The sequence below is a fragment of the candidate division KSB1 bacterium genome (assembly GCA_034506255.1).
GTDB classification, from domain to species: Bacteria; Zhuqueibacterota; Zhuqueibacteria; order Zhuqueibacterales; family Zhuqueibacteraceae; genus Coneutiohabitans; species Coneutiohabitans thermophilus.
The window spans coordinates 57,333-172,675 of record JAPDPX010000005.1; the positions used below are offsets into that span (position 1 = coordinate 57,333).

The following is a 115,343-nucleotide window of genomic DNA, read 5'->3' on the forward strand; positions in this document are numbered from 1 at the left end:
GACGTTGCCGGCTTCGTTCATGAGGCCGGCAATGCCCGCGGCGGAGCCGTTGGGATTGGCTTCCGGCGTGACCTCGCCGGCCGCGCTGCAATAGCGAAACAGAATCTGACGGCGCTGTTCCAGGCGCGCCAGGGTTTGCGGATCCGCGAAATAATTGCCCTCGCCATGCGCCACCGGCATTTTCAACACCGCCGGGACGGGCGGGCCGGTGAAACGCGTGGCTGCATTTTCCGTGCGCACATGAACGTTTCTGGAAACGAAGCGCACATGCGCGTTGCGCAGCAGAACGCCCGGCAACAGCCCGGCTTCGCAGAGGATTTGAAACCCGTTGCAAATGCCGATCACGATCCCGCCGTCGCGGGCAAAGGCGATCACCTCCTCCATCACCGGCGAGAAACGCGCGATGGCACCGGTGCGCAGGTAGTCGCCATAAGAGAAGCCGCCCGGCAGAATCACCGCCTCCACACCGGCGAGATCCCGCTCCTTGTGCCAGAGGAAGCGGGTTTCCTGGTGCAGCACATGTTTCAAGACATGGTAGCAGTCATGATCGCAATTCGAGCCCGGGAAAACAACGACACCAAAACGCATGAACCATCACTCGACAATCGTATAGCTGTAATCTTCCATGACGGGATTGGCCAGCAGTTTCCGGCAGGCCTCCTCCACCAGCTCGGCGGCGCGGCCGCGTTCAAGGCCGGCCAGCGAGATTTCGATCAATTTGCCGGTGCGCACCGCCGTCATCGCGGTGAATCCCAGCGTCTGCAGGGCATGATGAATGGTTTGGCCCTGGGGGTCGAGAATGCCCTCTTTGAGGGTGATGTGAATCAGAGCTTTCACGGTGACGCTTTCTGCAAGCTGGTTCAGCGTTTGCTGATGGAGACATCCGGCAAGGCTTCCTCCTCCTCGTCGCGGAAGCTGTTGCGCAGGGCGCGTCCGACCTGCATCAGAATGTATGCGAGGGCCAGGGGAAACAGGGTTTGCGCGGGGAAGAACAGAAATGCCGACACCGCCAGGAGCAGCAGCAGGAGTTTGCAGGTGTTTTGCCGGCCGCGGCGCAGGGAAAATTTGGGCAGCGTGTCGAATTCGATGGTGGAGACCATCAAGGTGGAGCCGATCAACAGCAGGGTGATGGTGAGGCCGGGAAATTGCACCGCGCCCCAAAACTGGTGGCAGAAGATGAGGTACGAGCTGATCAAGCTGGCGCCCACGGGAATCGGCATGCCCACGAAATGATGCTTGTCCAGCAGAGTTGCCGTGGTGTTGAAGCGCGCCAGGCGGATGGCCCCGGCAGCCAGCGGCAGAAAGGAGACCATGACCCCCGGCAAGCCAAGCTCGCCGAGCTGTGCGCGGTAAATCAGGAATGCAGGTGCCACCCCGAAGGAAACGACGTCGGCCAGGGAGTCGAATTCGATGCCAAAATCCGAGGAGGTGTGCAGGGCGCGGGCAATCTTGCCGTCCAGCACATCGCAGACCGCGGCGATGACGGTGAGCCACCCGCTGGTGACGTATTTGCCGTTGGCGGCAAACACGATGGCGAGAAAACCGAGCAGCAGGTTGGTCAGGGTCATGAGGTTCGGCGCCAAGGCTTGTTTACGCAGCATTTTTGAATTCTCCGATAATGCTCTCCCCGGCCCGCACTTTTTCACGGAGGCGGACCTTGATCTCTGTGTTGAGAGGGAGATAAACTTCCATCCGTGAACCGAATTTGATGATGCCGAAACGCTCGCCGCGCCGCACCGGCAAACCCTCGCGCAAGTCGAACACGATGCGCCGCGCGATCAGCCCGGCAATCTGCTTGAACAACACCCTGCCCCAGGGGGACTCGATGCCGATCACCGACTGCTCATTCTCGCTGGAGGCTTGCGGCAGGGAGGCGACATGAAAACGGCCGCGGTGATACTGCACCAGCTTCACCGTGCCCTCCACCGGCACCCGGTTGACATGGACATTGAACACCGACAGGAAGATGCTGATGCGCCGTGCCCGCCCCTGCAGAAAAAGCGGCTCATCCACTTCGTCGATGCCGATGACCGTGCCATCGGCGGGGGAAACCACCTTGCCCATGCCGTTCGGAATCACCCGTTCAGGGTCGCGGAAAAAAAAGACCGTCATCGCCGTCGCCGCCCAGCACAGCACACTCAGGCTGCGCACGAGGAGACCGCCGCCGAGTGTACGATAAATGATAGTCAGAAGCAAGGCTGTTATTGCCAAAGCCAGGACGATGGTCAAACCTTCTCGATGCACGTGACACCGCCGTTTATTCGCGTTTGTTCAAAATGCGTTGACTGAGCTGGGCGTAGATTTTGCGCAGCGTCGCCGGCTCCTGCCGCCCTTCCAACAAATCATAACTCTCGCCGGTGGCGCGGTCGCGCAGATGGCAGGAGGCCAGCGACAATTCATCGCCCAACACCAGGCGGTTCTTGTGACGGCCAAACTCCAACCGGCAGGCGACCAGCACCAGGCCGCGACGCTCGAAGAAACTGCCGAGCAGCACCACGGCTTTGGCGGTCAGACGCACGAGCTGCTGCAACTCTTCCTGCGTGAGCAGACCGAGTGACAGCAAATCCTTGCGCTCCAGCGGGGTCTTTTTGGTGCTTTCGTCTTTCAAGTAATATTCCACCAGCGGCGGTTGCAGCACCGTGTTGTCCTTCACGCCCAGACGGCGGGCCGTGGCCCCGGTCGCCACGCAATGAATCACGATCGACAGCGCGATCATGTTGAGCTGGCGCACCAACATCGCATCCCTGCCGGCCTCCGCCAGAAAGTGGGTGGCAATGTGGTGGCTTTCCAGGTAGCGAAACAGCAGCGTGGAAATTTGGTTGTTGATTTCACCCTTGTGCTCCACCACGCCTGTGCCCTCCCCCACCTCGTCTTTGAAAGCCAGGATCAGTTGCTCGGGGTTGTCGGTTTCAAACAACGCCTTGGTTTTGCCCTCGAACAGCTTCTTTTTCTTTTTCGCGTTACTCATCCACACTCCTCAGCTAATGACGGTACGCTCACGACAGCCCGAGGCGGGCAAAGATCGCCTCGAGATGCCGGAAATTGTGATCCAACTCGAAACACTGTGCGACTTCCTGCTCCGAAAGGTGGCGACGCACCTGTTCATCAGCCAGCAGGCGCGCCTGGAAGTCCGCTGCGGGCGCGGTGGCGGTCAAGGCGGCATTCCAAATGGCCATGGCATGCTGCTGCACCAGCCGGTAGGCCTCTTCGCGGGCCATGCCCTTGCGCGTGAGCGCGAGCAAAACCTGCTGGGAATGAATCAGGCCCCGGGTGCGCGCGAGGTTGCGCCGCATGTTTTCCGGGTAAACGTGCAGGCCGGCGACGACTTTGGTGAATTGCGCCAGCATGTAATCCAGCACGATCGTGCTGTCCGGCAGCACCACGCGCTCCACCGAGCTGTGCGAAATGTCGCGTTCATGCCACAGGGCAACGTTCTCCATGCCGGCGAGCGCGTGGCTGCGCAGCAGCCGCGCCAGGCCTGTGATGCGTTCGCAGGTAATCGGATTGCGCTTGTGCGGCATGGCCGATGAGCCCTTTTGACCGCTGGCAAACGGCTCTTCGGCCTCCAGGATTTCGGTGCGCTGCAGGTTGCGAATTTCCGTGGCGAATTTTTCCAGGGAAGCGCCGATCAACGCCAGGGTATTGAGAAATTCCGCATGGAGGTCGCGCGACACGATTTGTGTCGAGATCGCCGCCGGCCGCAACCCGAGCCGGTCGCACACATGGGCCTCGACGCGTGGATCGAGATGCGCATAGGTGCCGACCGCGCCGGAGATCTTGCCCACCGCCACGGCTTGCACCGCCTGCTGCAGGCGCTGCTGCTGCCGGCCAACTTCGTCATACCACCCCGCCAGCTTCAAGCCGAAGGTGGTCGGCTCGGCGTGCACGCCGTGCGAACGGCCAATGCAGACGGTGTATTTGTGCGCCACCGCCTGCGCGCCAATGGCTGCCCGCAGGTCCTGCAGGCGGCGCAGCAGCAGCTCCCCGGCCTGCTTGAGTTGCACGGCCAGCGCGGTGTCGAGCAGATCGGAGGAGGTCATGCCCAGGTGCAGGTAGCGGCCCTCCGGCCCCACGTTCTCCGCGACGTTGGTGAGAAAGGCGATCACATCGTGCTTGACGGTGTTTTCGATCTCCAACACGCGGCTGGGCGAATAGGCGGCTTTGGCTTTGATGGTGGCCAGCGCGGCGCGCGGCACCACACCCAGTTCGGCTTGCGCCTCGCAAGCGAGAATTTCGACCTGCAGCCAAATGGCGAGCTTGTTGTCCTCGCTCCAAATCCGGCCCATTTCGGGCAAGGTATAGCGTGCGATCATCAGCGTGCCTGGCTGGCGCGGCGGGTGGCTGTGCAAACCCTCTGCCGCGGCGAATCAAACTCGATCAAATCTGCGCCTGCTTGACCTTTTCCCAATCCTGCAGGAACCGCTTCAGACCAATATCGGTGAGCGGATGTTCGAAAAGCTGGTCAAAGACCTTCGCCGGCAGCGTGGCGATATCCGCGCCCGCCAGCGCCGCCTCCACCACATGCACCGGATGACGCAGACTCGCCGCCAGCACCTCGGTCTCGAATTCATAATTGTCGTAGATTTCGACGATGGTGCGCACCAGATCCATGCCGACGTGCGAGATGTCATCGAGCCGGCCCAGGAACGGGCTGACATAGGAGGCGCCGGCCTTGGCGGCGAGCAGGGCCTGATTCGGGCTGAAAATCAGCGTGACGTTGGTGGGAATCTTCTCACTCGACAACCGCCGCACCGCCACCAAACCCTCGCGCGTCATCGGGATTTTGACCACGATGTTCTTGTGGATTTTGGCCAGTTCGCGGCCTTCCCTAACCATGCCGTCAGCCTCCAGGGACACGACCTCTGCATTCACCGGCCCCGGCACCACCTCACAAATGTTGAGCAGGATCTGCTTGAATTCCCCCTTTTCTTTTGAGATCAGCGTGGGATTGGTGGTGACGCCATCGAGCAGGCCCATGGCTGCGATTTTTTTGATTTCGGCCAGATTAGCGGTGTCGAGAAAAAGCTTCATGTCAAACTCCAAAGTAGTGGTTGAAAAATGGTTGCTGCGGCACCGTGCGGCACGGACTTCGAGACCGGGCGCGCTTGCGCGCAGGCCAACGATCAATTGACCTTGTGAAGTTGGCGGCAGGAGCAGTCGTTCAGTTCAAGTCTTCGGCCAACATCGCTGGTCGGGAATCCATGCGCAGGCGTTCCAGCGCTGTCGCCTCTTCCGCGGGCAGAACCGTGGCGGCGGCGGGATAGAAAACCCGTTCCAGGAACAAGCCATGCGGTGGCGCAGTGGCGCCGGCATGGACGCGCTTTTGATTGGCCAGGATGGCAGCCACCTCGTCGACGGGCAGGGCGCCACGGCCGACTTCGATCAGCGTGCCGATGATGATGCGCACCATGCTGCGCAGGAAACGGTTGGCGCGCAGCCGCACGAGAATTTTCCCGTCGCTGTCCTCCCATTGCACCATCTCGACACGGCTGAGGTAATGCGGATCGTCGGTGTCGCTGGCACAAAAGGCGCGAAAATTGTGCTCGCCCAGCAGGTGTTGCGCCGCGGCCTGCATCGCCTCCAGCGCGAGGGGAAACTTGCAAAAATAGGCATAGCCGCGGCCGACCGCCACCGGATGACGGCTGAGCACGTAGAGATACTGGCGGCTCACCGCATCATAGCGGGCGTGGAACGCCTCCGGCACAAACTCCGCCTGCTTGACCACGACATCGTGCGGCAGAATGCCGTTGAGCTTGCGGGGCAGACGCTCCGGCTCCACCATCGCGGAAGTGTGAAAGTTGACGACCTGGTTAAGCGCATGCACCCCGGCATCGGTGCGGCCGGCGACATGCAGCCCGACCTCTTCTTTCAACAAAATTTTGAGGGCGCGCTGCAATTCGCTTTGCACCGTGCGCCGATGGGGCTGGGTTTGCCAGCCGCAAAAATTACTGCCGTCGTATTCCACAATCAGTTTGATATTCGGCATGCCAGCATCAGGAAAGATGGAAAGCCAGCAGACTGAGACCCGCCGTCACCGCGAGGGCGGCCCAGTCGCGTTTCCGCCACGCCAACTCACGATAACTCACCCGGCCCTCGCCGCCTTGATAGCAACGCGCCTCCATTGCCACTGCCAGCTCATCGGCACGGCTGAAGGTGGCGACAAACAGCGGCACCAGCATGGGCACGAGCGCCTGCACACGCTGCCGCAGGCTGCCCGCAAAACGGGCGCCGCGCGCAAGCTGCGCCCGCTGAATGCGCTGTGCCTCTTCCACAATCGTCGGCACAAAGCGCAACGCCATGGTGGTCATCAGCGCCAGTTCGTGCACGGGAAACCGCAGCCGCTGCATGGGCCGCAGCAGTCGCTCCAAGCCATCGGTCAAATCCGTGGGAATCGTGGTGTTCGACAAGAGCGCTGCCACAATCACCAGCAGCCCAAGTCGCAGGGCGTATTGCATCCCCCGCGCCACACCGTGCCACGAAAAAACGACGCCCCCCTCCGCCTCTGGGGCAGTGGCACTGGTCAACGCGTGCAGGAGAATGGTAATCCCAAACAGCCAGAGGAAAGCCCGCAGGTTGCTCAAAAAAATGCGCAACGGGATGCGTGTGCCGCTTATGGCCGCCAGGAGCAGAGCCGTCCACAGCAGCAGTGCCGGCCAGGATTCCGCCCGCATGATCGTGAACATGATAACAACGCTTGCGAGCAGCTTGGCGCGTGGATCAAGCCGGTGAACGATCGAGTCTGCCGGGATGTATCTACCGAGGGTAATATTCTGCCATAAACTCATAAACCGCTTGGTGTTGGCGCGAATATAGCAACATTTTGCTGAAATGCCAACAGAAAACTCTGAACTGTGGTATCCTCAGTAACGTGTGGAATCGCGCAGGCATCCCGCTCAATGCTGCCAACTTAGCGGAAAGGCAAGCCAATTCCGGGCAATTCAAAGGCAATGATGGAAATAATGAGCGGCCAAAATAAGCGGACGGGTTTTCATCAAAAACATTCTTGGCCCCTGAATTTTTCACTCAGATGGATCCCATCAGCGGGGAATGCCGATTTGATCGCGGCGCGCGACCATCCAGGGGTGGGGCATAGAAATTTTGCAGGCCAATGTGCCGTCAACTCCGGCAGGAGTATGACCTGTTTGGTTCCTCTCAAAAAATCGCACCAAATCATGAGCAATAAAATTACAGGCCCCCGGCGGAGCTTTGTGACCACGCCATTTCTGCCGGGCAGCAGCAAGCCAGCATGCAAGATTCAGGCAGTGACACTGGGTATCCCTGTCTGCAGACGAAATATCTGCGCCACGTCCCACCCATAACTGGTGAGGCACTACACACAGATTTGTACAGATCACCGCAGATAAAAATCAGCGTGACTCTCCGGCCGTCAGCTTGTTGAAAATTTGGTTGCGGCTGACGTCGTCTTGCGCTGCACCCACAACGAGCATGATCGCACCCGGATTTTTCGCTTGACTTTGTAGACCCTCGAGAATATTTTGATGGCCGTTTGATGCGGCAAATGCCGCCCCGGAGTCTGGAGGAGACCCCCGATGCGGCGAAGCCAGCGGGCCGGCGGAAGTCATCACCCGGCTTGCGGCTTCTCACGGCGCCCACCCACTTGACAAAATCAGTCAGCAATCCACTCCGCTGCGTGCGGTCCTTTGAATTCAACCCGACGCCTCTCACATCTCATGAATCCCAAGCTGAATACTCCTCTGACACACGCACTCGAACGCCTCGAACAATTTCACGAGGAAGCGATCGCCTTGCAGCGGCAACTTACCCGTATTCCAGCGCTCGCGCCGGAAAATGGCGGGGAAGGTGAAAAGGCCAAGGCCGATTTTCTTTATGACTGGCTGAGGCAGACCATGCCGCCGGATGAGATGCAATGGTTCAACGCCCCGGATGCGCGGGTGCCGTGCGGCTATCGCCCCAACCTGCTCGCCCGTTTCAAGGGCGCCTCCGCCAGCCGCACGATCTGGATCATGACGCATCTTGATGTCGTGCCGCCCGGTGATCTGTCGAAATGGACGGGCGACCCCTGGACGCTGCGCGTGGAGGCTGACGGCAGGGGCCGGCGCAAATTGATCGGCCGCGGCACGGAAGACAACCAACAGGGTCTGGTTTCCGCGGTGCTCGCCATGAAAGCGCTGCACGATTTGTCCCTGCTGCCGGTTCATGACGTGGCCCTGCTGTTCGTTGCTGACGAGGAAACCGGCAGCGTCCATGGCGCGCAATATCTGCTGCAGCATCACCGCCGTCTGTTTCAAACGCACGATCTCATGATCATTCCCGATGCCGGTGACGCGCGCGGCGCCATGATTGAAGTGGCGGAGAAAAGCATTCTCTGGCTGCGTTTTCAAACGCTCGGCAGGCAATGCCACGGTTCGGAGCCGGAAAAGGGCCGCAATGCCCACAAGGCTGCCAGCTATCTGGCATGCCGGCTGGACTCGCTCTATCGCCGGTTCCGCAAACGCAACGCCATGTTCGCGCCACCCTATTCCACCTTCGAACCGACCAAGCGCGAAGCCAATGTGCCCAACATCAACACCATCCCCGGCGAGGATGTGATGTATTTCGATTGCCGCCTGCTGCCGGAATACAAAGTGTCCGAGGTGATGGCGGTGGTGCGCGCCCTCCTCCGGGAAACGGAAAGGAAGTTTCACGTCAGGATCAACCTCAGCTCACAGCAGGGCGAGCAGGCCGCGCCCCCCACCCCCGTTGATGCGCCGGTGGTGAAGGCCATCACGGCGGCGGTGCGCGAGCTGCGCCACCTGCGGCCCAAGCCCATGGGCATCGGCGGCGGCACGGTGGCGGGCTTCTTCCGGCGCGCCGGCATTCCGGCCGCGGTGTGGGCGACGATGGATGACACCGCCCACAGCCCGGATGAATACTGCCTGCTGGAAAACCTGCTTGACGATGCGAAAGTGTTTGCGCATATTTTCCTGCAACGATGAGCCCTCCTCACACCGTTACCGCGCCCGTCGGCGTTCCCTGCAAGCCAACTTCCCGCCCCGCCGACCCGGCGACAGACAAATGATGATTTGAGTAGCGAAAGGTAAGGATATCATGCCGACACGCAAGACTGCAAAAAAAACGGCCCCCGCCGCCCGCAAGCGGGCCGCCAAAAAAACCGTGAAGAAAGCCGCGAGCAAGGCTGCTCCCGGAAAAGCGGCAGCCCGGTCGGTCGCGCTCCCAGCCCCGGCAGCGCCCGATGAACAACTGCTGGCAGCCGCGCGCACCGCCATCAAAGTGTGCATGAATGTGCAGCCCGGTGAGACGGTCAGCGTCATCACCGATGAAAACAAACGCAACATCGGTCAGGCCCTGTGGCTGGCAGCCAGGGAAGCGGGTGCGGAGGCCATGCTGATCGAGATGCTGCCACGCTCGCGCAACGGCGAGGAGCCGCCAGCACCCATTGCCGCGCTGATGGCGGCCAGCAGCGTGGTGCTGTGCCCGACCACCAAATCCGTCACCCATACCGAAGCACGACGCCAGGCCTGTGAACGCGGCGCGCGCATTGCCACCCTGCCCGGCATCACCGAAGACATGATGATCCGCTGCCTGAGCGCAGACTATCAAACGATTGCGGCGCGCAGCCAGAAACTCTCCGAGGCGTTGCAACGCGGTGACCTGATCCGCGTCACCAGCCCGGCGGGCACGGACATTACCCTGCGGCGCGGCGACCGCTATCCCAAACCGGACACCGGCCTGTATCATCAACCCGGCGCCTCCGGCAACCTGCCAGCCGGTGAGACCTTCTTTGCGCCCCTGGAGGGCACCGCCGAGGGCAAGATCGTTTTCGAAGCGGCGGTCGCCGGCATCGGCAAGCTGCAACAGCCCATTCATATTCTGGTGCGCAACGGCAACGCGGTGGAAATCACCGGCGGGCCGGAGGCCGACAAGCTCAATCAACTGGTCGATGCGGTCGGGCCGGCCGGCCGCAATCTCGCCGAACTCGGCATCGGCACCAACGACCGGGCACAAATCACCGGCCTGATCCTGGAAGATGAGAAGGTGATGGGCACCGTCCATTTCGCGCTCGGTGACAACAAATCGATGGGCGGCACGGTGGGCGTGTCGAGCCATCTCGACGGCCTGGTGCTGCAGCCGACGGTGTATGTCGACGGCCGCATGATCATGGACGCCGGCAAACTACTGGTGTAGATGAATCGCCTGGAGAAAACCGCGCAGCTCGCGTTGTTCGATTATTTCGAGCTGGCGCCCAAGCATTCGCTGTTGTTGGTCGCCCGCCGCGAGCAGGCGACCGTCGCCGGTATTTTTCGCAAGGTCGCAGAAAGAGCCCGGGTCGAGGTTTTCCTGCTGGAGATGCCCGGCAACTCCGGGCGGCGCACGCTGCACTCGCCGCTCGTGCGCAATCTCATCAACACGGCCGACCAGGTGGTGGTGCTCATCCCCGATTTGGACACCCCCAGCCTCAACTGGCTGCGGCAGCAAACGCGCAGCCGGGTGTTGATCTGCCCGCCCATGGAAGAAGAGGCGGTGCAGCGCTGCGCCCGCACCGATTTGCGCCGCCTGCGCGAGCGCTGCCGCAAAATCGCGGACATTCTCACCATCGGCAAGACCATCACCCTCACCAGCAAGACCGGCACCGCGCTCGACATGTCGATTCATCAGCATCGCGGCGCGCTGGAGGCGGCCCCGCTCAACGGGGATTTGCCCTGCACCAGCATGCCCACCGGTCGCGCCTACATCATGCCGGTGCCGAACAGCGTCAACGGCGAAATCGTGCTCAACGGCGTGGCCGGCGAGCGCCCCACCAGCACCGCCGGCATCACGATGAAAGTCGTGGACGGCAAAATCACGCTGATTCGCGGCGGCCGGGAGGCGGCGGCCTTGCGCCGCCGCTTGCGGCTCAGTGGCGCTGAATTGCTGGAGGCTGGTGGTGCCAAGATCAAAACCGGCACGGCCCGCACCGTGCTCGAAATCGGCTTTGGCATGAATGAACACGCGCGGCCCGGGCAATCCGAGCTGGAAGACGAAAAAATCCTCGGCACCATTCATCTCGGGTTCGGCCGGCGCCTCGGTCCTGCAAAGATTACGGAGATCGTGGCGCGCGGCCTCATTTTCGAGCCCACCGTCTCGATCGACAACCGCACCATCATGCAGGACGGCAAGTTGTTGTTCGAGTGAAGCCGTGGTGCGCGTGACGCCCGTCCCGGGTGCCAGCCTCTGCCCCTCCCCGCGCGCCGGCCGGCGTTGCCGCGAGCGGGTTCGCTTCCCCGGCAAGAAACCTGCTTGACATTCTCCCTCCGCCATGATTATTATGCACGACATTCATGTCAATCCTTTGCGAATTGCCCAGACAGGAATAATCATCCGGCCATGATGACGTGGACACCCAGGAGCTGGCGCAACAAACCCATCACCCAGCAACCCGCCTATCCCGATCCCGCGCATCTGGAGCGCGTGCTCACCCGGCTACGCTCGTATCCCTCGCTGGTTTTTCCCGGTGAAGTCGAGCACCTCAAGCGCCTGCTGCGCGAGGCGGCACAAGGCAAACGCTTTTTGCTGCAGGGCGGTGACTGTGCCGAGCGCTTTCAGGATTTCAGCAGCCAGGCCATCGCCAACCAACTGAAAATCCTGTTGCAGATGAGTCTGGTGCTGATTTACGGCCTGCGCAAGCCGGTGGTGCGGATCGGCCGCATTGCCGGGCAATATGCCAAGCCGCGCTCGGCAGAATATGAAATCGTCGCCGGCCAAAAGCTGCCGGTCTTTCGCGGCGACAGCATCAACTCCTTCGAACCGGATGCCCGCACGCGCATCCCCGACCCCGAGCGCCTGCTGCAATGCTATTATCATTCCGCCATCACCGTCAACTACATCCGCGCCCTGATCGAAGGCGGCTTTGCGGATTTGCATCACCCCGATCACTGGGATCTCGAATTCATTGCCAAGAGCGAACGCCGTCGCGACTACCGCCGTCTGGTCAGGCGCATCCTCGACGGCGTGCAATTCATGGAGGCGCTTGGCGGCGTCAGGGCGGAAGTGTTGGGCCGCGTCGACTTTTTCACCTCCCACGAGGGCCTGTTGCTGCCCTATGAGGAAGCCCTGACGCATTACGTGAAAGAACGCAAATGCTTCTACAACCTCGGGGCGCACACCTTGTGGATCGGCGACCGCACCCGCCAGGTGCACGGCGCACACGTCGAATATTTCCGCGGCCTGGCCAATCCCATCGGGGTGAAGATCGGGCCGAGCTGCACGCCCGATGAGCTGATCGAACTGATCCGCATGCTCAATCCCAAAAACGAATGGGGCCGCCTGACCCTGATCACCCGGTTGGGGAAGGATCGCATCTGCGAACTGCTGCCGCCGCTGATCCGCGCGGTGCAACGCCATCATTGCCGCGTCCTGTGGTGCTGCGATCCCATGCACGGCAACACCCGGGTGACCGCGGGCGGCTTGAAGACCCGCGATTTTCGCGACATTTTGCAGGAGCTGGCACAGTGTTTTGCAATTCATCAACGCTGTGGCAGCCTGCTCGGCGGGGTCCATTTCGAGCTGACCGGCGAGGCCGTCACCGAATGCCTGGGCGGCGCCGAACAAATCGCGGAGGAGGATCTGGTCACGAATTACCGGACCTATTGCGACCCGCGCCTGAATTATTCACAGAGCATGGAAATGGCGTTTCAAATCGCCAGCGCACATGATGAGCGCGTGCCCAATCTGGCGTGGCCGAGTTTTTAAAACGGGCCGCCGGTGCCCCGCAGAAGCCGGGAACCACAGCCCCACATACATTGCCGCGCATCGCCGGTGTCATGATTTTCAGCTCTCAGCAAGAAAAACTCAAAACCCTGCTGCGGCGGTGGCATTGTGATCGCCCTGCCCGCAAACTGGTGCGCCGCCTGCAAGGCTGGCGCAGCCTGCTGCCGAAATTTCCCACCTATGGGCAGGCGGCGGCACAATACATCGCCGGTGCGGATGATCCCATCCGCTACGCCGCGGTGGCTTATGCCATCCAAACCCTCGAACGGCAGCATATTCCCGGCAGTATGGCGGAAATCGGCGTCTATCGCGGCGAGTTGAGCGCCCTGCTGCACATGCTGGCCCCGGAACGGGATCTGTATTTGTTCGACACCTTCGCCGGCTTTCCGGAACAGGATTTGTCCGGCGCCGATCAGCGCTTTCGCGACACCAGCGTGGAAATCGTGAAAGCTGCGCTCGGTGACACCACCCATGTCATCTTCCGGCAGGGCTATTTTCCCGAGACCGCCCGCGGCCTGGAGCATGAACACTTCGCCTTCGTCATGCTCGATCTCGATCTCTACCCGCCCACCCGCGCCGGGCTGGAGTTCTTTTATCCCCGCCTGGTTCCCGGCGGCTATCTCTTTGCACACGATTACAACTCGCCGGAATCGAATCATGCGGTGGCGCGCGCGGTCAACGAATTCCTGCAGGACAAACCGGAAAAGATCATCGAGCTGCCGGATATCTGGGGTTCGATCATCATCCGTAAAATCTGAGGCCCATGCAATTCTCCGACATCAAATTCGACTGCCGCCATTTTCGCGGCGACATTCCCTGCCAGCCCAACAAACAGCATGGTGCGTTGTGCCCGACGTGTGAGCAATACGATCCCATTCGCACCCGCATCCTGCTCATCAAGCTGGGTGCAATCGGCGATGTCATCCGCACCACGCCGCTGCTGCAGCGTTTTCACGAAGAATATCCCGGGGCGCACATCTCCTGGCTGACGCACACCCCCGAAATCCTGCCGGCCGCGGCCATCGACAAAATCTACCGCTTCGATTTCAAATCACTCCATACGCTCGCGCATCTCCCATTCGACATCGCGGTGAATCTCGACAAGGATCTCGAAGCCTGCGCGCTGCTCACCGCGGTGCCTGCCGGCCGCAAGTTCGGTTTCGCCCTGGCCGACGGCCGGATCACCGGCCTGAATCAGGCGGCCCAGGCCAAGCTGCTCACCGGCGCGTTTGACAGCGTTTCCCGGCAAAACCGCAAAAGCTATCTGCAGGAGATCTTCGAAATTTGCGGCTTCGACTTCCGCGGCGAGCCCTATGTTTTGGAGGTCGACCGGCGCTATGACGGCCAATGGCAGAGCCTGCATGAGCAGGCGCAGGGCCGCAAGATTATCGGCCTCAACACCGGCTGCGGCAAGCGCTGGCTCACCCGGTTGTGGCCGGAAGACCACTGGGTGGCATTGGTTGCCGAGCTGAAAACGGCCGGCTATTTTCCCGTGCTGCTCGGTGGCCCGGAAGAGGAGGAGCAAAACCGCCGGCTGCAAACGCGCAGCGGGGCACCCTACCCCGGCACCTTTCCCCTGCCGCAATTCATTTCCCTTGCCGCCCAGTGTCACGTCATCGTCACCGCCGTGACCATGATGATGCACATCGCGCTCGGCCTGCGCAAGCCGCTGGTGCTGTTCAACAACATCTTCAATCCCCACGAATTCGAGCTCTACGGCCTGGGCGTGCTGCTCCAGCCGGAATCGGGTTGCGATTGCTACTTCGGCAACACCTGCCGCCGGGCGCGACCTTGCATGCAGGATTTGCCGGTCGCCACCGTTTTCCAGGCGATCGTCGAGCGCAGCCGGCACACACCATGAGAATCGCCTTTCTCTCCACTTTCTATCCGCTGCGCGGCGGCATCGCGCAATTCAATGCCGCGCTCTATCGCGCGCTGGAGAAAACGCACGAGGTGCAGGCCTTCACTTTCACCCGGCAATACCCCGGTCTGTTCTTTCCGGGCACCACCCAGTATGTCACCGCGGATGATCAGGCGGATCCCGTGCCGGCACAACCCGTGCTGGACAGCATCAACCCGCTCTCTTATTTCAAAACCGCCGCCCTCATCCGCGTTTGCCGGCCCGATCTCCTGCTCACCAAATTTTGGATGCCGTTTTTTGCCCCCAGCCTGGGCACCGTGGCGCAATACGTGCGCCGGCAGGGCGCAAAAGCCATTGCCATCCTCGACAATCTCCTGCCGCACGAACGCCGCCCCGGTGATCTGCAGCTTATTCGCTACTTCCTCAATCGCTGTGACGGCTTCGTGGTGATGAGCAAAGTGGTGGAGCAGGAACTCCTGCACCTCAAACCCGGCGCCCGGTATTTGCTCAAGGCGCATCCCCACTATGATCATTTCGGGCCGCCGCTCGCCAGCGATCAGGCGCGTGCACGACTCGGTCTGCCGGCCACGCAACCCGTCATTCTCTTCTTCGGCTTCATTCGCGACTACAAAGGCCTGGATCAGCTCATCCGCGCCACCGCCCTGCTCCCCGACGACTATTGTGTGGTGATCGCCGGCGAGATGTACGGCGCTTTCGACCGCTATCAACGCCTGATCGATGCCAGCGGGGCCGCCGGCAAGATCAGACTGTTCGTGCGCTACATCGCCGATGCCGAAGTGCCGCTGTTTTTCTCCGCTGCCAACGTTTGCGTCCTGCCCTACAAATCCGCCACGCAGAGCGGCATCGTGCAAATCGCCTTCCATTTCAACCTCCCGGTGATCGTCACCGACGTCGGCGGGCTGGCCGAAATGGTGCAGGACAATGAGACTGGTTTGATCCTGCGCGCCCACGACCCGCAGGCCCTCGCGCAAAAGATTCGGGCTTATTTTGAAGGGAACATGCAGCTGCGCATGGCGCAGGCGATTGCGCAGCGCCGGCATCAAAACAGTTGGGAGGGGTTCGCGCAGGCACTGGTGGAATTCTATGAGAAGCTGCCAGAAAGGGCGAATTGACCATCGTCGCTCCCGCCTGCAGACGGGAGGTCTAATGCTGCCATTTTTTGCAAAGACAAATCCCTGTTTTCACCGCGCTGCCGACCAGTCCGCGAGGAACAGCTTGTCATAAAACCTGAACTTTGCATGCCGGCTTGCTGCTGCCCAGAACATAAATGGCGTGTTCACAAAACTCCGACAGTTATTCCGTTTGAAGTCAAACAAAACCTTTTTTCGAATGTGCAGCGGCGCGGACTGCACAATGCGCCCGTTTGCCGAAGGCGTCACGGTTTCTCTCCCACGAAATGGCTTTTTTCGTGGGATTTCTGCTTTCGTGGGCGGATTGTTGGTTTTGATCTTGACATCGATGAGTGAATCTCTGCCCTGCCATGAACAGGGCATCCCGGGCGGAACTGCCGGTTATCCTCCCTCCCATCGCGAGGCCGTGCCAGAAAACAGTTCCGGCAGAGCGAACTGTTTATAGCTGTGGCCAGCTCCCAAAATGTAAACTCCAAAGGAGTGGCCTGTCGAATTTACCACTTTATGTTGTAGACCCTTCAGGGTCGGTGCCTGAAGGAACTACTACGAGAGTTCATTTTCATCTAATGAATGCCCACACGGGCATGGCAATTTCCCATGATCTGGCGCGGTTTTTTTTGATGAGAACCGAAAGAACCGAACAGGTCACTCCTGGCGGGGTTTCGGGAAACGCGATATGCAGCTTTACTAAAAACAGTTCACTCCTACCGGCGTTGACAGCTCGATTGCCTGCAAAATTTTTTATACACCACCCCTTGGGGGGCCGTCGCGATCAAATCGGCGTTTCTCGCGGGGGAGATCAATCCGGATGCGAAATGCAGGTCAAAAAATTGTGATCCCAGAGGGCGGGTCATCAGGGAGGCAGGGCGTTGACAACGGCGGGACGTCAGGCCGGCTCCTGCGGCTTGGCGGTGCGATCGGGCAGCTCTTCACGGCCGAGAAAGCGGTGTGAGCGCTCGCCGAGCAGACTGGCGCGCGCCGCGGCCTGCTCACCGAATTTGCGCCGCAATTCATCGAGTACACCCGCCACTTTGGCGTGCAGCGGTGAGGTGGTGTCATCGAACAACTGCAATTGCTCGCCGCCCATGTTGTTGAGCTCTGCCATGCCCAGGCCGATCAGCCGGATCTTCCTGCCCTGGCGGTCGAAGCGGTGCAACAACCCGAGCGCGAGATCACGCATCTCGGCGGCATCGTTGGTGTAGTGTCCCAGTGTCTGGCGCCGGGTAAAAGTGAGAAAGCCCTCCAGCCGGATTTTGAGCGTGAGCACCCGGCCTTTCAGTTGCTCGCGCCGCATGTCGGCACTCAAATCATCCGCAATCTTCCACAACCTTTTCTCCACCACCTGCATGTCGGCCTCATCTTCGTCGAAAGTGAATTCCTGGCTGATCGACTTGCGCGGGCCCCAGTCCTCCACCGGCCGGGGATCGATGCCGTTCGCCAGTTTCCACAATTGCGCGCCCCACTGTCCGAAAATTTTCGCGAGCTTTTCCTGCGGCGCCTGCGCCACTTCGCCAATGGTTGTGAAGCCGTAATCACGCAGCCGCTTCTCGGTTTTCGGCCCCACGCCCCAAAGCTTGGCCACCGGCAGGGGCGCGAGGAATTCCCTCTCCCGGCCCGGCGGGCAAATCGTCAAGCCGTCGGGCTTCTGCAAATCCGAGGCGACTTTGGCAACGAACATGTTGCCCGCCAGGCCCACGGAAGCGGTCAACCCGGTTTCCTGCTTGATGCGCTGCTTGAGATGCCCGGCGAGCGCTTGCGCGCTGCCGTAGGCATGATGAGTATGCGTGACGTCGAGAAAGGCTTCATCGATGCTGATCTGCAACACCTGTGGCGAATAGTCGGCAAGGATGGCCATCACGAGGCGGGAGACTTCGGCGTAGCGCTGCGGCCGGCCGGGAAGGTAGATGGCATGAGGACACAGACGCCAGGCGGTGGAAATCGGCATGGCGGAGCGGATGCCGTAGGTGCGCGCGACATAATTGGCGGTGGACACCACGCCGCGCCCTCTGCCACCCCTGGGATCGGCGCCCACCACCAGCGGCTGGCCGCGATACTGCGGATGATCCAGCTCCTCGATCGCGGCATAGAAGGCATCCATGTCCACGTGCAGAATGTAGCGGGCGGGCGAAGATTGCGGGCGGGCGCAAGACACAGGCGAAACTCCTGCTCGGCGATTTCGGTTGACACAAATGCGCCGCAAGAGTAAAACATTCGGCGCTGAATCGCAAGCAGTTTGGCATCAAAAATCCGGGTTGGCCCACCATTGGCCCTTGTGATAGACACCGAATACTTTCCCCGCCAACTGCCAGCCGTCGAAGGGGGTGTTGCGCGATTTGGAGTAGAATTTCGACTTGTCCACCAGCCATTTTTTTTCCAAAGAAAACAGTGTGAGATTGGCGGGCTGGCCCACCTTGATTTCCGCCTGTGGCAGGTTGAGAATACGGCGGGGTGCCACCGTGACTTTTTCGACTGCCTGGGAGAGCGAGAGTTTTTTGGTCAACACCAGGCGGCTGATGATCAAGCCCATGGCGGTTTCCAGGCCGATGATGCCGAAGGGCGCCGCGGCATATTCGACATTTTTTTCCTCGGCGGAATGCGGGGCGTGGTCGGTGGCGATGACGTCGATGGTATTGTCCTGCAGGCCGGCGATCACCGCTTCCACATCCTCGGGGCTGCGCAGTGGCGGGTTCATTTTGGTGTTGGTGGCGAAGCCGATGACCGCCTCATGATTGAGCGTGAAGTGATGCGGGGTGACTTCCGCGGTGACGGCAATGCCGCGGCTCTTGCCCCAGCGCACCAGTTCCACCGCGCGCCGCGAAGAAAGATGTGCAATGTGCAGCCGGCCGCCGGTGTATTCCGCCACCAGCAGATCGCGCGCGACGATGATGTCCTCCGCGATGGCGGGCATGCCGGGCAGGCCGAGGCGCGTGGCAATCACGCCCTCGTTCATCGCACCCTTGAGGCTGAGGCTTTCATCCTCGGCGTGTTCGATGAGCGGCTTCTGATACATGCCGGCATATTCCATCACGCGACGCACCAGTTCCGCGGTGCGCACCGAGCAGCCATCGTCCGAGAACGCCACGGCACCGGCATCAACCAGCTCGGCGATTTCAGTGGGCTCCTTGCCCTCCCGGCCTTTGGTCGCGGCCGCGATCGGATGCACGTCCACCATGGTTTGCCGGCCTTGTGCGATGATCGCCTTGACGATCTCGGCCTTGTCGGTTGCGGGGGAGGTGTTGGGCATCGGGCAGACACCGGTGAAGCCGCCGGCCAGCGCGGCGGCACAGCCGGTCAGCACGGTTTCTTCATCCTCGCGACCCGGTTCGCGGAAATGGACGTGCATGTCGAACCAGCCGGGCGTGAGCACCAATTCGGCGGCCGGGATCATTTCGAAATGGTAGGGTGCCTGAATGTGCGGCGCGACCTGTTTGATCACACCGTTTTCAATCAGCACATCGAGCGTCTGGTCGATTCCCAGGCCGGGGTCAACGACACGCGCGCCGCGCACCAGCAGGTGGGGGCAGGGCTGTGTAATGAGCGATCGGGACATAAGACAGGACTCATGCAAAATGATGATTTGATCATGACCATGGCGGCACGGCTGTTGCCCTTGCAGCGTTTCACCCCGCACCGTTGGCGACTTCGAGATCGCCGCCGCTTTTGAGATACAACACCGCCATGCGCACCGCCACGCCGTTGGTGACCTGGTCGAGAATGACCGAGAATTCGCTGTCGGCGAGCTCGCTTTCCAATTCCACACCCCGATTGATTGGACCGGGGTGCATGATGACCAGGTCGCGTTTGGCCGCTTCCAGACGCCGGCGGGTGATGCCAAAGTAATTGGCGTACTCACGAATCGAAGGCAGCAAGCCGCCGGCCTGGCGTTCCAGTTGCAGGCGCAGCACGTTGAGTGCATCGGCCCAGCGGATGGCGTCATCGACGTTGGTGAAGATTTCAATGTCATTGCCGAAGGCTTCGCGCGGCTCGCGCGGCAGCAGCGTGGCGGGACCGCACAGCGCCACCTTGGCACCCATGGTGCGCAGACCGTGAATGTTGCTGCGCGCCACCCGGCTGTGGGCGATGTCGCCGACAATCGCGACTTTCAGCCCCTCCAATGTGCCGAATTTGTCGAGCAGGGTCATCATATCGAGCAGCGCCTGCGTGGGATGCTCGTGGCGGCCGTCACCGGCATTGATGACGCCAGCATCGATGAGGGTGGCGAGAAAATGGGGCGCGCCCGAGGCCGAGTGGCGAATCACGACCATGTCGATCTTCATCGCTTCCAGATTGCGCACGGTGTCGAGCAGCGTTTCGCCCTTGGCCACCGAGGAACCGGTGGTGCTGAAACTGACCGAGTCGGCGGAGAGACGCTTTTCCGCAAGCTCGAAGGAAATGCGGGTGCGAGTGGAATTTTCGAAGAAGAGATTGACGATGGTTTTGCCGCGAAGGGTGGGAACTTTGGGAATGGGACGATTGAGGACTTCTTTGAAGAATTGCGCGGTTTGTAGAATAATGGATATTTCTTCGCGCCGAACCCCGGCCAGCCCCAGTAAATGCTTGGAAACAATCATGGCAGCACCCTCCCTGCAAAATGGCTTCCTGATCGCCGCCGAGGTGAGCTGCGCGCCATGCTGTTGAGATCAGGTTTGTGCCTGTGTAACCTCGACCAAAAGTACACCATCGACTCCATCCACGTTTGCCAGTTGCACTCTGACTTCCTCTCCCGGGGTGGTGACGACCTCCTTGCCGACAAAATCCGGCCGGATGGGCAGCTCGCGATGGCCGCGGTCGATCATCACCGCCAGGCGGATTTTCGCCGGCCGGCCGAAATCCATCAGCGCATCCATCGCCGCGCGAATGGTGCGGCCGGTGTAAATCACGTCATCCACCAGAATCACGACTTTGCCCTCAAGATCGAAGGGAATGTCGGTGGCCTGAATGCGCGGCTGCTTGCTCCGGCTGAGCAATGCCCGCTGCCGGTAAGCCAGATCATCGCGATACAGCGTGATGTCGAGCGAGCCGAGCGGCAACTTGCGGCCTTCGAAACTTTCGATCTTTTCGATCAGGCGCTCGGCCAGTTGCACCCCGCGCGTACGAATGCCGACCACCACCAGGTTGTCAACACCGCGGTTGGACTCGAGTATCTCATGGGCCAGACGGGAAAGCGTACGATTCAACCCGGCGGCGTCCATGATTTCGCCTTTGATTTTGATGTGCGGTGCAGTCGCGGGCATAGGCAAGCGTCGTTTTGGTCGGCAAAGCTCAGACGTTTGCTGTAGGCATAAAAAAAGCCTCTCCGATCACCTCAGGCGTTGGCAAGGATAACGATTGAGAGATTGGACGAGGCTTTTTCTGCGATTTCATTGTGAGCGATGATACAATTTTTTTGCCCGCCAGTCAAGAGGATTTTCGTGGGGGATTTGGCCACCATTGCTGCGCTGGCAGGAGCCGGGTGAGTGGCGGGGCTCTGTACGGGCGCGTCGAGTCACGGCGATCGACGCGCCGCTAAAAAAGCAACAAGGAGTGGGCAGCAGGGCAAAGCCAGCAAACCGCTCCCCAATGGTCCACCACCGGCCCAGGCGGGGTGCCAGGGCTCGGGGTCCGCTTCAATCTCGCGGACTTGCGAGGCAACAGCGCGGCGGTTGCAGAAACATTTCCGCGGCACCGCCGCCCTCGCAGTCGGAGGCGGGCTACCTGCCTGCCAGCGGGCCGGCGGCGGCAATCAGCGGCGAGACCTCGGCGGCGAACTGTTCAAAGTTTTTGTGAAAAAGTCCGGCAAGCTGACGCGCTTTTTCATCATAGGCATTGCCGTCTGCCCAGGTATCGCGCGGCTGCAACACCTCGCTGGGCACTTCGGGACAGAAGGTGGGAATGTGCAAACCAAAAATCGGATCGGGCTGTGTGGGCACTTGCGCGAGGCGGCCATCGAGCGCGGCGGAGACCATGGCACGGGTGTAGGCAATCTTCATGCGCGTGCCGATGCCAAACGGCCCGCCGGTCCAGCCGGTGTTCACCAGCCAGCAGTTGACCCGATGTTGTGCGATTTTCTCACCCAGCATTTTGGCATAGACCGTCGGGTGCAGCGCCATGAAAGGTGCGCCGAAGCAGGTGCTGAACGTCGCCTGCGGTTCCTTGCCAAGGCCTTTTTCGGTGCCCGCCACTTTGGCGGTGTAGCCGGAAAGGAAGTGATACATGGCCTGTTCCGGCGTCAACTTCGCAATGGGCGGCATGACGCCGAAGGCATCGGCGGTCAGCATGATGAGGTTGCGCGGATGGCCGCCCATGCCGCTGGGTTCATGATTGGGAATGTAGCCCAGGGGATAGGCACCGCGCGTGTTCTCGGTCAACGCGGCGTCGTTCAAATCCAGACGGCGGGTGTGGGGATCGAAGGTGACATTCTCGAGGATCGTGCCGAAGCGCCGCGTGGTGGCGTAGATTTCCGGCTCGGCTTCCTCCGACAGACGGATGACTTTGGCATAGCAGCCGCCCTCAAAATTGAAAATGCCCGTGTGGCTCCAGCCGTGTTCATCATCACCGATCAGCCGGCGGTTGGGATCGGCTGACAGCGTGGTCTTGCCGGTGCCGGAGAGTCCGAAGAACAGCGCGGTGTCACCGTCGCGACCGAGGTTGGCGGAACAGTGCATGGAGAGCACTTCCTTCAGCGGCAAAATATAGTTGAGAATCGTGAAGATCGATTTCTTGATTTCACCCGCATAGCTGGTGCCGCCGATGATCACCATCCGCCGGGCAAAATTCACGATGATGAACACCTCGGAGTTGGTGCCATCCACCTCCGGAATGGCATGAAAGCGCGGGGTATCGATAACGGTGAACTCCGGCTTGTGGGTTGCCAGCTCCTCCTGCCGCGCGCGCACGAACAAGTTGCGCGCAAACAGGCTGTGCCACGCCGTTTCGGTGATGATGCGAATGGGCAGGCGATAGTGGGGATCCGCACCGCCAAAACAATCCTGAATAAAAAGATCCTTGCCCTGCAAATAGGTGCACAGGCGCCGGTAGAGGCCGTCGAACCGCTCCGGGTCAAAAGGACGGTTGACCTTGCCCCACCAGATGTCTTTCTCACTCGAGGGCTCCTTCACGATGTACTTGTCATTCGGGGAGCGGCCGGTGTGATGGCCGGTGCGCACGACGAAGGGCCCGAGATGAGCGACCACGCCCTCGCGCCGTAAAATGGCCTCCTCGTACAACGCGGCGGTTGTCAAATTCCAATACTCGTGATTCGCATGATGAATGCCGTGCATTTCCAGACCATGCACGCTGCGATAGGGGTCGGGAGCAGTCATGGGATTCTCCTCAGTGAGTTGTTAAGCTGATGCGGATGGCTCAAGAGGGCAACATGATATTCATCTTAACACAAAAAGGAAAGCACATTTTCCCGGCAACTGCGGGGAGGGCACCTGCTCATCGGCAGGATTCCACTTGTAAAAGAGCGCGCGTGACCGGATATTCCCGCCCGGGAGGTGAATTCATGCTCATGCTTCGTCTATGGCTCTGCCTGGTGCTGTTGTGGGCCATCGCGGTTTCGGCCCAGGCCCAGGCGGGCAAACCACGGCGTCCCTCGGCGGTGGCACAGGCGCCCGCCTGAAGCGGCTGACCCGGGGAGGGCGCACCGCTCCGTGGGAGCGGCCTGCAAAGCAAGTGGACGTTTTCGGTGCGCTACATTGACACCGAACTGGCGCGGCCACGCTGGCGGTTCACCGGCAACTGCCGCGTGGGGCGCAATCTGCAAATCGGCATCGAAGTGAATCCGGCAGCGCAGGAGCTGGCACCGTTGCTGACCTGGTACTGGCTCACTGAAACGCACCGCCGGCCGGCGCTCTTCGTCGGCACAAGTTCGGATCGTATCGGCTCGCCGGCGGGCCGGCAGAGCTACTATCTCACCGCCGCCAAACATCTTCCGCGCACACCACTTGCCCTTTATGCGAGTGTGACGTATTCGGAGTGGGACAGGGCGCTCACTTTTCCAGCGGGCGGCAGTGTCATGCTGCCGTTCCATTTCACGCTGCGGCCGATGTATGACGGCCGGCGTCCCCATCTCCTGCTTGCCCATGAGCATCACCGCTTCCATGTCGCGGTGTTGTATGTGTGGTTCGAGAGGATCGGCGTGGCGCTGGCAGCCGGGTTTTGACCGCTTGTTGCTTGATCGCCGGGCTGTATGTGAATGGCAAAACCCAACCGCAGAACAGCTAGCCGGTTGGGTTTTGCCAGCCTCGATTGTGCAGACGTGACGCTGGTGTTGCGGCAACGGCCCGGCCGCTGCCGCAACATTCTGGAATGTCCGCGCTGCTTGCAGCCTGACAACCCCGCCGCAGCCGAGGTTGCCACATTTTCGGACCGCCATTCCCTGCGGGAGACCTGCTGCGGAGGGCCGGGCCCTGGCTTCGGATACGGCAAGAAGGTACCTGAAACGAAGCCGCTGCCTGCCCGCCAGCCTCATGCCTTCAGCACCCGCAACAGCTCGGTTACCACTTGCTTGGCATCACCGAACAGCATCATGGTCTTCTGGTCGTAAAACAACTCGTTGTCTTCCCCGGCGAAGCCGGATCCCAAACTGCGCTTGACGATCATCACGGTGCGGGCCTGATCGACGTTGAGGATCGGCATGCCGTAGAGCGGGCTGTCTTTTTTGGTGCGCGCTGCCGGATTGATGACGTCATTGGCCCCGATTACCAGGGCGACGTCGGTGTTTTGAAAGTCATCGTTGATCTGCTCCATTTCGAACAGCAGATCATATGGCACGTTGGCCTCCGCCAGCAGCACGTTCATATGGCCCGGCATGCGGCCGGCCACCGGGTGGATGGCGTAGCGCACGGTGAGACCGCGCTCCATCAGGACTTTGGCCACCTCATGCAGAACATGCTGCGCCTGCGCCACGGCCAGGCCGTAGCCCGGCACTATGATGACCGATTGCGCGCTGTCGAAAATCATGGCCGCATCCTCCGCAGTATAACGCACCACGGTGCGTTTCTCCGTCCGGGCGGTGGCAGCCTGATAATCCGCCCCGACGCCGGCAAACAGGACGTTGCCCAGCGAACGGTTCATGGCTTTGCACATGATGTCGGTCAGAATGATGCCGGAGGTGCCCACCAGCGTGCCGCTGATGATCAACACCTCATTGGAGAGAATGAAGCCGGTCATGGCACCAGCCAGGCCGGAGTAGGAATTCATCAGCGAGATCACCACCGGCATGTCGGCGCCGCCGATGGGAATGACACTGGTCACCCCCAGCACGGCGGAGATGACGATGATGGCCAGCAGGGCCTGGTGGCGCGAGGGGTCGATCCCGAAAAATGCACCGAGCGCCCCGATGGTCAACAGCATGGCGGCATTGATCTGTTTTTGCATCGGATACAGAATCGGCGCACTGCGCATGAGGCCCTGCAGTTTGGCGGCCGCCACCATGCTGCCCACGAAGGTCAGGGTGCCGATCAGCAGGCCGAGCACGGTGGTGATCCGCACGTCGTAGCTGGCGGCCGTCACTGCTTCACCCAGGCGCAAGTATTCGGCATAAGCCACCAGCGTCGAAGCGCCGCCGCCAAAGCCGTTCAACACCCCCACCATTTGCGGCATGGCGGTCATTTGCACGCGCAGCGCGAGCCACAGGCCGAGGGCGGTGCCGGCCAACAAGCCGGCGAGAATATAGGTGAAGTCGATGATCTTCTGAGCCGTCAACGTCACCACAATCGCGAGCAACATGCCGAGCGCGCCATACAGGTTGCCGCGGCGCGCGGTCTTGGGCGAGCTGAGCAGTTTCAAGCCCCAAATGAACAGAATCGAGGCCGCCAAATAGCTGAGCTTGACGATCACATTCATGTTGTCCTCGCCCTCACCTTAGTCTGCGCGCTGCTTTTTGTCTTTTTTGAACATCTTCAGCATGCGGTCGGTCACGAGAAAACCGCCGACGACATTGATGGTCGCCATGATCACGGCCAACATCCCCAGAAAGACGCTCATTCCGCCGTGGCCTTCGCCGGCCGCGATCAACGAGCCCACCAGCGTGATGCCGGAAATGGCATTGGAGCCCGACATCAGCGGCGTGTGCAGCAGCGGCGGCACTTTGCTGATCACTTCCACTCCCACAAACGTGGCGAGCACGAAAACATAGATTGAGACAATCAGAGTTTCACTCATCGCGCGTTTCCTCCGCTGGTCACCACCTGTTTCACCTGTTCGTTGACGATGGCACCCTGGTGGGTGAGACAGGCGCCCCGGGTAATCTCATCCTGGAAATTGAACGTGCCATCGGCTGTTGGATAAAGATGCAGGAAGAGGTTGGTGATGTTCTTGGCATACATCTGACTGGCATGCACCGGCAGCGTGGCGGCGAGATTGACGGTGCCGAAAATGGTCACCCCCTCATGCACCACCGTTTCCCGCGGCCGGGTGAGCGTGCAATTGCCGCCCTGGGCGGCGGCGAGATCAACGATCACACTGCCCGGGCGCATGAGCCGGACCATTTCGTCCGTGATCAGCAACGGCGCCCGCTTGCCGAACACCTGCGCCGTGGTAATAACCGCATCGACTTTGGGCAGCCGGGCCGCAATCGCTTCGCGTTCCCGGCGCAAAAACTCCTCCGATTGCTCCCTGGCATAGCCGCCCGCGGTTTCGACATCCTCGGATATTTCCATTTCAACAAAATGGGCGCCCAAGCTCATGACCTGTTCCTTCACTGCCGGCCGCGGATCGAAGGCTTCGACTTTGGCACCCAGGCGCCGCGCCGTGGCAATTGCCTGCAGACCCGCCACCCCCGCCCCCAGGATCAAAACCGTTGCCGGCGGGATGGTGCCCGCTGCCGTCATCAACAACGGAAAGAATTTGCCGAGCTGGTTGGCCGCAATCAGCACGGCCTTGTAGCCCGCCACCGTGGCCATCGAGCTCAGCGCATCCATGCTCTGGGCCCGGGTGATGCGCGGGATATATTCCATCGCAAAACTCGTGACTCCGCGCGCGGCGAGCAACGCAATGGTCTGCGGATGGTTGAGAGGGTCCAAAAATGCGATCACCACCGCCCCCGGGGTCATCAGTTCAACCTCATGCCGGCCGGCCAGTGGATTCGGTTGCGGCGGCTGCACCTTGAGAATCACCTGGCTGTTGCGGTACAATTCCTCCGCGCCCGCCATCAGCGTCGCGCCGGCAGCCTGGTACTGCTCATCCGAAAACGAGGCGGCAACACCGGCACCGCTTTCGACAAGCACCTCATGTTGCCTCTTCTTCAAGGTTCCGATCAGGGCGGGGATCAGCGCCACGCGGGTCTCGCCATCATGAATTTCTTTGGGAATTCCGATCTTCAAATCACGATCCTCCTTGCTGGCATCTGACAAAGCCGGGCTGGCTGCAGCGGCAGAGAGCAGCGTGCGGCGGCGGCACAACGGCTTTGCGGTTCACATGGACTCGGGATTTATCACAACATGTGTTATCTGCGAGCGTCGGGAGGTGCCGACCGGAGCACGGGTGCCCCGGTGTTTGACCCGTGGCTGGCATTGATGGGGAGCTGGCGATTGTGTGTCTCAAGCTGTTTCATCCTCTCCGCTCATGCGGCCTGCAGTTCCAGACCTGCACCCTGACAAACAGCCCCCGCCGCGCGCGGTTGCAGGCAATCAACCGCTGCGGGGCAAATAATCAATTGGGGAAATGCCGTTGAAAAGACCCCTCGCACGGGCGTGAACTTACGGGAGGCGGGAGGAGTTGCGCGCAATTTCCATGAGGTCTTTCCGACAAAAGCAACAAACCCGCCCGGGGCAGGCGGGTGTTTCTGCGGGCCGGCACACGGGATAGCGCAGGCCGGCAGGCCAAGGTTGTCAAGCAGGGGCGCTTACTTTTTCAAATGATCGGCCAGGAAGGCGAGGGTTTTTTCCCATGCATCCGCCGCGTCTTTTTCGCGGTAATTGCTCTTGTTGTTCTCATTCATGAATGCGTGGCCTGCTTGGGGATAGACATGTATGCTCACGTCCCTGCCGAGCCGGTGGCATTCTTTCTCGAAAGCACGCACAGTTTTGACGGGAATACCCTTGTCTATGCCGCCGAAAATACCGAGCACGGGCGCATTGATCCGCGCGATCAGTTCTTCATCGGTAATCAACCGGCCATAGAAGACCACGCAGGCGGCAAGGTCGGGAATGCGGGCTGCGGCTTGGAGGGAATAGCTGCCACCCATGCACCAGCCCAGGGTGGCAATGCGGGTTCGTTCAACATCCGGGCGGGTGGATAGATAGTCGAAGGCGGCCTGCAGGTCACGCAGGGCGCGATCTTCAGGCAGGCCACGGCTCAGTTCGTGCGCCGTCTCCGCATTTTCTGCGACCGCGCCGCGGTAGAGGTCTATCGCCAGCGTCAGATAACCCTGCTGCGATAGTTTTCTGGCATTGGCCTCCACCCACTCATTCAGCCCCCACCATTCGTGAATGACAATCACTGCGGGAAAGGGTCCCTGGCCTTCCGGCAGGGACAGCACCGCCTGCACGGTGTCCGCCCCGCTCTTGTACGAGACGCGTTGCCTCTCGACCGCCGTGTTGGCGCGGTGGTAAACCAGCGCCGCCGAGGTCAGCGTGACGAGCGTCGCCAGCGCAACACCAGAAGCTCTCATCTCTCCCTCATGCACCGTAAGGAATTCATGAACAGGTCCCGGGGGATGACGTGGAGCTATTCCACCACTTTCTTGAAAGCCAGGATGCGCGCCTGCTTCTGTTCGCTGGGGCGTCCACGGTCAGGCTGCGCTGCCCTCGCCTCCGGTTGGATTTCCTCGGCTGTGACGGCAGTCGGCGGCGGTGTGACTTTTTCAAGGCGCACGGGCGTGCCACCCATGGTGAATTCAGCTCCCCGTATCTGATCGTCGTCAATCGTCCAGGTGACGACTTTCATGGGCAATGCCAGGATGAACAGCTTCACCTGCCACCAGTTGCGTTTGCTGTCAGGATTGATGTCTTCCACCCGTGCAAAGAATGCCGGCTTGTGATCGATGTGCACCAGCACCAAATCCTGGGGAACGATGGCGACAGGCTTGCGGGACATCCAGCTCTCCATAAATTCCTTTTAACAGCGGCAAAGATAACTACAAACCGCGCGAATGTCAAAGAAAATTTCCACAGTGGGGTTGTGACGGGTCGCGGGGGAAACAAATGTTCCATCAAACCCTGAACTCAGTCCGAATATTTTCGAAAGCTCGCGGTCAACATCTGGGGAAGTTGGGAGCGTCCCAGCGCAGAGCCACAAAGGCTGCCGCTTGGGGAGAGTTAAGGATGGGAGCAGTTGTGCCGGGGTTGGGGAGAGAGGGCAAAGGTTGGGCGCTGGAATGAAAATGATCCACCCTCGCCTGAACACGGGCTCGCCAAGCCTGGCATGCCGGATGAAGACGCCGTGGCTTACGCTGCAACTGCAGTCGCCGGCAGAAATCTTTTTTAAAATTGCCGGCCCCAAGGCAACCGGTCATAGTGGATGCAACGGCCAGGTCGCGGCGGAACATTTTCTGCAAAAACTCACGATACGGGCGACGCCCTCAGGTCAGCGCGATAAGGCGCCAGCGCCGTCAGCAGTTCCTCCGGCAAGCCGATCGGGTGAAAACTCCGGCGGTTGACGGCCACCACGATTTCATAACCTTCCGCGGTGATGGCGCCACCGACTTTGTGGACGCAGAATTCGAAGCGCAGAGAAGTGCGGCCAACCCGCCCGGCCCAGATTTCGACTTCAAGCAAGTCGTCAAGCAGGGCCGGGCGGTGAAAATCGAAGTGGAGTTGCACGCGCGGTAGCCAGAAATCAAAGCGGTCAAACAGGATGGCATAGGGCAGGCCGATCGCCCGAAAGAACTCGGTCTCGGCAATCTCGAAAAAGCGGACATAGGCGCCATAACAGATGATGCCAGCCTGATCGATGTCGCCCCAGCGCACGAACTCCCGGACGCGAAAGCGCTCCGTATGATGCGGCGCCGCGACAGCGGGCTGGGGAGAGTTGGCGCTTTGATTCATGGTGGCGGAAGGAGTGCCGGGCGCCTCAATGGGATGCCTTGATCAAAGCATCGAGCTGGCGCGCGATCTGTGGATTATGAGTGAAGCTCAAGCTTTTGAAATTCACCAGATCAACGATGGTGCCGAGGAAACACAGCCCGGCGGTGAACAAATACAGCAAGCTCATGCCGATATGCCCGAGAATGAAGCGCTGGACACCGGTAATGCCCATAAATCCGAGCAAGGTGGTGAGCAAAATGAGCTGGGGATCCTTGCGGCGGGCGCGATACATGGCGGCAAATTGCCGGGCCGGATTTTCTTCCCAATCCTTCAACAGGCCCTGCACATACACCATTTCCTCACCATCAAGCTTGGGCAGCAACTGCATGACACTGGCCATCTTCCTCCTCCGGTTCTTATACTTGTTTGGGGATGAAGGCAGGTTTCGGAGCGCCAAGCTTCAGATCAAGCACAAAAAATCCTTCCGCGAAAGCGAACTCCCACGGAAAAAGCATTTCGCGGGGGTGTTTTCGAGGGAGAAAAAAACTGACTGCGTCGGCAAACAGGCGAACTTTACACTCGTTGAGGGTTGCAATTTGAATTTCAGAGCGCCAAGCTCGAGCCCGGCACGCCAACTCAAAAAACAACCCTGAACGGGTATCACTCATGAGTTGGCGCGCCATCGTGAGAACCGAAAAAAATCGCGCAGCACACGCCACACGCGGCCGAGCAGGATCACCACCGCCGCCGGGCCGAGCGGATGAACCGCCAGCGCGCTGCGCCAATCACCATGCAGGAAGAGAGCCATCGCCTGCCCCAGGCCGCATCCCGGGCAGGCGGTGATTCCCAAATGATGAAAAAGGCAGAAACTGGGCCATTGTCATTTGGGTCGAGGCTGGCGAGGGCAAGTGATCCTCCCAGCCAAACCACGGCTTCCCGGGAGGAATGCTGCACCGCGTCGAAACAACGCATGCGGGGCACCACCAGGCCGTGCCGGTTCACAGCCAAAACCGATCGAAGTAATTGCCAGGTACGTTTGCCCACCCGTGGCGGAAAAAATGCAGCCCAGAGAACCGGTCTGCAACGCAAGCTCGAAATCTGCGCCATGGCATTCTCAGAGGAAGCCGGCATCAGTGCAGCAGCAAGAGCTTCTTGACCTGCACGAATGTGCCGGCCTGCAGGCGGTAAAAATAGATGCCGGGGGACAGCCGCCGGCCGGTTTGATCACGGCCATCCCAGCGCACCAGATGGCGACCGGCCGAACGTGCGCCACTCGCCAGCAGTTTCACCTGCTGGCCGAGAATATTGTAGACCGCCAGTTGCATGTTGCCCCCAAAACCGGCGGGCAGGGCAAACGCAATCGCGGTCTCCTGCCGCACGGGGTTGGGATCGTTTTGCTCCAACAGAAAAGTTGCCGGCAGATCCGGTACGGCGTGAACAATGCCGGTGGCGCGGCCGACATGGAAGCTGAAATACTCTCCGGCACTGGCGGCGCGCGGGGCATGGCCAACGCGGCCGCTGTCATCCGCGGCGGAAAGGTAGTAATAGACCGTCAGGTCACTGCCCACCGCCGGCAGGAAGGCATGATACTCGTTGTCATTGCCGGTCGGAGTCAATGGCAGGCTTGTAAAGGGTGGTACGCCGGTAGTGTTGTAATGCACCTGAAACGAGTTTTCCGCGAGTGCCACGGGATGGGTGAGCACGATCGGGGGCAGCACGCGCGCGATGATCTCGAAGGGTCCCGGACCCGTGGCCGGGTCAGGCAGGGGGGTGTGCTCGATCACCGGCTCTTCCCCTGCGGCATAGGTGATGAAAAGATTGGGGCCGCGATTTTCCCGAATGAGCTGTTCAATCTCGCTTGTGTCCGGGTGAAACTGGGTGCCCACCTCCGGAGTGAAGGCTAAAATTTTGGTTTTGAGGGACTGCTCGCCATAGAGCCAGTCATCCGAGTCGCCATTCACAAAATAGCCGACGGTTTCGATGCCGAGACCGGGCAAATAGGAATTGTAGGCGACCAGGCTGTCCGCGAGTGCGACAAAGGTGCTGTGATCCGGCGTTTTCACCGCGGTATAGCCCCAGGGATAAATCATGAAGCGGCCATAGGAGTGATAGGAGAAGGAGAGACGAAATCGGCGCGTCAGCACGAAGTCCCGAATGGCGGCGGTCTCCGGCTCGGAAAAGGGGGCGGTGCCGCGATAGGTGTTGCTGCGGGGATTGGGGCTCGAGCCGATGTTGTCGTAACCCCAGTTGTAACCGTAATTGCGGTTCAAATCGATGCCAAAGCTGCCGTCGTCATTGCGGCGGCGGTTCTTGCGCCACCAGAGATCTTCATGGAACACGTATTCCAAACCGTCGGGGTTGACGATCGGGATCAGCCAGATTTGGCGGTTGTTCACCAGGTAGGTGAGGTAGGGATCACGGCCGTAGCCTGAGAGCAGCAGGTTGAGGTAATCGAGCACGATGGCGGGGGTGATGATTTCGCGGGCGTGATGCAGCCCCATGATCAACACTTCCGGCTCGTCTTCGTCGCGTTGGACGTTGTCGGAGATTTTCACCGCCCACAGGTCGCGGTCGGCGAGGTTTTGTGTTTTCTCCCAACTGTCGCCGATGTCGAGCACCTGCACCAGGTCGGGGTGGCTGGCCTGCACGAGCTGTAATTCGACCAGGGTGCGCTCGTAGTCGAAAAAATGCTCGAGGTAGCCGGTGGCGCGCAGGGCCCGGGCATGGGCTTCGAGATCGACAATTTTGACTTCATAAGCGATGCCGAGGCGCGCGAGCTCCACCAGTTCCGTGGGGGTGGCAATCAGCTCGCAGGTGCCGCGGGCGGGATCGACTTCTGCCACATCATAACCGCCGGCCAGCACTTGTTGCAGCTTCGCGGGCGGCAGGGTGTGCAGATTCAGGCGCACCAATTGCCGTGGTGGCCCGGAAAATTGCTGGGCAATCAACTCCGCGGCATGGCCCCACAGCAGCAGGGCGGTCAGGCTGGGGAGGAGGAAATGTTGCATGCCGAAGTCCCTGGCAAAATGAAAAGCGGGGGGCATGTGCGGAAATTTGTTTGCATCTCGGCGGCAGGAGGCTTATTATTGGCGCACGCTGCGCGACGGGGTTGCCTTGCCGCCCGCCGTCGAACTTTTGATTCTTTCGATGGCCGCGCGCGCCGCTTCGCGCACCAGTTCATTGGCATCGTCCTTGGCTTTGTAGAGCGCAGGCAGGCCGCGCGGGTCTTTGAGCTGGCCCAGGGCTTCCACGGCTTGCAAGCGCAGCCTCCAGTTGTCGTCACGGCTGGCTGCAACGATAAAGGGCAGGGCCTGTTCCTCGCCGGTCAAACCGAGTGTGCTGATGGCCAGGCCGCGGGTGAAAGGGTCTTCAATATTGGCATGTTGCAGGGCAAGCTCACGACCCTCGGCGTTGCCACGGCGTGCCAGCACCATGCCGGCAAGCAGGCGCGTAGACAGCGACTTGGATGGCTCCGTGAGCATCTGTCGAAGCTGCGGCATGATTTGATGCCACAGGCCGCGGTTGACGCCACCAATCTCCGCCAGCGACAGGGCCGCCTGGGCGCGCACCTCCGGGACTTCACGATTGTCAGCCAGCCGGCCGAGCAGCGCCTCCACCACTTCTTCCCGGGGGAAGGCTGTCAACGCACGTGCCGCAACCGCGCGCACTATCTCCTCACCGTCGTGCAGTTTTCTCAACAGCGGGGGCAGGGCTGCACCGTCTGCCAGTTGCGCCAGAACTTTGATGCCGGCCTGCTGCACGCCGGGGGCGGGATCGTGCTCGATGAGTTCCACCAGAAATTCCGTATCGACCATGGCATTGAGCTCGCCGAGCAATCCCACCATTTGCGCGCGCATGTAATCATCGCGCTCAGCGCGAATTTCGCCGGGCAGAACTTCACACATCGCCTCCGGCATGGCCAGCATGCTGGCGCGCATGGCGGGTGCGCGCGGGTTACCGGTGCGGGAGTAGCAGCGCCACAACAGCAGCGTGGCGCGCGGATCATCGGGGTTGCGCGACAGAAAACCCTCCAGCAGCGTGATGGCACGGCCGAGCGGGTCGGCGAATTCCGCGGCAATGGACGGATCAAAGTGGCGTGCTTGGCGGTAAAGTTGACTGGCTTCCTCGTAAGGGTCGTCAGAGCAAGCTGCCAGTGCGAGCAGGAGCATCAGAAGGAGACAGCGCCGAAGAAAATCCATGGCAAAATGCTTTCTTCAATCGTTCGCAATGGTCGATACTTGGCCTGCGGAAGCGGGGTCGGGTACTTTCGGCCGGTTTTTTGTGACGACGGGACATGCGCATGAGTGCAGCAGCAAAGGTTTGCATGATGAGCTGCGCCTCGGCGTTCGTCTGCTTGCAGCTCAACCTCACAGACGCGACCGAATATAGAAGAAGAGCCGCCAAGAAGCAAGCGGGAAATCCCCTGCAGGCGCTGATTGAAAAATTTTAAATTGTTTTGCGTTTTGTCAACCGCCCGCGGCAGCCGCAGGCACGGGCGGGCGCATTCACTCATCCGGTTTACCAACTCGAGGTTGTCATGAAAAAAGCGACGGCTTTCCGTTTTCTGCTGGCCGGTTTGGCCTGGCTGGCCTTGCCGGCTGCCGAAGCGCAGGAAGCTGAAATTCTGACGTTGCATCTCGCCTACACCAGCAACACCATCGGCTATGTGGATCCCTGTGGGTGAAGCGGCAGCAGGCGTGGCGGTCTGGCCAAGCGAATCACATTACTGGACAGTTTGCGTGCCAAACATCGCGATTTGATCGTGATCGATGGCGGCAACTTCGGGGAAGCGGTGAGCGGACCTTCCGCCTGGAAGGCCGGCGAACAGCTCAAGCTGCTCAAGCAACTCGGCTATGATGCCGTCTGTCTGGGACAGAACGATCTCACCGCCGGATTGCCGGAGGCGGCCAAACAGGCGCAGGCGCAAGACTTGTTGTTCAGCAGCATCGTGCCCGGCAAGACCGGGATGACGCTGCCACCAGTGAAGATCATCACACGGCCGGGTTACAAACTCGGTGTGCTCAGCCTGGTATCGACGGGCTTCAACCGCGCAGCCAGCGACAGCCCTCCGGCATACAATGTCGAGGCCTTTCTCAATGAGCAGCTCAAGACCCTGGCCGCCCAAAAGGTCGACTTCACGGCCGTGGTCTTTCTCGGCCCGGAAGAGGAAGTATTGGCGATCGGCAGAAAACATCCGGAGGTCGATGTCTGGCTGTTGACCCAGGGCCGGCATCAGCCGATCCGGCTCATCGAGAATTTGGGGGATGCGCTGGTGGTGAGCGGCGGTGATCGCGGCCGCGAAGTGGGTTTCATCAAGGTGGAGAAGCGGAAGAACGGCGAACGCAGCGCGGCGAGCTTTCAACAACTCATCTTGAATGACCGCATCGCGGATTCGCCGAAGGCCGCGCCCCTGCTGGAACGCTATCGTGCCGCAGGTCAGGCTGCGCAGCAAGCCCCCGCCCCCGCCAAACCGACCCCGCCGGGTGGAGGAGGCGCGGCTTCTCTAAACCCTTTCGTGGGCAGCCAGGCCTGTCAGGAATGCCATGAGGATATTTTTGGCAGATGGCGGGAATCAGCCCATGCCCGCGCGTTTGCCACGCTCGTTGCCAAAAACGAGCAGCACAACACGCGCTGCCTGAGCTGCCACACTGTGGGGTATCGCGAAGAATCGGGGTATTCCGCCACGGCCGCCACCGCGCATCTCGCTGATGTCGGCTGCGAGTCGTGCCACGGCCGTGGCGGTTTTCATGTGCGCACACGCGGCCGTGCGGTCAATTTCGCCGCCCCCACGCCGGCAACCTGTGTGCGCTGCCACACGGCAGAGATGTCGCCGCGCTTCGTCTACGCCGAGTACGTTCAGCGGGTTCATTGATGCCCGTGCGCTTTGCCGGTGACCTCCTGCTGGCCACGGAGAGGGCGGTGCCAGCTTGGCCGGCCACTTCTTCACCAGGCACAGCGCGGTTGCTGCAGCCGCGCGCGGTACCTCTTAGAATGAAGATGAGCTTTCGTAGTCGTGCCTTCAGGCACCGACCCTGAAGGGTCTACGACAAAAGCATTTTCGTAATAATTTGCCATGCCGCATGGGCACTCATCGGGATGGAAATGTCGCGCAGACCTCTTGTCTGCCTGCAGGCTGGCGACCTGGGCTGCGGCGTTCTTGCGGCATGCGATGACAAGGCAAATGCTGGTCTGGAGAAACGCTCTTGGGCAAAACCCCGCGGTCAACGTCTTGCCATGCATTACCCACATCAACCCACTTAGAGCCTCTTTTGAGCCCTTTTTAAAAGAGCGCAAAACCGCGAGGGAGGCGTGACGGAACGTTGCCACATGAAAACCGCCGGCAATCTGCCATAGCGGAGCCGGGGCCGACTGCAATCCTGGATCCGGAAGAACCATGCTCCCTCCCGGAGTCAGGCGCGGCTGGTGCAACCGGCACGCATTGGCGTCCAGGGTTGACCTCTTGAAGCAATTCACCGCCCGGGCGGCTTTTCGAATGCAACAGATTCGCGCGAACCGGCAAATTTGCATTTCCTGCAGCAAGGTGTTGCCAATCATCTTCCCTCTTGTATTTTTCGCCGCTGCTACTAAATTCCAGCTCCATCATCTTTTGGCAAACTGGCTGCAATGGGTTGCACGCGGCGCTGCCGGTGCCGGGCTTCTGCTGCCGCGAGGCGATGGCCGCTTCGCGCGCAGGCAGCGGAAGACGCGCACCCCGCAATTCCCACTGTAACATTTTCGAGGTTTGGCCGTGACTGAGCAGGATTTTTTTCGCATCATCGCCGAAGAGCAGCATATTCGTGCCGAACAAGTGCAGGCCACGGTGGCCCTGCTCGACGATGAAAACACCGTTCCCTTTATCGCCCGCTACCGCAAGGAGGTGACCGGGGGACTGGACGAAACCAAAATCATCGCCATCCAGGATCGCATGCGTTACCTGCGCCTGCTGGAAGAGCGCAAACAGACCGTACTCAAATCAATCGGGGAGCAGGGCAAGCTCACCGACGAACTGGCCGCCAGGATCTCGGCCGCCCTGAAACTGCAGGAAGTCGAAGACCTGTATCTGCCCTACAAACCCAAGAAGCGCACGCGCGCCACCGTTGCCAGGGAAAAAGGCCTGGAACCGCTGGCGCAGCGCATGTGGCAGCAGCAGGATACCAGCGGTGACCCCGGGCAAATCGCACTGGCCTTCGTCAGCGAGGAAAAGGGCGTCAACAGTGCGCAGGAGGCACTGGCGGGCGCCTGTGACATTATTGCAGAATGGGTGAGCGACGATGCCGATGTGCGCCAGCTCACCCGCGAGCTCACCTGGGAGCACGGCAGCCTGCACGCGGAAGCGCGCGATCCTGAAAACCTCGATGTCTATGAAATGTACAAGGACTATCGCGATCCGCTCAAAAAAGTCGTGCCGCACCGCACGCTCGCCATCAACCGCGGCGAGCGCGAAGGCTTTTTGAAGGTGGTGATCGAGGCGCCGGTGCCGCAAATCCTGGCGGATCTGGAAAAACGTTTTCTCACCAACCCGGCCTGCATCTTCACCGACTACAATCGCGCGGCCATCAAGGACTCTTATGAACGACTGGTGGCGCCCGCCATCGAGCGTGAGCTGCGCAACCGTCTCTCCGAAGTCGCGGATGAACACGCCATCAACATCTTCGCCACCAACCTGCGCAACCTGCTGATGCAGCCGCCCACCCACGGCCACATCATCATGGGCATCGACCCGGGTTATCGCACCGGCTGCAAGGTCGCCGTCATCGACCAGACAGGCAAATACCTGGACGGGGACACGATTTATCCCCATGAGCCGCAGAAACGCTGGGATTATTCCAAACAGCAACTCCTGGGAATGGTGCGCAAGTATCAGGTGAGCCTGATTGCCATCGGCAACGGCACCGCCAGCCGCGAGACGGAACAACTGGTGGCAGAGGTGATCAAGGAGGCCGCCGCCGGTGACCCCCCCCTCGACGTGCGCTACACCATCGTGAGTGAAGCCGGCGCCTCGGTGTATTCCGCCTCCGAACTGGCGCGACAGGAGCTGCCGGATCTCGAGGCGGCGCAACGCGGCAATGTTTCCATTGCGCGGCGCCTGCTCGATCCGCTCTCCGAGCTGGTCAAAATCGATCCCAAATCCATCGGCGTGGGCTTGTATCAACACGATGTCAACCAGACGCGGCTGGCGGAATCGCTCGACCGTGTGGTGGAGTCATGTGTGAATGCCGTGGGCGTGGATTTGAACACGGCCTCGGCCGCGCTGCTGCGTTACGTCGCCGGCATCACCCGCAGCGTCGCGGAGAATCTCGTTGCCTACCGCAATGAGAAAGGGCGTTTCACCTCCCGCAAACAACTGCTCGAGGTCAAGGGCCTGGGGCCCAAGGCTTTCACGCAATGCGCCGGCTTCCTGCGCATTCCCAATGCCGACACGTTTTTTGACTCCACCGCCGTCCATCCCGAGTCTTATGAAGCAGCCGAGCGCTTTTTGACGATTTTGGAGCTTACGCCCGAGATGGTTCGCACGCAGCGTCAGCTTTTCAATGAGAAAATCAAGGCGCTGCGCCGGCCGCTCGCCGAAATCGCCGCGGAATGCCAGATCGGCCTGCCCACGCTGCAGGACATTATTGCCGCAATGGAAAAACCCGATCGCGATCCGCGCGACGAGGCCCCCAAACCCATCTTCCGCCAGGATGTTTTAAAAATGGAGGATCTCAAGGAGGGCATGATTCTCAAAGGCACGGTGCGCAATGTGGTGGACTTCGGTGCCTTCGTCGACATCGGCGTGAAGCAGGACGGCCTGGTGCATCTCTCCGCCATGTCGCACAAGTACATCAAAAGCCCGCTGGAGGTGGTGGCGGTGGGCGATGTGATCGATGTGCGCGTGCTGCGGGTTGATCTGGAAAGGGGCCGCATTGGTCTGAGCATGCTGCTCGACGGCGACCGGCGGCCACCGGAGCGGCACAAACCGCAGGCGAAAGCCGGCGGCGGGCACAAACCGCATGAGCGCGGCACCGGCAAACTGCAGCGTGATCGCCGGCACGGCCGGCCGGAGAAACCGGCGCAAGTCGAGGGCAAGGATAACCAGGCCGAAAGCAAGAGGCCGCAGCGGCCGGAGCACAAAGCGCGTCCGTCCCGGGCCAGCGCCCGTGAGGAGGAAAACTTCGCCGCTTCCTTGCAGCAGCTCGTGAACAAATATTCGAATCGCTCGTGAGCCGTTGTTTGGGCCTGCCGGCATTTTTTGATGGCATGCAAGCAAAATGCCCCTGATCACGCTCTCGCGATCAGGGGCATTTTTTATTGCCGGAGGCGTACGCTTCTGAAAGTATTTCCGCTCCGGTGGAAGTGTGCCTGACCCTGTGCGGGAGGGCCATGCGGCGCTCTGGCATGCCGGAGCCCGGCCTGTTGCCGCAAACATCCCATTGGCAGAGCAGCGGCTCGGGTTGGCACTCAGTTCTTCTTGTGCACCGCAAAGCGGCCTTTGAGATAGGCCATCACTTCTTCATCGGCTTGCACGCGGCGGCCGGGAAGCTGCGGTGCGGGGGCGGAATTCGCCGGTTTGGGCTGGGCATTGGCCTGGTTTTGTGGCGAAGGTCGCACCGGGGGTGGGGCTACCGGGCCGCCCGGCAGGGGCGCATTATTTTGTGAAGTGCGCGACTGCCGGTATTCGTCTGCCAGACGTTGCAGCCGCTCTTGTTGCTGCCGGGCCTCCTGCAGCGCGGGCGGATCATCGTGCATCATGCCGGCCAGCACCGGTGCCACACGCGTGAACACGGCCACCACTTCCGGCGTGACTTTGAACAAACCGCGCAACACCCGCTCGGCAATTTCCTCCAGGGTGCCGGCATACGCTGCGATCGCCGGAAAATCCAATGCTTGCGCGGTTTCATTGATCGAGCTCATCGCCATGCGAATGCTTTGCCAGGTCTCCTCATCGTTGGCGTTTGCACGCAGGAACACAACGGCTTCCTGCAGTGCCTGCAAGTGAACGTGGTTCTTTTCCTTGAAAGCTTTCAACTTCGAGGGGGGTGCGAGTGGCCGCCGGGCGGATGCAGAAGTCGGCGTTGGAGCGGCCGCGGGTTGTGCCGGTTCTATCGGCCTTGAAGGCGGCACGAACTCCCATTGGCTTTTCGCTTCCCGGGTTGCTTCGGGTGACGCGGCAGACGGTGCGGCAGGCGCTGCTTTTTCCGGCTCCGGCACCAGCGCGGCAGGTGACGCCGGCGAAGGCGGGGTGATTTCGACCGGTGTGGGTGCGGTTGCAACCGGCGGTGGTGTCACCGGCGCAGCCGCGGCCACGGGCCTGGCGGCTGGGCGCGGCGGCGGCGTTTTTTGCGCGCGTGCGGCATGTTTTTTCGCCGGCCGTGAAGATTCAGACGCCGGGGTTTCGACCACCGGCGTGGCTGAATTCACCGGTGGCAAGGCGGCAGGGGCTGGCGTTTCCACGCTGGCCGGCGTCTCGGCAGCAGGGCGCGGTTGGGCTGTGGCCGTGCCGGATGCTTCTTTGACCAAACGCAGTCGCCGATCGGCACCGAAGTGCACGTTCCTGCCCTCCTGGAAATTGGTGACGATCACCAGGGCGCGAATGGTGTTGCCCATTTCCGGATCGATGCGCGCGCCCCATATGATTTTGGCGGAGGGATCGAGTTTCTCGGCGACGATCTTCATGATCGTGCGCGTGTCCTTGAGCGTCATCTCCGCGCCGCCGGTGATGTTGATCAGCGCATTGCGTGCACCGGCAATGTCCACGTCGAGCAGCGGGTTTTGCAGCGCCATCTCGATCGCGCGTTGCGCACGCTCGGGGCCGTCACTTTCACCCAGCCCGATCATGGCCGGGCCGCCGTTTTGCATGATCGTGCGAATGTCGGCAAAATCCAGATTCACCATGCCCTTCAGCGTCACCAGTTCGATGATGCCGCGCACCGCGTTGACCAGGATTTCATCGGCCACTTTGAAGGCCTGGCCGATGGGAAGATCCGGCACGAGATCATACAGCTTGTCGTTCTGAATGATGATGATGGTATCGGCATTGGTGCGCAGCTTCTCCAGACCGAGGCGGGCGTTCTCCCAGCGCATCACGCCTTCTTCCCAAAACGGCAGTGTCACGACGGCGATGGTGAGGGCGCCGAGCCGCCTGGCGGTTTCTGCGACGATGGGTGCCGAGCCGGTGCCGGTGCCGCCGCCCAAGCCGCAGGTGACGAAGACCATGTCCGAGCCCTGCAGGGCTTCTTCGATTTCCTTCTTGCTTTCGCGTGCGGATTCTTCCCCGATCTGGGGATTGCTGCCGCCGCCCAGCCCTTTGGTCAACACCCGGCCGATCAAAATCTTGTCATGCGCTTTGGCGCTCAACAGATCCTGGGCATCGGTGTTGATCGCAAGCGTTTCCACACCCTGCACCCCCACTTCCATCAAACGGGTCACCGTGTTGTTGCCGCCACCACCGCAGCCAACCACGCGGATGCGGGTCTGGTGCGATTGCAGGAGGGCTTCGAGCTCTTGGTCTTTGTCCACTGGCATAGCCGTGATGTTTTTGTCAGCTACTTGCAGTTTCACGTATTCCTCGATCAGACTGATAAGCCGCTCGCACAATGGGATCGAACCCTTGCTTTAATAGCTGCATATACCCACCTTTCAAGTGGTTGCGGACGCCACCCGCCGGCACGCAAGCCGGCTGGAATAAACCTTGCAAAAGCAATGATGCCAGGAACGGACGGCCGTCTTACTTCGAGAGCAACCATGCCCAAAATCAAATGCACTCGCCTCATCTTTCTGGCTGTGGCCTTGAGTGCCAATGCCCTGCTGGCACAAAATGAGAAACTGCGCGGCCAAAAGGTGGAACTGGATTCGCTGGTGCAACGCCTGTTTGAAGTGCAGGCCAGGCAGAAAGTTATGTCCCGCCAGGCCGACAGTCTGGCGCGCGTCATCAGCAAGCTCAAGCAGCGCCCCCTCTCGCCTTTTGAAACACGCACCCTGGAGACGGCGCTGGCACGCTCACAAATCATGGCAGACTCGCTGCAGGCCTTGCAACGTCGCGAACAGGGCTTGGATCGCATGCTGCGGCAAAAAGCTGAACTCCTGCTCAAAAATCTGCACGATGAGCTGGTGCGGCTGGTTGAAAGCGGCAAGGAAGCAAAAAAGTCCGGCAACCGCACGCTGCAGGAGCATGTTGCCCGCGAAATCCGAACCTGCCGGCAATGGCAGGCATTCTGTCAACAGATACTGGCAGAGCCGCCACCCGCCATCGTCATCTATGAAGTTCGCGCCGAACCCGGTGATGATGAAATCACCCTCAAGCGCAAAGCCGATTTTCTGCGCGATCAGGCTGACCGGTTGGAGCGGGATGCCAGACGTTTGGAGCAAAAACTCAGCGAGATTCGCGCCGAGGAGGAGATGCGTCAACGCATGAATGAATTTGCGGCCGACATCGCCCTGCTTGAACCCCTGAATGAGGGCTTGCGCAGCACCTCCGGCATCAACCGGGAGGGAACCGGGCCGGTTGGCGTTGACCATCCGGGCCGGGCGGGCGAGCTTCTTCTGCAGTCGCTGTCCCCCGGCACCGTCGCCGCCTTCAGCTTGCCGGCAAACATCGCCGAGCTCTCCAGTCAGGACTTGCAGCGGTGGCAGGAGCGCCTGCACCGCCTGTTGCAGCAGCGCAGATGGCAGGCCGACAGCTTGAAGAAACGCGCCGACGAAGTGGAAAAACTCGGCCGTGTCCGCGCCCGCTGAGGCCGGCGGCGACCGGCGGACATGACAGGCAAATCAGCCGCGGCAGTTTGCATCCTTCATCAATCTCAAACCCGAACACAGCGAGTGAATCCCCCAAACAGAGCCCGCGGCGGTTGGAACCAGCAATCTCGGCTGTTTCACCCGCTCCCACTTTTGCGCCGTTGTCTTTTGTCTCTTGCCGGTTGTTTGATCCTGCCCCTTTCCGTCCTTGCCCAAAAGCCCTGGCAGCTTGCCTATCGTCTGCAGGCCGGCTTCGAACATGACAGCAACATCTATGAAGCGAGCGCCACGGCAAATGCCGCGACGGTGGGGCGTGCGCTGTTGCATGGCAGGGCGGAGCGCGTGAGCGAAAACTTCAGACTGGCGCTCGATCACTCCGGCGCGCTGCTGCTCTATCATGATCACCACGACGAGCACAAGCTGCTCAATGATTTCAAGGCCGGCATGAGCGTGCGGACGGCAGACTGGCTGCGTTTCAACGCCCGGGGCGAAATCATGCTCAAAAATTATCTCCATGCCGCCTCCGATTACGCCACCGCCGCCGGCACCCTGAGCGCCGCCCTGACGCTGAGCGACCGGCTGGCATGGGAAGCCGGCGCAGAAACCGGCCAGCTCGACCATGCCGCCTCGGATTCGCTGTTCGATTACACTTTCACCGGCGCGTTTCTCACACTGCGCCAGCGCCTCACGCAGCGAACAACAATTGAACTCTCCGCGCACACGCGCACGTTTGCCTATTTGCGCCCGGCTTACCTCCACGTCGGCACAGCCGGGGTTCAGCGCAGCCGCCGTCTGCAAAACGATGATTACAAGGCCCTGCGCCTCACTTTCACCATCAGCCGGAAGTGGTTGTTGCGCGCCAGCCTGGAGGCCCAATTCAACCCTTCCAACAGCCTGGGGTATGACTACGACCGCCTGCGTTTGCATCTGCTCGCTGCCTGGAGTCCGGCTGGACGATGGCTGCTGCGCGCCTCCGCACTCGTGCAAAGAAAAAGTTATGGCGACCCCATGCCGCCCATCGTGCCGCCGGAATTCGATGCCGAGCGCGAACAAAGCAACAACCTCATTTTCGATCTCTCGCGTGATCTCTCCGCTGAGCTGGCACTGCTCGTCCGCCTGGCCCATCATGACAATGAATCGCCAGTGCGCGGCGTGTTTTATCGCAAAACGGTTCTGTTTGCCGGTTTTGAGCTGCGTTTTTGATGCCCTCAAAATTCCGGCGCCGGCCTCAACTTTCTGAGAGTCGTCGCCCCAGTTTCCCGCCCGCCTCACCCTAATTCCCTGATTCTTCGCACTGCAACCCTGCAGTTTGCCGATGGCATCGCAGTTGCAATCGGTCACCCGTGCACATGCAGTGCGACGGCGACTGCAGATTTCGTCACACTCGATCCAACAACTCCGCAAGGCAAAATCATTATGAGCAACCGCATCACTCAATTTACGCTGCTGCTGGCGGCGCTGGCGCTGTTGAGCTGCAAGCGCGCCAACCTGTTCGAGGCCAATGACAATCAGAATGCCGAGGCGGTGCCGCGGGCTGAGGGCGAGGCCACCATTGCGCTGCACCTCACCGGTGGCTTTGCCGGCGTCCAGCAGCAGCTCTTCATTTATGCCAACGGTCATATCCGCCATGTCGATGTGCAAAACGGGCAGAGCGAAATCACCGGCCGGCTCGACCCTGAACAATACGGTGAGCTGATTGCCCTCTTTCTGCAGTCCGATTTTCTCCATCTCGGCGATCGATACCTGCAGAACGATGCCGCCGATGCGTTCGTTTACGAGATTTTGTTCAACTATGCCGGCCACCGCAAACGCATCGTCACCGACAATCTGGCGGCGCCGGCCGGTTTACAGGCGATCATCGCCCGGCTGTCGGAATTGCTGCGCGAGCTCGCCGCCAACGCGCTGACGCTCGAGCTGGCGATGGACCGCACTGAGTTGCGGCATGGCGAAAGCGTGAGGCTCACGCTGACTGCCTCCAATCAAACATCTCACCCCCTGCGTCTGCAGACCGGCGGTCAGAAATACGACTTCTTTGCCTATCCGGTGGCGGCGCTCAATCCCGTGTCGCCGTCGTGGCCGCAGCGCGCCGCGCCGGTGTGGAATTGGGCTGCAGACAAGGCCTTCATCGCCCTCGTGGAGGAAGTTGTGCTGGCGCCCGGTGAGAAGTTGCAGTACCGCACGGTTTGGGAAGGCAGGGCCAACTCCGGTGCGTTGTTGGAGGGAACCTATTATGTGGGCGCCCGTCTGACCGCCCTGCCCGGCGGCACCACCGCGCTGCATGAGTTGAAGATTGTAAAACACTGAGCGGGATGGTTCCGTCAGGAAGGCTGGTCATGAAAAGATCGCAGTGATCTTTGCAATCATTGTTCTGCCGCTGGCGTGCAAGCACACCACAGCGTTGTTGCAGGCACAGACATGGCAAAACCACGGCTTGCAAGCACACCCCGGCGCACGGGGCTCACACTGGTGCAGAATCACGACCGGAGGCATGCGAATGACAGAAGCCCTGCGGCGTGACGCCGGGAGGCTGCCGGTGGCGAGGGATCCCCGCCGTTTCGAGCATCCTTTTGTCTGGTTGACGGAGCGGGATGAGCACAAGCCGGATCATCTTGCCGTCAGGCTTGCGCCGCACTGCAGCCTTTCTGTGAAAATCACGCTCGCTGCCGGCAGTTCTCTCACGGATGATGTGCTGTCATTTTGCCGCGCGCGGGCGAAAGCAGCACAGTAATGCAATCGGCGCAGCAAGCTGCCGCGCGCTCAAGCTTGCGCCGGCCGGGTCGGCAGATTCCCGCCGGTGGCATTGTGGCAGAGGACGCCCGCCCGTCGGTTGTTTGAACCCGGCGTGTGCCTCACGCAAAAAGCCACTTGTTCCCAACAGCCGAACAAGTGGCTTTTTGCATCAGACCTCCGCCTGTGAGAATTCGCCCGCGTGGCAAACGCAGCGCAATCGGCGGTGTTATTTGACCACCACCAGCCGCTTGCTGTCGGTGAATCCGCCGGCCTGGAGACGATATTGATAGGTTCCGGTGGGCACCAGCACGCCGGCATCACTTCTGCCGTCCCAGACTACGCGGTGCATTCCGGGCGCCTGCCGGCCGCCAAACAAGCGGCGCACCACCTGCCCCTGCAGATTGAAAATCGTCACCTCCACCGGCACGGCTTCGTTGCCGGAATCCGGACGGCCGGGCAAATCATAGCGAATGATCGTGCCCTGTTTCAGGCTGTGCTGCGGCACAGGATTGGGGTAGTTTTGATAAAGCCGGAATTGGCGCGGCGCTGCCGCGGTTTTGCTTGCATCGAGAGCGAAACTGACTTGTGCACCCTGCAAATCGTCCGTGAGATGTGAGACGGCAAAAGTGTTGTTGTCGATCACGGCACCGTTGCAGCGAAACAGCACGTCGAGAAGGGCAACGGGTGCAGTGGCTGCCAGCGGGGTGACGTGAAAACCGCCGATCACGACCATGCCCGGCAAATACTGGCGGCCGTCGAGCCCGGTCCACTCGGCAGTGGCGGCGCTGCGTTCCACGCCCAACAACTGCAGCTCGCGCGCGGGATATTGCAGCAACAAACCGAAGGCTGCGAGTGGTTGCGCCGCGGTCAACTCCAGGCGCAAGCGCAGTTGTCCCTCAGCGGCCGGCGCCTGCGTCAGGCGCAGGAACGGCGCGCCGGCTGATTTTCCGAGGGCGCCGCGGCCAAAACACTCGGTGGGCGGCAACGCCTGCAGGCTGCGGTTGAAGATCGCGAGTGCGTCGCGCGCCGTGATGGTATTGTCGCAATTCACATCGGCCGCGATCAATTCACACTGAAATTCCGGCAGATCGCAACTGGCCGGCAGAATGCCGCCGTTCAAATAGGTTTCAAAGGCGCAAAAGGCATCACCGGCAGTGAGCCGTTTGTTGCTGTTCACGTCGCCGTCATGCTCACAGGGCGCACCGATAAAATAGCTGCAACAAACGTTGAGGCCGGCCAGATCGTCGGTCAAATCCGTGATTTTGAGTGCGCTGGAATCATCGGCACTGGCGGTGACTGCAAAGCGCAGCGCAAGCAGGGCGCCTTCGCTGTTGGCCGGGACAGCGGTCGTGCCAAAGCCGGCGCAAATCAGCGTACCGGGCTGCAACGGGCGCGCGGTCGCCGCCACAAAGGCGGCAGCCAGGTTGCCGGGACGGGCATCCACGAATTTGAGATGCGCGGGATTATAGTGCAGGCGGTGGCCAAACGCCGCAATCGGCGTCACATTCTGCTTCACGCGTACCTCTAGCAGCAGAGTGTCACCGTGTTGCTCGGTCAGCAGGTTGCCGGGCACGCCGCCGCCGGGCGCAAGATAGAGCGCAGGCCCGTTGCAATCCAGCAGGTCACAGCCGATGCAGACAATGCTGTTGCGACAGCCGCTCGCACCGGCAACATCCTGAGCGAGCGCATCGAAGGTGAGATGGCTGCTGTCGCCGATGGCACAGGCCGCCGTGAAGTACAGGCGGAACAGCACGCCATCGCGCTGCGCAGGAATCGCGACGTTGTTGCTGCCGCTGCACGCCAGGATGCCCTCCCCGGCGGGTTTGCATTCAGCAGCAAAGAAACCGCTCAACAGCTCGCCGCGCTCGGCACGCACGAAAGTGAGCCGCGCCGCCGGATAATTGACATTGAAGGCAAAAGCATCCACCGGCCGGGTGAAACCCTGCAGCCGGACGTCGACCGTCACCATCTCATCCGGCCTGGTGTGAATGGTCGCATGGAGCGCCGCTCCGGGGGCCGCAAACCCGAGCGCCGGCCCCTCACACCCGCCCGGCTGTGGACTGCGCGTGATCAAATATGCGCAGCAGCCCGCCATGCCCTCCAGATCATCCACGAGATTGCTCACCGTGATGAACGAGGTATCCGCAGTCGCCGACGAGGGGCCGTTCGCCACAAAACACAGCGTGACCAGCACGCCCGAGCTGTTGGCGGGAATGCCCACGCCGTTGAATCCGGAACACGACAGCACGCCGGGCTGCGTTTGGTTGCAGTCGGAAGCCATGAAGGATTGCACCAACGGCCCGCGTTGCGTGCTTTGCAACGTCAGGCGGGTGGGATCGAATTGCACGGTGTAGCCATAAGCATTCACCATCAGCGGGTTCTGCTCCAGGCGAATATCGACACAAACGGTTTCGCCGGGTTTGGCGATGATTGGCTCACCGCGCTGTCCGCCCTGCGGCACGGGAAAGACAGCCTCCTCCGGACAGGCTTGCGGATTACAGCCGTTCAGAATTGCAGCGGGGACCGTGGCACCGGCGAGAGTCGCTTGCGGCGCACGCGTGAAGGCGGGCAGGGTGGAGAGCACAATGGCAGTCAGTGCGAGGCAGATGCGTAAGCGCGCAATCGCGAGGGCGGAATGAGGGCGCAACAGAGACAGTTGCATCGGCTTCTCCCTTTACTGTTGGACTTTTGTCGCCCTGGCCAATCCTGGCAGGATTGATCTTCCTGGTGGCTCAAGAGCCAGTCACAAAAATGTTTCAGGCTGAAAATAATGTCTCGGGCTGGAACGAGTAGCGCGGCTGTAACTCCTGGAAAAATCAGCCTGGCAGCCTGTAAGGTGCAAATGCCAGACCCAACTCACAGATCATAATTCGCCGCAACGAGTGTGCGGGAGTAAGCCGGGTGGGTGTCCGGGAAGGTTCTCCCCCGGCCGAGCCGAGGGTCTAAAACTTCGAGGGTCACGGAGCCGCCAATATTTTTTATATCCCGGCCAACGCCATTGCAGGAGCGCATTCACCCCGGGGCCGTGCCTTCGGACACCAGCGCTCCCACCCGCCCGTTAAAATGCAAAAGCCTGTTCGCGAGGGAGAACAGGCTTTCTTGGAAGTCGGATTGTCTGAAAACGGGAGGATCACAGCCGGGTTGAGGGGCACGGAAACGGAAAAAAACGGCGCATTGAAAACCGCCTAAACTTCCATGATCTCGGCTTCCTTCTTTTTGAGAATCTCATCAATCTTGGCGGCATGGGCATCGGTCAGGCGTTGCGCCTCTTTCTCGAGTTTCTTCTCCTCGTCCTCCGAGATCAGGCCGTCCTTTTTCTCTTTTTTAAGATGTTCGATGGCATCGCGGCGCACGTTGCGCACCGCCACCCGGCCTTCCTCGGCGAGCTTGCGGCACAGCCGGATGAGATCCTGCCGCCGTTCTTCGTTGAGCGGGGGAATGGGGACGCGGATGAGGTTGCCGTCATTCTGCGGATTCAGGCCCAGATCGGACTTCTGAATCGCTTTTTCGATTTCGCCGATCATGTTTTTTTCCCACGGCTGAATCGTGATCAAGCGCGGCTCCGGTGTGTTGATGTTGGCGACTTTGCTGAGCGGGACCGAGGAACCGTAGTACGACACCCGGACGCCGTCGAGCAGGGCGGGCGTGGCCTTGCCGGTCCGGATCTTGGCCAGCTCGCTGCGCGTACTCTCCACCGCCTTGTCCATGCGTATTTCGGCGTCTTTGATGATTTTATGTGCCATAACCGTCACCGATCCTTCCTTGCAAATAAAGTTTAGAAACCTGCATACTTACCCCGCAGAAAACTCGCACGTCCGCGAAATTTCTTGAACCGTGAAGACAACAAGAACACAACGCAACGCCAGCCTGATGTCTCTCGCGTCCTTGCGGTTCACATTTGGTTGCGGCAGGAATGCCGCGTTATGTACTGGATGGTGAAATGGCGTCCGGGGAAACGGTGGTTCCAATCGGCTCGCCCAGGATGACGCGCTTGAGGTTGCCGGGTTGGGTCAGGTTGAAAACGATAATGGGCAGGTGATTGTCCATGCACAGCGTTACCGCCGTGATGTCCATCACCTTCAAACCGCGTTTGACAATTTCGAGGTAGCTGAGCTGATCGAATTTTCTCGCCTGACGGTTGAGCACCGGATCCGAGTCGTAAACCCCGTCGACTTTGGTGCCTTTGAGGATGGCATCGGCTTGGATCTCGATCGCCCGCAGCGAGGCCGCCGTGTCGGTGGTGAAGTAAGGGTTGCCGGTGCCGGCGGCGAAGATGACCACCCGTCCCTTTTCAAGATGGCGAATGGCCCGCCGGCGGATGAAGGGCTCGGCAATCTGCTCCATGCGGATGGCCGTCTGCACGCGGGTAAAAACGCCGATGCGCTCCAGGCAGTCCTGCAGCGCCAGGCTGTTGATCACCGTGGCAAGCATGCCCATGTTGTCGGCCTGCACGCGATCCATGCCGTGCGCGGCGACCGACAGGCCGCGAAAAATGTTGCCGCCGCCTACCACGATGGCGATTTCAACGCCGAGCGCTCGCACCGCCTTGATCTCCAGGGCAACCGTCTCAATCACCTGGGAATCGATGCCGTGCCCCTGGTTGCCCATCAGGGCCTCGCCACTGAGTTTCAACAGCACGCGTTTGAAGGCCGGCTGTCCTGGCGCCCTCGGCGAACCGGCAGCCGGCCGCACAGCTTCTTCGGATTTCATTGTTCCGTTTCTCATGTGCTGAGCGCGGCCGGGCGACATCGGCGCGACGCTGTTTGCGGGCTGTCTTCAGGCGGTTAGGTGAGCGATGGCAGGCAGCGTTGCGAAGTGCAAGCGGGTGGTCGCTGTGGGTTCACACCGGTCATCTGAAGACATTTTGCCGCGCCACGACGAATAAAGACAACTCAGGCCCGACAGTCATGTCAGCCGGGCCTGCAGTCAACTTCGTCACCTCATTCGCCGAGTTGAAAACGCACGAACCGGCGGACGGTGATGTTTTCGCCGAGCTTGCCTATGGTTTCGGCGATCACCTGACTGATCGTCCGGTTGGGATCTTTGATGAAGCTTTGCTCGAGCAGGACATTGTCCTGATAGAATTTCTCGAGCTTGCCCTGGGCGATGCGCTCGACCACATTGGCTGGCTTTTTTTCATTTTGCGCCTGCGAGCGGTAGATTTCCAGTTCCTTCTCGATCAGCTCGGCCGGCATTTGCTCACGGGCCACCACCTTGGGGTTGGAGGCTGCAATCTGCATGGCAATGTCACGCACCAGGGTGCGGAACGCCTCGGTTTTGGCCACAAAGTCGGTTTCGCAATTCACTTCGACCAGCACGCCCAACCGGCTGCCGGGATGGATATAGGCTTCGATGACGCCTTCATTGGTGGCCCGGCCCTTTTTGGTATCGGCGGTCGCCGCGCCCTTTTTGCGCAACCATTCGATGGCCTTTTCAATATCACCGCCGCTCTCGGCCAGGGCATGCTTGCAGTCCATGATGCCGGCGCCGGTTTGTTCACGTAGTTGTTTGACAGCCTCAGCAGAGACAGCCATGCAGCAAACCTCCAGTTGGTATCTATTGCAATCGGAATGATAATGACCGCAAGCGGCGGGAGCGGGCGGGCACACTCCGGCGGCGCCGGGAGCTAGGCTTCCACGCCTTCTTCCTCGGCAAACTCGCGCTCATCCATTCGTTTTTTGAAAGATTCTTCGTCGCTTTCTTCCTCGGCGCTGATCATCTCCTTCTGCAGCCCGCTTTGCGCCTCCAACACGGCGTCTGAAACCGCCCGCGCGATCAGACTGATGGATTTGAAGGCGTCGTCATTGCCGGGAATGGGGTAGGTGATCGGCGTCGGGTCACAATTGGTGTCGACGATTGCGACCACCGGAATGCCGAGCTTGTTCGCCTCCGCCACCGCAATCGCCTCCTTGCGCACATCGACGACAAACAGGGCGCCGGGCAAACGTGTCATCTCCCGGATGCCGCCCAGCACTTTTTCGAGTTTTTCACGCTCGCGCTCCAACGACAGAATCTCTTTTTTGGTGATTTTGTCATAGGTGCCGTCGGTGCTCATTTTTTCGATATTCTTCAGCCGCTTGATGCTTTTTTTGATCGTGCTAAAGTTGGTCAGCATGCCGCCCAGCCAGCGCTCGGTGACATAGTACATGTTGCAGCGCTCCGCGGCGTCCTTGATGACGTCCTTCGCCTGTTTTTTGGTGCCGACGAACAGAACCTTGTCGCCACCCCGCACGATTTGTCCCAATGCCTGAATGGCGAGCTGCAGGCATTCCAGGCTTTTCTTCAAGTCAATAATGTGGATGCCGTTGCGCTCCATGAAAATGTATTTTCGCATTTTCGGATTCCAACGGCGGGTGAGGTGGCCGAAGTGCGTTCCGGCAACCAGCAAATCCTGCAAGGTGACATTCATTTGATCAGCCTCCATCAGATTGTAGGGTTGATGCTCGCAAGCCTCCCGCGCAGTGACCGCGCCGGGAGGTTCACGAGCCCCGCGTACGCCCTCAGGCTTGGCGGGTCCGCCATCCGGCCGACAACAGGCTTCACTCTTCCCCGCAGGGAAACCCTCAAGCCCGGGCACGGATGTGTGTGATTTGAAGAAGAACTCCCGACCAGGTGCGGCATGGCGTCAACCGCCACCGGCACGCCCCGCCGGGGCCTGCACGTTAAGATTAACGCTTCGAGAATTGGAAACGCTTGCGGGCGCCCTTTTGGCCGTATTTCTTGCGCTCCTTCATGCGCGAATCACGGGTGAGAAAGCCGGCAACCTTCAGGATTTTGCGATAATCCCCGGCTTGCAGCAGCGCGCGGGCAATCCCCATGCGCAAAGCGCCCGCCTGGCCTGCGAGGCCGCCGCCGTTGACATTGGCGTAAACATCGAACTTGCCCAGGGTTTCGGTGGCTTGCAACGGCTGTTCGATGATCATCTTCAAGGTTTCGCGCTTGAAGTAGTCCAGCAAGGGCTTTTTGTTGACGATGATGTTGCCCGAACCCGGCAGCAACCGGACCCGCGCTTGTGAATGCTTGCGCCGCCCCACGGCGGTGAATGCTACGGTCTTCATGAACTCCTCTGCTGATAAAATGCCGATCTAATTGAGCTCGATGGGTTCGGGTTTTTGTGCGGCATGCGGATGCTGGCTGCCGGCGTAAACTTTCATCTTGAGAAATTGTTGATGCCCCAGAGTGTTGTGCGGCAGCATCCCCCTCACTGCCCGCTCGATCACACGCGTGGGCTGGCGCTTCAGCAAGCTGGTGAAACTCTCCTGCCGGAGACCGCCGGGATAGCCGGTAAAGTGCGTGTAGGTCTTGGACAACGCCTTCTTACCCGTCAAGATGACCTGGTCGGCGTTGATCACGACGACATAGTCGCCAACATCGACATGCGGCGCATACTGCGGCTTGTGCTTGCCGCGCAGAAGATGCGCAATCTGACTGGCGAGCCGCCCCAAGACCTTGCCTTTGGCGTCGACCAAAAGCCACTTTTGTGCGACTTCACCCTTCTTCGGCATATACGTCTTCACTGCGGACCTCGCTTTGTGCTTTCAGGTGATAAAGAAACGCGCAAAAACGCTTCCCTTTTCGATAACAGACGGCAATAATAGGAAATCCCCCCCAAAGAGTCAAGCCATTTTTCTGGGGAGCGAGGGGTCTTTCCATTGGATTTTATTCAGGATACCGTGATTGCCTCACCGCCCGGCTCGCCGGGGTCCAGCTCCCTGAAATTATTGATGATCATCTCGAGTTCATCCGGCTGGATCGTGCGGACATCCAGCCAGACACGATCATCCCGCACGTAACCCACCACCGCTGTTGCTCCCTGCCGCAAGGCTTTCGCCAGTTTCGCCGCCGACCACTCCCGGCTGCGTATGGTCACGGCATAGCTCGGAATTTTCTCAATGGGCAGCGCACCACTGCCGGCCTCGCTCTCGGTCTGCCGAAGCTCCAGCGTAAACCGCCCGCCACAGACCGCAAGAATGCCGTCGTGCAGTTGTTGTGCCCGTTGCCTGACCAGGGATAAATCCTCCGTCATCATCCCGATGACCCGGTGCCGTTGCGGGAGACTTTCGGGATGGAGAAACAAGCGCAAAGTGCTTTCGAGCAGGGTCAGAGTCAACTTGTCACACCGCAGGGCACGCATGAGCGGATTCTTTTTGATCCGTTCCACCAGGCTGCGCTCGCCCACGATCAAGCCGCATTGCGGGCCGCCCAGCATCTTGTCGCCACTGAAGGTGGCCAGGTGAACGCCGGCACGCATGCTGTCGGATACCACCGGTTCATGCGGCAACCCCCAAGTGCGCAAGTCCGCCAAAATTCCGCCACCCAGGTCATGCACGAGCACCAAATTGTGCTGCCGCGCCAGTTCCACCAACGCACGCAACTCGACCTCATGGGTGAAGCCGAGGATGCGATAGTTGCTTGGATGCGCCACCAGGATGGCCGCTGTCCTGGGAGAGATCGCCCCGGCATAATCTTGCAGCCTGGTCTTGTTGGTGGTGCCAACTTCGATTAATTGGGCGCCACTTTTCTTCACCACCTCCGGCATGCGAAACGAGCCGCCGATCTCCACCATCTGGCCGCGCGAGAGCAGGACCTGCTTGCGCGTCGCAATCGTGTTGAGCGTGAGCAGCACGGCCGCCGCATTGTTGTTGACGACACACGCGGCCTCGGCGGAAGTCAGGGCGCACAGCAGATGCTCCACATGCTGGTGCCGGTCGCCGCGCCTGCCACTGGCGAGATCGATCTCCAGATTGCAGTAGCCGGCCAAAACCTCCGGCAGGGCCTGCAGCGCCGGCGCCGACAGCACCGCCCGTCCCAAGCCGGTGTGGAGAATAATGCCGGTGGCGTTGACGACGCGCCGCAAGCGCGGTGTGAACAACAGGGCAACCTGTGCCGCCGTGCGTTCCACCGCCAGTTCCAGGGCCCGGGCTTCATCCATTTGTGCCGGCGCCGCCTGCAGCCATTCGCGCCGCAAATCTGCAACCGCGCGCCGCGCACACGCCGTCAACAATTCCGCCGACAGGCGCGCGCGCGCCGTGTGCAGACTGGCGTGCTGCACAATTTTATCGACCGCCGGCAACTGACGCAAGGCCGGCACGCTGGGGGCTTCGTTCGCCAAAGTCTTCTCCATGAAACAGCCTTCATGCCGCAATGCCACTCGTTCACCGTGCCGCAACGCGAATCACAGCAGGCAGGCATTGCGGGGATGAGCGGTTCGGCAAAAATCCTCCCGGGTGCAATGTTTTTTCGATGCGCCTTCCAAAACCGGCCTTCAAATTACCACGCGCGTCCTGAAAAGCAAGCAAAAATCCAGCGGCTGACTTGACTCTTTGCCAAAGCTGTGACATATTTCGCGGTCACGCCAACCGGCAGCGTTGTGCGTGGCGGCTGAACGGCGCGACGCCAATAGTTTTCAAACGGAGCTCTGCATGTTTTGTCCCAATTGCGAAGCCGAGTATGGCCCGGGCATCTTCCTCTGCGCGGATTGCCATCTGCCATTGGTTTCCGGGCTTCCCGAAAAAGCCGTGCCGGCGCAAGCCGTTCCCTATGTGCCCGTGCTCGCCACGTTCAAATCCGCCGATTTGATCGTCATCAAATCCCTGCTCGAGGATGCAGGCCTGGATTATCATACCGAGGGGGAAAATTTTCATTATCTCGGCTATCCCATGGTGCAATCGGTCAAGCTGCACGTGCGTGCCGACCAGGTGGAAACCGCGCGGGCCTTGCTTGCGAACCAGGTTTTGCGCGACCGGGCCGTTTCCAGCGATGGTGATGATGACGAGGACGACCGCATCGGGTAACGCCCATCCCTGCGCGGCCGCCGGGAGTGCCCATGATTGTGACGATTACGCCCAATCCCATGCTGGACAAGATGCTGTGGCTCCCGCGCCTGGAATATGGCCACACCCATCGTGCCAGCCGGCTGCATGAAATCAGCGGGGGCAAGGGGCTCAATGTTTCGCGGGCGCTGCTGCAGTTGGGGGAAAGCACGCTGGCCACGGGATTTCTGGGAGGATATACCGGCACGGCCATCCGCCGGTTGTTGGACGCTGAAAAAATCCCGCATGCGTTCATCGAGATTGCCGCCACCACGCGCACGGGCTTCACCGTGGTGGAAACGGAAAACCACCGGCATACTGCCGTGTTCGAGCCGGGCCATCAATTGCAGCCGGAGGAAGTCAGGGCCCTGCTGACTTTCGTGAAACAAATGCTGCCGCAGTGCCGGGCCCTGGCACTTTGCGGCAGCATGCCGTGCGCCGGCTTCGACCATCTGTACGCCGACTTGATTCAGCTCGCGCGTGCCCGTCACGTGCCGGTGTTTCTCGACAGTTATCACGCCCCGCTGCGATTGGGGCTGGCCGCCGGCCCGCAGTTCTTGAAGCCGAATCGCGATGAACTGCTCGCCACTTTCGGTCTGGACATGCGCGAGGCCGCACAGCAACACCAGGCGCTGCGTCTGCTGGCTGCATCAGGCGCAAGCCATGTCTTCATCACCGACGGTGAGCGGCCGGTGCACATTCTGGCGGAAGGCGCATATTATCGAGCCGTGCCGCCGGCCATCACCTGCGTCAATCCGCTCGGCAGTGGCGATGCCCTCGTGGCCGCATTTCTCCACGGCTGGCTGCAACACCTGCCGGTGGAAGCGTTGCTGCGTTTCGCGGTCGCGGCGGGGAGTGTGAATGCCGGTCATACCCTGCCGGGCTATGCCAACCCTGCTGAGATCACCGCGCTGGCAGCGCAGGTTCGGCTGGAACGCATCGGCAACTTCGAGAGTTTTCCGGCTCGAAACGGCAACGCCGCCGGCGCAAAACCAGACCATTGAGTTGCGCATGAAGAATCCTCTGGTTCCTGTTTTGATCGTTCTCCTGGCCGGCTTGGCGGCCACTACCGGCTACTTTTTCAATCGCTATCGGCTGGCGCAGCTCGATCTCGCACGGCAAAGTGAGCGCATCGCGGAGCTGGAGAGCCGCGTCCAGGCGCTGGCGAACCAAACCGCGGCACAGACCCTGCAATGGCAGCAGGAGGTCGCGCGGATCACGCAGGAAAAAGAGCAGGAGATCGCCCGCCTGTCCGGCACGCAGGAGGCGTTGATCAACGAGCTGAAACACGAAATCGAACAAAAGGAAATCCAGATCACCCGGCTGGCGGATCGTCTGTCGGTGCGGTTGGTGGACAAAATTCTGTTTCCCTCCGGCGAGGCCGATCTCAGCGCCGCGGGGGTGCAGGTGTTGCAGCGTGTCGGCAACATCATCAAGCACGCTCCGGATCAAATCATTCGCGTGGAGGGCCACACCGACAACGTGCCGATTGCGGCGCGCCTGCAGGCGCGCTTCCCCACCAATTGGGAGCTTGCCACGGCGCGCGCCACCAATGTCGTGCGCTTTCTGCAGGAAAGTGTCGGAATTGCTCCGGAACGCCTGCAGGCGGTGGGGTTGTCGCAATATCATCCCATCGACAGCAATGACACTGCCGCGGGCCGCAGCCGCAACCGCCGCATTGAAATCCTGCTGCTGCCGGCGCCTGCTGCTGCCAGCGAGACCCCGTCGCCACAATGAAGGGGATGGCGGGAGCGTTTACTCTGCCTGCTTCAGGTGATTCGGCGGACAATGACCGCACGCAAAAATCTCAAACGCCGGGTTGTAAAAAAACCCGAGGATCCCCATGCCACGGCCACGCCCGCGCAGAAACATTGCACTACACACTCGTGATTTCGGACGGACACCAATGCCAGCCGCCGTGAAGAGCAGCCAATCTGCAGCCATGCATCCAGTGCCGATTGCCCGGCGAATCACACTCGGAATACTCCCGACGCCAGGGCCCGGACACGACCTCAAAATGGCCGGACGCACACCGCGACTGCTGCACGCCATGCCGGTCTTGCCGGCCCTGCTGCTCAGCGCCTGCCTGCGCCCCTACACCGCGATGGAGCATTCGCAACAACCCGAGGTGCGTGTCGGGGTGATTGCGGAGGCCGCACAAGCGCAGTTCGAAGCAGCTCATGAATTCACCGTGTACAACACTGCCGGCCAATCATTACTGCCGCGGCAAACCAGCGGAGCCTGGATCGTCACCGCCGGCGCACCGGCCGAAAATCTTTTGAACCTGCAGCGGCGCGATGGCACGCAGCAACATACGCTGCCGGACGGCTTTGAAATTCGCGCCCGGGAAATCACGCTGGCGCTGGCCAATACCGAACGGCAAACATATCACGGCCGCCTACGCTTTCGCCGGCTGGCGGGCGACCGGATTGCCGTGGTCAACGTGCTGCCGGTGGAACATTACCTCGCCGGGGTTCTGCCGGCGGAGATGAACGGGCAATTCCCGCTGGAGGCGCTCAAGGCACAGGCGATTGCAGCGCGCAGTGAAGTCATGATCAGACTCCGGCAAAAGGATCCACGGACACTTTACGACATTTGCGGCGAGGCAAGCTGTCAGGCCTATGCCGGCAAGGGGCGGCGCTCGGCGGCGACCGACCGAGCTGTGAATGAAACCTTCGGTTTGGTACTGGCCACGCCGCAGGGGGAGATTGTGAATGCGCCTTATGCCAGCGTATGCGGCGGCCACACCGAAAACAATGAGCAGATTTGGTCGGGCAGCGCGCGGCCCCATCTGCGCGGCGTGTATGATGGCAGTGCACCCTCCCCCGCCGTCTCGCTTGCCAACGAGGACAGCTTGCGGCTTTGGCTGGCGGATAATCCGCCGGCTTACTGCAATCTCACCGGCGTGACCGTGCCCGCGGGCATGGCGTACAGCCGCAAGTATTTCCGCTGGCAATTCACCTTCAGCGCAACGGAACTGCGCGACAATCTCCGCCAACAAACCGGCGAGGATTTCGGCGACCTGCTCGATCTGCAACCGCTCAGCCGGGGGGTCTCCGGCCGGATCACGCGGCTGCGCGTGATCGGCACAAAAAAAAGCTTCGACATCAACCGCGAGCTTGCCATTCGCCAGGCACTCTCCCCGCAAACCCTGTGGAGCAGCTTGTTCGTCATCGATCGCACTCCTGCCGCCAACGGTGGCACACTCGAATTCACCCTGCGCGGCGCAGGTGCCGGGCATGGCGTCGGCATGTGTCAGATTGGCGCCGCACGAATGGCGCTGGCGGGCAGCCGCCATGAAGCCATTCTCGCGCACTACTACACCGGCACCCGCCTCCTGCGGGCCTATTGAGAACCCCAACAGACAACCGGGCAGCCTGCAACCGGGCTGCCGGTCCCGCCAGCCATGAACATGAAAGTTGTGATTCGTCCCCTGCGCACACACGCGGAATATCGCGCGTGTGTCGCCCTGCAAAAAGAGACGTGGGGCACGGTCTTCACTGAAATGGTGCCGCCCTCACTCCTGCTGGTGAGCCAGAAAATTGGCGGGGTGGCGGCCGGCGCCTTCGATGAAAATGAAACACTGGTCGGTTTCGTTTTCGGGCTCACCGGCGTCAAGGATGGCCGGCTGGTGCATTGGTCCGACATGCTGGCCGTGCGGCCGGAACGGCGCGATCACGGCATCGGCAAACGTCTGAAGCTCTTCCAGCGCGAGCAGGTGCTGGCGCTGGGCGTGCGCACGATCTATTGGACATTCGATCCGCTGGTGGCGCGCAATGCCCATCTTAACTTTAATCATCTGGGCGTGACCGTGGAGGAATACGTCCCCGACATGTATGACAGCGAGAGGCCGAGTGATTTGCATCGCGGCCTGGCGCTCGATCGCCTGGTTGTGGCATGGCATATTTCCCCCGACACGCCGCCCGAGGCGCCGCCTGATCTCTGCCAGCTTACACACACGCGCTTTGCCCGGGCAGCCATCATCAATGCACCGGCCGCACAAGCCGCCACCACCGGCCATGCCGGCGGTGCTCTGCCGTTGCATGAGCGCGTTCGCCTCGAAATTCCCGCGGACATTCAGGCGCTCAAGGAGCATTCCCTCGCAACGGCGCAACACTGGCAGGCGGCGGTGCGGGCTGCCTTTCTCTTTTACCTGCACCACGGCTATCGGGTCGCCGGCTTCTATCGCGATCCCGGCACCGGACGTTGCTTCTATGGCCTGCACCACGGCACGGCAGCCTGATTGTTCCGGCGGGGCCAATGCACGCCCGCGAGCCGCACCAATGAATTCAAACTGACTCCCCGGAGGACCATGATGCTGCAAATCGACAGCCTCACCCTGCGCGAGATTCGCCTGCCACTGAAGGAGCCCTTTGCAATTTCCTCCGGCACGGTCAAGGATCGCCGCATCTTTCTGCTGCAACTGCGTGACGCCAGCGGGCTCACCGCCTGGAGCGAATGCGTTGCCGGCGAGGAGCCGAACTACACCGCCGAGACGGTGGAAACCGCCTGGCTTGCACTGCGCGAGTGGATTGCCCCGCGCGTGCTCGGCTGCCGGTTCAATCACCCGCGCGAAATTTTTCCGCTGCTCGAACAAAACTTCCGCGGCCACCTGATGGCCAAGGCCGCCTTCGAGATGGGTGCCTGGGAGCTGGCAGCGCAGCTCGAGGGCGTGCCGCTCAGTCGCATGCTCGGCGGCACGCGCAGCCACATCCCGGCGGGCGTCTCACTCGGCATTCAAAAAAATCCGGAGCGCCTGGTCGAACTGGCGCATGCCGCCCGCGCGCGCGGCTATCGCAAGATCAAGATCAAAATCAAGCCGGGCGCCGATGTGGAGTTCGTCGCGGCGGTGCGTGCTGCACTCGGTCCGGAAGCGCCGCTCATGGTGGATGCCAACAATGCCTATTCCCTCGCCGACCTGGAGCGGCTGGTGAAGCTCGATGCCTTCAATCTCATCATGCTCGAACAGCCGCTGGCGTGGGATGACATTGTGCGCCATGCCGCGCTGCAAAAACGGCTGCGCACCCCGATTTGTCTGGATGAATCGATCACCGGCCTGGCGCAGGCGGAAGACATGGTCACGCTCGGCAGCGGGCGGATCATCAACATCAAACCCGGCCGCGTCGGCGGTTTTTCGGCCGCACTAGCGATCCACGATTTCTGCGCCAAAAACGGCGTCCCGGTGTGGTGCGGCGGCATGCTGGAAAGCGGTGTGGGCCGCGCCTACAATGTCGCGCTCGCCTCGCTGCCCAACTTCGTGCTGCCGGGCGATCTCTCGCCCAGCGACCGTTATTGGGAACGCGACATTGTGACGCCGGAATGGACGATGTCGGTGGACGGCATGGTCAGCGTGCCGCTGGAAAAACCCGGCATGGGCGTCACCGTGAATCTCGATCGCGTCGATGATCTGACGGTGCGGTGTGAGCGGGTGGAGCGAAGAACAACGTTGGTCTAAATAAAACCATGCTCCCGGCCTGTACGGCCGGCCGGAAATTGGGTTCTGTGTTGATGGGTGTGGCCAGCGGATGGCAAGACCCTGGCCGCAGGCGTTGCACCAGTGCTACTCCCCAGGCACGCGCCTGCCTGCTCCTGTTGTCTCCCAAGAAAAATGCACTCCCACGAAATGGCCTTTTCCGTGGGAGTTCTGTTTGCGCAGGTGAAATGCTTGTGTGCGATGTTGCGAGCGCCTCCGGTTTTCTCCCACGAAAATGCACCCCCACGAAATGGCTTTTTCCGTGGGATTGTTTTTTTCGTGGGAGAGCTCTTTTGTTTGATCCTGACGCCGATGGTTGAATCACTGTTGTGATGCCTGAATTTTGCCACGAAAGTACTTTTGTAGTGAACCCTTCAGGGTCGGTGCCTGAAGGCACGACTACGAAAGCCCATTTTCATCCTGAGTGCCGCCCCCGCCGCCTGGCAAATTACCCGAGAAAATTCCGACCGCGAAAATTTTTTCAACCGCCATGACACGAAGAACGCCAAGCTATGCCGGCATGGCGCTCTTCGCGACTTCGCAGTGACACTTCCGCCCCCTTGATCTGCCACAGCTTGGCCGTGGCATTCCGGCACAGAGCATGTACAGGATCGCAAGATAAAGCCGCAGTCAAACCGTGGCGGAACGGTCACTCTTTGCGAAATCTCTGCAGTTTCGTCTCCTTGCGTGCGCGCCCATCCTGCTGCAAAACAAAAAGGCGAACAGCAAGAGACGCTGTGCTGTCGTCTCCCGCTCTTCGCCTTTCGTTTCCTGCCGGTGAGATTCTACCGCACCAGCACAAACTTCTTCACCGCCACCTGCTGGCCGGCCTGCAGACGATAGAAATAAACGCCCGCGGGCAGCGGCCGTCCGAAGCGATCGCTGCCGTCCCAGGTGATCTCCCGGCGGCCGGCCTTGCCGGGCAGTTGTTCCAGCGCCGTGAAGCGCATGACTTCCTGGCCCATCAGGTTATAGATCGTCAACCGGGCGGGTTTGCCATTCGTGCCGGTGCTGAAGGCCAGGCGGAGGGGTTCGCGCTGCGGCGCGAAGGGGTTGGGGTAGGCGTCATGCAAACTGAAAGACGCCGGCGCCCCGCCAGTCTCCGCCACCGCGCTCGGAAAGGTTTGCGCTGTCGCCGTCACCACCAGGGGATTCTCCTGCCAGTTCTTGAATTGCTCGCCGGTCGCCACCGCTTCGCCGAAGGCGTCGAGATGATAGGTGCTGAAATCAAAGCTGAACCGGCCCTGGATTTTTTGGCCGTCGACTTGCACGCCGAAATCGCCGAAGGATTTCTGGTCGCCGGTGTCGGTGGCATCAACCGTGCTGTTGTCCTTGAAATACAGATTGCGGGTCGTGCCGATCTTGGGAACGGTGACCAGCACCAGCAAGCCGAAGGGATCCCCGCTTGCCGGCCGGTGCGAAGCGAGCAGCCAGTTCACCCGTTCATCCACCACCGCGGTGTTGATGCCGCTGTCCGCCACGCCGTCGATGGTAATGCCGCCAGGGTTCTGGGCATTAAAGAATTGCCGCGTCAAGCCGGCGCTGTTTTCATTGAGATCGAGCGACTGGCGGATGTGGCTGATGCCGAAGGTCTCGGCATCCGCGCTGTCGATCGTGGCATTCTTGAAGATGATGCTGGAGGAATAGGGGAAATATTGCATCTCGAAGGAGAACGGCAGCTTGAGAAACGGCACATTGAAGACGATGATCACCAGCGTGTCAGCCAGCAGGCGGTAACCGCGCACCGGGCCGCTGGCAAAATTCAGGCTGCCGAATTGCAGGTTGGTTTGTTCATCGATGGTGTAGGGCAGCCGGCCGATGATGGGCACGGTCGCCGAGCCATTGACGCGCACTTTCAAGCGATCGATCAAGTTGCCGGTGAAGCCGCTGCTGCGCTTGATGGCGGTGAAATTGGGCAGGCCATTGCCGGCATGGGCGACTTTGTAGGTGAGGCCGAACACCGTGTCGGTGCCGGCGGTGTTCGAAGACCCGCGGTCGTAGCTCAGATACCCGGTCACGCTGGGCCGGTTGCTGACATTGCGGTACAAATAGACCCACGCCTGCCCGCCGGGAGCAAGCGGATCATCCAGGGCCAGCTCGATGCGCGGATGGCGGCGCGCACCGGCATCATCGAGCCACTTGTCCGCGGGCGCACGGTCACCGGCGTCGCCCGGCATGAACACCACTTCATCGTTGGCATCGATGGGGCCGGTCTCATTGCCAAAGAAGCTGCCGTTGCTGTCGACTTTGTCGATCTGAAAGGGAATCGGAAGCCATTGATCCCCGGACAGGCTGTAGCGGTAGGCGGTGAGAGAGTCAATCGTCAGGCCCAACAATACCGGGGTGTTGATGGCGTCGAAAACGACGGGATCGAATTGGCGGCCGAGTGTTTTTTGCTGGGCTGGCAGCGGTGCCACAGTAAAACCTGTGAGAAGCACAGCGGCGAGTACCACCACTCCGAACTTCGAGCGAGTACGCATGAGGGAACCTCTCCTGATGAAATGAAAAATGGGGGTCGGCTTCCCGGCACATGGTGTTCCGCCTCCCGCGGCCGGCCGGCCGTGCGAGGCAGCGCACGGCGCGCCCGGGAAGAGACCCGTGATCAAAACGCGCCTTGTGCTACCCTGACCCATTTTTTCAGAGAACATCTGTTGAGCACGAGCGTGCCCGGCTGCGACGCCTCCGCTGTCTTGCTGCTTGCGCGCCGCAAACCTTTTTCCGCGACGGGCGGCATTTTTGTCAGCCTTTCAGGTTGCAATCGTGGTTTCCGCCGCCACCGTCCCGGTCACCGGATCTGCCGCACCGCCGTGCCCGGCTTGCAAACGGGCTCGCGCCTGCTGCAACAAGGCCTGCCCGGCCGCGTGCCGGGCGTCTGCCTGCAGGCACTTGCGCGCGGCTTTGACGGCACGATCGAACCATCCGCTTTCGAAGTAATACTGCGCGGCCATGAAATAGGCGCCGGGCAAATCGACTTTGGTGAGCAGCTTGCGCAGCACGTGGCGGGTGTCAAGCCTGGCACAGGCGGCAATCTGTTTCTGATGCTCCAGCACAAAATCGATCACCAGCACGTTGTCCGAGTGACTGCGCACGAATTCCAGCACCAGGTTGATGCCCTCCTCGAAAATCGTATCGAGCTGCTGAAGATTGGCGAGCAGCGTTTGAAAATGCGCCTCCCAGCTCTCCGGCTGGTGGGCATAATGCGTCAGGATGTAGCGCAATTCGCACGCCACCATCACCTTGTGAAAGAGCAGGCCAACGTGATCGCTGAAAGCGGTATCCGCATAGCCCGGCACCAGCTTGTGCCGGCTGCCTTTGGTGTTCGCCTCTTCCCGGCGCCGAAAGATCAAATGATGATCTTCCTTGACCTGAGACAGCGTGGCACTGATCGCCCTGAGCACTTCGAAAGACGGTGCCCGCCGGTTTTTCATACGGGTGCGCCGCATTTCATGATAAGCATGGCAGGCCTGCAAATAGCCCTGTATCATGTTGCGCACCTTCCAATTCTTGACGCTGGCGATATAGTCGCGCGGCGTCTTGCTCATCGCCATGAAAACCCTCTGCACAAAACGTTCCCATCCCGGCACGGCGTGCAATCCCCCCTGGTGAATCACCTCGAATTTCCCCTGGTGCCGGCAAACCAATCAGATCATGTCGGTCATGCGGACACCTGCGGGTAAAAAGCGCGAGGTCACGCCCGGTTCTTCACAGGAATCCCGGCAAAAGGACATCCCGGGTGTCCGCCCGCCCCGCTTTGAAACAACAGTCTTTTCACCTGCACGCGCCGGAACGGAAAGGCGCACACCAAAGCGCGAAGCCGCCGGGACACGGCAAAGAAAAAAAGCTGCGGGGTTTTCCCGGCGTTGCCTTGCGGCCTGGTGTGCGGCGTAAGATTGCCTGTTTCTTATTTCTGCAAAAATCCCATCGAGAGCGAGTCAACAAGCTAATGGCGCAACAGCGCATTGAACAGAAACCGGTAAGTCGCACGCATCTGCCCGCGGAACAGCGGCCGAAATCCGAAAAGAATCACCCGTCCCCTGCCCAGCGGGACTTCCACCAGGGCAGCCTGCTCACGCAGATGTTCCTCACCCTCCAGCCACCCGGAAAGCAACAGGCCGTGCGGCGGATAGGTCAACACTGCCCGGCCCTTCTGGCAACGAAAAGCCGGCCCGTTGAGAAAAAGCACGGCACTTTCACGTGGCGCGCCATACCCCAGGAAATGATCGGTGTCGGCGATGACCCGCAGCAGCGAGCCGGGCGCGTTCAGCCTGCCTTCCTGCACGCCGGCCGTCACCTCCGTCACCTGCAGCCAGAAGTGATGCAACACCAGCTCGCAGGCGGAAGCAAACGTGATCAACGTGCCGCCGGCATCGACAAATTGCCGCAGCTTGCGAATGCCCAATTCACCGAGGCCACCGGCATATTCCGCCGGCATGTTGCTGTGGTCGTGACCAGACTCCAGGGTGCTTGCTTTTTGGTCGGGCAAGATAATCACCTCAAATGAATTTCGCAAGTCTTGGGCGAGCAGGTCGGCATTCGACAGGGTGGTGTAGGCAAAGCCGTAATCTTCCAAAACCCAGCGTGTCCATCCTTCATCCATGTTGGCCACCCAGCTTCGATAAAGCCCGATGCGGTTGGGAAGCACGCGCCGGTGTGGCAGCGCCGGTCGTCGCACAAGACCGTGGAGCTCCACAATGCTCGAATTGCCGTGTGCACTGTTGAGCGGGCTGATACTGCGCAACACCTGCCGCATGTCCCCGGTGGCCTTCCCCCTTTCCACCAGAAACGTGCCGGCCGGCCAGGTGCGACCGCCCGCCACGAATTCCTCCGTCACCGTGGACACCGCCACCCCCTGCCGCAGCAGGGCATTGACGACACGGTAGGAGGCGGTATTGCGCCGGTCCAGCGCAAAAATGCCGGCTTGCGTTTCGCCGGTCAGGTGGACGCCACGGTTGACCTCTGCCACCGTGCGCCGGCAGTCCGGCATTTTTTCCACGGCAAACACTTCGACCCCGAGAAAAAGCGGCAGAGTATGAGCCGTCACATCGTAAGGCGGTCGCGGTTTGCCATCACTGCCGGGGATGCGCGGATACTCCTGCCTCTCGAGCAGGGCCCTGGCGAAATTGCCAAACGGCTGGCCGAGTGCCACGAGATAATCACCTTTGGCGAAGGTCGCACCGCCCGCCTGAAAGTCCTCCTGCGCCTGCTCGATCTCAACCATCCCGGTCTGCAAAATGTCGAGCAAGTCCAGCAAGCCCTGGGGATCGAACTGCTGGCGCGGAATGACGTAGGCGCCCGCTGCCTGGCAGGTACGGCGCTTCACGTCGTAAAGGCTGCGCAACCAAAACTCGCGATGTTGCGCGGCATGTTGCAGCGCCGCCCGGGCGGCGGCGAGATCATATTCGACAATGTCGCGCAACCGCCACACGCCGCCGGGCCAGGGCGCGGGGAAATTCCACGAGCGCTGGCGCGCATCATAGCCCGGGCCGGCGCGCAACTCCTCGGGCTTGATGGTGACCGGACTGGCAAGCGCTGCGCTGGCGACCTCGGTCAACAGGCGCACCCCGGCGTGATAGTGTGGATAAGCGCGTGCCGGCGACCAGGCATCGAAGATGGCGTTGCTCACCACGCCGGTTTTGCCCTGGGCGGTCAACACGCCCTGCACATGCATGCCCAGCAGATTCCCCAGCGCCACTTGCGCGGGATCGACATTGGGCTCGACCGGATCGAGGTAGGGCGGCACGAACAGGCGCGCGCCGCTGCCGCCCATCTGATGCATGTCGAGCGTGATGTGGGGATGCCAAACATTGTAAAGTTTCCCGACGGTGAGGCGGGTCTCCTTTTGCGTGAACATGAACCAGTCACGGTTGTTGTCGTGGCCGGCGTATTTGTGGTAAAGCCACGGCAGCTCGGCGCGCTCAAAGGGGGTGCCGAGATTTTTGCGATACCACTCCACCACCAGCAACTGGCCGTCGGGGTTGTGGCAGGGCAGCAGGATTGTAATGACATTCTCCCGCAGGGCGTGGCCCGCCGGTGATTCGTCCGTCACCAGATCATAAGCCAGCTCCGGCGCCATCTGGGTCGCGCCCACTTCAGTGGCGTGAATGCTGCAATTGATCAGCACCACCGCGCGCGCCTGTGCCAGCAACGCGGACGCTTCCGCTTCCGCCAGCGACCGCGGGTCTGCCAGCCGCGCCTGCACCCGCTGCCAATGTTCGAGCTGCGCGAGATTGTGCGGCGCGCTGATGAAGGCCACGTGGAGATCATTGCCCGCGGTGGTTTTGCCCAGGTTCTGCATTTGCAGGCGGTCGGAAGCCGCATCCAATTGCTGAAAATAGGCGATGATCTGATGATAATCCGCCAGCTTGTAGTCGCTGCCCGGACGAAAACCAAAATAAGCTTCCGGCGGCGTGACGCGAGATGCGGTATCTTCGCCGGTGTGCACCTCCGCCGGCCCGCTGAACGCCAGCAGTGCCGGCAGAGCCAGCAGGAGCAATGCTCCCTGGCGCAGCAACTTTGGCGGCAACACAATTCCTCCAGGCATCGATTCGCTATGCCAACTGGTTGAAAGGACGGCCAATCTTACGATTTTCACCGGCAAAGGCAAGAGGGAATTGGGGATTGACAATCCCGGGCGCAACTTTTATCTTGCGTCACAGGCAAGCGCCCGGAGCGGCCGCCACGAAAATGATGATTCAGGAAACACGTGCAAACCTCACCCTCCCGGAGCGACATGAAAACCCGCCTCGCCCTCTCTGCGGTGATGAGCGTCATCCTTACCCTGGGTACTTCCTGTCACCAGAATCCTCTTCCGCAAAAAGCAAACTGGCGCGGCACGGCCGATCTGGCCGAGGGCCGGCAGTTGTCTTTTCTCATGCATCTCGATCTTTCGGCGGTGCCGCCGACGGGCGGCTTCATCGTCGGAAATGAGACCACGCCCATCCCGGAAATCACCACGGCCGGTGATTCCATCTTTTTCATTTTTTCGGAATACGGCGCGCTGATGCGTGCACAGTGGCGCGCAGGCCGGCTGCAGGGCGAGTATCTGCGTTTTCGCAGCGATACCACCGCCTTCCCCTTCCGCGCGGTGCCGGTCACGCGGGAACCGCCCGCCCCGCCTGCCCAACCCGGTGTGCCGCCCGTTGGTTCATTCCGGGTTTACTTCGAGCGCGCCGGCGGGATTGACAGCGCCAGCACGGCAACATTTTGGGTGAAAGGTGATTCCATTTTGGGCACCATCATCGACCCCAGCGGTGACTACGGCTTGCTGGCCGGCAGGCAGCAGGAGAAACGCGTGCAGCTTCACCGCTTTACCGGCTGGCAGGCGCTGATGATCGAGCTGGCGCAAAGCCGGGGCGAGTGGACCGGCAGGCTCTACGTGCGCGCGGAAGCTCCCGTTGTTTTCAGCTTGAAACCGCTGCACACCCTGCCGGCGGCAGCCGGCTCTGCGCCGCAAACTGTCCTGCAGAATCCGGCGGCACCCTTTCACTTCAGCGGTGTGACGCTGACGGGCGATACCCTCACCAGCGCGGATGCCCGTTTTCAGGGCAGGGTGTTGCTGATCGACATCATGGGAAGCTGGTGTCACAATTGCATGGATGCCGCGCCGCTGCTGCAGCAGCTTTATACTGAATTCCACGATGCCGGCCTGGAAGTCGTGTCGCTGGCGTTCGAGATCAAAGATGATTTCACCCTGGCGCAAAAGAATCTCGGCCTGTTTCAACGGCGCTACGGCCTCACCTTCCCCATCCTGTTTTGCGGCAGCACGGCCGAGGCCAACGTGCAGGCACGCATCAAAAGCCAGCTCGACGGATTCCGCGGTTATCCCACGGCAATTTTCGTGGGCCGCGATGGCCGGGTGCACGCGATTCACTCCGGCTTTCACGGCCCGGGCACCGGCGAAAGATTTCAACAGCAAATCCGGGAGTATTACGAGACAGTGAGGGGACTGCTGCAAGGTGGCGAGAAAACGCCGGCGCATGCGGGCGGGTGAGGCGGGGAGGGGGGGCAAGTCTGCTTTGCGGACGGCGGCAATTCCCGGGATAATTGCCATGCCGCGCGGCACCCATAAAGATGAAAACGCGCAGACCTCGTGTCTGCCTGCAGGCTGGCAGCCATCGTTAATGAAGACGGGCTTTCGTAGTCGTGCCTTCAGCCACCGAACAGGCTGCTACAAAAGTATTTTCGTGGTCAACGCAAAGTCGCCGGAAGGCCAGGCTGCCAGGCACTCCGCAAGGTTTGCTTTTGCAGCTTGGCGACTCCGCGCCGCGGCGTTTGTGCATTTTCATGGTGATCGGTTTGCAGGCGTTGCGCCCGCCTGGCGGTCGAATGCCCCCCGCAGCTTGTCCTGCACCAGCCGGACGGCCCGGTGGCTTTCATATTGTTGGCAGGCGGCGCATGCCCGAACTAAACTTCGCCCGGCTGGTCTGCCACCAGTTGATAAATCTCCGCCAGAATGCCGTCCGCCCACTCCCTGTCTTGCAACAGATCATGTTCATCGGTTTCGATCACAAAGACGCGATGGTGCCTCGCCGCATGCTTGATCCAGCGCTCGTAGGCGATGTTCAATTGCGCCAGGTACTCTTTGTCGATGTTCTGCTCGTAATCACGGCCGCGATGGCGGATGCGGCTGATCAGTGTCCAGATCGAAGCGCGCAGATAAACGATGACCGCGGGCGGCTGCAGCGCCTGTGCGATGGCGCGATACAAGTCCAGATAGCAGGCGAAATCGCGTTCCTGCATCAGGCCGCGGTCAAAAAGATTTTGCGCAAAGATTTCGGCGTCTTCATAGATCGTGCGGTCCTGCACACAAATCGTCTCGCTGACCTGGATGCGCAGGTGATCCTTCAAACGTTCCTTCAAAAAAAAGAGCTGGGAATGAAACGCCCAGCGGCTCATGTCCTTGTAGAAATCGGCGAGATAGGGGTTGTGCACTTCCTTCTCGAAGAAAACCGTCCAGCCGAAGCGTTCTGCGAGCATGCGGGTCAAGGTGGTTTTGCCCACGCCGATATTGCCGGCGATGGCCACAAAGGCATGGCGTTTGGCTTCGCGTTGTTGCATGGGAGATGGCAGCGTGGCGATCACGAAATCTCTCCGCTTCCCGGAATGCCCTTGTGCCGGCCCGCACTCCGACAGGGGGGAATGCCTCGCGATCGTGATTGTTTTTCAGGGGGAATATCCGGGTGTTGCCCGGCGCAATTCGCAAATCGTTGAGCATTATAAGCAATTCCCACCAAAACGCAAGCGCTTTGTCGCAGGAATGGCAGTGCCTCAGTTGCGCGTGGGGACGTGGCGCAGGCCTTTCGTCCAATGTCACTATTCTGCATGCCGGCTTGCTGTTCCCTGAAACAAATGGCGTGTTCACAAAGCTCCGTCAGTTATTCCGTTCGAAGTCAAACAAGACTTTTGTCGAATATGGAACAGCGCTGACTGCGAGATGCGCCCGTTTGCCGAAGACGTCAGGTTTTTTCCCCACGATTTTTTCGTGGGACTTCGCTTTCGCGGGCGGAATGCTTGTGTTTAATGTTGAGAGCGCCCCTTGTTTTCTCTGTGGGAATTCCGATTTCGTGAAAGGTTTCGCCACGAAAGGGTGGGGCGTCACTCGGGAGGCGTTCTCGTGGTGAGGAAAGCATGGCCGCGGCACGGAACAGGAGGGCTGCGGCAGGACGTGTCCTGCTTTTCCTGCTGACGACCTGCCGTGTGGCAGAGCGCCCGCGCTTGCCGGCGTGAACCTGCGTGCGTCATTCACCCCGGCAGGGCCTTGAGACGGGCATAGCCGGCGCGACTCACCGGCAGGCGGCTGCCGTCGTGCAGCATCGCAACGCGGCTGTCTTTGGCATAAAGCTCGATGCGCTCCAGCCGGTCGACATTCAAAATGTAGGAGCGATGGATGCGCACGAAGCGCCGGTTGTCGGGCGCCGTTTCCAGCTCGCCGATGGTCATCTGCTTGAGATGGCTTTTGCCCTCCACGCGCACACCGACGTGGTCATCCTGCGCTTGCAAATAGTCGATCTTGCCCAGCGGAGTCACCAGCACCCTGTTGCCGTCACGCAGCAGCAGGCGTTCGAGTGGTGCCGCGGCGGCGCGCGCCGCGCGGGTCAATTCGGCGCGCGGCAGCGGCTCATGCTGTGCCATGCGGCGCCTGGCGCGCGCCACGGCTGCGTGCAAACGTTCGGCGCGGAGGGGTTTCAACAGATAGTCCACGGCCTGCACCTCGAAGGCGCGCACAGCATATTCCTCGTAAGCCGCCACGAAGATGACGGCCACTTCGCGGTCGAGCAATTCCAGCACTTCGAAACTGTTGAGCTTGGGCACCTGCACATCCAGGAAGAGCAAATCGGGCCCGGTCTCGGCGACCGCTTGCACCGCTTCGAAGCCGTTGGCGCATTCTGCCAGCACCTGCAATTCCGGATCGGCGGCGGGATACTCGCGTATCACGGCGCGGGCGAGTCCCTCGTCGTCCACCATCACCACGCCGATTTTCGCAGTGTGCGGGGACTCAGTGTGTGCGCAAGTATTCATCGACGCGCTGCAGGGCCTCGGTAAAATTCCTCCGCCCCAAACCCAGGCGGAAATGCCTGCCGGGAAAGTCAAACAGGCTGCCGGGCACGGCCATCACGCTTTTTTCCGCGAGCAGGGCGCGGCAAAATTCTTCGCTGCTGCCCGCGCCGCGCCATTCGGGAAAGGCGACCGGTGCCCGCCAGCGCAGCCGGCCGGCGTGGGTGCGGCAAAAGATTTCGGCGTGCTGCAGATTCTCACGAATGAGGGCGAGATTGCGGGCCCAAATTTCTTCGCGGGCGTGCAGCGCCATCAAGCCCAAAATCTCGTTGGCCGCGCCGTTGCAGATGGTGGTGAAGTCTTTCAGCGTGAGACCGGCGTGCAGCAACGCTGCGTCGCGCGTGGCCAGCCAGCCCAGCCGCAAACCCGGCAGGCCAAAACTCCTCGACAATCCCGCCAGGCTGATGCCTTTTGCATAGCAATCACAAACTGCCGGCAGTCGTGCTGCTGGATGGTATTCCCAAAAGCGATACATCTCATCGCTGAAGAGCAGAAGATCATGGCGCCGCGCCCGGGCAATGATCGCTTCGAACTCGGCCCGGGTGGGCAGATCGCCGGTGGGATTGTGCGGAAAATTCACCACCAGCAGGCGCGTGTGGGCGGTGCGGCAGCGCTCGCGTTGATCGAGATCGAGCGACCAGCCGCCGGCCGTGGCCCGGCAGAACCAGGGTGTTAACCCGCAGCCCAGAGCGCAATTTCATAAAGCGATTGATAGGCGGGGAAAATGGTGATGACGTGATCGCCGGGCCGCAACAGTGCGTTCATGGCGAGAAAGATTGCTTCTTCGGGCGCGGTGCCCGCGTCTTCACAAAATCCCGGCAGGGCGAAAGCGGTGGCGGCTGCAGGCTGCAACGCGACAGCGCGCGGCGAACCTCTCAGGTCAGCGCCGGCAGCGACAACTCGACGCGAAAGCATCCGGGAGTATCGAAGATATCGACGCGTGCTTCACTGCCAAAGAGGGTCAGCAGCCGCTGTTTCACATTTTCGAGTCTACTGCCCGGCCGGGACGTGCGGGGTCGGTCCGGGTCACAGGGATTTTCCAGGGCGAGTTGCAGGCGGCTGCCGTTGCGCTGTGCCGGCAGTGAGATGATACCATCTGCCACCAGATGCGCAATGCCGTGAGTGATGGCGTTTTCCAGCAGCGGCGACACCAGGCAGGGTTTGCTGTCCTCCGTGATCGTTTCCTTCACCTTCAGGCGCGCGCCCAGGCGAACTTGTTCGATGGCAAGAAGGGCCTGTGCCAGCTTCAGCTCCTCCGCCAGCGAAATGCGGCTTTGTGTGCCGCGCTGCAGGGTTTGGCGCAGAAAATCCGCCAGCTCCAGGCACATGCGCCGTGCCGCGCCGGGATTTACACGGGTGAGCGCGCTGATGGCGTTCAGGCTGTTGAAAAGAAAGTGCAGGGCGATTTGTGTCTGCAGCGCTTTGAGCTCGGCCTCGCGTGCGTGAATATGAAACTCCAGGGTTTGCTTTTCGGTTAATCGCGCCTCTTCGGAGGCGATGATCAAGTAATGGCCAACGACGCTCAGCCAGAACAGGAGCAGGCCGATGCCGGCAAGCACCGGCATGACGCGGACATATTCGGCCTCCACATTCTGCCAGACCGCGAGGCGCGCCAGAGGGCGCTCCAGGCCCTGCCCAGCGTAATCCAAAGCGCACTGGTCACGGCGGCGGTGAGCAGATGCACTGTTATCAACCGGCTGGGCGCGGTACGTGAAAGTGGGAAAGCGCGACAGAGATACCACGCGGCCAGGCACATGAAAGCATAGATCAGGGCCAGCGGCAGGCCAAGCGCCAGCGCCGCTTTCCAGGCCGGGTTGCGCATGAATTTCACCAGAGCGGCCAACACCACGGCGGCCAGCAGCCAGGCCGTGAGACAAAGGCGGAACCAGCGCTTTTGTACCAGAAGCGGATGCATACGCAAGCTCTCTCAGCGCAATGCGGGGGGGGCAGGCAACAGCCGCAACATACGCATGCGCCGGCCTCTTCTCGAGCGGAAAATCAATTCTTGACTTCGGCGCCGCCCATCACCGCGATGCCCTTGATGATCAGCCGCTTGCCGGTGTCGCTTTTGGGCGGCAGGGTGCTGTCCGCGAAACCGCCCATGATCGGCAGGCCCTTGAGGGTCACGCTCCAGGTTTCCGGCACACGAATCTCGATGCCCCCCCACCAGGCCAAGACGTCGATGACGGCTTCGTTGCCGCGCATGGCCGCCTGGCGCAGGTCGAGCTTGCAGCCGCCCATGATCGCGGTCAGCTCGCCGCCGCGGAAATCCTGCGAATTATTGGTGCGTTCGAAGCCGCCCATGATGGCCAGGCCATGCACGTAGTTGTCGGAATCCAGGTTGCCATCCTGGCGGCGGTAACGTGTCCATGCGCGCATCATCATGCTGATGCCGGCGGCGATAAAAAGGACCGGCCAGAAGAAATCCCAAAAGTTGAAATACACCAGGTCCAGACTGCGCAGCAGCAGCAGCCCGCCGAGTGCGATCAGGATCACGCCGCCCACGCGGCCGGCAGCACCGTCACTCTGCGCGAGCTTGATGAGCCCGAAGAGGATCACCAGCGCCGGCCAATAGCGCAGGTAATCGCCCCGGTAGATGAGGCCGAGATTGTCGAGCACAAAGACGAGGCCCAACAAAATTAGCACCAGCCCCAACACGAGCTGCGGAGTCAGGCGAAAACGCTTCTCATCGTTCATGTTTGTTCTCCTTCTGCCTTCATTCTGGCGCGCGTATCATCCCGCGACTGCCAGATGGCACTGATGCCGGCAGCCACCAGCAGCAGCGGCCAGGATTCGCCGAAACTCAAACCGAACACGTGAAAAAACGAAATCAACAGCCAAAGGCCGATCACCACCAGCCAGTAGCCGTTGCGGCGTTCACGAAAGTCGCCGGACGCGAAGAACTTGCCAAGCCCCAGGAACACCAACAGCAGGGGCCACCACCGCCACAAATCCCAGAGTGCGTCCAGATAAATCACGCCGAGATTGTGCAAGAAAACGACCACACCCAGGGCAATCAACAGCCCGCCGAGGAGAAGATGCGGCGCCCAGCACCAGCGCGAGGTTTGTCTCATAGTCCGCCTCTCAAAAATGATTTTGGATGATTTTGGTTCGGGCATAAGATACGGCGAAGATTGCCAAAAGCTGCGCGTGCATCGGCAAATGGCGGGGAAATGCCGGTGAACGGCGGTGACGGGGAGGAAGCGTATGCCCGTTTGGGGTGTTTTTTTTGAGTTGGTTGCCTGGCTGAAGCTTGGCGCGGCGAAATTCGCCTGTTTGAAAAGGACGTCAGTTTTTTCTCTCACGAAAATACGCTCCCGCGAAAAAGCTTTCTCCCGTGGGAGTTTTGCTGTCCGGGCGGAATGTTTGTGTTTGATGCCGATGCCGGCTCATGTTTCCTCCCACGAAAATACACTCCCACAAAAAAGTTTTTTTCCGTGGGGGTTTTGCTGTCGTGGGCGGACAGAGACAGCTTTTCACAAACGGCCGTCATCATTTCGTGTCCATCCGAAATCACAAACTTTTTTGCAGTTTTTTGCAATGGCTTGGCCGTTGCCAAAGAAACCCGGGGGGGGTCGCCTGAATTTTGCACCCAGATTGATCCCATCAGCGGGGAGTGCCGATTTGATCGCGACGCCCGACCACGCAAGGCGTGGTGCATGGAAAATCTGGCAGGCAAACGTGCGGTCAACTCCGGCAGGGCTGCACTTCACACACACCATTCCTCCCGGACAACAGCAAGCCAGCATACAAAAGTCAGGCAGCACGACAGGGATTCAACCCTCGGTATCAGGCTCCAACACAAACAATCCGCCCGTGGAAGCAGAAATCCCCCGGAAAAAGCCATTTCGCGGAGGTCTATTTTCGGGGAGAAAAGCCGTGACGCCTTCGGCAAACGGGCGAATTTCGCAGCCAGAACCGCGCGACATTCGAAAAAAGTCTTGCATGGCTTCCAACGGAACAACTGTCGGCGCTTTATGAACACGCAATTTATTCCAGGGAACAGCAAGCCCGCATGCAAAATTCAGGTCTCAACAGCACCCCGGCTCGGCGGGGGTGGAACGTTCCCGGACAAACACTATCTTGTTTCAGAACCTCACTTCCCGTCCCACTCCCACCAGTCCTCCCCAACCGCCTTCGTTGGCAGTCAGGCCGTGGGCCAGGGAAAATTCCAGTTCGCCATACCGGCTGCGCCAGCGGCCGCCGGCACGCAGCACGCCGCGCGCCTCAGTGCCCGCCGGAATGAGGTTGCGCGTGGTCAAATAACCATTGATCTCCGCCGCGATTTGCAGACGGGGGGAAATGTTGCAGCTCGCCGCCAGGCCATAGATGAGCACGTCGTTCTGTTCATCGGTTTCCAGCGGCGCCGTGAGAATCCCCAAGCCCGTTTCGGTCAACAGCGTGATGTGGTGGAATCTCTGCGCGAACAGAACAGCCAGAAAGACATCCGTGGTGTTGGTGCCAATGCCTTTTTTTTGAGTGGAATTGGGCAGGCGGGTTGCCACGCGCAGACCGAGGGCGGTGGTGTGTCCCGCGTTTTGCACCAGGCGCACGACGGTGGCCACGGAAAAATCGCCGGCATCGCGGATGGTGCCGCGGCGGGGAAAACCGGGTCTGGGCTGTGAGGCACGCTCGTCGATCGTGAGCTGCTGCCAGACGGCGCCGCGCACCTGCAGCACCACGCTCTCGGCCACGCCGGCATCAAGGCGAATTACACCCAGGCGCAGCAATCGGCCCCGCAGGCCGGAAAGCGGCGCGTGCCAATCCCGCCGCAGTTCATCGGCGAAACTCAGGTGCAAGCCCGCCGGTGCGTGCCAAAGGGTGTTGGTCTGCAGAAAAGAGGGCACGGTCAAACTCGCGGAGCGCTGCTTGTGATCAGCGCATGCCTCGGGCCCGGCGGGCGCGGCTGCCGGCGCGGCACTGGCAAACAACAGCACCAGTAAGACAACGGGATGAAAGCCGCGGCGATTGTCACGGCCATGCGCTGGCGCCGGCATGCCGGCGGTTGCCGACCTTCCGCCGGCACGGCACGCCTGGCAGAAAGGGATTGCTGCCCGGGGCATGATCACTCTCGCATAAATTTTTCACCGCCGGCCGAGCCGGGGCTTTCCGCACAATGGACGCTCTGAGGCGTTTGGGCGGCGGCCAGGCTGCCGCCGAAATCCTTGTAATAATCTTCGCAAGATCCCTGCGAACGACAGCCAGGGGAAAACGCCCGCCACGCTGCCATTCAGGCCGGTGGTTTGCCATTCTCTTGATTGCCGGCAGTGAGGGGCCCGGCAGCCGGCTTGTTCCTGCCCTGCAGCACCTCCTGCAGCTCTTCGCCTTCCACCATTTCCTTTTCGAGCAGCAGGGTGGCAAGACGTGCGAGCTGGCGGCGTTTGCGCCAGAGCAGACGCTCGACTTCATGATAGGCCTTGTCGACAATGTTGCGCACCTCTTCGTCGATCTGGCCGGCGACCTTTTCGCTATAGGGTTTGCCGAAGGACTCGCCGCCGGGAAAAAGATGGCGCTTGTCATGGCCGTAGAACAGGGGTCCCAACCGGTGGCTCATGCCATATTCGGTGACCATGCTGCGCGCGATGGCGGTGGCGCGTTCGAGGTCATTTTGCGCACCGGTGGAAATTTCCTTGAAGACGATTTCTTCCGCCACCCGGCCGCCGAGCAACACCTTGAGCCGGCCCAGCAACTCCGTGCGGGTCATGAGATAGCGATCTTCCGTGGGAAGCTGGAGTGTGTGGCCAAGCGCCGCCACGCCGCGCGGAATGATGCTGACGCGATGCACCGGATCGACACCTTCGACACTGGCAGCCACCAGGGCGTGACCGGCTTCGTGGTAGGCCACGATTTCCTTTTCGCGCTTGTTGAGCACACGGCTCTTCTTTTCCAGGCCGGCAAGGACGCGATCAATCGCTTCTTCGAGATCGTGCATGTCAATCTGGCGCTTGTTGGCGCGCGCCGCCAGCAGCGCCGCCTCGTTGATGACATTGGCGAGATCCGCGCCCACGAAGCCGGGCGTGCGCGAGGCGATCACACGCAAGTCCACGTCCCGGGCGAGCCGGACTTTGTTGCCGTGCACGCGCAGGATGGCCTCCCGGCCGGCAAGGCTGGGCCGGTCCACCACGATTTGGCGGTCGAAGCGGCCGGGCCGCAGCAACGCCAGGTCCAAAATCTCCGGACGGTTGGTGGCGGCCATGATGATCACGCGATTGTTGGCATCGAAGCCGTCCATCTCCACCAACAGTTGATTGAGCGTGTGTTCGCGCTCATCGTGGCTGTTGAACGGGCTGGCGCCGCGTGCCTTGCCGATGGCATCCAGTTCGTCGATGAAGATGATGGCGGCCTTGTGACGCTGCGCCTGCCGGAAGAGATCGCGCACGCGCGCTGCGCCCACCCCCACGAACAGTTCGACGAATTCCGAGCCGCTGAGCTGATAGAATGGCACGCCGGCCTCGCCCGCCACCGCGCGCGCCAGCAGGGTTTTGCCCGTGCCCGGCGGCCCGAGCAGCAGCACGCCTTTGGGAATGCGGCCGCCAAGCGCAATGAACTTGTCCGGCTGCCGCAAAAACTCCACGACCTCGCGCACTTCCTCCACTGCCTCATCGATGCCGGCCACGTCTTTGAAAGTGACTTTGGTGTTGCCTTCGACATAGACCCTGGCCTTGTTTTGCCCGATCGTCATCACACCGCGCTGGGGGTTGAAGCGGCGCGAGAGCAGGCTCATCACGAAGAAAATGAGAATGAGAAACAGCAGGGTGGCGGCGAACATGAGCAGCATATCCTGCCACCAACTGTCGCCGGGCTTTCCGGCATAAACCACGCCCGCAGCCTCGAGCTCTTTGATCAGGTCCGGATCATCGATCGGTATCGTAACAAAGGCGGTTTCACCGGGCCGGGCGGCCTCCCGATGCAAGAATTTCACCAGGAAGCCGGGGGCTTCGGCCGCGGCAGTGGAATCGGCGCGCAGGAAACCGGTGATCCTGTCCGGCGCGATGGTGCAGCGGGTGATCTTTTTCTGTCGCAGCAGGCTTTTGAATTCACTGTAAGAGAGTTGTCGGGCAGCTGACCCGCCCGGAAGCTGCGGCAGGACAAAGGTGAGAAGCGCGGCCAGCGCCAGCAGCAAAAGCCACACGCGCGGTCGTGAACGGGTTTTCTTCGTTTCCATAATTCCTTCCGTTGCTTGCGGCTGGGCGAAAATTGCATGCTTGGCAGTGGTGGTGAAGATATGCCCACAGCCGGGCAAAGTCAAGCGCCATGCCATCATGCCTCGGTCACGTGTGGGGATGTGGCGCAGACCTCCCACCTGCAGACAAGCAGACCTATGGCACCATTTTTTCACCTGAATGATTTCAGAACCGTGAAGCCCGCAATGAGCGCGAAGTTTGAACCTGAATTTTGCATGCGGGCTTGCTGTTCCCTGGAATAAATGGCGTGCTCACAAAGCACCGTCAGCCCTTCCGTTCGAAGTCAAGCAGGGCTTTTTTTCGAAAGTGGAGAGCCCCCACTTGCGAAATTCGCCCGTTTGCCAAACGGCGTCACGGCTTCTCTCCCACGAAATGGCTTTTTCCGTGGGCTTTATGCTTTCGTGGGCGGATTGTTTGTGTTTGATCCTGCCCCTGAGGGTTGCATCGCTGTGGGGCTGGCTGAATTTTACCTGCTGGTTTGCTGTTGTCCGGAAGAAAGGGCGTGTGAAGTGCATCTCCGCCGGAGTTGAGCGCACGTTTGCCGGCAAAATTTTTTATGCACCACCCCCTGGGCAGTTGAGCATCGCGATCAAATCGGCGTTTCTCGCAAAGGGGGTCAATCTGGGTGCAAGATTCAGGTTCGAAAAATTGGGCAGTGTTGGGCAAAGAGGCCGGCGCTGCCCTACACGCACGGAAGGCTTGCGCCACGCCGTACTTCCATCTTGACAAATTGCACAACATTCCTAAATTGAGCTGCAAGTCGATTCCACGAGCCTTGATCCCCCCCTTGTGATCTGCAACGACAGGCTTCAGGATGGTGCTCAGCCCCAATCCCAGGAGGATGATGTGCTTCCTTTGGGGAAGACGTCGCAGGGTTGGTTGCCAGGCATTCTCGTTTTGTTGAGCAGCGCGCTTGAACTATGGGGGCAGGCAGCAGGCAGCCACCTCACCTTTGGTGACCATCGCCGCTTCAAAACACCCGCCGGTGACACGGCACAACTGCTGCGCAGCGGCAACGGCGTGGTGGCGGTACAAGTCCGCGCCACCACCGACACCCTGCCCACCGGCCACATTGTGCATGCCGGCCTGTTCAATATCGGCACTGCGCAGGATCAGCCGTTGCTGTTCGATTTCCCCGCGCCGCCGCAAACCTCCCATCTCAACCTCTGGCTGGATGGCGCGCTCTACAGCAATGATCCGCTGGTCACCGGCCTGCCCAATCTTCCCCTGGCACAAGCACCCCTCCTGCTGCCAGATGGCACGATTCAATGCGAATACCGTGTTGGCCAGTTTGCCCTCACCCAGCGCCTGCGGCCGGAACAATTCAGCGACACCACCGGTGCGATCTTCATGCAATACCTGCTCACCAATTACGACACGCAGGCACATCAGGCCGGTCTGCTGCTCGAGCTCGACACCAAAATCAACCAGAATGACGCCACGCCTTTTCTCACCAGCGCCGGCTACAGTCGCGCGGAAAAAGTCTTTGCCGGTGCCGCGGTGCCCGATTTCTATCTGGCGTTCGAATTCGGCCCGGATTCCAGCGGGCTGGTGGCGCAGGGCACGCTCGCGCGCGCGCATGCCACCCGCCCCGATTTCCTGGCCATCGGTGACTGGATCAACCTCAGCCAGGTGCAGTGGGATTACACCCCCGACACGCTGAATTTCAAAGACAGCGCTTTGTTGTTGCGCTGGGATCCGGTGCCCCTGGCGCCGGGTGAAACCCGCTCCCTCGCCACCTATTACGGCCTCGGTGATGTCCAGCGCGCACCCGGCGTTCTCTCCCTGAATCTCAACATGCCCGCGCGCCTCACATGCGTCAACGATTCCCTGGCGCCCAATCCCTTCAGCGTAAGCCTGCTGGTCAGCAATCGCGGTTTCTCCACCGCTCAACAGGTCGTGGCGGAGCTGGAGCTGCCCCCTGGCTTGTTGCTCGCGCCCGGCGAGTTCGCCCGCAAGAGCCTCACCCCCGACAGTCTGGCGCCGCAGGCGAGCGGCACCGTGGCGTGGTCGGTGAGGGCCCTGCCGGTGGCGGCCGACGTGAATTTGCGCGTGCGGGCAATGGTCACGGCACGGGGTGCCCCGGAGAACGCCGTGGAAACCACCCTTGCCCTTCCCTACTGCCGCGTGGCGGGCTTTGAAATGGTGATCTCACCGCGGCGGCGCGCGCTTCAGGCCGGCAGCCGTGCGGAATTTCAAGTGCTGGTGCAGCCGCTCGGCAGTTTTAATCAACCGGTGGCGCTGTCTTTATGGCCGGCCCTGCCGGGCGTGAGCGCACACTTCGAGCAGCCGGTGGTTTCACCGGGAAGTTTGACGACCCTGGTGTTGCAAACCGCGGCGAGCCTGCTGGCCGGCACCTATGATTTCATCATCACCGGCCGCGCCGGCAATCTCGCGGTGAGTGATACGATTTCCCTGGAGGTTGCCGGAGTGTTGCTGGATCACGACCCTCCTTTCACCACCGGCCACAATCCCGGCCGCGGGGCGGTGAATGTGCTGCCCGAGGGCGCCCTCACCGTGGAGATTCACGACACCGGCGCGGGAGTGGACAGCGCCACGATTGTGCTGGCGGTGAATGATCGCCGCGTCACGCCGGTGATCTCCGGCAGCCCGCCAAACTACCTGGTGCGCTATCAGCCGCAAACGGCATGGCATTACAACGAGGAAGTCACGGTGAGCGTGCGTGCCGCAGATTTGGCCTCGCCACCCAACCTCATGCCGGAGGAGCGCTATCGCTTCAGCATCGTGCGCGATGAGCAGCCGCCGTTTGTCAGCGACCGCCAGCCCGCCGCCGGTGCGCAGGAGGTGGCGGCCAACACCGCCATTTCTTTTCATCTGCGTGATGAGGCCAGCGGGGTCGCCGGCGAAAGCCTTGCGCTGTGGGTGAACGGCGCGGCGGTGGTGCCCGCGCTCAGCGGCGGCCCGCGCGATTATCTCGTGCAGTATCAACCCGCGGTGGCGTTTGCACCCGGCGAAAACGTGACCGTCAGAATCACGGCGCACGATCGCGCCCTGCCGCCCAATCACCTGGTGGAGGAATTCAGTTTCCGCGTGCGGCCTGCGGTTTATGATTTGATGGTGACCGTATTGCGGCCGCTCGGCGATTTGCGACCCAACGCCGGCGCCCGGGTGGTGGGTGAAATTCGCAATCGCCGGGACGCCATTGCCGAACCTTTCCGCCTCGAGCTGCGCCGCGATGGCGAACTGGTGCAGGATACTTTGATCACCGCGATGGCCGGCGGCGCCACGCTCAGCAAAACCTTTGCGGTGAATTTCCGGCAAACCGGCAGTCAACGCCTGCTGCTGCGCGTCGATGCCGATGATCAAATCGCCGAGGAAGCCGAGGACAACAACAGTCAGGAGCTGGTGGTGGAGCTGTTGCCGGCGGAACCGGCGCCGGCATTTTCGGTGCGGCCCAACCCCTTCACCCCCAACCACGACGGTTACAATGATGCGGTGAAATTTTCCTATGCCGGCCTGGCGCTGGCACAGCCGGGGCTGCGCGTGTTCGATACCGCGGGCCGAACCGTGCTGTCCGTCGATCGTTTGCCGGCGAATGAATTCCTCTGGGATGGCCGCGATGATCACGGCCGGCCACTGCCGCCCGGGGTTTATCTCTATTCTTTGCAGAATCACGGCCGCAATGTCAAGAACGGCTATGTCGTGCTGGCGCGCTGAAGGGAAACCGGCGACACCGCGGTCGGGGTTGGCGCAGCGCGGACCTCCTGTCTGCCTGCACGCTGGCAGCCCAAGGCTGCCAGCTTTTTCGGGCCGATATCATCCCAAAGCCCAAACCCGCAAGGACGCGAAACCGCAGAGGTTTCACCAAGAATCACCGTTCCGCCACGGTTTGACCGTGGCTTGATCTTGCGATTCTGCGGATGCTTTCAGCAGGAATGCCACGGCCAAGCCATGGCAGATTTAAAAAAGGGGGGTGAGCGAAGATTTTTTAACCAGGCAACTCACCACGAGCATGCGGGAAAATCTCTGGTGGCTTGTATGATTTTTGTGGTGCGGAGGCTTGTTGTTTGAAAAGTGGGCCTGCGATTGGAATCGCAGACTCAAAGCCGGCTTGTCACCCCATTGGTGGGCAGCCGCTTTCAGGCGGTTCCAGCTTTTGCCTGGGAATTTATTCTCAGGCCGCGTCATTCTCATGGCATACCCTATGGCGTCCTCCGGTATTGTGCATGTGGGAGAATGCTCCTGCCAGGACCCGGCCGTCGCAGCAAAGCCCCGGCGTTTTGGTGATATGTGAGCTTTGGAAGCCCCGAAACAACCGAGCTTGTGACGTTTTCCGACAGACACCACGACCTTTTCCCGGCATAAGAATGCGAAACCACCTCCACAAGCACTGGCCACTCCTGGCCGGCCTGCTGTTGCTTGCCCAGACCGCCACTGCCCAGCTTGCTGATCCACGCAATCCCTCGACCCTGCAAGACAGCCGCATAGTTTTCGCCAATCCCGCCGCCACCGCGCTGCTGGCCGGGCAGGCCTATCTCGGCTTGCAGCTCATCTACCCCGGCGCGATTGCAGACAACGCCTTTGCTCTGAAAGCCTCCCACCTGGCCGTCACCTGGCCCGGGCTGGGCGGCACCGCATTTGGCGCGGGTTTGCATCTGCGCCACTTCAGCGCGCCCCTGTTCAGCGAGAATCGTCTGGGCTTGCTCGCCGCCTGTGCCCTCCACGAGAAACTGGCGCTCGGCGGCGATCTGGCCGTGCGCTGGCAGGCATACGATCGCGGAAAATTCGACTTGGTGGATGCTGATGATCCGGTTTTTCGCCGCACCGGCGGGCCATTGATTTTCGATCCCGGTCTTGGTCTGCTCGCGCGCGTGCACGAGACCGTCCTGCTCGGCGCTTCGGTTTATCACTTCAACCGGCCCAATCTCGCGCGCGCCGGGGAACGATACCTCCTGCCGGCGCAGGCAGCACTGGGCGCCACCTTCGATCATCGCTTTGGCCGCTTCGATTTGGGCATCGCCTATCACCGGCAGCAATGGCAACCCGCGTTTGGCGCTGAAGTTTTTGCTAAGCGCCTGGGCCGCCTGCGGCTGGGCTACGGCGCGGAGAATGCGGTGTTCGAAGGCGAACTGCTTCTGCCGCCCGCCGCGGCCCTGCTCTACAGCTTTCACCTGCCCACCAGCGATCTCGGCCTGCTCAGCTCCGGCTCGCATGAGCTGGGCGTGAAGCTGGCGGTGCCGTGGCTCAATCCGCCGGCCGCCGAGCCGGAGGCGCCTTTCTATTTGCAGGCTTTTCCGCCTTCCCGGGTGGTCCTGCCCGATGACACCCCCCTGTACAATCTCAATCTCGTGCGCCGGGAAAATTTCACCAAACCGGTGCAGCTCGAGGTGCGCGAATTGCCGCCGCCTTTGCGGCCGCGCCTCTCGCAAAGCACGGTGCGCGGCATCGAGACCGTGATTCTCGCGCTCGAAGCGCCGGGGAAATTGCAACCCGGCGATTACCCCTTCATCATCACGGCGCGGGCGCCCGGCCATGTGCATCACCTGCCCGTGCATCTGCGCGTGAACAACATGCCCCGGCTGGTGCCGGAAATTTTTGCCACGATCGACAGCGTGGAAATCATCGAGCTGCGCAATGTTCTGGAGGAATTGCCGCTCATTCCGCGCCTGTTCTTCCCGCAGTCGCAAAGCCGGCTGCCGGAGAATCGTTATGACCTGCTCAGCCCGCAGCAGCACGTGTTCGTCATGGCCAACGTCACCGAGATCAATGCCGCCTATCGCAACCTGCTGAACATCATGGCGGCGCGCCTGGCGCAGAATCGCACGGCGGTGATCACCCTCACCGGCTACAGCTCGGGGCCGCCTTATGAGGCGGACTGGCGCAGCCTCGCGCTTGGCCGCGCCCGGGCGGTGAAGAATTATCTGGTCGACAGTCTGCAGGTGCTGCCGGAGCAGGTGGTGATTGCCCCGCCCCAACGGCCGGCGCGCAGCCATGCGCTGCCCAGTCTGCCGCGCCAGGAAGAATGGCAGCGCGTCGAGATTAGCGCGCCGCCGCCGTTCGAGCAGCAAATCCTGGGGCCGTTGCTGGTCACCAAAAAAGAAGTCGAGGCGCAGCCGCCACGGTGTGCTTTCGTCACCAAATACTCCGTTGCCGAAGCCGGTCTGGCAGCCTGGCAAATCACCCTGATGAATGATCAACAGGACACGGTGGAGGTGCTCGCAGGCAACGCAGAAATGCCGGACACGGTGTTTTGGGAATGGCAGCATGCCCTGGTGCAGCAACACCCCAAAGCCGCCACCGCCGTCGAGGCGATCCCCCTGCCGCGCGGCAGCGACAACGCAGGGTGGCCGCAGTCCGGCTTTTTCACCCTAACGCTGCGCGATGCGCTCGGCCAGACCGCCACTTCGCCGCAGCGCCGCCTCGCCATTCGCCATCGCACCCGGTTGGCCAATGAAGTCGGCATCGAGCGCATTCCAATTTTTCTGTTCGGCTTTGCCGAACATCAATTCAGCAGCCATTCCCGCCAGTTGCGCAAAAAGCTGCGGCTGATTGCCGCCAAGCTGGAGGCGGATCCGGAAGCGACCTGTCTGCTCAAGGGCCACACCGATGCCATCGGCGACCAGCTCAACAATCGCTGGCTCTCGATCCGCCGCGCCAAAACCGTGTTTGACATGCTGGCCTCCTTCGGCATCAGCCCCGAGCGCATGACCTACATCGGTTTGGGCGAAGAAGAACCACTGGCAGACAACCGCCTGCCGGAGGGCCGCATGATGAACCGCCGCGTCGAGGTTCACATTCGCCACTCGCCCAACTGGCGCAACACCGCTGCCCGTTTCGGGTTCGACTGATCCGCCTGCCGCCGGGCCGCCCCGCGCTCCAGGCAAAACCTACAAGTTCGCACCGCAACACAGATGCCGCCAAAAACAAAATCCCACGGCCGCCGGTTTGACACGGCGCGGTCGTGGGATTTTGTCGTGGCCATGACGCCCGGCGCCCGCCAACCGGGCAAACCTCGCGCGCCTCAGGCAAAACTCATTTCGTGGCTTCTTCCAGCAACTCGTTCATGCGATTCACGAAGTCAGCCGGCGAGGGCATGGTGCCCTCCAGCAGCAAGGCGCCTTCATACAACTGCAGGATGCTCTTGCGCAGGATCGGATCGGTCGGGCTGCTGAGATTGCGCCGCGAAAGATTCTTGATGAGCGGATGGGACAGGTTGACTTCCAGGATGCGTTTGGCAGCAGTGTAGTTCTGGTCCATCAGCTTCATCATCTTTTCCATCTGGCTGTCCAGGCCGTTTTTGCCCGCCACCAGCGTCACCGGCGAGTTGACCAGCCGCTTCGACGCCACCACGTCCTCCACCTTGTCCCCCAGCGTTTCACGGAAAACCGTGAGCAGTGATTTCGCCAGATCACCGCTCAACGCTTCCTGTTCGCCGGCCTGATCGCCGGCGAGTTCCAGGTCCGCCTTGTCGATGGAAAGCAGGGGCTTCTTGTCATATTCATGGAGCGCAGGCAGCACAAACAGATCCACCGGGTCGGTGAGCAACAGCACTTCGATCGCGTGCTTGCGGAAATATTCGAGCTTGGGATTTTTTTCGACCGCCTCGCGGCTCTCGCCGGAGAGATAGTAGATCGCCTTTTGTTCGGGTTTCATGCGGCTGACATAATCGCGCAGACCGGTCAGCTCGCCGCGCTCCAGCCGGGTCGATTCATAGCGCAGCAGCTCGATGATCTTGTCGCGATTGGCGTAGTCGGTGTTGACGCCGGTCTTGAAGAACGGGCCAAAATTGCGATAGAACCTGTCGAATTTCGGCTTCTCCTGTTTCGCCCAGTCCGCGAGGAAGGCCAGAATTTTTTTGGTGAGGATGTCGCGGATTTTCGCCATCGCCGGGCTGCTTTGCGTGAGCTCGCGCGAGACGTTGAGCGGCAGGTCGGCCGTGTCGACCACACCCTTCACAAAGCGCAAATAGTCCGGCAGCAGCTCTTTGCAGTCATCCTGAATGAAAACTTTGTTGGAATAGAGGTGCAGGGAGCGTTCGTGGGGATCGCGAAACCACAGCGGCGGTGCGGTTTCGGGGATGAAGACCAGCGCGTTGAATGTCACTGCGCCTTCAACCGCCAGATGCAGATGGCCGAGCGGCGGATTGTAGTCGTTGCTGATGAACTTGTAAAACTCGATCAACTCCTCCTCGCGCACCTGTTCCTTGGGCTTGTGCCAGAGCGCGGCGACCGTGTTGACCTTTTCCTTGCCGAGGTAAATGGGGAAGTCGACAAAATTGGAGTATTTGTTGATGATGCGCCTGACCGTGTATTCCTCGCTGAATTCCTTCGCCTGCTCGCGCAGCTTGAAGGAGATGTGGGTGCCGCGGTTCGGCTTGTCGATTTCCTCGATGGTGAAGGTGCCCTCGCCGCCGGAACGCCAGCGCCAGCCCTTCGAATCGGGATCCGCATGGCGGGTTTCGATCGTCACCTCCTCGGCCACCATGAACACCGAATAGAAACCGACGCCAAACCGGCCAATCAGATTGCCGTCGAGCGTGCGATTTTCCTGCTGCACTTTCTGCAGGAACTCCAGCGTGCCGGAGCTGGCCACCGTCCCGATTTTGTCGATCAGGTCTTCGCGTGTCATGCCGATGCCGGTGTCGGTGATGGCAAAAGTGTGTTCTTTGGCATCCAGCGTGACGGTGATTTTCAGATCGGCATCGGGGTCCAGCACATTGCGGTCGGTGAGCAGGCGGAACCGGATCTTGTTGAGCGCATCCGAAGCGTTGGAGATCAACTCGCGCAGAAAGATTTCAGGGTGCGTGTACAGCGAGTGCACGATCAGATGGAGCAATTGCTTCATCTCCGCCTTGTACTCGAACTCCTGAATTTTGCGGGCTTGATCAGCAGCCATATGACATCATCTCCTCTGTTACTTCCGATGGGTGGAGGTTCATGCGTCAATGCCTGACGCGGCGCCGCCGCGACTTTGTTTCATGGCGGCGGCGCAAATGTATGACACGCCCGCGGGATTTTCAAGGGTTGGCTGCGGGCACCGTGCCTGCCGCTGTGTTCATGGCGCGCAGCAGCCGCACTTCCCGCCGATAGTTCCGTTCGCCGCCCGGTGTTTCCAAAATGCCCGGCGTGTTTGCCCAGGCGGGATCGTTCACCCAAAAGGCGAAAGCTGCGGCACCGATCAGCCCCCGGCCAATGCCGGCGTGCTGATCGAGGTGGCTGCCCGGCGGTTTGGCGGAATCATTCAAGTGGAGAACCTGCACGCGCGACAAGCCGACGGTCGCCGCAATCCGGCGGCGCAGCCTGCGATAGGCGGCCGCGCTGGAAAAATCATAACCCGCTGCAAACAAATGGCAGGTATCCAAACAAATGCCCACCCGCCGGCCGGCCAGCGCCAAACCCATTGCCAGTTCCTCCAGGGTGCTGCCGAGATAACTGCCCTGGCCGGCGGTGTTTTCCAACAACAGCCGCACGCGGCGGGTGGCACTGCGGTCGAAGGCCTCGCTGACCGCGGCGGCCACGCGCTGCCAGCCGGCCTCCCGGCCGCGACCCTTGTGCGCGCCCGGATGTACCACGACGAATGCAATGCCCAGACGCTCCGCCCGTGCCAGCTCGTCGGCGAGCGTGCGAATGGATTTTTGCCAAAGCCCGGCTTCGGGCGCCGCGAGGTTGATGAGATAGCTCGCGTGAGTGCACAGCGCACGCAACCCGGCAGCTTTTACCGCCTGGCAGAAACCGGCGGCTTGCGCCGCGCCCAGGGGCCGGGCACGCCATTGTCTTTGATTGCGTGAGAAGATTTGCAACGCCTCCCCGCCAATTGCGCGGGCACGCGCCGGCGCCAAGGACAGACCGCCGGCAATGGAAAGGTGGGCCCCGAGGATCATGCGGTGGAATCGTCCGGCCGCCGGCGGGCCTCGGCCTCCGGGAGGTCCGTGCGCTCGCGGTAGTCTGCAAGATGCAGCAGGTGCACCAGACGCTCGAAGCCGGCCAGCCGGCGGCGCAGGGTGAAATTGGCGCGTTGCTTCAAATAACTGGTGAACAGCAACACGAAAAAGCTGAGACAAAACAGCAGGAACCATCCCAGCACGGCGGCAATCGTTTCACCGGTGGGCTGGTGCAACAGCGCCTTGCTGGAATCAAACAAAGTGCTGAAGCAGGCGATGCCCGCCAGCAGCGCCAGCGCCTGCACCAGCCAGCGCAGGTTGAGTTTGATCATTGCCGGATCCCGACAGCAACGCTGGTTGAGGATGATACCGTCAATGCCCGTGGGCTTCCAAATACTTTTCCACGTCCATTGCCGCCTGGCAGCCCATGCCGGCCGCGGTGATGGCCTGGCGGTAGTAGGGATCGACCACGTCGCCGGCGGCAAACACGCCCGCGACGCTCGTCATCGTGCGGGATTTGAGTTTGATGTAGCCGACCTCGTCGATCTCCACCTGGCCCTGCAGAAATTCGGTGTTGGGCTTGTGGCCGATCGCGACGAACACACCGGCAATCGGCATCGCGGTGGTCTTGCCGGTTTTGACGTTCTGCAGCGTCACGCCGGTCACGGTATTCTGCGCCACCTCGTGAATCTCGGTGATCACGCTGTCCCAGATGATGCTGATTTTGGGATTCTTGAAGGTCCGTTCCTGCATGATCTTGGAGGCGCGCAGCTTGTCGCGGCGATGCACCAGATAGACCTTGCTGGCGAATTTGGTGATGAAATTGGCATCCTCCATCGCGGTGTCGCCGCCGCCCACCACAATCACCTCCTGATTGCGGAAGAAGGCACCGTCACAGGTGGCGCAGGTGGAAACGCCGTGGCCCAGCAGTTTGCGCTCCGCGGGCAGCCCCAGCAACTTCGCCGAAGCACCGGAGGAAATGATCACGGTTTGGGCGCGATAGGCTTTTTCGCCGACATAAATCTCGAACGGGTGGGTTTTGAAATTCACGCGATCGACCGTGTCATGAACCAGCCGGGCGCCAAAGCGCTCGGCCTGCTTGCGCATATTCTCCATCAACTCCGGCCCCAGGACACCCTCGGGAAAGCCGGGGAAGTTTTCGACCAGCGTGGTGAGGGTGAGCTGGCCACCGGGTTCCGGCCCGGCAAACACCAGCGGCGCGAGATTCGCGCGCGCGGTGTACAGCGCGGCGGTGTAACCCGAGGGGCCGGTGCCGATGATGATCACATTGTGGATCTCGGAAGATGACATTTTGGATCCTTGCAAATTGATGGTTATGAGAATGCTTTGGAGCTCTTGTCGAAGGGCTGCTGAATTTCCGCAACGATTTCTGTGACGGCGCCCGGGTCGGTTTTGCTCATTAATAGTATCATCTTGGCAAAACCATCACAATCGCGAAGATTTTTTGAAGCGCCGAGCGCGCCAATCACGCAAAGAGAACGGCATGGCTGGCTTCACGCTTTGGGGTCAGTCTGCCCACCGTGTTCTGCCCAAAGACTGCGCGAGCGCGGTTTGCGAGGGGATGGCGAAGTATCGCCACCGATTCTGCATGACGAGCAGCAGATTGCTGCCGGCTACCGCACTGACAGTCGCCTCGCAAGTTGTATCAAAAACTGCCACCAATTCACGAGGCCCAGCTACCGACCTGCTTGAAATGAGGCAACTGCCGCCCTGGGTTCTCATTGAACTGGAATCTCACACTGATGAAAAAGGGCATACAGCGAATGAGGAATGATCGCAACGCATGATTGCACGCAAAAGCATGAGAACACCAGGGAATCCTTCGTGCGCTTTGCGGCTGAGCGGTTGACAGATTGGGTTGCAGCTATGACCGCGCTATGCTTAACCGGTTCTTTAAACAGCGGTCGAACCCGGGCGATCGGCCGGCAGAAGCTTGCCCTCACCGCCCGGCACCCACGCGACACGCGCTGCATTGAACGCTGTCAAGATACGGTCGATTTCCGCCACTTGCAAGGCCATTGTATTGGTGCCGGCGTCGCGCAGAAAGCGTCAGGCTCAGATCAGGGCTGTGCACCAAATGCCATCCGCTCAGCGCACGCGCGCAGGCATCAGGAATCACCGCGAAAATACCGGCGCCCAAAGGCACGATTACGAAAGTTCATTTTCATCATGAGGCTGGCGCAGCCGGCATGGCAAATTACGCGGGAAAACGATCATAGTCGCGAAAATTTTCGGAACCCAGAGTCTCGCCGACGAACGCAGATCCCCAAAATCAGCGGGAATTAGCGTGCATCTGTGTCCCCAAATCACCGCCCAAATGCCGTCGCGCAGGCTGCCAGCCAGCCGGCAGATGAGATGATCTCGGCGCGGAGCCCGCCACGTAACTGAGGCATCACGCGGGGAAGCAGCCGCTTCCGCCCCGAGCATGCGGCAATTTTCCCGTCACATATCTTTTGCATTTTCCGGCAAAAACACTTATCATCGGCACATTTCGCACACCACAAGCCCCTGTAATTCACTCGACCAATTTGGAGGAATGCATGCGTCGTCACTGCCTCTGGGTGCTGGCGTTGTCTTTTGGCCTGGCGGCTTGCGGCCGGCAGGCGGTCTCCGAGTCCGAAGCCGCCAATCTGATTTCAAAGGATGAGATTCTCGCGGACACCCGCGCCCTGTCAGCGGATGACATGGAGGGCCGCGCGCCCGGAACCCCGGGCGGTGAAAAAGCCGCAGCCTATCTCGCCACCCGTTTCAAACAAGTCGGGCTGGCGCCGGTGAATGGCAGCTACTTCCAGAGCGTGCGCCTGGTGGGCATGAAGAAAGATGCCGCCCGCTCAACCCTCAGCCTTTCCCATCCCACCGGCGAGCTGGACTATATTTCCGACTCAACGCTGACCTACTGGTCGAGCGCGCAAAAACCGGTGGTGGATCTGCACCAGGCGCCGCTGCTGTTCGTGGGCTATGGTGTGGAAGCCCCCGAACACGATTGGGACGATTTCAAGGGCGCGCCGGTGGCCGGCAAGGTGTTGCTGTTTCTCAACAACGATCCGCCGGTGACGGAGAACGGCATGGCCCTGTTTCAGGGCGAAACCCGCACCTACTACGGCCGCTGGACCTACAAGTTCGAGCAGGCGATGAAACACGGCGCCGCCGGCGCGTTCATGATTCACACCACTGAATCCGCCAGTTACGGCTTCAATGTCGTGCAGCACAGTGGCGCGGAAGAACATTTCGCACTCGACTTGCCCAACAGCGGCCATCAGGTGGACCTGCTGGGCTGGCTTGATCAAGCCACGGCGGAACGCATCGCGCAACTCATGGGCACCACGCTCGCCGGCTTGTTCGCCCAGGCGGCCAGCCGTGCCTTCAAACCGGTGGATACCGGCGTGCGCGTGAGCGCCCACCTCGAAACCACCATTCGCAAAGTCGAAACCAAAAATGTCATCGGCATGCTGGAGGGCAGCGACCCGCAGCTCAAGGAGCAGGTGATCGTGTTTTCGGCGCATTACGATCATCTCGGCCGGAATGACGATTTGCCCGGTGTAGACAAAATTTACAACGGTGCCTGGGATAATGCCGTGGGCACTGCCGGTCTCATCCATCTCGGTCGCGCCTTTGCCGCTCTGTCGCCGCGGCCGCGGCGGTCGCTTTTGATGCTCGCCTGCGCCGCCGAAGAAAGTGGTTTGTTGGGCAGCCAGTGGTTCACCGCCAACCCGCCGTTTGCACTCGCACGCTTCGTGGCGAACTTCAACGTCGACATGCCGCAAATCTTTGGCTTGACCAGCGACATTGCCGCGATTGGATTGGACATGAGCACGCTGGGCGAGGCGCTGCGCACGGCTGCCAGCCAGTACACGGTCGTTGATTCCACCGGTCAGTCGCAGCCCCTGACGGTGCGCGGCGATCCCGATCCCAATGCCGGCAGCTTCTATCGCTCGGATCAGGTCAACTTCGCGAAGGCCGGCATCCCGGCGCTTTATCTCAACCCCGGCAAGCAATATCTGCGGCCGCCCGCCGTTGATCCCCGGGCGTACCATGATGCGCACTATCATCGCGTGGAGGACGAGGTGAATGACCTCTGGGATCTTTCCGGTTGCGAGCGCGATGTGCGCGTTTTCTTTGCAGCCGCGCTCAAAGTTGCAAATGCGGCGGAACAGCCGCGCTGGGTGCCGGGAAGTGAGTTCGAGGAGGAATGGAAGGCTCTCTACGGCCGGTAGGCCGCGCCGGCAGGGACGATTTCACCATCATGGCACCGGCAACAGCCAGAAAGTGTCTTGATGAGGAATTTGCCTTGCCCGCATGGGGCACCATCGGGATGAAAATGTCGCGCAGATCTCTTGTCTGCCGGCAGGCATGCTCGTGCTAAATTTGAACCGCGAAGTCGCGACGGACGCCAGGCTGGTATCGCTTTGCGTCCTGGGCGGCTTGGCGGTTCAAAAAATCCTCACGGCCGCCGGGATTTTGAAGGCACAACTGTCATGCGCGCTTGCACCTCCTGCACGATGACAACGTCGCACAGACATCCTGTCTGCCGGCAGGCTGGCAGCCGGTGACCGGCATTTTCTTGGGAGCACCCATAATTTTGGAGAACGAGCAATAAGTCAGGCTTCCGGTTTCCTGCCCAGTGCTGGAATGATCCGCTCAGTCCCATCAACAAAGCACCGGCCGGGTGCTCTTGACTCGGATCAAATTTGCGCTTCCAAAGTTTGCAAGCATCCGGGCGGTTTTGCAGATCACCAAACTCTTGCCGCAAATGGGGAGGAGATCCAACAATCAGTGCCAATCAGCTTCTCTCTGTGTTCAAACAATTTGCTTTTGGCGTGAATGCCGTGTTACGATTCACCGCAGCGCGAAATCATTCTTATTCCCGTGCACGTCAGCAGAGGTGCCAGCGTTGGCTTGTTGCGCAAGATAATCCGCGAGGCCGGAGTTTCCGTGGAAGAATGGCAGGAGCTCTAGGGCGCGACGTTCCTGTGCGTGTGTGCTTGCCGGTGTGCGCGGTTGCTTTTTGCCCAAATTACGACAGTCAACCCCGGCCGGGCTCTAGTGGTCTGTTACCTTGAAATGTATAGCCCTCCCCTGTCATCCTGGAAGGATCTTGTGAAAACTTGAGCACGGCACCAAGTAACTCACAAGATTCCTTCTGAATGACATTGCGAGAGAGGACTCCTACAAATGAGAGTAACAGTGCACTAGCCTGCTTCCGCGCCCCGTGAGGCTTCATGCCACGGCCGGGCCGTTCCAGATTTCGCAGGTGAATTGCTGCCGAAAAGCCGGCTTGCGCGGCACCATCCCGGCACGCCCCTCAGCCGCGCGCACGACATAGATTCAACCCTTCCCTTCCAATCGAAACGCATCATCCAAACGCTGCCGGTGCAGAGGAGATGGGAATGATAGACTCGCGTTCCGGCCATTTCGCAGGAGGATCACAGCAATTTGACCAATCACGGAAAGCCCAGTCAGTGCCACTCCCCGGGGGAGTGGCAATTTGTGGCTTCCCCTGCCGGCCGCCATTTCACTTCACCAGCAAAATCTTCGTCTGTCGTGTTTGCGTCGCGGTGTGCAAGCGCACCAGGTAAACGCCCGCCGGCTGCAGCCGGCCTTCATCATCGCGCCCATTCCAACGCCAGAGATTCTGTCCCGCCGGCAGCAGGTGATCATGCAGCAGCCGCACACGCCGGCCCAGCAGATTGTAGACGGCAAGCGTGGCAACCTCTGCATTTGGCAGGAAAATGCGGATCATCATTGCCGCGGCGCCACCCGCCGGCGCATACGGATTGGGATGGCATTGCAGGAGCTGATAGGAAGCAGGCGCCGGGGATTCCGCCACGCTGGTGGCAAACTGGCCGATGATGTACGCCACCGAATCGCGAATCGCAGCCTTGCGCGCGAACAGAATGTCGCCCGGACAGGCGGTGGCGCCCACTTCCCGGTGGCCGTAGATGTGATCGCGCACCGCGCCGTAGGCCGCATACAGGCTCGCGCCCTTGGGATCGATGCCGCGCTCATCGCATTTCCACGCCAGCAGGGAATGGAGGGCATGCATCAGTTCGGGCGTGGGTTGATGATTGTAGGGCGGATGGAAATATCCCAGTGCGGAAACCCCCATGCTGCCGGCATTGTAGCCATCATGCGCACCGCGCACGTCGGTGGCATCGTTGTCATCTTCGCGCGCCTGAAAGATGTGGCCGTGTTTGCAGATGGTGTAGTTGTAGCCAATGTCGATCCAGCCGTTGGTATCCATATGATAGGCCTGAATCGCGCGCACACGGGCGGCACAGTCTGTGTAACTGCCGACCGTGAAGTCGGAAACACCGGCGGTGTGATGAAAGCCCAGGTGTTTGGCGGTGGTGTATTGATAGGCCATGCTCGGCGGCCGCGCGCCCCATTCCGCACGCTTGTAGATGCGCGGCTTGGGCACGCTGCCGGGTTTGGCGGGTGATACAGCGCCTTCCTCCGGCTGCCCGCGGTCGGGTATGGTGGGACCTTCCATTGAATTGATGAGCTGCAGACACATGCGTTCGACCTGTGGCGTGTTGCCGGAAAGCGTCAGCCGGTATTGCACCCAGCGGCTGCGCGGATCAACAAAAACCAGCGCGCCGGGCTGGTCGCCCGCAAAGGGATTGGGCCGGCCATCCTCGGTGACAGCCGCGATCACTTCTTCCTCCGCAGGCACCGGCAACCAGTCACCCCAGTGCTCGCCGTCGGCACTCACGCGCACCGCCACCTGCAGCGCCGCACCGGCGGGGATTGCTGCCAGCCAGTGCGGGCCAATGGCATTGAATGGGAACGGGCTTGCGATCGGGGGCGAAACATAAGTGGCGTGCCGGGCATCGGGAGAAAGCATGAGCACAAGCCTGGTGAGTTGCAGGCCGGGCTGCTGCCCGCCGGCACGAAAGTCCCCGGCCGTATGAATGATTTGCAGGGAACGTGTTTCCGCGGCCCGCATGGGGGCGCTGCTCATTCCCAACAGGCAAAACACAGCGAGCCACCACCACAGAAACCGGTCAAGCTTGGACATGTCGCTCTCCATCATCCGGTTGGAAGATTTGCACGCTAAAATCGGCGACAATATCACGATTTTGACAGGCAAAGGCAAGGGTTGAATGGCGTGAGCGGCAATGTCTGCCTGGTGGAGTGAATCAAGTGGTAGTGCCTTCAGGCTCCGACCCTGAAAGGTCTGCTACAAAAGTGGTAAATTCCACCAGCCACTCCTGAGCTTGCATTTTGAGGGCGCAGCTATAAACCGTTCGCGCCGCTGGAACGGTTTATTGGCGCTGCGTTGAGATAAGAGGAGGGAAGACCCCGACAGTTCCGCTCGGGAGGTTCTGTTCATAGCAAGGCAGAGATTCAACCCTCGATGTCAAGACCAACTCCAAAAATCCCCCCACGAAAGAAAATAGAAATCCCACGGAAAAAGCCGTTTCGTGGCAGCCCATTTTCGTGGGAGAGAAGCTGTGAGGCCCTGGGCAAACGGGCGAATTTTGCAGCCAGCGTGTCTTCCTCATTCGAAAAAAGTCTGGCTTGACTTCGAGCGGAATGACTGAAGTTGTTTTGTGAGCACGGCCTTTCTTCCAGAGAATAGCAAGCCAGCATGCCAAATTCACGTTCAAACATCGCTGTGCCGGATGCCGGCGGCATGTTTTTCTGCCGCCGTGCCCGCCGGACAATCCCGCGCCGGTCAAAACTAAAGCTTGCAGGGCAAACAACAGATGCGTACTTTGCATTTTGTCGGTGCAGCCCAATATGCTTGTGAAGGCTGCGGTTCGACCGGTCTCCGGCCACGACGGGCCGGAATGCGAAGTTCCCCACCCAAAAATGGAGTTGGCAATGATCAGTCGCATGATACTGGTGTTGGCGATGGTCTCGACGGTTGGCTGTCAGGAAACAATCAAGTACGACAAACCCCTGGAGGACGAAATGGACCCCGTGGTCGTGATGAAAACCACCGCCGGTGATATCTACCTCGAACTTTTCGAAAAGGAGGCACCCAAGACCGTCGCCAATTTTATCGGGCTGGCGGAGGGCACCAAGGAATTCAAGGATCCCCAGACCGGCCAGATGGTCAAACGCCCGTTCTACGACGGCCTGAAATTTCACCGCGTCATCAAAAATTTCATGATGCAGGGCGGCTGCCCGCTCGGCACCGGCAGCGGCGATCCGGGCTACCGCTTCGAAGATGAGATCGACGCCGTTGGGCTCGGTCTCGACAAGATCAAACTCACGGAGGCGCAATTTTCCCTGCAAAACGAGGTGCAACGCTACCAAATGCAGCTTGCGCAGAAGTTGGGTATCCGCTCGCAGGCTGATCTCGATGCCAAGCGCGAGCAGGTCGAGGCGGAGATGACCCGGCTGAGTCAGATGTCGCTCATGGAGTTGTATCAGGCCGCGGGCTATCAGTATGACAGCACCAAAAGTTCCCACAAGGCGGTGCGCGGTTCGCTGGCCATGGCCAATGCCGGTCCCAACACCAATGGATCGCAATTTTTCATCAATCAGGTGGACACTCCCTGGCTGAACGGCAAGCACACGGTGTTTGGCCAGGTGGTAAAGGGGATGGAGGTGGTGGACAAAATCTGCAACGCGCCGGTGAATGAACAATCGCAGCCGCAGCCCGAGATCAAGATTTTGTCAGTGCGGGTGCACCGGCAGGGTGGGAATTAATTGCCGGTGACTTTGCCCTGCATGAGTGCTTCGGCTGATATTGCAACGGTGTGGCTGCTGCAGGCGTGACGGCGACGCCACCGGCCGGTGCAGCGGGCGGGGCCGGCGGGGAACACTGCGGCGGGAATGAAAATCCCCCGGCACTGCCCCAGGGCGGGCCATGCCGGGGGATTTGTTTTGCAACCGCTGTGATCCGCGATCCGCCGTGCACAGATCTGTGGTCAGCGTGGCGGGACGGCGCCGTCGTCGCCGTTCTGGCCTTCCTGTTGCTGGCGGCGGGCTTCACCTTCGAGAATGCGGCGCAACCGTTCCAGTTCCCGCTCGGCCTTGCGGCGTTCTTCTTTGATGCGCTCCAATTCCGCCTCGGCGGATTCCGTCTCACGCTGCTCCTTGATGATCTGCTCGAACAGCTCGCGCCGGCTTTCCGCCTTGCGCATGAGCAGGTCGCGTTCGCTCATGGAATAGAGGGAAGTGGGCAGCAGGGTGATGCGCATCCCCAGGCTGACACGCCAGGCGGAGTAGCGCGGCAGGGTAAACAGCCTGGCTTCGTTGGGCGCGGGTGCGGCGCCGCCGGACACCCGCAAATCCGAGCTGGCATCGAGCGTCATCCAGCGATAGGGTTTGTAGGAGACGCCGGGTGTGAGATACATGACCGCGCGGCGGCTGAAGGCGGTGGTGGGAGGCGCGGTGATGAAGGCACTGCCCAACAGCTCGAAACGGAAATTGAACTTTTCCGAAGGCAGAATCATGGCCGCGCCGTAGAGGAATTCCTGCGTCATCTTTTCGACCACGACCTTCGGCGCTTCGCTGGAGGGGATTTGCCCGACATCGTTGTGATTCCAGTAGCCGAGATTGAAGTGGGCGCTGAAGCCATCTTCGGGATAAAGCGGATCGCGGGCAAAGGACACCAGGGCGGTGGCGCCAAAGCTCACCTTGCCGGCGGAATAGGGCTCAAAGGGCAGGTTGTGTATCTTGGCGGTGGGCAGGCGCGTGCCCAGTTCCAGACCGTAGCTCATGGCAGCGCCGCGCTGGCCCAGAGAAGCGATCTTCAAGCGCAGAAAGATGTCATCGGGGATGTTGAAGGCCTTGCCGCGGCGGTTGGTGTCCTGATAGATCATCGGCACCACGGACAGTTCGAAATGACGGCTGATGCCGTAATTCAAAGCCGCTCCCCCCTGCACGTTCCAATAGGCCACGGCAGTGGTATCGGCGGTGGGATTGGAAGGCGGCACATTGACCACCTTGCCGTAAAACCGCGTGTGGGTGTAGAGGGTCAGATAGCCCGGCTCCAGGTTCCAGGCGGAACGCACGAAGGTGGGGCCGCGCCCGCCGTGAAACGGCATCTGCGCCTGCGTTTCCTGCACGCCGGCGAGTAACGCCAGCAGGCTGCAGAGCGCGATGCGCATCGCCAACCATCCCCGGGGCGAAGCGTCAGTGCTGCGCCCTGAGAAGGAAAGCCGAGATGTAAGCTGAATCATGATGGAAACCTCCAGAAAAATTTGTGTCACGGCAGCATGACGGATCTAAACTGATTTCGGGCAAATCGCCGGCGGGCATCACCGCGGTCGCCGCTGCGAAGCTGGTGTAATCATATCCGTGTGCACAGGCGCGCATAAACTCGCTGGGGGGCTCGCCGTGTCTGTTAGTCGTGGAGATTGGTGGCGTGCGGTCGGAATCAAACCCGTCCGGATGGGGCTCAATCGGGGTTGCCTTTTCGGCTTTCATCCCACGGGAGGAGGTGAGCAACTACCCTGAAAAGTGCAAATCCCTGTTGCCCATTGCGGCCCGCCCGCTCGCCTGCCCGGCCCGCGCGCGTTTTGCCGCACACACAGGTTGGTGCAGACGGAGCTGCGGCTCGTCATGACGTCCAGTCACCACGGACAACGCACTGTCCCTTCGGCCACTGCTGTCGCCCCTGGGGCTGCGCGAGCAGCCCGCCCCTGTTGGCGGAGGCATTCTGGGTGTCCGCCGATTTCTCTCCTTGCCGAAGGCTCACGCCCTTTCATTGTCGCCAGGAGATACCAACAATTTCGTGCCTTCGCAGAAAGTTTTTGGCCCTGGTTCGTTGTATGTTTCTGACAATCGCAGTCGCGGCCCCCGCCTCTGTTCGCCGGCTTCCGTCCGGCTGCACCCTTGCCCCCGACAGGCGTTCCCGCCTGCTGACAATGCTATCGTGGTTATCGTACCCGCCTGCTGTCAAAAGTGCGTAAGTGGCCGGGGGAAAATTGGCCTTGTTTTTCCTGCGGATTGGCCGGCTTTCGGCACGCGCTCATGCGGGCTGCCGGCGCCGGACATTGTGTCTTTGCCCACCAACCGCGACAAGCTGCGGCGCTGCGCTCCCGTCCAAGCAGCGCACCAGAATCTGTGTTGACGTTTAGGGGATAAAAGCTTATTTTCCGCCACTGTCCGGCAGCGGCAGGCCGGTGCATTCGAGCACGGAGCTAGTTCAACGCAGGAGGCATATGCGATTTGTTACGCAGCGGAGATCCACATGCATTCTTCCTTGCAGCGCAGGCGTGTTTTCATCACGGGCATGGGTCTGGTCACACCCCTGGGACTTACCATTGAAGAGAACTGGTCGGCCCTGCTGGCGGGGCAATCCGGGATCGGCCCGATCACCCATTTCGATGCCTCCCACCTGAGTACCCGCATCGCCGGAGAAGTGAAAAACTTTCATCCGGAAGAATACATGGATGTCAAAGAAGTCCGGCATTATGATCGCTATGTGCATCTTGCGGTGGCAGCCGCCGACAAGGCGCTGGCGGATGCCGGACTGACGGCAGAGAGCCTGCCTCACGAGCGCACCGGCCTGCTGATCGGTTCCGGCATGGGCGGCATGGAAACCTTTGTGAACAACACCCGCGCGCTGATCGAGAAGGGGCCGCGCCGCGTCTCACCCTATTTCGTGCCGGCGGTGATCGCCAACATGGCCTCCGGTTTTCTCACCATTCGGTACGGTATTCAAGGTCCGAATTTTTCCATTGTCTCGGCCTGTGCCACCGGCGCGCACACCATCGCGGAGGGGCTGGAGATGATTCGCAAAGGCATCGCCGAGGTGATGTTGGTGGGCGGGGCGGAGGCCGCAGTGATCGAGCTGGGCGTGGCGGGTTTCGTCGCCGCCAAAGCGCTCTCCAAGCACAACGACCCGCCGCAGGAAGCCAGCCGGCCGTTCGATATGGCGCGTGATGGCTTTGTGATGGGCGAGGGGGCGGGGGTGTTGGTGCTCGAAAGCGAGGAGCATGCCCGGGCGCGCCACGCGCGGGTGTGGGCGGAACTGCTGGGCGCGGGCTCCTCCTCCGATGCGTATCATCCCACAGCGCCGCGCACCGACGGCACCGGCGCCGCCAGAGCAATCCGCTTTGCCCTGGCCGATGCCGGCCTGGAGAAGGAACAGATCGGCTACATCAATGCCCATGCGACCTCAACGCCGCTGGGCGATCGCGCGGAAGCCGCGGCCATCCGTCACTTCTTCGGTGCGCACACCCGAAACGTCGCCGTCAGTTCGACCAAGTCGATGACCGGCCATTTACTCGGTGCCGCGGGCGCGGTGGAAGCGGCCTACACAGCGCTGGCGTTGCATTATCAAATGCTGCCGCCGACGATCAATCTGCGCGACATCGATCCCGAATGTGATCTCGATCATGTCGCCAATCAGCCGCGGCCGGCCAGGGTGCAGTATGCGATCTCCAATGCCTTCGGGTTTGGCGGCACCAATGCCACGCTGGTGCTGGGGCGATATGAGGGCGAAAATGCTCGCTAATGTGCCGTTACCTTGATTCGGTTGGCTGCTCCCCCGGCGTAACAATCCAATGCCTGGTGTGAAAGCCTCCGGCACTGCGGCGCAATTGTGCTGCCTGAATTCTGCATCCCGGCGTGCTGTTCGCTGGAATAAATGACGGGCTCACAAAACTCCGCCAGTTATTCCGTTCGAAATCAAGCAAGACTTTTTTCGAATGTGATGCGGCCCTGACTGCGAAATTCGCCCGTTTGCCCAAGGCCTCACAGCTTCTCTCCCACGAAATGGCTTTTTCCGTGGGATTTCTGTTTTCGTGGGCGGATGGTTTGGGTTTGATCCTGACCCTGAGGTTTGAATCACTGTCTGGCATGGGACTCTTGCTGAATGTCACCCGCCGTCACATATGTCACTCAAGGTGACAGGACACTGGTGCAGGTTTATCGCGGTACGCCAGACGGCGCAGGGGGATGCGCTGGGGAAGGGGGGAGGGCGTTGCGGGCGCAACACTGGTTGCCTAGGGGTGAAGCGCCTCACGGCGGCCAGCTCGCAGCCACCCGAAAGCCGAGGTTGTTGCTGCGAAACGAGGGCGCGATGCCACGGCGATAGGAAATTTGCAGCCGCGCCGGGGTGTCGCTCCACGACCCGCCGCGGATCACGCGCTCATTACCCAGAGGCACTGGCACGCCATTTTGTGCCGGGCCGTTGGCAGTGGCAAACCAGCCGCTGCACCATTCCCACACGTTGCCGGTCATGTCGTAAATCCCCAGGGCGTTCGCGCCAAATTTCCCCACCGGCGCAGTGAAGGCGTGGCGGTCATCATAATTGCGCCAGATGACCGGCCAGTCGGGAAAAACCTTTTTCAGGGCTTCATCGGCGACGTTGCCGCCGCGTGTGAGTTGTGGCGGCCCGTTTCCCCAACTGTATTTCGTATCCATCCCGCCGCTGCGCGCTGCAAACTCCCACTCCGCTTCCGTCGGGAGACGGTATTTCTCCGGGCGGTTTTGTGACAGCCAGTTGCAGTATTCCACCGCATCCTCCCACGAAACGCCCACCACGGGATGATCGGGATCGTGCAACGCCGGTCCGAGCTGTTTGTAGAAGCCGTCGCTGCCGGTGAGGTAGTGATATTTGCTGCCGGCATCCATCCATTCCGGAAAATGTTTGCCGGTTGCCTCGACGAACGCGAGATACTCGCGGTTGGTCACTTCATATTTGCCAATAATGAAATCACCGAGCGCTGCGGTTTGCGGGGTGCCAGCCGTGCCCGCGCGGCGCCACGCACCGGGTTGCACCAATACCATGCCCTCCGGAATGCGGACAGTGGTCCGTTCCTCTGCGGGCGTTTCGGATGTGCGAAAAGCCTGCCGGCTGACAAGCAGATTCCGCGGCGGGCCATTGCGCGGACGTGGCAGGATGTTGTTGCTGGATGCTGCCCCGTTTGCCACTTCCTTCTCCGGCGGCCGTGTTGCCGGCGGTGACACGGGTGGCGCCGAATTCTGATTTTCCACGGCAGCAGCCACTTGCCTGCCGGCCGGCTTGCTCGCAGCGGCAACCTCGGTGGAGCCGGCCGGTGCGGCGGCCACACTCTGTGCAGGTGGAGCGGGTGCGGACATACGCCCGGGAGAGCCTGCGGGTGCAGTGTTTTTGTTTCCGGCTTCGACAAAATGATTGGCCCGCGCCAGCAACCGGCGCATGGCCTCGCTGAGAAAGTTTTGCGTGGCCGGCTCGCGCAAAATCGCCCAACTCAACAACGAAGCAGCCACGAGGAAAACCGCCGTAATGAACAGGCTCTGACGCAATAACGTTGACTGCGCCGCACGCGGCAGCCGGCTGGCGCGGCGGCCGGCAGCGGGCTTGCTCGTTCCGTTCCCGCCGGCAGATTTTCTCCCGGGTGCGGGGGTGGCCGCCAGGGGGGAATTATCCGCATGGGGTGACGCGACGTCAACGCCGGTCGGGATGGGACTGGCTGCGGTGGCAGCCCCGGCCACCAGCGCTGCCCGTCGTTCCGCCTTGCGATTCAGGCGAAAGACCTGCTGGCCGAGCGCGCCCTGCCGCAGCCGTTGCAGCCGACGTCCGACTTCGGCGGCGCTCGCCGGCCGGTCAGCCGGATTTTTGGCGAGCAGTTGCTGCACCAAATCCGCCATGCCCACGGGGAAGCCCGTCAGTATTTCGTCCAGCCGCGGCGGGATCTTGTTGACGATGGCGTTGATCAACTCGCTCTCGTTGAGCGCATCGAAGGGGAGCTGGCCGGTGAGCGATTCATAAAAGATCACGCCCAGGCTGTAGAGATCGGTGCGGTGATCCACCGGCTGCCCGAGATACTGCTCGGGCGAGGAATACACCGGTGAGCCGATGCGCGCCTGATAGCGCGTCAAGCGCGCGTTGGATTCGAGAATCTTGGCGACGCCGAAATCCACCACCTTCACCATCTCGTTGCCGTGCTCGTCTTTCACCAGCATGATGTTGTCGGGCTTGAGGTCGCGGTGAATGACGTTGTTGGCGAGCATGCAGGAGAGCGCGGCGCAAATCTGGGTGCCGAGCTCGAGCACCCGATCGAGCGGCAGCGGGCCGTGCCGGCTCAGGCGCTGCCCGAGTGACATGCCTTCGAGAAACTCCATCACGAAGTACACCAGGCCGTCGGCGGTTTCGCCGAAATCATACACGCTCACCACATTGGGATGCTTGATGCGTGCCGCCACCTGCGCCTCCTGGTAGAAGCGCTGGCGGATTTCTGCGTTGCTGAGAAAATCCGGCCGGATGAATTTGATTGCGACGAAATCTTCGATGAACATGCGGCGCGCGCGAAACACGCTGCCCATGCCGCCCTCGCCCAGCCGGGCGTGCAGTTGATAGCGCCGGTCGATCACCATGCCGATTTGCGGCCGGGGATGGGCCTGCAGGCTGCCGGAGGCCCTGACCCCGGCGCACACATGCGGCAGACCGGCATCGTAGGGCGACTGACATTTGGTGCACGTTTTGATGGTGGTCTTCATCGCCTTCCGATCGCGAAGCTTGGCCCGATTTGAAATGTCACATAATGAATCGCCGGACCTTCATCCAGGAATGCGTGATACTGCAGCCGGGATTGCAGCCAGAAGCGCTCGCCCAGCAGCAGATGCTGGGTGAGATGCGCGGCCGCCCCCCAGCGCCGGTCGCTCAGCATGGCGGAACCGCCGGCGCCGCTGATTGTGATCTGCGGCAGAAACCAGCCCAGCCCCACGCCCAGCGTCCAGCGCGGGTGCAGCCGATAATCGCAGCCAGCACCGATTTTGATCAGCGCGGCCTCCGCCTTCAACCCGAGATTCAAAAGCTGCCGCGCGATCGGCCCTTTCAGCCGCAACGGCGACCAGACATAATTCAAGTTCAAATCCCAATGCCGCGACAGCGGCAGCAGGAAGAGGCCCTCGAAGGCTGCGCTGCGCGCAAACGCCGCCGTCATGTCGATGGTTTGCACCGGCTGGTCGTTGGCATCGACGACCTCCAGGTTGAAACGCAGACCATAGCAAGCGGAGCTGCGCGTCAGGTTCTGGCTCAGGCCGCTCATCAGGCTGAAGCGCAGCGGCGGCCCCTCCCGGGCCGCCCTCTCCCTGTCCACGCGCTTTGCCGCCGTGTTGCGCGCCGGCGGCAAAGTATTGTCGCGCGCGCTTTTCAGCTTTTCCAGCATCGGGTCATACTCGCTCTTGCGTTGCTCGAGCACATCACCCTTTTGGATCGTGGTGTTGTCAGCCTTCACCAAAACTTTGAGCGTGGCCTGACGCGGACTCACTTTGGTGACCTCCACCCGCCCGACCCAGTAGCGCAACTCCCCCACCTGCCGCTTGACCTCGAACACGTCGCCCACCTGAACACCGTTTTCCGCACCGCGATCGATGAGTCCGAAATTATCCTCCCAGCGCACGATGCGAATGGGCGTCTGGGCAGCAGTGAGGCCCAGGCTGGCAGCCAGCAGAACTGTCAACAGTCGAAAGCTTCTCATGCGCGATCTTGATTGAATTAAGCTCGTCACCGTCCGCTGGCAAACCATCATGTTGTTGCAAAAGCCACTGGTCTGGATGAGATTGCACACAGCCCGATGAGGGCAAAGCCACACAACAAGCCGGCGGTCCGCCCACCATGCGGCTGCGAGCCGGCCGTCACGAGAACCGCAATCATTTTGCCCAGCAAATACCATCCCACGGCGCGACCGTGCGGCGAATTCGTGAATCCTCGTCGAGCCGCGCAGACTTTGCCAGCGCCCGCTGGCAATTTGGTTACGTTCCCGTCCGGCGGGATTTCCAAAATGTAAATCCCTCACCGCCAGGCGGCGTTACTGGCGGCGCGGCTGTCTCCTGGTGAAAAGGTGGCGGCGACATTTCGCGAGCACGACGGTGTGCTATCGTTTCCGGGCACGCAACTGCTGGAACTCCGCCACACTGCCGACGCGATGGGCGCAACCGTGCGGGCAGTTGATCACACAGGCCGGGCCATGTTTGCTTTGATAGCACAGGTCGCACTTGCTGGCGAGCAGACGCGGCTGGCCGCGCAGCATCTCCGGCAGCATGTTGGCAGGCCACACCTCCCCGGTTTCGTGCATGATGATCGCATCATAGGGACAGTTGTTGGCGCAGGCCCGGCAGCCGATGCAGAGATCGTCCGTGATCGTCACCACCTCCCCCACCCGCGCACGGTGAATGGCGCCGGTGGGGCAGCCGATCAGGCACACCGGGTCATGGCAGTGATAGCAGGATTTGGCAATCAGGAAGTTTTCGTACTTGTCGCCTTCCCGCACGAAGCGCGGGCGGCCACCATGGGTTTCCGCGCAGCCGCGCACGCAGTCGTCGCAGCGCGTGCAAGCCACGAGATCGATCACCAGCATGCTGCTGCCCTGCACCAAACCCTTGTCGAGCGCGGTGTGAATGAATTCCGACTGGCCAACATGGCGGCGATTGTAGCCGGTTTCCTTGATGCGGGCCACGGCACTCTCCCACAGCCGCCGCCGCACCGCGGGATATTTGCGCAACAACGCCTGCAAATCGTCGCGGCTGATTTGGATCAGCTCGGTGAACTCGACCGAAGTGGCCGTGCACAGCCATTGCCCGAAGTCAGGCACCAGCAATTCGACCTCACCGAGTGTCATGCCCTTGGCGAGATAGGAGACCGCGACTTCGCCTTCGCCCATCGGCTGCGACAATTTCAGAAAGCCGGAGCGCACCAGGTAAAGTGCCCCGGCCTTCTCGCCGGCGCGCGCCACCACCTCTCCCGGCTCACAGGAGACCAGCTCCACCCGGCTGGCCAGCGCGTTGAGGAAACTCTCCTCACAGGCTTGCAGCAATGGTGTGGTTTGGAGCTGGGCCAGCAATGAACGCTCGCGATAAATTTTGTCCAGGCGTTCCTTCAGGCTGCGCGATTTGCGTTTCATGCGGCGCAGCGCCGGCACCCGAATTTGCGCCAGCACACATTCGGTGGCGGTGCGCGCCGTGACGGATTGCGGCCAGCCGTTGACCGCACCGATTTCACCGAACAGCTCACCCGGCCCCAGCGTCATCCCGCTGCCGGCCGGCAGGTTGAAATCCGCCGAAGAGAGAAACACGATGCCTTTGCCGCTCTTTGCTCCGCCATTGGCCGCCGGTTGCCGGTTATGGCCGTTGCGGACTTTTTGCAAATAAATCTCGACCGTCCCCTGCACGATGAAAAACGCCAGGTCGAGATAGGCACCCTCTTCAAACAAGATGGCGTTCGGCTGCCAGCGCGCAATCGCCACATCGGGGCTGATCTCCTCGAGAAAGGCCTCGTCATACTCGCTAAAAAGTTCGAACTGGCGCAGCCGCCCGGGCGAAAGCCGCTCGGAGAGGCCCAAAAGGCCCGCCGCCGCACCCAGCGCCGACCAGCGGTCGCGGTATTGCTCCATGCGCCTGACGCCGGTGGTGGCGGGCTGATTTTTTTTGGCATGCAGGAATGGCATGACGGTTTCTGTTTGCAGTTTCAACGTGATTCTTGTTTCTGTCGCACAGCAGCTTGCTCGTTTGCCCTGTCGCTCCGGTGCCTACCCCGGAATTTTGCATTCTCTTTTTGCCACCCTTCGCCCGGGAATAAATTCCCGGACTCAAAGCTGAAGCCTGAAGGTGGCTGCCCGGCAATCGGGTGACGAGCCCGCCTTGGCCGACTCGAGCTTTGCGCCTGCGATTTCAATCGCAGGTGATGAGGGCAGCACGACCCATGCAAAATTCAGAATACAAGCTGGGCGCTGCCGCAGGATGTCACTGTTCACGAGCTCCCGCCTGGAGGGCAGGCGGGCCGGACTTTCCCCTAGCGCCGCTTCATTGCCCGGTGCGTTGATAGAGCATCTCCAGACGTTTTTTCACGAGCAGGAGAATCTCGCCGATCGAGGCAGTGTCGCTCACGGCCGGAAAGGGCGGCAAAGTGAGCGGCAGCCGCACGCGCGTGGTCTCGGCCGGTGCCACGGGCAGTGCCGCCATGGGCGCGGCCGCGGGCATGGCTCTGCCTGCCGCCGCAGTCATCCGGGCGGGTGACATGGCAGTCGCCGGAGGATTCTCTGCTTGGACCATTCCAGTTTTGGCGGCCGGCGGCGGAGGAGCGGGCGGGGCCGTGGCCGGCGCGGCGGTGACCGCTGCAACCGCCAGCACCGGCCCTTTCCCCGCCATGGCGCGTTCAAAGGGCGCCTTGTTGAGCTCGGTTTGATCGGGCTGGCGTTTCCAGTGTCTGGCCACTTTCTTCAGGCCGGAGATATAGTTGAAGCGCGCACCGTCGGGATGGCCGGCGGCCAGCAGCTTTTGATCCGTGATGTAATGACAGCGCACACACGTGGCCGCGCGTTGCTCGAGGTTGGCCAGCTCCACCAGGCCCCGCCGCAAGGCCTTGACGTAACCCGGCCGGTTGCGTCCGAGTTTGGGATCGCCCTCCGAGTGCGGATCCTTGTAGCCGCTGCCCGGGCCATGACAACTCTCGCAGCTCACGCCCTCTTCCACCTCCCGGCTCTCCCTGCCCGAGATCACCGTGCCGTGACACGACATGCAGCTCTGATTGCCCTTCAGCATCTCCGCGGGATTGACGCCGGCCAGCCGTGCGATCTTTTCATATGCCGCCGGATCATCGAAGAAGGCATCCACCGTCACTTTGTGCGCATCATTCTTCCACCATTCATTCTCCTGCGCATGGCAATTGCTCTGCCCCAGACCGCAACTGCCGGGGCCAAGCGTCTTGTATTGCGCCCCGCCCGGCGGGCAGGCCAGCAGCAGGAACAACAGCGTGAGAAGCTGCCCGATTTTTCCGGGGGCCGGGCGTTGCGGGAGCATGCCGTGTGCTGCGCCGGCCTCACTCGCCGCGCCGGGCCTGGCGGTTGGAGTTTTTCCAGTCATCATCGGAGACCTTCCAAATCTTGCCGTCCCGCAAATACAGCCGGCGCTGTTCCTCCAGCGTCAAGGGCCGCGAGCCGAGACGGCCAAACACACTCACTTGATTGCCGCTCTCATCGACTGCACGATCGCGGTCCATCCCTTTTGACAGGGCGATGGCTTCGCCGGGCGTGCGCCTGGTGGCAATGAGCCGCGGATTCGGCCGCGGGCTGAATCCCAGAAAGGTCGGATCCTGGGGCGAAGTCAATTGCAGCACATGCACGCCGTTGCGACCGTCGGCGAGGTAGGCAAACAGGCTGGCATTGGTGGCCGCCACCCGCACGCTGTAGGTGTCGTTGATCCTGCCCCCGCCGTTGTAGATTTGATCGAGACGCAGCGCTTCGGGATTTTCCGCATCGATGATGACCAGGCCCTGCCTGCCCGCGGCGACATAGGCGTAGGTGCGTGCCCAATACACCTCGCGCGCCTCGGCCAGCGCCACCAGATTGTTCGGCACCAGCCGCGGTTGCTCGGGGAAGGTAATATCGACGGCCTGGACGCCTTCCTGGTCGCACACCAGCGCATAGCGGAATTGAATTGCCACTGCGCGCGGTTTCTTCAGGCCCGGCGCCCCCACCCGTGCCACCAGTTTCGGCTGCAGGGGATTGTCAATGTCCACGATCATCAGACCTCCATCGCAGCACAGGTAGACATGGCGGCCCGCGATTGCCAGATTCACCGCGCCGGTGAGCGCGCCCCCGGGATTGAAGGTGACCGCGCGCGAGAGAAAGTTGTTGCGCGGATTGTTGTCCACCAGCGTCATGACATCCACCACAATCAGGCCCTCGTCGCGGTCGGCGACGTAGGCATAACTGTAGGAGGGATGAATCGGCCACTGCTCCTGATTCTCCGGCCGGTGCACGCGCCGGGTGTCGATCGGCATGGTGGTGGGCAGCGCCACGGCCGTGGCGAATTTCGTTTTCACCTGGGTGTCCTGGCCGAGGGGGGAAACCGGCGCGGAAATGATGCGCTCGGAAAAGCCCTTGTTGTCGATATTGGCCACGTCATACACGCGCAGGCCGTCCTCGCCGTTGGCGGTGTAGAGGTATTCGCCGCGCAACTGCAGGCTGCGAATGTTGGTGCCGCCGTGCTCATAAACGGTTTCCAATTCCCTGCCGTTTTGCAGATGCCGCTGGTAGTTGTCGGGATAGGCGAGTTTATGCAAATAACTGCCGATCACCGCCTGCGGCTCATCATCTTCGGTGACCTTCACCGCCGCGATGCCGTGCGGCCCGAGGCCGGCATAGAGATATTTCCCCATGAAAGTGACGGTGTTGGTGCCCTGCAGCAGCACCTGCGCCAGCCAGGCATTGTTGTCATTTTGCTCGGAGAGATGGCAGTCGGTGCAGGTGCGGGTCTCGCTGGTGCGCACGGTATGCGGGAAATGGGGATTGAACGCCTGGCTGCTGTAGCCGGGCGCGGAGATCGGCACCTGCTGGTTGTAAATTTGTTCGCGATTGGCGTTGCGTGAGCTGAGCATCACCGCGCTGGAGGAGCGCGCCGGCGCATATTTGTTGCCCTTGCTGGTGGCATTGCGGCACAGCATGAAGGCGTCGTCGCGCAGCACTTGCGGGTTGTAGGTTGTCCAGTTGCGCGATTCCCCGCCCTCGAAGTGATTCATGCTCTTCTTCCAGTTGGCCTGCTGCGGCAGATGGCAGCCAAAGCAATTGGTCACCCAGGAGCTGTGGCAGGTGTAGCATTCCATCTTTTGCGGGCCGTGTGCCAGTTGCGCCTCACTCATCGGCCGCGCCCAGGTCCCTCCGCCGCTGGCCACCAGCTTGGCGGCAGCCGCTTTGGCATTGTAGTGCCTGCTGGCGGGGTCGACGATGTCCGCCACTTGGGGGATCTCCCACTGCAGCGAATCATGCACCATCGAGCGCTGGAAAATGCGGTCACCGCGCTTGAGGAAGCGGCGTTCGCCGAAGGGCGTCAGGCGCTCGAGCAGGTTCGTGCCGCCGGGTGGCGCCGCCAGGCCCGAAGTGCGCAGCGTGGCGCGTTGGGTGACCGTGCCGTGGCAGTCCACGCATTGGATCTCGATGGCGTTGTGAAACTCGCCGTAGAGCTTGCCGTTGCCGTGATTGTCCTGGGTGGTGTGGCAATCGACGCAGTGCATGCCCCTTTCCGCGTGAATGTCCTTGAGGTGCACGGCTTTCTGCGCACGGCGGCATTCCTCATCGCAATAGGCCTTGCTGCCGTCGGCGAGCGGCACGACGCCGTGAAACTTGTGGGGCGAATCGGGTGGAATCGGGGCGCCGTTCTGGTCCAGCAGATTGCCCTTGCGGTCGCGCTTGAACACCGCACGAAAGATCCAGCCGTGGCCGTGATAGTCGGCAAACTGCGTGGTCTTGAGCTTGGGATTGAGCGTGGTCACCGTGCGCAGAAAATCCGGATCGCCCCAGTTGCCGCGCAACACCGCCTCCTCGGGATTGGCCGACAACAGTTGAAACGCCTGCTCATCGGAGAGTTGGCGCTGCTCTTTGGGATACATGAACTGGCCATCGCTCTCGTAATCCCACATTTGAAAACCAAGATAGGTGTTCATGAAACCGTTGGGCTGGTGCATGTGACAAACCATGCACTGGCTGGTGGGAATGGCGCGCGTGAACTGGTGACGGATGGGATGGCCGGACTCCCGTTTGGAGATGGTGGTATCCGCGGTTTGTGAGAAGCCGCGATTGCCGAACCGGGCATAGGGCCCGGCATGCACCGGCGAGCGGTCATTGGCATACACCACGTGGCAGGCGGAACAGCCGCTGGAGCGATAATCGCCGGGATGGTCATTGGTGCCCAGGAACGAAAGATGCGGATCGTTCAAACGGGTTTTATGGATGTTGAGCAACGGCGAGCTGATCAACAACTGCGTGCCCAGGCCGCGATCACTGAGTTTGTTGTCCGGCTTGCCCGGCTCCTCCAGGGGGTTGGGCAGGCCAATGTCCGAGGGATTGATGCGCGACACGCGGCCGCCGCGCTCGAAGCTGCGGAAGTTGTCGCCGGGCTGGGAAATTTCCCAGCGGGGCAGGGGCAGCAGGAAGGGCAGCACGCCTTTTTGCAACTCCTCCGGCGTGGGCGGCGGCACGGTGTTGAGGCGCTGCGGCTCGCCCGTGCGACTGTAACTTTCGCCGAGAATATAGTTCTTGGTGGAGAGAATGCCGTTGTTGTAGGCGGCGCCGCCCCACAACAGCGCCGAGTGTGTCATCATGCTCTTTTTGACGAACAACACCTCCCGGGCATGACAGCCGCCACAGGCCTCCTGCGCCACGCGCAAATCGCCCGGGTTGACAAAACGGATGAATTCCGGCTGCTCCTCGTTGAGCAGGGTGTAGGAACGCTCCGGGTTGGCGGAGCCGGGCCAGCGCCCGGGATGGCGGGGTTGCACGTGTGCCTTTGTGATCGTCGTCGCGGTGGCATCCCCGCCGTGGCAATCCGTGCAGCCAATCTTGATGGCGGTGTTGCGGTGCATGGGCTCGATGCCGCGATGGCAGGTCAGGCAGCCCCTGCTCTTGCGATCCGCCTGGCGCTGCGTCTGTTTCATCAGATCGGTTTGGGCAAATGCCGTGGCCGCCAGCAACAGGCCGGCCAGAAAGTATGGCCTTGTTCTCATGTTGTTGCTTCAATAGGTAAAGACCAGCGAGGCAAACACCGAATACAACATTTGCGGCGATTGATAAATGTCGATGAAACCGCCCAGGGGGCTGAGCGCGGTTGCCGCGAGCGTGATGATGGCGTTGTTGTTCAGGAACGGCCGATAAATGAAACCCAGGCCAAAATCCAGAGCAATGTCATTGCGGATCGCCGCTTGATTCAGAAATTGTTGCAGGGGAGCGGTGGTGGCGAAACGCAGATAGTTGGCATTCAGCACACTGCGCAGTTTCGGCGTCCATTCCGCCTCCCAGGCAAGATTGAACAACAACAGTCCGGGATTGACGAAGTTGGGCTGGCCCTGGGTCTTGCTGCTGCGCAGATTGGGCAGCAGACTTTGGCGGTTCACCAAATTCACGCCCAGCAGCCGGATGGCCTGCTGATTCCAGAAACTAAACTGGCCGCCGGCAAAGAAGGGTTGATCGACGATGGCATCAAAGCCGCGGGCCACCGCGTCGAAGGGCTGCGCATCGCCGGAGGCATAAAACGCCGAGGCTTTGTAGCGTTTCCAGTCCTGATCAATGGAAAGCTCGAGGGCCGCCATTTGGGCATTGAGCCGCACGCGCCGGCCGGCAAGCTGGTTGCGACTGTCATTGCCCAGCACCTGATAAAAGGCATGATTGATGTTCCAGCGGCCGAGATGGCCGTCGCCCGTCCAGCCCAAGTAAAAGGCGCGCACCGTGTGCGGCGCTGCCGTCCCCAGCAGGGCCGGCCGGGTGGGAAAGCCGTTGGTGTCCACGTAGATGCTGGCGCGGTCCACATTGTAGTGCAGACTCCATTGTGCCGTGTAACCGGGCGTGAAAAAATCCTGGCGGTAGAGATTGATCAGATAAACCTGCTGATTGCGGTCGGCGAAGACGGTGTTGAGTTCACTGTTGGTGTCCTTTTCCAACTGATAAAAAAAGGCGAGATTGTACTGATAGCGGTTCGAATGTAGATTGCCGAACAGGCGGCCGCCGAGATTGAAGTCGCTGAAAATGAAACCGCGGAAATCGCTGAACATGCGTTGAATGCCGGCCTTGCAGGAAATGAAATCATAGCGGTCACTGAGATTGAACAAATGCTTTTCCAGTGACAACTCCTGAAAAGCGAGCTGGCGGTCGCTGCGGTCGGTGCGGTTGCGCGGGCTGATGCGGGCGACATTGCTCTCGCGCAGATCGAGATAGTTGAAATTGAACACCGGCGTCACGCGCAGCTCCCAATCGCGCGGCCGGAAGGCGGTGTCACCGTGGTAGAGATCGAAGCGCAACCGCAGGGTCTCGCTGGCAAGCAGGCGGTCGCCGTCGCCGAAGAAATTCTGACTCTGCGGCGTGGCGGTGCTCACGCCGCTGGGCGTCGGCAGCCGCGCGGCCTCCAGGAAATTGTCGGCGCTGGCGGTGAAAATCAAAAAGGTGTTCTGCCCGAACAGCGGCCGGTCACCCTTGAGTTTGTTTTGATTGTAGGGGTCATACCAGCGGCCCCTGACATTGAGTTCATAAGGCGGTGGCTTGATGCGCTGCCAACGGTCGCGCACCACTTCGAAGTCCGGCGGCAGGGCTGGCGCTTTGGCGGGCATGGCGGCACGGCGCGCGGCTTCCGCAGTGCGCGGCGCTGCGGCCGCCACATTGCGCGGCTGGACCCGTGACGAGTCCTGCCGGGCACGCGGCTGCGCCCAGGTCTCGTGCCGGGCGGCATCACACCAGACCAGGCCTGCCACGGCCAGCCACGTCAGGAACAAACTGTGCTTGCTCTCGCTCATGTCGCGTTTCAGGGCAATTCCGGCTGGCGGGGAAATTTGAGATATGGCAGCTTGACATTGCGATAGGAATATTGATCGGTGCGGATCGCGGGTGGCGGCTCGAAGCCCTGCGCGCCACCCGCGGCGATGTAGTCATCCTGTTCGACCCCGTCGCCGCTGACGCCGATGCCGCCCGCGAGCTGGCCATTTTTGTAAAGCGGGATGCCACCGGGAAAAATCTGAATGCCATTGATGAAGGGCGGCCGGTTTTGCATGGTTTGCTGCAGGGTGAAGTCGAATTGCGCATCGACGTTCTGGTAGAACGGGCCGCTTTCCACCGGCGTGGTCTGCGGTTGTGCACCGAGATCGATGCCGGGCGGATAATAGCGCTGGCTGAGAAAGCCGAAGGCGCGCGTGCTCACCGCCAGCGGCGCGCCGGCCGACAGACCCAGCAGCGTGCGCATTTGCTGGCCCAGGGCATCGTTGGGATCGCTGAACGCCACGGCCGAGCGCGCCTTTTGCGCCGCCACGTCGAGGCTGAAGGTGGGCGCATCAGCCATGCGCCAGATGCCGAGCAGCGTGCCATCAATATCCGACACGGCAATCACCACGCGCGCCGCGCTGCCCGGTGGCCGGCGAATCGCCGCGCGGGTGCGGTTGGCACGCGCCACCGCCTGGTTGATGATTTGGCGCACCTCGTCGGCAGACAGCACACGGCCGGCCTTGATGCGAAAGTCACGCGTCGCATCCAGCCTCACCTCGCCCTCCATCGGCAGGCGGGGCGGCGGCGTCGCGCGAATCGGGAAAGCGGGATCGACCGTGCCGAGCGTCGCCAGGCTGTCGAACGTCAGGCGAAGGTTGAAGGCCGGGGGCTCGGTGTTGGCGTAGAGCAATTGAATGCCATCGAGCATGATGGTATCTCCGCGCCGGTCGCGGGGAACTTCATAGCCGCGCACCGCCGCCAGCGCGATGATCTCGTCCCGGCTGACACCCTGGCAATAGTTGAACATGCTGTTGAGCAGGGCACTGGCCACCGCGGGATTGACACTGGCAGCCACGAAGGTGTCGGAGCCACCGCTGATGCCCAGACCGCCGGCGAGCGCACCGTTTTTGTAAACCGGCACACCGCCCGAAATGCTGGTCAAACCCGGGATGTTGCGCGGATTGGGTTGCGGCGGCCCGAGGGGCGGCAAGGGCCCGCCATTGGGCTGCACATCTCCCGTGGGAAGTTGTGAGAACGGCACGCCAAACAACGGCCCGGCCGCGGTGTTGCTGGCGGTCGGCGGAAAATGGCCACGCGTGATGAAGCAGGCCGTCAGCGTGGTGAAACCGTGCTGGTTGCTGCTCAAGTAGGCGGCAGTGCGCGCCTTGGCGATTTCCCCGAGCAGCGCCTGTGCCGCCGGCACCGCCTGGCCCGCGCCATTCATGTGAAACACGCCCAGCACGTTGCCTTCGCGATCCACCACCGCGACATTGATCTTCTCATTCATTTGCCGCGCCACGTCAACCGCCTGCGCCATCAACCGCTGCACATCCTGTTCGGTCAACGCAGGTGGCTGCGCCGGCAGCATCGCCTGCATCGGCATGCTGCGCGGTCCGCAGCCTTTCAGCGCCAGCACGAAGCTGTAGAGCGCAAACAGGAAAAAAAAGACAAACAGGAACCGGGCCTTCCAGCTGGCACCCCTCTCACGGCGCAGCGTCTTCTGTCGAATCCGGGATGACATGCTGCGAATTACTCCTTCGATGGTTGGAATCAGAAATGTTTCTCCGGCGGCATGGTCTTACCAGCGCCTGCCCGCGCCCGACAGGCGCGCGTCAGCCGCGGGCACGGCGGTCAGGCGGGCGGCCACCGTGCCGAAGCGCAGGGTGGCGGGCAACACCACCTCCGTTTCGCGCGCGATGGCTTCCCGTCCCACAAAGGTGTGATTCCGGCTGTTCAGGTCACGCACGCTGACGGTGTCGGATTTCACCACCAGCACGGCGTGACGGCGGGAGATGGAAGGATCATCGATGCACACACTGCAATCGGGCGCACGGCCCACCAGATGTTCGCCGGCGGACAGCGGGAAGTTCTGCACCTGGCCGCCGGCTTTCTGCACCTCCAGCACCAGCGTCGGGCGGCTGTGCACGAGCGGTGCTTCGATTCTTGTTTTCTCCGGCGCGGCCGCCGCGAACGGCAG

At 61.0% G+C, this 115,343-nt stretch carries 87 protein-coding genes and 2 pseudogenes (2 of these 89 cut by a window edge); 28 read left to right on the forward strand and 61 right to left on the reverse strand.

The features are described from left to right. From purQ to ONB52_11180, 9 genes and pseudogenes are all read right to left on the reverse strand, one after another. Positions 1-588 carry the 5' portion of a phosphoribosylformylglycinamidine synthase subunit PurQ gene (gene purQ / locus ONB52_11140; protein MDZ7416693.1) on the reverse strand. Its footprint begins 102 nt before the window's first position, so only the first 588 of its 690 coding nucleotides appear in the window; the start codon lies at positions 586-588; its stop codon lies off the left edge, out of view. A 6-nt stretch (positions 589-594) separates the two neighbouring features. Further along, positions 595-837, reverse strand: a complete 243-nt coding sequence (purS, locus tag ONB52_11145) for a phosphoribosylformylglycinamidine synthase subunit PurS (protein ID MDZ7416694.1) — start codon at positions 835-837, stop codon at positions 595-597. A gap of 23 nt (positions 838-860) precedes the next feature. Further along, a complete protein-coding gene (gene pssA, locus ONB52_11150; GenBank protein MDZ7416695.1) occupies positions 861-1,601 on the reverse strand; it encodes a CDP-diacylglycerol--serine O-phosphatidyltransferase in 741 nt (246 codons plus the stop codon). Continuing rightward, positions 1,591-2,247 (reverse strand): annotated as a pseudogene (locus ONB52_11155) (phosphatidylserine decarboxylase family protein). Before ONB52_11155 ends, pssA begins: the two are co-directional and overlap by 11 nt. 10 nt (positions 2,248-2,257) lie before the next feature. After that, entirely contained in the window at positions 2,258-2,968 is a 711-nt protein-coding gene (locus ONB52_11160; protein ID MDZ7416696.1) for a hypothetical protein, read from the reverse strand. A 28-nt stretch (positions 2,969-2,996) separates the two neighbouring features. After that, on the reverse strand, positions 2,997-4,313 hold the full coding sequence (gene purB / locus ONB52_11165) for an adenylosuccinate lyase (GenBank protein MDZ7416697.1): 1,317 nt from the start codon (positions 4,311-4,313) through the stop codon (positions 2,997-2,999). 64 nt (positions 4,314-4,377) lie between these two features. After that, positions 4,378-5,031, reverse strand: a complete 654-nt coding sequence (gene fsa, locus ONB52_11170) for a fructose-6-phosphate aldolase (GenBank protein ID MDZ7416698.1) — start codon at positions 5,029-5,031, stop codon at positions 4,378-4,380. A 130-nt stretch (positions 5,032-5,161) separates the two neighbouring features. After that, positions 5,162-5,986, reverse strand: a complete 825-nt coding sequence (truA, locus tag ONB52_11175) for a tRNA pseudouridine(38-40) synthase TruA (GenBank protein ID MDZ7416699.1) — start codon at positions 5,984-5,986, stop codon at positions 5,162-5,164. A gap of 7 nt (positions 5,987-5,993) precedes the next feature. Further along, positions 5,994-6,785 (reverse strand): energy-coupling factor transporter transmembrane protein EcfT, encoded by a 792-nt coding sequence (locus ONB52_11180; GenBank protein ID MDZ7416700.1) that lies wholly within the window; start codon positions 6,783-6,785, stop codon positions 5,994-5,996. A 906-nt stretch (positions 6,786-7,691) separates the two neighbouring features. Between ONB52_11180 and ONB52_11185 the strand changes: the two genes are divergently transcribed. The 7 genes from ONB52_11185 (at position 7,692) to ONB52_11215 (ending at position 15,723) form a co-directional block, all read left to right on the forward strand. After that, positions 7,692-8,957, forward strand: coding sequence for a M20 family metallo-hydrolase (locus ONB52_11185; GenBank protein MDZ7416701.1), 1,266 nt, complete (start codon positions 7,692-7,694; stop codon positions 8,955-8,957). 112 nt (positions 8,958-9,069) lie between these two features. Beyond that, positions 9,070-10,167 carry an aminopeptidase gene (locus ONB52_11190; protein MDZ7416702.1) on the forward strand — a complete coding sequence of 366 codons (1,098 nt, stop codon included), beginning with the start codon at positions 9,070-9,072 and terminating at the stop codon, positions 10,165-10,167. Beyond that, positions 10,168-11,154, forward strand: coding sequence for a hypothetical protein (locus tag ONB52_11195; GenBank protein ID MDZ7416703.1), 987 nt, complete (start codon positions 10,168-10,170; stop codon positions 11,152-11,154). It abuts the gene before it with no gap. A gap of 192 nt (positions 11,155-11,346) precedes the next feature. Continuing rightward, a complete protein-coding gene (locus ONB52_11200) occupies positions 11,347-12,711 on the forward strand; it encodes a 3-deoxy-7-phosphoheptulonate synthase class II (protein MDZ7416704.1) in 1,365 nt (454 codons plus the stop codon). A 71-nt stretch (positions 12,712-12,782) separates the two neighbouring features. Beyond that, positions 12,783-13,487, forward strand: a complete 705-nt coding sequence (locus ONB52_11205; protein ID MDZ7416705.1) for a TylF/MycF family methyltransferase — start codon at positions 12,783-12,785, stop codon at positions 13,485-13,487. A 5-nt stretch (positions 13,488-13,492) separates the two neighbouring features. Further along, complete coding sequence (locus tag ONB52_11210) at positions 13,493-14,590, forward strand: glycosyltransferase family 9 protein (protein ID MDZ7416706.1); 1,098 nt, start codon at positions 13,493-13,495, stop codon at positions 14,588-14,590. Continuing rightward, positions 14,587-15,723 carry a glycosyltransferase gene (locus ONB52_11215; protein ID MDZ7416707.1) on the forward strand — a complete coding sequence of 379 codons (1,137 nt, stop codon included), beginning with the start codon at positions 14,587-14,589 and terminating at the stop codon, positions 15,721-15,723. Before ONB52_11210 ends, ONB52_11215 begins: the two co-directional genes overlap by 4 nt. Before the next feature lie 904 nt (positions 15,724-16,627). On the opposite strand, the gene dinB is transcribed toward ONB52_11215, so the two are convergent. From dinB to ONB52_11240, 5 genes are all read right to left on the reverse strand, one after another. Beyond that, positions 16,628-17,893, reverse strand: coding sequence for a DNA polymerase IV (dinB, locus tag ONB52_11220; protein ID MDZ7416708.1), 1,266 nt, complete (start codon positions 17,891-17,893; stop codon positions 16,628-16,630). Positions 17,894-17,980: 87 nt separating this feature from the next. Beyond that, positions 17,981-19,291 carry a dihydroorotase gene (locus tag ONB52_11225; protein ID MDZ7416709.1) on the reverse strand — a complete coding sequence of 437 codons (1,311 nt, stop codon included), beginning with the start codon at positions 19,289-19,291 and terminating at the stop codon, positions 17,981-17,983. Between the two features lie 70 nt (positions 19,292-19,361). Further along, a complete protein-coding gene (locus ONB52_11230; GenBank protein ID MDZ7416710.1) occupies positions 19,362-20,312 on the reverse strand; it encodes an aspartate carbamoyltransferase catalytic subunit in 951 nt (316 codons plus the stop codon). A gap of 69 nt (positions 20,313-20,381) precedes the next feature. Continuing rightward, positions 20,382-20,975: a bifunctional pyr operon transcriptional regulator/uracil phosphoribosyltransferase PyrR gene (gene pyrR, locus ONB52_11235; protein ID MDZ7416711.1), complete on the reverse strand. Its 594-nt coding sequence runs from the start codon at positions 20,973-20,975 to the stop codon at positions 20,382-20,384. Between the two features lie 456 nt (positions 20,976-21,431). Then, entirely contained in the window at positions 21,432-23,042 is a 1,611-nt protein-coding gene (locus ONB52_11240) for a phosphoenolpyruvate carboxykinase (protein ID MDZ7416712.1), read from the reverse strand. A 368-nt stretch (positions 23,043-23,410) separates the two neighbouring features. On the opposite strand from ONB52_11240, the gene ONB52_11245 reads away from it, so the two are divergent. Further along, entirely contained in the window at positions 23,411-23,887 is a 477-nt protein-coding gene (locus ONB52_11245) for a hypothetical protein (GenBank protein ID MDZ7416713.1), read from the forward strand. Between the two features lie 305 nt (positions 23,888-24,192). On the opposite strand, the gene ONB52_11250 is transcribed toward ONB52_11245, so the two are convergent. The 12 genes and pseudogenes from ONB52_11250 to ONB52_11305 all read right to left on the reverse strand — a co-directional run bounded on the left by ONB52_11250 (position 24,193) and on the right by ONB52_11305 (position 34,206). Then, on the reverse strand, positions 24,193-25,572 hold the full coding sequence (locus tag ONB52_11250) for an NAD(P)(+) transhydrogenase (Re/Si-specific) subunit beta (protein MDZ7416714.1): 1,380 nt from the start codon (positions 25,570-25,572) through the stop codon (positions 24,193-24,195). Between the two features lie 18 nt (positions 25,573-25,590). Continuing rightward, positions 25,591-25,890, reverse strand: coding sequence for an NAD(P) transhydrogenase subunit alpha (locus ONB52_11255; protein MDZ7416715.1), 300 nt, complete (start codon positions 25,888-25,890; stop codon positions 25,591-25,593). Continuing rightward, entirely contained in the window at positions 25,887-27,050 is a 1,164-nt protein-coding gene (locus ONB52_11260) for a Re/Si-specific NAD(P)(+) transhydrogenase subunit alpha (protein ID MDZ7416716.1), read from the reverse strand. The genes ONB52_11255 and ONB52_11260 overlap by 4 nt, the downstream gene beginning before the upstream one ends. Before the next feature lie 521 nt (positions 27,051-27,571). Beyond that, a complete protein-coding gene (locus ONB52_11265) occupies positions 27,572-28,354 on the reverse strand; it encodes a dienelactone hydrolase family protein (GenBank protein MDZ7416717.1) in 783 nt (260 codons plus the stop codon). A 41-nt stretch (positions 28,355-28,395) separates the two neighbouring features. Next, on the reverse strand, positions 28,396-28,764 hold the full coding sequence (locus ONB52_11270; GenBank protein ID MDZ7416718.1) for a hypothetical protein: 369 nt from the start codon (positions 28,762-28,764) through the stop codon (positions 28,396-28,398). A 464-nt stretch (positions 28,765-29,228) separates the two neighbouring features. After that, complete coding sequence (locus tag ONB52_11275) at positions 29,229-29,714, reverse strand: acyl-CoA thioesterase (GenBank protein MDZ7416719.1); 486 nt, start codon at positions 29,712-29,714, stop codon at positions 29,229-29,231. 25 nt (positions 29,715-29,739) lie between these two features. After that, complete coding sequence (locus ONB52_11280) at positions 29,740-30,093, reverse strand: NINE protein (GenBank protein MDZ7416720.1); 354 nt, start codon at positions 30,091-30,093, stop codon at positions 29,740-29,742. A 16-nt stretch (positions 30,094-30,109) separates the two neighbouring features. Beyond that, on the reverse strand, positions 30,110-30,361 hold the full coding sequence (locus tag ONB52_11285) for a hypothetical protein (GenBank protein ID MDZ7416721.1): 252 nt from the start codon (positions 30,359-30,361) through the stop codon (positions 30,110-30,112). Next, positions 30,358-30,546 (reverse strand): annotated as a pseudogene (locus ONB52_11290) (DUF2752 domain-containing protein). The gene ONB52_11285 and the pseudogene ONB52_11290 overlap by 4 nt, the downstream one beginning before the upstream one ends. Before the next feature lie 277 nt (positions 30,547-30,823). Further along, positions 30,824-32,701: a M14 family zinc carboxypeptidase gene (locus tag ONB52_11295; protein MDZ7416722.1), complete on the reverse strand. Its 1,878-nt coding sequence runs from the start codon at positions 32,699-32,701 to the stop codon at positions 30,824-30,826. Positions 32,702-32,776: 75 nt separating this feature from the next. After that, positions 32,777-33,892, reverse strand: coding sequence for a HEAT repeat domain-containing protein (locus ONB52_11300; GenBank protein MDZ7416723.1), 1,116 nt, complete (start codon positions 33,890-33,892; stop codon positions 32,777-32,779). After that, the gene (locus tag ONB52_11305; GenBank protein MDZ7416724.1) at positions 33,862-34,206 is read right to left on the reverse strand and encodes a hypothetical protein; all 345 of its coding nucleotides are present in this window, start codon (positions 34,204-34,206) and stop codon (positions 33,862-33,864) included. The genes ONB52_11300 and ONB52_11305 overlap by 31 nt, the downstream gene beginning before the upstream one ends. Positions 34,207-34,230: 24 nt before the next feature. On the opposite strand from ONB52_11305, the gene ONB52_11310 reads away from it, so the two are divergent. The 4 genes from ONB52_11310 to ONB52_11325 all read left to right on the forward strand — a co-directional run bounded on the left by ONB52_11310 (position 34,231) and on the right by ONB52_11325 (position 38,895). After that, the gene (locus tag ONB52_11310; protein ID MDZ7416725.1) at positions 34,231-34,377 is read left to right on the forward strand and encodes a hypothetical protein; all 147 of its coding nucleotides are present in this window, start codon (positions 34,231-34,233) and stop codon (positions 34,375-34,377) included. 51 nt (positions 34,378-34,428) lie between these two features. Further along, on the forward strand, positions 34,429-35,565 hold the full coding sequence (locus tag ONB52_11315; GenBank protein MDZ7416726.1) for a multiheme c-type cytochrome: 1,137 nt from the start codon (positions 34,429-34,431) through the stop codon (positions 35,563-35,565). A gap of 588 nt (positions 35,566-36,153) precedes the next feature. Further along, positions 36,154-36,423: a hypothetical protein gene (locus tag ONB52_11320; GenBank protein ID MDZ7416727.1), complete on the forward strand. Its 270-nt coding sequence runs from the start codon at positions 36,154-36,156 to the stop codon at positions 36,421-36,423. Between the two features lie 18 nt (positions 36,424-36,441). Next, positions 36,442-38,895, forward strand: coding sequence for an RNA-binding transcriptional accessory protein (locus tag ONB52_11325; protein MDZ7416728.1), 2,454 nt, complete (start codon positions 36,442-36,444; stop codon positions 38,893-38,895). 236 nt (positions 38,896-39,131) lie between these two features. Here ONB52_11325 and ftsZ read toward each other — a convergent pair whose 3' ends face one another. Continuing rightward, on the reverse strand, positions 39,132-41,231 hold the full coding sequence (ftsZ, locus tag ONB52_11330) for a cell division protein FtsZ (protein ID MDZ7416729.1): 2,100 nt from the start codon (positions 41,229-41,231) through the stop codon (positions 39,132-39,134). A 183-nt stretch (positions 41,232-41,414) separates the two neighbouring features. On the opposite strand from ftsZ, the gene ONB52_11335 reads away from it, so the two are divergent. The 4 genes from ONB52_11335 to ONB52_11350 all read left to right on the forward strand — a co-directional run bounded on the left by ONB52_11335 (position 41,415) and on the right by ONB52_11350 (position 45,132). Continuing rightward, positions 41,415-42,404: a hypothetical protein gene (locus tag ONB52_11335; protein MDZ7416730.1), complete on the forward strand. Its 990-nt coding sequence runs from the start codon at positions 41,415-41,417 to the stop codon at positions 42,402-42,404. A gap of 186 nt (positions 42,405-42,590) precedes the next feature. Further along, positions 42,591-43,607, forward strand: a complete 1,017-nt coding sequence (locus tag ONB52_11340) for a hypothetical protein (GenBank protein MDZ7416731.1) — start codon at positions 42,591-42,593, stop codon at positions 43,605-43,607. Positions 43,608-43,820: 213 nt separating this feature from the next. Beyond that, positions 43,821-44,708, forward strand: a complete 888-nt coding sequence (locus ONB52_11345) for a BsuPI-related putative proteinase inhibitor (GenBank protein MDZ7416732.1) — start codon at positions 43,821-43,823, stop codon at positions 44,706-44,708. Between the two features lie 190 nt (positions 44,709-44,898). Beyond that, on the forward strand, positions 44,899-45,132 hold the full coding sequence (locus ONB52_11350) for a hypothetical protein (protein MDZ7416733.1): 234 nt from the start codon (positions 44,899-44,901) through the stop codon (positions 45,130-45,132). A gap of 228 nt (positions 45,133-45,360) precedes the next feature. On the opposite strand, the gene ONB52_11355 is transcribed toward ONB52_11350, so the two are convergent. From ONB52_11355 to selA, 8 genes are all read right to left on the reverse strand, one after another. Next, entirely contained in the window at positions 45,361-47,796 is a 2,436-nt protein-coding gene (locus tag ONB52_11355) for a hypothetical protein (protein ID MDZ7416734.1), read from the reverse strand. A 523-nt stretch (positions 47,797-48,319) separates the two neighbouring features. After that, positions 48,320-48,877 (reverse strand): ribosome recycling factor, encoded by a 558-nt coding sequence (gene frr, locus ONB52_11360; protein ID MDZ7416735.1) that lies wholly within the window; start codon positions 48,875-48,877, stop codon positions 48,320-48,322. 178 nt (positions 48,878-49,055) lie between these two features. Next, positions 49,056-49,844 carry a UMP kinase gene (pyrH, locus tag ONB52_11365; GenBank protein ID MDZ7416736.1) on the reverse strand — a complete coding sequence of 263 codons (789 nt, stop codon included), beginning with the start codon at positions 49,842-49,844 and terminating at the stop codon, positions 49,056-49,058. Between the two features lie 230 nt (positions 49,845-50,074). Further along, positions 50,075-50,668: a translation elongation factor Ts gene (gene tsf, locus ONB52_11370; GenBank protein MDZ7416737.1), complete on the reverse strand. Its 594-nt coding sequence runs from the start codon at positions 50,666-50,668 to the stop codon at positions 50,075-50,077. Positions 50,669-50,760: 92 nt separating this feature from the next. After that, entirely contained in the window at positions 50,761-51,543 is a 783-nt protein-coding gene (gene rpsB, locus ONB52_11375; protein MDZ7416738.1) for a 30S ribosomal protein S2, read from the reverse strand. 259 nt (positions 51,544-51,802) lie between these two features. Then, a complete protein-coding gene (gene rpsI / locus ONB52_11380) occupies positions 51,803-52,192 on the reverse strand; it encodes a 30S ribosomal protein S9 (protein MDZ7416739.1) in 390 nt (129 codons plus the stop codon). A gap of 27 nt (positions 52,193-52,219) precedes the next feature. Next, positions 52,220-52,651, reverse strand: coding sequence for a 50S ribosomal protein L13 (gene rplM, locus ONB52_11385; GenBank protein MDZ7416740.1), 432 nt, complete (start codon positions 52,649-52,651; stop codon positions 52,220-52,222). A 146-nt stretch (positions 52,652-52,797) separates the two neighbouring features. Beyond that, positions 52,798-54,258 carry an L-seryl-tRNA(Sec) selenium transferase gene (gene selA / locus ONB52_11390; protein ID MDZ7416741.1) on the reverse strand — a complete coding sequence of 487 codons (1,461 nt, stop codon included), beginning with the start codon at positions 54,256-54,258 and terminating at the stop codon, positions 52,798-52,800. A 298-nt stretch (positions 54,259-54,556) separates the two neighbouring features. On the opposite strand from selA, the gene ONB52_11395 reads away from it, so the two are divergent. The 6 genes from ONB52_11395 to menC all read left to right on the forward strand — a co-directional run bounded on the left by ONB52_11395 (position 54,557) and on the right by menC (position 60,401). Continuing rightward, the gene (locus ONB52_11395; GenBank protein MDZ7416742.1) at positions 54,557-54,928 is read left to right on the forward strand and encodes a DUF2007 domain-containing protein; all 372 of its coding nucleotides are present in this window, start codon (positions 54,557-54,559) and stop codon (positions 54,926-54,928) included. Positions 54,929-54,960: 32 nt separating this feature from the next. Beyond that, on the forward strand, positions 54,961-55,950 hold the full coding sequence (locus ONB52_11400; GenBank protein ID MDZ7416743.1) for a 1-phosphofructokinase family hexose kinase: 990 nt from the start codon (positions 54,961-54,963) through the stop codon (positions 55,948-55,950). A gap of 7 nt (positions 55,951-55,957) precedes the next feature. Continuing rightward, entirely contained in the window at positions 55,958-56,683 is a 726-nt protein-coding gene (locus ONB52_11405; GenBank protein ID MDZ7416744.1) for an OmpA family protein, read from the forward strand. A 280-nt stretch (positions 56,684-56,963) separates the two neighbouring features. Next, positions 56,964-58,298, forward strand: a complete 1,335-nt coding sequence (locus tag ONB52_11410) for a SpoIID/LytB domain-containing protein (GenBank protein ID MDZ7416745.1) — start codon at positions 56,964-56,966, stop codon at positions 58,296-58,298. A gap of 54 nt (positions 58,299-58,352) precedes the next feature. Next, positions 58,353-59,189, forward strand: a complete 837-nt coding sequence (locus tag ONB52_11415; GenBank protein ID MDZ7416746.1) for a GNAT family N-acetyltransferase — start codon at positions 58,353-58,355, stop codon at positions 59,187-59,189. 69 nt (positions 59,190-59,258) lie between these two features. Further along, complete coding sequence (gene menC, locus ONB52_11420; protein ID MDZ7416747.1) at positions 59,259-60,401, forward strand: o-succinylbenzoate synthase; 1,143 nt, start codon at positions 59,259-59,261, stop codon at positions 60,399-60,401. Between the two features lie 803 nt (positions 60,402-61,204). Here the strand turns inward: menC and ONB52_11425 are convergent. From ONB52_11425 to ONB52_11435, 3 genes are all read right to left on the reverse strand, one after another. Continuing rightward, the gene (locus ONB52_11425; protein ID MDZ7416748.1) at positions 61,205-62,899 is read right to left on the reverse strand and encodes a T9SS type A sorting domain-containing protein; all 1,695 of its coding nucleotides are present in this window, start codon (positions 62,897-62,899) and stop codon (positions 61,205-61,207) included. Positions 62,900-63,166: 267 nt separating this feature from the next. Continuing rightward, positions 63,167-63,967, reverse strand: coding sequence for a hypothetical protein (locus ONB52_11430; protein ID MDZ7416749.1), 801 nt, complete (start codon positions 63,965-63,967; stop codon positions 63,167-63,169). A gap of 392 nt (positions 63,968-64,359) precedes the next feature. Next, a complete protein-coding gene (locus ONB52_11435; GenBank protein MDZ7416750.1) occupies positions 64,360-66,945 on the reverse strand; it encodes a M14 family zinc carboxypeptidase in 2,586 nt (861 codons plus the stop codon). Between the two features lie 204 nt (positions 66,946-67,149). Here ONB52_11435 and ONB52_11440 point away from each other — a divergent pair, with 204 nt between their 5' ends. Continuing rightward, entirely contained in the window at positions 67,150-68,409 is a 1,260-nt protein-coding gene (locus ONB52_11440) for a TlpA family protein disulfide reductase (GenBank protein ID MDZ7416751.1), read from the forward strand. A gap of 413 nt (positions 68,410-68,822) precedes the next feature. Here the strand turns inward: ONB52_11440 and ONB52_11445 are convergent, their stop codons facing one another. The 9 genes from ONB52_11445 to ftsH all read right to left on the reverse strand — a co-directional run bounded on the left by ONB52_11445 (position 68,823) and on the right by ftsH (position 78,138). Continuing rightward, positions 68,823-69,500, reverse strand: a complete 678-nt coding sequence (locus ONB52_11445) for a deoxynucleoside kinase (GenBank protein ID MDZ7416752.1) — start codon at positions 69,498-69,500, stop codon at positions 68,823-68,825. A gap of 660 nt (positions 69,501-70,160) precedes the next feature. Further along, positions 70,161-70,937 carry a LytTR family DNA-binding domain-containing protein gene (locus ONB52_11450; protein ID MDZ7416753.1) on the reverse strand — a complete coding sequence of 259 codons (777 nt, stop codon included), beginning with the start codon at positions 70,935-70,937 and terminating at the stop codon, positions 70,161-70,163. Then, the gene (locus ONB52_11455; protein MDZ7416754.1) at positions 70,915-71,661 is read right to left on the reverse strand and encodes an aminotransferase class I/II-fold pyridoxal phosphate-dependent enzyme; all 747 of its coding nucleotides are present in this window, start codon (positions 71,659-71,661) and stop codon (positions 70,915-70,917) included. The genes ONB52_11450 and ONB52_11455 overlap by 23 nt, the downstream gene beginning before the upstream one ends. Continuing rightward, positions 71,646-71,825 carry a hypothetical protein gene (locus ONB52_11460; GenBank protein ID MDZ7416755.1) on the reverse strand — a complete coding sequence of 60 codons (180 nt, stop codon included), beginning with the start codon at positions 71,823-71,825 and terminating at the stop codon, positions 71,646-71,648. The genes ONB52_11455 and ONB52_11460 overlap by 16 nt, the downstream gene beginning before the upstream one ends. Positions 71,826-71,848: 23 nt before the next feature. Further along, complete coding sequence (locus tag ONB52_11465; protein MDZ7416756.1) at positions 71,849-72,622, reverse strand: histidine kinase; 774 nt, start codon at positions 72,620-72,622, stop codon at positions 71,849-71,851. Between the two features lie 349 nt (positions 72,623-72,971). Continuing rightward, positions 72,972-73,670: a cell wall-active antibiotics response protein gene (locus ONB52_11470; protein ID MDZ7416757.1), complete on the reverse strand. Its 699-nt coding sequence runs from the start codon at positions 73,668-73,670 to the stop codon at positions 72,972-72,974. After that, on the reverse strand, positions 73,667-74,047 hold the full coding sequence (locus ONB52_11475; GenBank protein ID MDZ7416758.1) for a DUF5668 domain-containing protein: 381 nt from the start codon (positions 74,045-74,047) through the stop codon (positions 73,667-73,669). The genes ONB52_11470 and ONB52_11475 overlap by 4 nt, the downstream gene beginning before the upstream one ends. Positions 74,048-75,061: 1,014 nt before the next feature. Further along, positions 75,062-75,970: a hypothetical protein gene (locus ONB52_11480; protein ID MDZ7416759.1), complete on the reverse strand. Its 909-nt coding sequence runs from the start codon at positions 75,968-75,970 to the stop codon at positions 75,062-75,064. 233 nt (positions 75,971-76,203) lie between these two features. Next, positions 76,204-78,138 (reverse strand): ATP-dependent zinc metalloprotease FtsH, encoded by a 1,935-nt coding sequence (gene ftsH, locus ONB52_11485; protein ID MDZ7416760.1) that lies wholly within the window; start codon positions 78,136-78,138, stop codon positions 76,204-76,206. 898 nt (positions 78,139-79,036) lie between these two features. Here ftsH and ONB52_11490 point away from each other — a divergent pair. Together ONB52_11490 and ONB52_11495 are read left to right on the forward strand one after the other, a co-directional pair. Then, positions 79,037-81,835, forward strand: a complete 2,799-nt coding sequence (locus tag ONB52_11490; protein MDZ7416761.1) for a gliding motility-associated C-terminal domain-containing protein — start codon at positions 79,037-79,039, stop codon at positions 81,833-81,835. Between the two features lie 650 nt (positions 81,836-82,485). Beyond that, positions 82,486-84,966 (forward strand): OmpA family protein, encoded by a 2,481-nt coding sequence (locus tag ONB52_11495; GenBank protein ID MDZ7416762.1) that lies wholly within the window; start codon positions 82,486-82,488, stop codon positions 84,964-84,966. Positions 84,967-85,150: 184 nt separating this feature from the next. Here the strand turns inward: ONB52_11495 and htpG are convergent, their stop codons facing one another. The 4 genes from htpG to trxB all read right to left on the reverse strand — a co-directional run bounded on the left by htpG (position 85,151) and on the right by trxB (position 89,309). Beyond that, entirely contained in the window at positions 85,151-87,013 is a 1,863-nt protein-coding gene (gene htpG, locus ONB52_11500; GenBank protein ID MDZ7416763.1) for a molecular chaperone HtpG, read from the reverse strand. Positions 87,014-87,134: 121 nt separating this feature from the next. Continuing rightward, on the reverse strand, positions 87,135-87,998 hold the full coding sequence (locus ONB52_11505; GenBank protein MDZ7416764.1) for a deoxyribonuclease IV: 864 nt from the start codon (positions 87,996-87,998) through the stop codon (positions 87,135-87,137). Further along, positions 87,995-88,330, reverse strand: a complete 336-nt coding sequence (locus tag ONB52_11510) for a hypothetical protein (protein ID MDZ7416765.1) — start codon at positions 88,328-88,330, stop codon at positions 87,995-87,997. The genes ONB52_11505 and ONB52_11510 overlap by 4 nt, the downstream gene beginning before the upstream one ends. Positions 88,331-88,370: 40 nt before the next feature. Then, on the reverse strand, positions 88,371-89,309 hold the full coding sequence (gene trxB / locus ONB52_11515; protein ID MDZ7416766.1) for a thioredoxin-disulfide reductase: 939 nt from the start codon (positions 89,307-89,309) through the stop codon (positions 88,371-88,373). Between the two features lie 1,250 nt (positions 89,310-90,559). Here trxB and ONB52_11520 point away from each other — a divergent pair. After that, positions 90,560-92,233 (forward strand): M28 family peptidase, encoded by a 1,674-nt coding sequence (locus ONB52_11520; GenBank protein MDZ7416767.1) that lies wholly within the window; start codon positions 90,560-90,562, stop codon positions 92,231-92,233. A 1,298-nt stretch (positions 92,234-93,531) separates the two neighbouring features. Here ONB52_11520 and ONB52_11525 read toward each other — a convergent pair. Beyond that, positions 93,532-95,037: an N-acetylmuramoyl-L-alanine amidase gene (locus ONB52_11525; GenBank protein MDZ7416768.1), complete on the reverse strand. Its 1,506-nt coding sequence runs from the start codon at positions 95,035-95,037 to the stop codon at positions 93,532-93,534. Between the two features lie 917 nt (positions 95,038-95,954). Here ONB52_11525 and ONB52_11530 point away from each other — a divergent pair. Next, entirely contained in the window at positions 95,955-96,680 is a 726-nt protein-coding gene (locus tag ONB52_11530; GenBank protein ID MDZ7416769.1) for a peptidylprolyl isomerase, read from the forward strand. 221 nt (positions 96,681-96,901) lie between these two features. Here ONB52_11530 and ONB52_11535 read toward each other — a convergent pair whose 3' ends face one another. Further along, a complete protein-coding gene (locus ONB52_11535) occupies positions 96,902-98,086 on the reverse strand; it encodes a hypothetical protein (protein ID MDZ7416770.1) in 1,185 nt (394 codons plus the stop codon). A 1,097-nt stretch (positions 98,087-99,183) separates the two neighbouring features. On the opposite strand from ONB52_11535, the gene fabF reads away from it, so the two are divergent. Next, entirely contained in the window at positions 99,184-100,440 is a 1,257-nt protein-coding gene (fabF, locus tag ONB52_11540) for a beta-ketoacyl-ACP synthase II (protein MDZ7416771.1), read from the forward strand. A 506-nt stretch (positions 100,441-100,946) separates the two neighbouring features. Here fabF and ONB52_11545 read toward each other — a convergent pair. From ONB52_11545 to ONB52_11580, 8 genes are all read right to left on the reverse strand, one after another. Beyond that, positions 100,947-103,409, reverse strand: a complete 2,463-nt coding sequence (locus tag ONB52_11545) for an SUMF1/EgtB/PvdO family nonheme iron enzyme (GenBank protein MDZ7416772.1) — start codon at positions 103,407-103,409, stop codon at positions 100,947-100,949. Then, on the reverse strand, positions 103,406-104,392 hold the full coding sequence (locus tag ONB52_11550) for a hypothetical protein (protein ID MDZ7416773.1): 987 nt from the start codon (positions 104,390-104,392) through the stop codon (positions 103,406-103,408). The genes ONB52_11545 and ONB52_11550 overlap by 4 nt, the downstream gene beginning before the upstream one ends. 396 nt (positions 104,393-104,788) lie before the next feature. Further along, positions 104,789-106,357, reverse strand: coding sequence for a cyclic nucleotide-binding domain-containing protein (locus tag ONB52_11555; protein MDZ7416774.1), 1,569 nt, complete (start codon positions 106,355-106,357; stop codon positions 104,789-104,791). A 355-nt stretch (positions 106,358-106,712) separates the two neighbouring features. Beyond that, complete coding sequence (locus ONB52_11560) at positions 106,713-107,708, reverse strand: multiheme c-type cytochrome (protein ID MDZ7416775.1); 996 nt, start codon at positions 107,706-107,708, stop codon at positions 106,713-106,715. 19 nt (positions 107,709-107,727) lie between these two features. Continuing rightward, complete coding sequence (locus ONB52_11565; protein MDZ7416776.1) at positions 107,728-111,408, reverse strand: hypothetical protein; 3,681 nt, start codon at positions 111,406-111,408, stop codon at positions 107,728-107,730. Positions 111,409-111,417: 9 nt separating this feature from the next. After that, positions 111,418-113,184 carry a hypothetical protein gene (locus ONB52_11570; protein ID MDZ7416777.1) on the reverse strand — a complete coding sequence of 589 codons (1,767 nt, stop codon included), beginning with the start codon at positions 113,182-113,184 and terminating at the stop codon, positions 111,418-111,420. Between the two features lie 8 nt (positions 113,185-113,192). Next, on the reverse strand, positions 113,193-114,887 hold the full coding sequence (locus ONB52_11575; GenBank protein MDZ7416778.1) for a heme-binding protein: 1,695 nt from the start codon (positions 114,885-114,887) through the stop codon (positions 113,193-113,195). Positions 114,888-114,944: 57 nt separating this feature from the next. Next, positions 114,945-115,343 carry the end of an FHA domain-containing protein gene (locus ONB52_11580; protein ID MDZ7416779.1) on the reverse strand. The gene runs 465 nt beyond the window's last position, so 399 of the gene's 864 nt are visible here — the last part of the coding sequence; the start codon falls outside the window, past its right edge; it ends in the stop codon at positions 114,945-114,947.

What these genes read in the sequence shown, in the direction of transcription:
- ONB52_11405 (MDZ7416744.1), top strand. Translation starts at nt 55,958, where the DNA reads ATGAAGAATCCTCTGGTTCCTGTTTTGATCGTTCTCCTGGCCGGCTTG.
- ONB52_11280 (MDZ7416720.1), bottom strand. Translation starts at nt 30,093, where the DNA reads ATGGCCAGTGTCATGCAGTTGCTGCCCAAGCTTGATGGTGAGGAAATG.
- ONB52_11550 (MDZ7416773.1), bottom strand. Translation starts at nt 104,392, where the DNA reads ATGAGAAGCTTTCGACTGTTGACAGTTCTGCTGGCTGCCAGCCTGGGC.
- ONB52_11295 (MDZ7416722.1), bottom strand. Translation starts at nt 32,701, where the DNA reads ATGCAACATTTCCTCCTCCCCAGCCTGACCGCCCTGCTGCTGTGGGGC.
- ONB52_11270 (MDZ7416718.1), bottom strand. Translation starts at nt 28,764, where the DNA reads ATGTCCCGCAAGCCTGTCGCCATCGTTCCCCAGGATTTGGTGCTGGTG.
- ONB52_11410 (MDZ7416745.1), top strand. Translation starts at nt 56,964, where the DNA reads ATGGCCGGACGCACACCGCGACTGCTGCACGCCATGCCGGTCTTGCCG.
- ONB52_11285 (MDZ7416721.1), bottom strand. Translation starts at nt 30,361, where the DNA reads ATGAGTGATACCCGTTCAGGGTTGTTTTTTGAGTTGGCGTGCCGGGCT.
- ONB52_11305 (MDZ7416724.1), bottom strand. Translation starts at nt 34,206, where the DNA reads ATGAGTGAATGCGCCCGCCCGTGCCTGCGGCTGCCGCGGGCGGTTGAC.
- ONB52_11205 (MDZ7416705.1), top strand. Translation starts at nt 12,783, where the DNA reads ATGATTTTCAGCTCTCAGCAAGAAAAACTCAAAACCCTGCTGCGGCGG.
- ONB52_11555 (MDZ7416774.1), bottom strand. Translation starts at nt 106,357, where the DNA reads ATGCCATTCCTGCATGCCAAAAAAAATCAGCCCGCCACCACCGGCGTC.
- ONB52_11505 (MDZ7416764.1), bottom strand. Translation starts at nt 87,998, where the DNA reads ATGATCCTCGGGGCCCACCTTTCCATTGCCGGCGGTCTGTCCTTGGCG.
- ONB52_11475 (MDZ7416758.1), bottom strand. Translation starts at nt 74,047, where the DNA reads ATGAGACAAACCTCGCGCTGGTGCTGGGCGCCGCATCTTCTCCTCGGC.
- ONB52_11520 (MDZ7416767.1), top strand. Translation starts at nt 90,560, where the DNA reads ATGCGTCGTCACTGCCTCTGGGTGCTGGCGTTGTCTTTTGGCCTGGCG.
- ONB52_11185 (MDZ7416701.1), top strand. Translation starts at nt 7,692, where the DNA reads ATGAATCCCAAGCTGAATACTCCTCTGACACACGCACTCGAACGCCTC.
- ONB52_11160 (MDZ7416696.1), bottom strand. Translation starts at nt 2,968, where the DNA reads ATGAGTAACGCGAAAAAGAAAAAGAAGCTGTTCGAGGGCAAAACCAAG.
- ONB52_11215 (MDZ7416707.1), top strand. Translation starts at nt 14,587, where the DNA reads ATGAGAATCGCCTTTCTCTCCACTTTCTATCCGCTGCGCGGCGGCATC.
- ONB52_11210 (MDZ7416706.1), top strand. Translation starts at nt 13,493, where the DNA reads ATGCAATTCTCCGACATCAAATTCGACTGCCGCCATTTTCGCGGCGAC.
- pyrH (MDZ7416736.1), bottom strand. Translation starts at nt 49,844, where the DNA reads ATGAAATCCGAAGAAGCTGTGCGGCCGGCTGCCGGTTCGCCGAGGGCG.
- ONB52_11230 (MDZ7416710.1), bottom strand. Translation starts at nt 20,312, where the DNA reads ATGATTGTTTCCAAGCATTTACTGGGGCTGGCCGGGGTTCGGCGCGAA.
- ONB52_11450 (MDZ7416753.1), bottom strand. Translation starts at nt 70,937, where the DNA reads ATGAATACTTGCGCACACACTGAGTCCCCGCACACTGCGAAAATCGGC.
- ONB52_11415 (MDZ7416746.1), top strand. Translation starts at nt 58,353, where the DNA reads ATGAACATGAAAGTTGTGATTCGTCCCCTGCGCACACACGCGGAATAT.
- ONB52_11255 (MDZ7416715.1), bottom strand. Translation starts at nt 25,890, where the DNA reads ATGAGTGAAACTCTGATTGTCTCAATCTATGTTTTCGTGCTCGCCACG.
- ONB52_11400 (MDZ7416743.1), top strand. Translation starts at nt 54,961, where the DNA reads ATGATTGTGACGATTACGCCCAATCCCATGCTGGACAAGATGCTGTGG.
- selA (MDZ7416741.1), bottom strand. Translation starts at nt 54,258, where the DNA reads ATGGAGAAGACTTTGGCGAACGAAGCCCCCAGCGTGCCGGCCTTGCGT.
- ONB52_11310 (MDZ7416725.1), top strand. Translation starts at nt 34,231, where the DNA reads ATGAAAAAAGCGACGGCTTTCCGTTTTCTGCTGGCCGGTTTGGCCTGG.
- ONB52_11275 (MDZ7416719.1), bottom strand. Translation starts at nt 29,714, where the DNA reads ATGAATCAAAGCGCCAACTCTCCCCAGCCCGCTGTCGCGGCGCCGCAT.
- ONB52_11570 (MDZ7416777.1), bottom strand. Translation starts at nt 113,184, where the DNA reads ATGAGCGAGAGCAAGCACAGTTTGTTCCTGACGTGGCTGGCCGTGGCA.
- ONB52_11440 (MDZ7416751.1), top strand. Translation starts at nt 67,150, where the DNA reads ATGAAAACCCGCCTCGCCCTCTCTGCGGTGATGAGCGTCATCCTTACC.
- htpG (MDZ7416763.1), bottom strand. Translation starts at nt 87,013, where the DNA reads ATGGCTGCTGATCAAGCCCGCAAAATTCAGGAGTTCGAGTACAAGGCG.
- ONB52_11560 (MDZ7416775.1), bottom strand. Translation starts at nt 107,708, where the DNA reads ATGCTCCCGCAACGCCCGGCCCCCGGAAAAATCGGGCAGCTTCTCACG.
- ONB52_11425 (MDZ7416748.1), bottom strand. Translation starts at nt 62,899, where the DNA reads ATGCGTACTCGCTCGAAGTTCGGAGTGGTGGTACTCGCCGCTGTGCTT.
- ONB52_11240 (MDZ7416712.1), bottom strand. Translation starts at nt 23,042, where the DNA reads ATGACTGCTCCCGACCCCTATCGCAGCGTGCATGGTCTGGAAATGCAC.
- ONB52_11530 (MDZ7416769.1), top strand. Translation starts at nt 95,955, where the DNA reads ATGAAAACCACCGCCGGTGATATCTACCTCGAACTTTTCGAAAAGGAG.
- ONB52_11250 (MDZ7416714.1), bottom strand. Translation starts at nt 25,572, where the DNA reads ATGAATGTGATCGTCAAGCTCAGCTATTTGGCGGCCTCGATTCTGTTC.
- ONB52_11225 (MDZ7416709.1), bottom strand. Translation starts at nt 19,291, where the DNA reads ATGTCCCGATCGCTCATTACACAGCCCTGCCCCCACCTGCTGGTGCGC.
- purB (MDZ7416697.1), bottom strand. Translation starts at nt 4,313, where the DNA reads ATGATCGCACGCTATACCTTGCCCGAAATGGGCCGGATTTGGAGCGAG.
- ONB52_11180 (MDZ7416700.1), bottom strand. Translation starts at nt 6,785, where the DNA reads ATGAGTTTATGGCAGAATATTACCCTCGGTAGATACATCCCGGCAGAC.
- rpsB (MDZ7416738.1), bottom strand. Translation starts at nt 51,543, where the DNA reads ATGAATGTCACCTTGCAGGATTTGCTGGTTGCCGGAACGCACTTCGGC.
- ONB52_11575 (MDZ7416778.1), bottom strand. Translation starts at nt 114,887, where the DNA reads ATGTCATCCCGGATTCGACAGAAGACGCTGCGCCGTGAGAGGGGTGCC.
- ONB52_11350 (MDZ7416733.1), top strand. Translation starts at nt 44,899, where the DNA reads ATGACAGAAGCCCTGCGGCGTGACGCCGGGAGGCTGCCGGTGGCGAGG.
- ONB52_11345 (MDZ7416732.1), top strand. Translation starts at nt 43,821, where the DNA reads ATGAGCAACCGCATCACTCAATTTACGCTGCTGCTGGCGGCGCTGGCG.
- ONB52_11300 (MDZ7416723.1), bottom strand. Translation starts at nt 33,892, where the DNA reads ATGGATTTTCTTCGGCGCTGTCTCCTTCTGATGCTCCTGCTCGCACTG.
- menC (MDZ7416747.1), top strand. Translation starts at nt 59,259, where the DNA reads ATGATGCTGCAAATCGACAGCCTCACCCTGCGCGAGATTCGCCTGCCA.
- pyrR (MDZ7416711.1), bottom strand. Translation starts at nt 20,975, where the DNA reads ATGCCCGCGACTGCACCGCACATCAAAATCAAAGGCGAAATCATGGAC.
- ONB52_11495 (MDZ7416762.1), top strand. Translation starts at nt 82,486, where the DNA reads ATGCGAAACCACCTCCACAAGCACTGGCCACTCCTGGCCGGCCTGCTG.
- ONB52_11190 (MDZ7416702.1), top strand. Translation starts at nt 9,070, where the DNA reads ATGCCGACACGCAAGACTGCAAAAAAAACGGCCCCCGCCGCCCGCAAG.
- pssA (MDZ7416695.1), bottom strand. Translation starts at nt 1,601, where the DNA reads ATGCTGCGTAAACAAGCCTTGGCGCCGAACCTCATGACCCTGACCAAC.
- ONB52_11430 (MDZ7416749.1), bottom strand. Translation starts at nt 63,967, where the DNA reads ATGGCGATGAGCAAGACGCCGCGCGACTATATCGCCAGCGTCAAGAAT.
- ftsH (MDZ7416760.1), bottom strand. Translation starts at nt 78,138, where the DNA reads ATGGAAACGAAGAAAACCCGTTCACGACCGCGCGTGTGGCTTTTGCTG.
- ONB52_11545 (MDZ7416772.1), bottom strand. Translation starts at nt 103,409, where the DNA reads ATGAAGACCACCATCAAAACGTGCACCAAATGTCAGTCGCCCTACGAT.
- ONB52_11195 (MDZ7416703.1), top strand. Translation starts at nt 10,168, where the DNA reads ATGAATCGCCTGGAGAAAACCGCGCAGCTCGCGTTGTTCGATTATTTC.
- ONB52_11565 (MDZ7416776.1), bottom strand. Translation starts at nt 111,408, where the DNA reads ATGAGAACAAGGCCATACTTTCTGGCCGGCCTGTTGCTGGCGGCCACG.
- ONB52_11525 (MDZ7416768.1), bottom strand. Translation starts at nt 95,037, where the DNA reads ATGTCCAAGCTTGACCGGTTTCTGTGGTGGTGGCTCGCTGTGTTTTGC.
- ONB52_11480 (MDZ7416759.1), bottom strand. Translation starts at nt 75,970, where the DNA reads ATGCCGGCGCCAGCGCATGGCCGTGACAATCGCCGCGGCTTTCATCCC.
- tsf (MDZ7416737.1), bottom strand. Translation starts at nt 50,668, where the DNA reads ATGGCTGTCTCTGCTGAGGCTGTCAAACAACTACGTGAACAAACCGGC.
- ONB52_11200 (MDZ7416704.1), top strand. Translation starts at nt 11,347, where the DNA reads ATGATGACGTGGACACCCAGGAGCTGGCGCAACAAACCCATCACCCAG.
- ONB52_11395 (MDZ7416742.1), top strand. Translation starts at nt 54,557, where the DNA reads ATGTTTTGTCCCAATTGCGAAGCCGAGTATGGCCCGGGCATCTTCCTC.
- ONB52_11510 (MDZ7416765.1), bottom strand. Translation starts at nt 88,330, where the DNA reads ATGATCAAACTCAACCTGCGCTGGCTGGTGCAGGCGCTGGCGCTGCTG.
- ONB52_11535 (MDZ7416770.1), bottom strand. Translation starts at nt 98,086, where the DNA reads ATGCGCATCGCGCTCTGCAGCCTGCTGGCGTTACTCGCCGGCGTGCAG.
- truA (MDZ7416699.1), bottom strand. Translation starts at nt 5,986, where the DNA reads ATGCCGAATATCAAACTGATTGTGGAATACGACGGCAGTAATTTTTGC.
- ONB52_11335 (MDZ7416730.1), top strand. Translation starts at nt 41,415, where the DNA reads ATGCCCAAAATCAAATGCACTCGCCTCATCTTTCTGGCTGTGGCCTTG.
- trxB (MDZ7416766.1), bottom strand. Translation starts at nt 89,309, where the DNA reads ATGTCATCTTCCGAGATCCACAATGTGATCATCATCGGCACCGGCCCC.
- frr (MDZ7416735.1), bottom strand. Translation starts at nt 48,877, where the DNA reads ATGGCACATAAAATCATCAAAGACGCCGAAATACGCATGGACAAGGCG.
- ONB52_11470 (MDZ7416757.1), bottom strand. Translation starts at nt 73,670, where the DNA reads ATGAACGATGAGAAGCGTTTTCGCCTGACTCCGCAGCTCGTGTTGGGG.
- fsa (MDZ7416698.1), bottom strand. Translation starts at nt 5,031, where the DNA reads ATGAAGCTTTTTCTCGACACCGCTAATCTGGCCGAAATCAAAAAAATC.
- rpsI (MDZ7416739.1), bottom strand. Translation starts at nt 52,192, where the DNA reads ATGAAGACCGTAGCATTCACCGCCGTGGGGCGGCGCAAGCATTCACAA.
- ONB52_11355 (MDZ7416734.1), bottom strand. Translation starts at nt 47,796, where the DNA reads ATGCAACTGTCTCTGTTGCGCCCTCATTCCGCCCTCGCGATTGCGCGC.